Here is a 115343-nt window from a genome sequence, read left to right as displayed (position 1 = left end):
AAATTTCATTGGCAACTTCTTCGATGGTTTCATCGTGAAGGCTCGGAGTTGTGTATACTGCGATTTGGTTACTTGTCTCTGCTTCAAATTGTTTTAAATTTGATTCCAATTGGTCGACAGTGGCTTGTGATAAAATGCCAGCATGGTCCATTACCCTTCTTTCCAGTTTAGGAACTGGGTAACTGAAGATAACCACTGGGAAAGAACACAACAATACAAAACTAAAAATACGAAATCGATTCAACCTTTGGGAATTTGAGTATACATTTTGTGTTTTGGATTCCATCACATCAAATTCCCACCGTCACGAATTTCATTGGAGATTTCGTTTTTATCATCTTTTTCGATTTTGATATTGTATTTTTTAAGTAAATCGCCACAGAAGAGAATGCTAGATACGATTCCTTCTTTCTTTTTTCCCGTTTTCATTCCTTCGATGATGAGCCTAACCGCTTCATTCCATTCCGATTTTGGAACAACTCTTGCGATTTCTTTATCAGGATACACACGTACAAAATGTTCGAAAAGGGAAATATAAATGAGAATTCCAGTGCGATTTTTGGTTCGAAAAACCTCTTCCTCCAAGAATGCTTCCTTAGTCCTTAACTCAACGAAGTATTGTTTCGAATTTTTGGGAACAAGTAGGAATCGAAGTTTTGGGAAAAATGTGAAAACGCCAAGCCCAATGATGGCTCCTACCCAAACGGAAAGAATCGCAAACATGGATTCGTTTTCCCATACCAGGCCATAAACATTTTGAGCAGTATAAAAACTAATTCCTGTTATGCCACCAGTTAAAAAAGCACCAAACCATGACCACTCTTTGTAGTGATGGGAGGATTCAGCAAAAAATGGAACAATTTCGGCAGATGTTTTTGATTCTGCTTCGCCAACAGCAGCTTTGATTTCATCTAAATCTGATTTTGAGAAATAACGCGCAAGTACACTCATGGGCATAAGGAAAACAGAATTCCCTGCCCAAATCAATCAAAAAACCTAAATTTTAGAATCGATTACGATAACAATGCTCACCAGAAATAAGTGTAAAATACTAAAAAAGAAAAAACGTTTGGCAAGGCCTTTGTCCATGGATTGTTTCAATCGGAAAGCAAATGTAAGGATGAGAATTGTAAGTACAATAGCAGACAATAAAAACAAATACCCCATTCGATCATCGACAAAATAAAATCCAATGACGGAAACCGAGTAGGCGATGGCATAGAGAAAAATTTGGTTCACAGTCTTTTGAATCCCAGAAACGACAGGCATCATAGGAATGCCCGCAAATTCATAATCATCTTTGAGAAAAATGGCAAGGGCCCAAAAATGAGCAGGGGTCCAAAGGAAAATCATAAGGAACATGATCCAAGCTTGGATGGGCAGTGCATTCGCCATCGCTGCATATCCGATGAGTGGTCCAATACAACCTGAGATCCCACCAATCACAATATTTTGTTCTGTTCTTGGTTTTAACCAAATTGTATATAAAAACACATACAATAATAATGCTGAAAGTGCACAAACAGCTGTTAGGAGGTTAACGAAATAAGTTAAGATCACAAAGGCGACGATAGCAACAAAAATCCCGAGTAATAATGCATTAGTGGGTGAAATTTCACCAGCTGGGATTGGTCTTTGTTTCGTTCTATACATGATTGCATCTCTTTCTCTCTCAATGTATTGATTGAGAATAAAAGAAGCAGAACTCATCAAGTAGGTCCCAAATAGAGTAATTAGAATGGCACTAAATCTAGGGTATCCCGTTGTTCCGAGATACATTCCTGGTAGTACTGTGGCCAGTACAAGCACCGTTACTCTCGGTTTTGTCAGTTGGTTCCACAAACGGAACATCAAAGGGCCTCTTCTTTATAGGTTCTAAAATGATAAAAAGAGGCGATGAAACAGCATAAAAAGACAAGCACTCCATTGAGAGTATGGAGGCCAGTGATCAATTTTGGCAAATGATACAACACATTCATTGCACCTAAAAAGATTTGGATCGAAACTAAATAAGCCGCTAGTTTTAAGAACTGTTTCACTTTTGGGTTTTCTAACGTGAGGATAACATACGCAGATAAAGAAAGCACAAGTAATGCAGTTAAATAACCAAAAAGACGATGTTCCATATGGAATCTGATCGTTCCTACCATTTGCGGGAACCATTCTCCGTGGCATGTAGGAAAATCTGGACAAGCTAAACCTGCGTAATGAGAACTTACTTTTCCACCTAAAAATAATTGGTACAACACAACAATGAGTACAATCGCAAAATAGTATTTCCCACTTTTGTTTGTATCAAAGGTTGAATTGTTTGCTTCTGGAATCAACAAACGTATCGTTAGACAAGATGATAACAAAAGGACTGCATTGAGTAAGTGCAAGTTAACAGTTGTTGGGTGAAGAAGCTTTGTGACGGTTAATCCACCAAGAATGACTTGTGAAATGAGAAACAGGAGTGAGAGTGCTGCTGGAATTCCCAACGGTTTTCTTGTTTCTGGATTTTTTAGAATCCATACAAACCCAATCCCAACGAGGATTCCTAAGATCCCTGAATAATACCGATGCCCTACTTCCATAAAAATCTGGAATGTAAACTCTGGGACAAATTTCCCATGGCATAAAGGCCAATCAGGGCATGCGAGTCCAGAATCTGTAGCCCGAACAAGGGGGCCATAGAGTAAATTGAGAAGGATCATTGCGGAAAGGATGGTGTAAAAACGTTTGAGTGTCATACGTCTATCTGTTTCCTCCAGGTTTTGTGATTCAAGTTTGGGGAAAATAAAATTAATCTTGCATCTTTTAAAAATTGTTGGATAAAAAGAGCAGTTTTTCGTATAGACTATATCAGGTAAGATTATGCAAAACAAAGACCTTTACAACAAGGGTGGCTATTGGACTTTCCTTGTCACACTCGTACTCAACATTCTATTCTTCGTATACATTTCCTTCATTCATCCGGGAACGCCGGAGAACCCAGGAATGTCGAACCCTAGCTCTCAATCCAAATAGGGTAACAGCCAAATTACGTGAACATCCGTCTTCTCATTTGTATCTGTATTCTCGTTTCCTTTGGGTCTGTGTCTGCCTATGACCCTCACTCAAACTTAACAAGGGAAAACAAACTTCCTAAAGAATTAGAAAACATTGGATTTTCGGATGTTACGGGCAAAACCCTCAAACTAGACATTCCCTTTCGTGATGAACAAGGAAAAGAAGTTCTTTTTTCCGACTTTCTCTCACAAGGGAAACCTGTCCTTCTCTCTCCAGTTTACTTCAAATGCCCCACTTTATGTAACTTCCACCTCAATGGTGTGTTCAAAAGTTTAAAGGACCTCGATTGGACTTTGGGAAAAGAATACCAATACATTGCGGTATCCATTGACCCGAAGGAAAATGAAGCGGTTTCGTTTCCCAAAAAAGGTGCTTATTTGAAGGATTACGACAGAGTAGGAGCAGAAACTGGCCTCCACTTACTCACGGGCACACAGGAATCTATTGATGCACTCACAAAACAATTGGATTTCCGATACGCGTGGGATGCAGAAGCAAAACAATACATCCATGCCAGTGGTGTGTATGTTTTGACTCCTGATGGGAGAGTGTCTCGTATCTTCCAAGGCATCCAACTTGAACCTAGGGATTTAAAATTTGCCTTTGTTGAGGCATCTTCTGGTAAGATTGGGAGTTTTGTAGATAAGTTTGCTTTATTTTGCTTTCAATTTGATCCTAGAAAAAATAAATATACGATATACGCATACAGGATGATGCAATTCGGGGGGGCGGTCACCTTACTCCTTCTCGGTGCGTTTTTATACATAAACTGGCGAAAAATAACAAATAACAACCGTCAAGGAGTCACATAGATGTCTTGGAGCAGTCTCATTCCAGCGACCTCGTTCATGCCTATCCAGGCCACTGAAATCGCAAAAGAAGTCGATCTTCTCTATGCGTTTCTGATCATTGCAAGCCTTGTTTCGTTTGTCATCTTGATTGGTGGAATGACATGGTTCCTCATCAAGTTCAAACGTACAAGCTTAGACCAGAAATCAGCATACATTACTCACAATAATTTTGCAGAGTTTCTTTGGTCTTTTATCCCTCTCGTCATCATGATGGGAATTTTCTACTGGGGGATGGTGATTTTCGAAAAATTGAGAACCCCACCAGAAGACATTGCGGCCGAGATTCATGTGACTGCAGAGCAGTGGGCATGGACTTACCGTTATGCGAATGGAAAAGAGTTCTACAGCTCTGGAAACGATCCAATGATTGTTCCTGCAGGTAAAGCAACGAAACTCATCCTCACGTCAAAAGATGTGATCCATAGTTTTTATGTGCCAGCATTCCGAACCAAACAAGATGCGGTTCCAGGAAAACTCACACAACTTTGGTTTGAACCAAAACAACCAGGGGAATACATCGTTTTCTGTACAGAATACTGTGGAACCAAACACTCCGGTATGATGATCAAAATCAAAGCCATTCCTTCTGAAGAATATGCTGCATGGTACCACGCTGAGAAAAAAGGCGCTGACACTCCTGCAGATCTCGGTAAGGTTTTGTTTGCACAAAAAGCATGTGCTTCTTGCCATTCCCTTGACGGATCTAGAATTGTCGGACCAACGATGAAAGGTCTTTTTGGTTCCAACAGAAAGTTTGCTGATGGAAGCCAAACAAAGGCTGATGAAAATTACCTTCGTGAATCCATCCTGGTATCATCTGCAAAGATCGTAGAAGGGTATCCACCTGCGATGCCGGTATTCCAAGGCCAATTGTCTGATGCAGACGTTGCCAACTTAATTGAATATATCAAATCCATTAAATAAGGAAGAGAGATGAGTTCAGCACATACAAAAACCGAACATGGTCACACTGACCATAATTACCTGAACCACGGATCTGGAATCTGGTCTTGGATGACCACTCTAGACCACAAACGCATTGGACTGATGTACTTTGCAACGGTTGCTACCCTATTCTTAATTGGTGGTTTCTTTGCATTGGGAATTCGTCTGCACTTAGCAAAGTTTGGTGCAGAACCACTTTTGTCTCCAGATACTTATAACAAGTTCATGACCTTCCATGGTGCCATTATGGTATTTATGGTGATCATTCCTGGAATTCCAGCTTTCCTTGGAAACTTTGTCCTCCCGATCCAATTAGGTGCGAAAGACGTTGCTTTCCCTAGGCTCAACCTTGCGTCCTACTACATTTTCATTGCAGGAGCGGCACTAGCAGCTTCTTCCATGATCTTCAACCAAGTGGATACAGGATGGACATTTTACACCCCATACTCGACTGCAAAAACATCCAACGGTGTGATTTTGTTAGTTATGGGAGCGTTTACAATGGGATTTTCTTCCATCTTGACTGGATTAAACTTCATTGTAACCACTCATAAACTCCGAGCACCAGGGATGACCATGGACCGCATCCCACTCATGATTTGGGCTTTGTATTCCACTTCCATCATCCAAATCCTGGCAACACCAATCCTTGCGATCACTCTTCTCCTCATTGGAGCTGAGAAAACTCTTGGAGTGGGAATTTTTGATCCAGATCTTGGTGGAGACCCAGTTCTTTTCCAACACTTCTTCTGGTTTTACTCCCACCCTGCGGTGTACATCATGATCCTACCTGCGATGGGTGTGATTTCTGAACTCATCACTGCGTTCTCCAAAAAAACAATTTTTGGTTACCGAGCGATTGCTTATTCATCAGTAGCCATTGCAGCAGTATCCTTCCTTGTTTGGGGACACCATATGTTTGTGTCTGGTCAGTCAACACTTGCTGGTATCATTTTCTCCATCATCACTATGTTTGTTGGAGTTCCAACTGCCATCAAACTCTTCAACTGGATTTCTACAATGTATCGCGGAACAGTGACTTTCGAAGCGCCAATGCTCTTCGCTCTTGGTTTCATGTTTCTCTTTACGATTGGTGGATTGACAGGAGTCTTCCTTGCTTCCACAGGTATGGACGTTCACTTCCATGACACTTACTTCGTTGTGGCTCACTTCCACTACGTGATGGTAGGGGGAACTCTTATGGCTCTTATGGGTGGTATTTTTTACTGGTTCCCTAAGATGTTTGGAAGGATGACTTCTGACCTTGGTGGACGAATCTCTTGGGTTCTTATCTTCACTGGGTTTAACGTAACTTTTTTCCCACAATTCGTACTAGGGGCTATGGGAATGCCAAGACGTTACTTTGACTACCTTCCAGAATATACAAACCTGAACCAAATCTCTACCGTGGGATCTTGGTTGATAGGTCTTGGATTTTTGGTAGGTCTCATTACCATCATTCATGGAATTTTCAAAGGAGAAAAAGCGTCTGATAACCCTTGGGGTGCAAAAACACTCGAATGGCAAACGTCTTCTCCTCCTCCACACGAAAACTTTACTACAACTCCAACAGTAACTGCAGGGCCATATGACTTCCGTTAGTTCTTCAAGTGAATTTCATCACCAACACCATTTTAAGAGTGCAGACCACCAATATGCCTCTTCCAAACAAGGAATTTGGTTATTCCTTTGCACAGAGATCCTTATGTTTGGTGGCCTATTCGTAGGTTACCTTATCTACCATTCTTTGTATCCTACCGTTTTTAAAAACGGTTCCGAAACACTAGATTGGAAAATGGGTGCCGTTAACACAGTTGTGTTACTTGTGAGTTCGTTCACAATGGCTGCTGCCATTAATTATGTGCAACGTGGTCTTCATAAAATTGCTGCCATCATGCTTGCGTTAACAATCGCATGCGCAGCAGCATTTATGGTCATTAAATACTTCGAATATAGCCATAAGTTCCATGTTGGAACTGTCCCCGGCAAATTTTCGTTAGTTGACCCTTCTTGTGCAGCAGGTGGAAAACGAGCAACTTGTGAATCTAAAATTTCCGCTCTCCTCAAAAACCCGGCTGAACTCGAAAAAAACCATGTAAGTGCGGAAGAAGTCACTCGCTTAAAAGCTGTGATCTCCCAACCAAAATGGGAAATGTTCTACGGTTTTTACTTTGTGATGACTGGTCTTCACGGGATCCACGTAGTAGCGGGAGCTCTTCTGATCTTCTGGATTTTCATCAAAACTCTAAGAAGAAAAGTTGGACCTGAATATTACACTCCTGTTGAAGGTGTAGGTCTATTTTGGCACGTCGTGGACTTGGTATGGATTTACCTCTTCCCACTTCTATACTTGGTAGGATAAAAGGGATTATAAAATGGAATACGTAATCAATTACGGACTATACTTCATTGCACTCGTGGCTGTTTTTACACCTGTTTTAGGGTTTGGAATTTTTGCTCCAGGGATTGCAACCGCTACAATCCTTGGATTTATTGTAAACTGGTTTGGTCAATTTTTCCAAACAGATCGTTTTGCAAAATTCACATCCGAAAACAAAGACAACAAATTGCTGAAATTTGTTATGGGAGATGAAGATCATAAAGAAGATCATGCTTCTGCTTCTATGTGGGTAGAGGATGGTGAAGAGGAAGAAGAACACGACCACCATGTGATTTCCATCAAAACATATGTGTTTGTTCTACTTGCTCTATTCTTTGGAACCTTCGTAACCGTTTGGGTTGCTCAATATGACTTAGGAAAATGGAATATGATTGTGGCAATGGCTGTCGCAACTTGTAAAGCTTTCTTCGTTTTAGCTTACTTCATGCATTTAAAGTATGACAATATGCTAAACCGAGTGATTTTCCTCTCAGCGTTTGCTTTCCTTGCGTTGTTATTCGCTTTCTCTTTTGGCGATATCATCTCGAGAATTGCACCAACAACTGATACCCCAGTAAAAACTTTTTTCTAAAAAATTTAGAAAGTAGGTTTTGGAGAAACCCGCCTTCGTGCGGGTTTTTTCGTCTAATTAGGCATTGTGTATCAGCATTTCCAGACGATCGTTTCTAGATTTTTTGATTTAATCCCTGAAAGGAAAATTTATAATTTAGAATATTGTAAAGAGTTAGATCGCCAAACGAGAATCATCCAATTCCCTGGAAGTTTAATCGGCAGCATCGCTTTGCTTGGCTTTGCCTTTGATACTGATGCAAAACTCCACCCAGAATTTCCGGAGATGTTTTACTTTCGGCTCGGATTTACCATCCTTTGTGTTTTTTATATTTTCCTAAACTTATTCAATCAATCACGGAACATTCAATCTAGATTAGAGGGATTAACTTGGGGTTATGTTGTATATGGTTATGTGCTGTTTACTACATCGTTTTTTACGGGAAGAATTGCCGACGACGCACCTTATGTATCTGGATTACAAATGGTAGTCATCATTCTTTCCTTTTTACCACTTCCCAGAAAAACTCTTTTCATATACTATCCAATTTCGATTTTTTTATTCTTAACAGCTGTTATTATATACAAACCAAGTTTAAATACACCAGCCACAGATTATTCGATGCAAAACTTAATTTTAAGTTATATCTTGGGAGTTTTTAGTGGACTGATCATTGAAAGGTACAGATTCCACTCATTTTTAAACCACCTTCGTATCACAAAAAAAAATGAAGAAGTAACAAAAGCTGCAGAAGCTTTGCAAGCATTAAAGTCACAACAAGATGGGGATTATTTTCTAACCACCTTATTGTTTGATCCTCTTATCGGTAAAGAGTTAGATGGTAATGCAGTAACCATAGATACGGTTTTAAATCAGTATAAAAAATTTCAATTTCGAAGTAAGGAATACCAATTAGGCGGAGATTATCTTTCAGTATATAATCTGATCTTACAAGGCAAACGATACAAAGCATTTGTGAATGGCGACGCAATGGGTAAATCCATACAAGGTGCTGGTGGTGCTATTGTGCTAGGAGCGGTTTACAATTCCATTATCATTCGTTCCAAAATGGATCCAACTTCCTCAAACCGTTCCCCGGAAAGATGGTTACATGATTGTTACTTAGACCTTCAAAAAATATTCGAAACATTTGATGGAGCAATGCTCGTGTCAGCCGTAATCGGATTATTGGAAGAGTCAACGGGTACACTTTATTTCATAAACTTGGAACATCCTTGGGTGATTTTATATCGTGATGCAAAAGCGTCATTCATTGAAGAAGAAATTCATTATTATAAATTAGGTGTAATGGAAGTTCCATCCAATCGTTTTATTTCTGTTTTTCAAATGAAAAAGGGAGATAAAATATTCTGTGGTTCAGATGGGAAAGATGATTTGGTTATCTCTAACTCCGGAAAATACCGAGATATCAATGAAGACCAAAACTTAGTGTTAGATTGTATTGAAAAATCAAATGGTGATTTGCAAAACTTGGTATCCGTTCTCGAAACAAAAGGAAAGTATTCAGACGATTTGAGTTTGATTTCCTTGGAATATAACTTAGAATCAATAAGCAAACCAGGGAAGTTTTGGAAAGAAGCAAAAAAATTAATCAAAGAAAGGCAAAATTCCAAAGCTTTAGAATTACTTTTATCTTACCCTTCTGCTTTGGATACATCCATTTTGGAACTAAAATTCATTACAAAATTGTACGAAAAAGAGGGTGATCTTCTGAAGGCAATGGAGTATGCAAGTTTAGCTTTAGAAAACTTCCCATCAGATACAAGTTGGATGTTTCATACATCTGTATTATACAAAAGACTTTATTCCATTTATAAATCTCAATCATTTTTGTTTGAATCACAAGAGTTAAGTGAAAGAGTGCGTCTTCGCCAACCAAATAACATACGGAACTTAATCCATTTAGCGGATGTATGTAGGTTGTTAGGAGACAAAGATCGGACAAGTTATCTTGTTCAAATTCTAAAGAAAATTTCGCCTGAGAATAAAAAACTCGAAGAATTGATTCGTTTGTTATAATTTAGCTTATAATTGAAATAGGATGATTCTGTTCTCTATTTCCATTCGTTTGAATCCATAAAATTCTTTGATCCATTCAAATGCCTCCTTTGTATAAAAGAAGGTATGTGTTTGGTCATTTTTATAATACCAACGATCAAAGGAAATGGAATCGTCATAAGGGTGTGTTAAGATATATAACATTCCATTTTCTTTTAGAAGGGACTTAAGTTTATGGAATTCTAAATTTGGATGATGAAAATGTTCCACTACTTCTGTTAAAATGATATAATCATATTGTTTTGTTAAATTTTCTGGATACGGGTGAAAAAAAGGATCAAATAAAAGTATCTGATACCCTTTCTCTTTGAGTAAAAATTCTACAACTGGTCCAGGGCCAGCACCATAATCCAAACCAAAATCCCCAGGTTTTTGATGTGTTAGGACTTTTTCGACAATGGGTCTCAAAAAATTTTGGTATTGAACATCATGGATATCATTGTTATGTTCAAGGTATCTTTTTTTCTCGTTATCAACTGAAGGTAAAAAAGTTTTATCCATGAAGATGGACAAACAGTTTGTGCACCGATGGTAAACCCTGAATTTGTTTTGGTAAAAGGGATTGGATGGAGAATGGCAAAGAGGGCAATTCATGAGAAACGAATCCCAGTTTCTTTTGAATCAAGTACCTTTCAATGAATATTCCATTAGCGAATGTTAATGTTGTAACTCGTATTGTATTCAAACTTTTAAAGAAATCCTGAACTTTCCCAGATAGGTAGCTTGGATTTTGGTTCATCGCTAATGAATGGAATCCTAAAAAACCAGTCTATTTTTTGGGTTCTCCTTCCGATAATTGTGGTAATAGAGAAATCGGAACGCCCATGCAAAATATAGATTATTCCAGAAAGCTTCGGTCCGGCCGACCCTACGATGGGGAGAATCCAAACCATTCTCCTTTCCCAGCTCCTTCTTATTCTCAAGTCAGCGCCAAACCAAAATCTGCGTTCATCCTCCTCATTGGTGGCATTTTACTTTTTACCTCAGGAATGGTGGTTGGTATCCAATTGGGTCAAAAAGAAAGTAAATTTAAGGAAAACGCTGAAACTTCATTTTCGAATGTAGGGACAAAATCGCAGTTATCTACCATTCCATCTCCTTCCCAAAGGGAAGTGGATGAAACAAACGAAACAGAAAAACCGTCTTCCGAACAAAATGCTTCCTCTCCATTTCCATCTACGTTAAAATTCCCACCAAAAAATGACCAAATCAATTATATGGTACAAATTGGTGATTTTAGCCCAGAAGAAGCCGTTTCAATCGGCAAACAGCTGATAGAATCCCAGCCAAATTTAAGAGGTAGGATTTTTCGCACTTCAACAGGGAAATTATTTGCTGGTTATTTTTACCGATTGGAAGATGCAAAGGAAACTTTGGACATCGTAAAAGGTAAATTGCCCCAATTGACTGGAGCAGAAGTAAAAACCATTCGATTCTGAACTATTTTTGCCAACTTCCTTGACATTGGCCTTTTTTCAGGTATACTCTAGGTAAGAGTATTTACGGAAGTTATTATACTTACTTGGCTACAAAAAAACTAAACGAAAAAACTAAAGAGCCTAAATTCAAGGTTGGGGATTACGTTGTATACCCGATCCATGGAGTAGGTGAAGTCACAGAAGTTGCTAAAAAGCTGATTCTGGGGAAGAAAAAAGACTGTTACAGTTTGGAAATTCAAGGTTCCAAAATGAAGGTCTCTATCCCTGTGGATCGCGCAATGGATGTGGGTATCCGGTCGATCATTGATAAAAAAGAGATCAAAAAAGTTCTCACTCTCCTAAAAAAGGATGAGGTCGACACGGAAGAGGACTGGAAAGTCCGTTACCAGAACAATATGAACAAGATCAAATCTGGTTCTATTTTCGAAGTGGCTGATGTGTGCCGTAATCTTTACAGACGTGCCTATGGCAAAGAACTCTCCATTATGGAGAGAAAGCTCTATGAGAGCGCCTATAATTTAGTAAAGATGGAAATTGCATTGAGTAAGGGTGTACCCCAAGAAGAAGCAGGAAACATTGTTTCCGATGTGCTGGCAGCTTCAGTGCAAGGTATGGCACCACCACCACCTCCAAAAGAATTGGATGATGATCTAGATTTAGAATAAACTTCCGTTTTTACTCAAACTCTTTTACAAGGATTGAGTTATGAAACATTTACTTTCAGCCATTGGGGCATTTCTTGTCACTTCGGTATCGTTTTTCTTTATACATTCAGAATCGCAAAACATCGTTTTGGCGGGCGTACTAGCTGGCGTTGTTCTGGTTTATTCTTTGGTTCTAATTCTCGGTGAGAGAAAATTATTCCCAGAAATTAAAGCAGATGTTGTTCTTTGTGCAAGTGTTGGTGCACTGCTTGGACTCTCCATAGCTGCATTTCCTGTCAGTTTGCTTAATGATTATGGATACAAATCGGTTTCCATTTTTGTTGCTGTGCTTTTTTTCCTAACTGGAGTAAAAGCAGGGGTTTCGTTTTCTAAAAAACCTGGCCTTTCCATTTTTGGTGGTGGCAGTGGTGCACCTGGTTCTAGTTTTTCCATTCCAGGGCTGGAAGGAACGAATTCACATATTCGAGATAAAATTTTAGACACTTCAGTGGTGATCGACGGAAGGATCTTAGACATTGCAGATACACACTTCTTAGATGGCCCACTCATCCTTCCTAACTTTGTGTTACGTGAAATCCAATTGATTTCCGACTCTTCTGATCCGATCAAACGTGCTCGTGGTCGTCGTGGTCTTGAGATGTTAAACAAACTCCAAAGAAAAGGATCGATTGAAGTCAAAATCACTTATACTGATTATTCTGATACTCGAGAAGTGGATGCAAAACTAGTCAAACTTGCTCGAGATACTGGTGGAGCTGTTGTTACCAATGACTTTAACCTTAACAAAGTAGCAGAGTTACAAGGAGTTCGAGTTCTCAACTTAAACAACCTTGCCAATGCATTAAAACCCGTTGTGTTACCTGGTGAAGAGTTTCAAATTTCCGTCATCAAAGAAGGGAAGGATGAAAACCAAGGAATTGGTTACTTGGAAGATGGAACTATGGTTGTGATCGAAAATGGTGGCCATTTAGTTGGGAAAGATGTTCGTGTAGTTGTTACAAGTATCATCCAAACTGCTGCCGGAAAAATGATATTCACAAAAGTACAAAACGGTAATAATAACTACAACAAATCGTAATCTTTTTTTTGTAGTCTAACGGATATGAAACTGGCTCGTTTTTTAATTTCACGCGAAGGGTTCATATCCGTTCTTTGTTATACGGTAACTGCCGTATTTTCTTTTCTCTCCTTTGCTCCTCTCAATTTGCCTATCTTTGTATGGTTTGCTCCTTTCGGACTCTTTATCATCGAAAAAAGAAACCGAGGTGAATGGAAAAAACTCATCTACCACGGATTTGGTTTTGCCATTTTGTTTTATTTGGTGTCCTTCCATTGGGTCTACCATATGACAACTGTTTTTGGGGGATTCGATTGGTATTTAGCCGTTCCCATTTTTATTGGATCTGCTATTTTATTAAATTTTAAATTTCCTGTTTATTTACTTATTTTCTCTTTTTTGGTAAAAAAAGTTGGAAAATTTTTTCCATTGATTGCATCGTTTTCGATTCTGTTTGCTGAATTTTTTACTCCCCAAGTTTTCCCTTGGTACTTCGGCAACGTAGTGGCAGAAAATCAAATTTTAGCACAAAACGCAGAGTATACAAGTGCTTATGGATTATCTGGTTTTTTATTTTTTGTTTCTTATTATTTGTTTTACCTTAAAAATCCGAAAAAATTCCTCCATTTTTTGTCTTTGATTCAGTCTCTGATCACAAAACACCGAAAACTTGCCAAGCAACTGTTAGTTGGTATAGTTTCTCTTTTGATTGTGTTGGTGTTATTTTTTGGGAATGGTTTTTATTTGTACCATAAATGGGATAATGTCCAACCAATCGCAGAACGAGAGGTTCTCATTGTCCAACCGAATGCTCCATTGGAGTTTCGAGACGGAAGAAACCCCGCTGAAGAAATTCGAAATTTAATGACTCGTATCGACCGTATGGTGGAAACAGAATTAAAACAGAAACCAGTGGATTTGGTGGTTTTACCAGAATCTGGAGTTCCATTTTTTACCACCCATGATTCAGAAGTAACTAGATCCATTCGGATATATTGGCACCAATTTGAATCTCTAATGGCCATCATCAGTTTACGACATGGAACCAATTTATTTTATAATGAATTGGATGCAGACATTCCTGGAGGAAAAGAGTCTGCGCGAATCATCCGCAATGACATTCGTACGTACAATTCGTCCGTACTCATGAATCCAAATGGCGAAAGGAAAAACAGTTACCAAAAAGTATTTTTACTCATTTTTGGTGAATACATGCCATTTGAATGGATGTATGCTTTGTCTGGTCAAACGGGACAATTTGCACCAGGAACAAAAATGGATTTGATTCCTTATTATGAAAGTCGTCAAACTCCTTCAAATGTAACGAAAGATTTACATTGGGAAGATACATTTGGGTTGAGTCCGGATTCGGTAAGAGAACATTACCGTTCTAACCAAATTGAAGAAAAAACAATTGGGTCCTTCTTGCCTTTGATTTGTTATGAAGTGATCATCTCGGAATTTGTGCGTAAATTTGAGGGAGATCCAGATTTTATCGTGAATGTAACAAACGATAAATGGTATGGAAATTCAGTTGAATCCTATCAACACCATACCTTGGGTCGTTTGCGTGCGATTGAATTTCGAAAGTGGATCGTTCGATCTACAAATTCAGGAACGTCCGTTTTTACGGATCATTTAGGACGTAATATAGATAACGAATTCACACCAATTGAAACTACGGCAACCATCCGGAAAAAGGTATCGGTTATCCCAGGTGAAATGACATTTTATCGACTTTATGGAAACTTACTGTCTTATTTGTTTATGGGAATTGTAGGACTTGTGTTTTTTGTTTATGCTAAAAGGAATTCGTAATGTTTTATTTGAGAATCGTTTTTACATAGCATTCTATGTTTCCGTTGTCTCTCACATAACATTTATTATATATTCATTTAATCATTCAGACTCCATTTACCAAAAAACTCTTTGTGGTCCCGCTTGGATTTATGCAACCGAAGATGAGAAAGAACTCTCTTTTGAAATGAGTTTTGGTAAAAATATGGGTGAATCAGGTGATTCTGAATCAAATGAAGATCCTGGTGAGGGCCAAGAGGAAGGGGAGGGTGAAGGCAAAGAAGGTTTTTCTAAAGGAAAATATAAGGGAAGCCAGTGGGAAGATTTGGTTCAAAATTTAGAAGGAACCTCAAACTTAAGAAAACAGTTCCGAAATGATTATGATCAAATCAATGAAAATTCAGGTGTTGCTGATTCTTATATCAAAAGACATCGAGATTTTGAAGACATTATTGTTAAAGATGTTCTTCCCACTTTAAAAAATATCAGAGATCCATTTAAAGTAGATATTGATTCTGCAGAAGACAATTTATATTTACACAAAGAAAGAAACCGTATCATAGAAGAATTCCGTAAAGGTGAGGAATCAACTTCACCAATTACAATGAAATTATCAAAAGAAGGGGAACTTCCACCTAAATCTCCTTTATCGATGCCAAAAGAGGATCGAACCAAATACTTAGATCGGACATTAAAACAAAAAAAAGAAAAGCAGTTAGATGAATTTATTTCAAGGTTTATGGGATATGACCCCAATAAAGGAGATTTGAATTTATTTGTAAGAGATTTGTATTATGAAAACTTACAAAGGTTAGCATACCCTTTTAGTAACGATATGAGTTATTTTGCTATCGATTACTTCCAAGAAAATCTGAATAAAGAAGATTTTTTGAGACAAATGATGGCGGCTTTGTCAGCTCAATTAGGAACCAATACTGGAACTGAAATTTTATTTTCGATTGAAAATATCTATTACATCCAAGGAAAAGCTCTCGAACAATACTTCAGAGTTAAAGATTATTTAAAAAACTCTTCACCCGAACAAAAACAAACTCTTAGGTATGAAACTCTCCGGCAGGTGGAAGCTAAGTATAAAAATCTTTTGAAAGAAAAAAAGATTCTGAATGTGATGGATGCCGAAGAAGCCTATGTGAAAAAAAGAATCGATATTCTCGATACTCTTCTCACTCACACTCCAAATTTTTACCGAACAAAGGATGGAATGTTTGAAAAAGCTAAAGTCCTATGGGAACATGGGCAGTGGAAACAAGATTCCAAACTCCAATCGGATGCTTTGAAACTTTGGTACCAGATTCCAAAAATACCGAAGAATGGAGATTTTTTAAACCAGGAAACTTTTGATACCATTCAACTGTTGTTACGTGACGTTGGTGATCCAGCTGATGCAAATGTATTATCGCAACAAACAAAAAGCCAAATCGAATATGCTTTGAGAACAAGACTTGATGATGTTATGTCGAAGAAGAAATTGAGAGAAGATCGACTTCTTTGGCCAAAAACCAAATAGATCCTTTTGCAATAACTAGTTTTTAAGTTTTAATATTCTCTAATCCATTTTCATGGAATTCGGTTGCCCATTGGTCATGAAAAGGGGTTTCTTTTTCGATTCGTTCTTCAATGGCCATTTGGGAAATCGCAGTTTCTCCATAGTGGCGCAGGAAATCACGGTGGGCCAAACGTTCTATGAGAGCTTGCCAAAATACTTCGTCTTCATAGTCTTCCAGAATATCAACAAGACCACTTTCTTCTTCAAACTCACGAGTCAGGTATGGTTCTCCATTATTTTGGTCAATTTGGACAATATTACCTAAACCCGCATGTTCAGCTTGTGAGAAAACATGGCGAACAACGTCTGCAAATCGAGAATCAGAATCTGGTTCATCCTCCGATCTGTCTTTGGCTTGTAATGTGGAAATGACCCAATCTCCCATATAAACTAATTTGAGCAGGGTTTCGTATTGTTCTAAGGAGAGTTCCATTTCCATTTAGGATCAGGATTGGTTACGAGGTTGGGAAGAAAAGAGTTTTTTTCAGAGACTTCCGAGGAGAAATCCTGGAAAAAGCCATAAAAACTCAATCCTCTAATAAGATTTCTTTGTTTCGGAGAGGTCTATATTTATCTCGCACAATAGCAGTTATATCATCAATCGCGATTAGCACTTCCTGGTTTGGGTCGTTGTTTTCATAAGGTAAATAAAAGAATCCTAAAATACGAATGGAACTTTTTTGTAGAAAAACCCGATCGTTTTGGTCGAAATTTTTTGAAATGGAAACAGTGATGGTTTTCCAACCACGGTAGTTTAGCGAAGTAAGGTTTAATTGTCTAACTTCTGCATCTTGCGTTTCTATGATCAGTGTTAGGTTCCCACTCGATTGAGAAGAGTAAATCGGGATGGAGATCTCTTTAATGAAAGCATTCACTTCAATGGGTTTCGGAAAGTACAATGAAAATGGTAAATTGGCATCTTTGGGAATCCGAAGCACAAGTGCTTGTTTGGAGCCAGGAATGGGTGCTGTGAAATTGTTTGATAGGCTGATTTCGGGAAGTTTTGTTCCTTTTTCCAATTTTGTGCGCAAATGACTCGCATTGAAATTTGAAAGTTCAAAATTTTCGAGAAGGATTTCCCTCCAAATGCCAGTCTCGCCATTGATTTCGGAATGGAATGGAGAAATGAGAAAAAGTGTTAGGATTATGGTGTTTCTTAAAGCAATCATGTTGACAATATTTCCTTACAAAGAGGATATATATGTTTTATCTGTAAAAAGGAGACATATACTAATGCAGGCGCACAAATACCTTTTGGCCATTTTAACAATTTTTTTCGCAGGCCAAATCTCAGCACAGGTTGCTGACCCAAAAGCCACTACTTCCACCAAAGACAAGGCAATTCAAAAAACTGAAACCACGTCTACACAAGCCAAAGATGGTGTGAACAAAGTTGAGACAACTGTAAAAGACATTTTGGGAGACAAAAAAGAAGCTGGAGCTTCTACAAGTGATGCACCCGCTCTTTTTATCACTAGTAAAACATCGTTTTCTTTAGACGCAAAAGATGATTCGTCCATGATCGATTTCATCGAATGGAAACCAAAAAATGGTGAGTATAGAAGATTCACTCAACCAATCCGTATTTCGGAAGAAGGACTTACTGAGATTTACTACCGTTCCGTTGATAAAGTAGGGAACGCAGAAACTCCAAAAATCCTTGTTGTGAATGTAGACAATACTGCTCCACGTGTGAGCCTTGTTCCACAAGAACAACTGTTTGTTTTAGACGGAGTTCCTTTTGCTTCTAAAAACAACACATACACAATTGTTGCGGAAGACCGCCAAACAGGTGTAGAAAAAGTTCAATTCAGTATCAACCAAGAAGCTTCTAAAGTTTACGCTGATCCAATCAAATTGGAAGTTGGTGGTGCAAATACAATTAAGTATTCTGCAACTGATAAGTCTGGAAACTCTTCTCCAGAGTCTTCTATGATCATCACTGTTGACGATGTAAAACCTACAATTGAAATCGTTCCTTCTTTCCCTTTAGTGGACATCAATGGAAAAAATTTCCAAAGAAAAGGAAACGTATTCTATGTAAACGCAACTGACAAAGAATCTGGTGTGAAAAAAATCTTAGTTAAAGTTGACGAAGAAGAATTCAAACCTTATGTAGAAGCAATTGCAATTGAAACACAAGGGGATCACGTGATCAAAGCTATGGCTGTTGACAATGTTGGAAACCAATCGGATGTCATCGAAGTAAAACTTACTGTTGACTTAACTCCTCCAACTTCAACAATCCAAAAAGCAAGTGAAGGGCCAAAAGTAGAAGCGGCACCTGCTCCGCAAACTACAACTCCTGCTAAGTAATTTTTAAAAAAGTAAGACCAAACTCTTACCTAAAAAACCCCTTTCTATATGAGAGGGGTTTTTTTTTCACTACTGTCATTTTTATTTCCAAAGTACTGTATCCGTTGTGGGCAACACGATCGATTCTCAGACATTTTCGGTTTGTGTAAAGTTTGCACCAAAAATTGTGCCAGATCACAAGACAGCTGGAAAACACCTTTTTCCATTCCGAAACCAGTGGATCGTTTTGTATTTTATGAGGAAACTTACTCTTTGCAAAAGAGAGACCTGATCGCCAAAGAACTTTTCCTTTCCTTAAAATTCCAAAACGAAAAACAAATCTCCAACTACTTCTGTTTAGGTTGGAGGCAGTTGGCAAAATTTTGGAAACTCGACCCTCCCGATTGTTTTGTAATGGTTCCTTCCAAACCGAAACCTGGACCAAAACCTTACCATGTCGCCTGGTCGTTACGAAATCGGCTGATACGAGGCCTAAAATTAAGGGAAGATACGAGTCTTCGTAAGGTTTCAAAGGACAAACAGTCGGAGAAACGATTTGAAGAGAGATTTTTTCATGCAAAAAAGGCATTCGAATTCACAAAAAGTGATAGAATCATAGAAGGACTTCATGTTCTACTCGTAGATGATATATTTACGACAGGTGCCTCACTCAATGAAATTGCTCGGTTGTACAAACTGAGAGGGGTAAGGAAGGTAACTTGCGTAGTTTTCTTGTTAAGCGGGGTGATTGAATCGAATGGATGTTCAAGTCAAGGATGACATAAGGATTATCAAATTTTCTGGAGCCATTTTAAAAGTGGATTCCGATGAAATTGAAAAAGAATTGTCAAAACTCACCCAAGGTTCTGTTAAAAAAATCATTTTAGATTTAACTAAAGTTCATCATATATGTTCAACTGCTTTAGGGATTTTTGTCGCCACAAAACGTAAGTTAAAGCCTTTGAACGGTGATATTAAGGTGATTGTGGTTGATGAAGATTTAATCCAATTATTCGAAATCACAATGTTAGATAAAGTTTTTGAAATTTTTCCTGACTTGCCTTCTGCAATGGAAGGTTTCCAGTTAGACGAGGAAGATTCCCACTGACAAAAAAAACGTTAGCATTTGCATCTGGAAGTGATCATAAGCGAAAAGAAATGCAAATGTTACTCTCACCTTTGGGTTATGAGGTAGTCACACCAAAAACTTTAGGCATCAACTTCGAACCAGTAGAATCTGAGTCTACATTTGTTGGTAATTCATTTATCAAATCCAGAGAACTCTTTCGCCTAACAGGCCTTCCGTCTTTTGCTGATGATTCTGGGATTTGTGTGGATGCTCTTTCTGGGGAACCGGGAGTATATTCCGCAAGATTTGGTGGTCTTGGGCTTACCGATAGAGAACGTGCTCTCTATTTACTTGAAAAGTTAGGAGAGAATCCGAATAGAAAGGCATATTATAATTGTGTTGTGAGTTATGTAGATACGATTCACCAAGTTTCCTTTGATGGAAAGGTAGAAGGGTTCATCACCCATGATTATGATGAAATTGGAAAGTATGGATTTGGATATGATCCTATTTTTTATTATCCGAATTTCGGAAAACGGTTTTCAGAAGTCCCAGAAGAAGAAAAAAACAAAGTCTCACACCGAAAAAAAGCGATGGAACTATTTTTGGAATGGTTTCAAAATATTCAGTAACGGAAGTTAGCTTAACTTAACTTTTTGTATCGAACGGATTTTGTGGAATCATCATGAAACCAATTGTCCTTTTTGATTCAAAATGTTGAAGTATGAAACTCTCAATGATTCGCACAACCAACAAATTTTTTGCAATCTTATTCTTCTTTCCAGTTTTATTGGGAAAAAGTTTTCAATTAGAAGCACAAGTCATTTGTGGAGGGGCAGAGTGTGCAAACATTCCTTCCGAATACCAACTCCTCGGAAATTTTGCGGGCCCCGCTTTAGATCGAATTTATACGAATGGCTTTCTTCGGTCCATGGGAGAGAATGCAGTATTACAAAATCTGAATGCAAACCAATCAGGTGCCCAGAATGTTCCCTCCTACCGTTTGGGCTTAGGTTACACGATCGCAAGAGGACAAGCTAAAGCACGTGATTTGTATTATGAAAACTCTGAACTTAGAAATTTGCCAAAAGAAGGTGTCGCTGCGTCTCCTTCCTTCAATTTTACAGCCAATCTGAGTCAATTGTTTCAAACTCCTTATGCCAGTCGTTGGAATGTCACAACACATTTTTTCCCTTATGAATTTACGGAAGCAAATATTCCATTCGTAAAGATTCGTAATACTGAAGTTAGGGGAAAGATCCAAAACTATGGAATTTTGTTTCGTTATTTCCCAGAATCTTCTGGTTTTTCTTTTGGATTTGGATTTTTTCAAACAAACCAAGACTTATACTTAAGTTCGTATGATCGTAGAACCACTCAGTTCCGAATCGACGGAGAAAAACGAAGGTGGTTGGGAATCAATGATTTGTATTACCAATCAAGGATATCTTCTTTTTCTTTCGATGTGAAATACAATTGGACAATTGGAATTTTATCTATTACACCTGGTTTTGGATGTGTATACAATGAAGGATATACTTCAATTCAAGTGAGTCGGTATGCACTGATTTCAACTCGATCTAATCCAGATGATTTTTCGACCTATCCGAGTGTTATTGGAATTCGTCTCGCTACTCGTTATGATCATGTTTCCAGTTTTGGATATGGAAGTTTAGGCTTACGATTTGGACAGGGAAGGTTTAGTGTGACTACGGAAGTGATGGCAGGGAGAGAAATGCAATCAGCAAATCTCTCCTTAAATTACCAATTTTAAGGGGTAAGGATTGCTCCCCCAGTAAGTCGTTTGTAAAAATCGTTTCCTTCTCTTTCCAAAAATTCTTCGTAATTTCCTTTGAAGTCTTTGATTCCTTCTGGAGTTACTTCAATAATTCTAGTACAAAGTGAGGAAATAAACTCCCTATCATGCGAAACCAATATCACTGTTCCATCAAACAAAGATAAGGCGTAGTTTAGTGCTTCGATCGTTTCTAAGTCTAAGTGGTTAGTTGGTTCGTCAAGAGCGATTACGTTGTCACCAGCAAGGATCATTTTTCCAATGATCATACGAGATTTTTCACCACCCGATAACACAGTTGTGGATTTGTTGGCCATATCACCTGAAAAAAGCATCCTACCTAAAATTGCACGAATCTCTTGTACTTCTGTGCCTTGAGGTGAATTGCGAAGTAACCATTCAACCAGAGTATCTGCATCTGGTTCCATTGCTTCTCTATGGTCCTGCGGGAAAAAAGATGTTTCTACCGAATCACCCCATTTTACTTGGCCAGAATCTGGTTCCAATTTTTTTAATAACATTTTAAGAAGTGTGGTTTTACCTACACCGTTTGTTCCAACAATCCCCACCTTCTCACCTTTCGTAATGGAAATGCTAAAGTCTTTGATGACTGGTTTTCCATCATATGACTTTGTAATGTTGATTGCTTCGAAGACATCTTTTCCTAACACACGTTTTGCTTTGAAACGGATGTAAGGAGCTACCCTTGAAGAAGGTTTTACCTCTACCATATCAGATTTGATTTTTTCGATCATCTTTTGACGAGACGTAGCTTGTTTTGATTTACTAGCGTTAGCTGAGAATCTTGAAACAAACTCCTGTAAGTCGGCAATTTTTTCTTTTGCTCTTTTGCTGTCATTCATGAGTTGTTCGCGGGATTGTTCAGCAGCAATCATAAAGTCGTCGTAGTTCCCTGGGAAAACTCGAATGGTATTATAGTCAAGGTCAGCGATATGAGTGGCAACTGAGTTGATAAAGTGACGGTCGTGGGAAATCACGATGACCACACCTTCATAATTGATGAGAAGTTCTTCTAACCAGTGGATGGTTTTGATATCTAAGTGGTTCGTTGGTTCGTCTAGGAGGAGGACATCTGGTTTTAAAAATAACACTTGGGCAAGGAGAACTCGTAATTTGAACCCACCTGTTAAAAAGTTAAGCGGACGGTTGTGAGCAGTGGTAGGAATTCCAAGACCTTCTAAAAGTTCCCCCGCAACCGATTCGGCTTCGTATCCACCCATATCTGCAAATAATTCTTCAATTTCGGAAATCCGGATCCCTTCTTCGTCCGTCATGTCTTCTTTGGCATAAATGGCGTCACGTTCTGCCATTAGGTTCCAAAGTTCAGGATTCCCTCGTAAAACAGTGCCTAGTACGGTCTCATTTTCGTATTCATAGTGGTCCTGCTTCAAATACCCAACTTTTACGTCCTTGTCGAGGACCACAGAGCCTGCAGAGGGCTGTAGAATGCCCGCCAGGACCTTCATGAAGGTCGATTTTCCCGAACCATTGGCTCCAATAAGCCCATAACGGCACTCCGGTTTGAATTTAATGGAAACGTTTTCAAAAAGGGGTTTTTTCCCGAAGGAGACTGTAATGCCGCTAGCTTGGATCATAGGTCAATTTTCTAAGGGAATCAGAGGTTTCAACCGACATTTCGTATGGTATGGCACGGATTCTACTCATCATTCTCTTCCTTTTTGGGAGCGGACTCACCAGTTCGCAAAGTATAAAAAATGGAATCCAGGTTTTGGAGGGAGACCTCATCAATACAGGCCATCTTTTGCGAACAGAAAAACAAGTATTCCGCATCACGAGTACAACCTTACAGGAAGAACTCGCTTATCTAAGTGGGAAAAAAGTACGGATGTTATGCGATGTGCAAGGGGATGGATGTTCACCCATTCGCTATGAAATTGAACCATTTGAAACGGGAAAAACTCCTGATTGGACCTTAAAAAAAATCCCAAGGTATGTAACACAAGGGTTATTCTCCTTTAATCCACAATGTACTCCTGATGGGAAAATACTATTTTGGACTGCCCTTGTGAGAGAAGGGGGCAGGTCCACTCAGAAAATTTGGGCATCAAAACGAGACCAATTTGGGTTTTGGATGGCAGGTGAACAATTGCCATCTCCATTAAACAACCGTTATCCTTCGGCCGTGATTTCTGCTTTGCCAGGTGGGAATGAACTTTTTGTATTTGGAAACTTTGGTGAGGATGAATTACTCGATCAACTCAAACGTGAGATGACACAAAAATCGCAATTGGCAACAAGAGAAGCAGCCAATGCCAAAGAATTTCATATTGTTCTCACTAAATTAGAAAACGAATACAAAGAAAGATCAGAAAAAATCCAAAATAGAGCACCCTTGTATAAAACTCGTAAAACGGAAACTGGTTGGTCGTTACCAAGTCCAATCCATTTCCCAAGTTTTTATAATTGGTACAAAAAAGCAGATAATCCCAACCAACAAGTATTTGGTGGATCAGCATTGTCTTCCAGTGGTAGAACTTTGATTTATTCGGCCCAACAGAAAAAAAATTTTGGAAAACTCGATTTATATGTGAGTTTACAAAACGAAGCAGGAATTTTTGAAGATGGAATTAACCTAGGAAATACCTTAAACACAGGAGAAGAGGAAATGGCTCCTTTTCTTGCACCTGATGATCGTACCTTGTATTTCTCTTCCTCCGGAAGAAAAGAAGGGATTTCTATTTTTATTGCAAGGAGAAATGGTGATTCTTGGACAACATGGTCGGAACCACAGGAATTGTCTCCTAACCTAAGAGGCGTTAACTTTTTTAGTATCCCTGCTGTTGGGAACTGGGCCTATGTATCAAGAGAGGGTGAGTTGTTTATGGCAGCAATCCCACAACATTTTCAACCAGATCCTGTTATGGTGATCAAAGGGAAAGTTGTAGATGAAGAAGGAAAACCGCTATCTGCATTTGTCCAATATGAGTCTCTCTTAAAGAAAAAAACCATTGGGTCCACCATCAGTGATCCAACTACAGGTGAGTTTAGTCTGATTTTACCTTATGATGAAAATTATGGATTTTACGGTGAAAAAGAAGGTTATTTACCTGTCTCACAAAACCTTAATTTGTTGGGAAAAGAAAAGGAAGATAAAGAGAAAACTGTTTTACTCGTTTTACCGAAACTAAGGAGAGGAAATCAAATTGTGATGAACAATTTGTTTTTTGCCTTTCGATCTGCAGACTTTGCCAAAGAGTCTGAACCAGAACTTGACAGATTGGCAGGAATTTTGAAAAAAACCTCCAATTTAAAGGTACTCATCGAAGGCCATACGGATAATGTTGGTACAAAAGTCGCCAACCAAAAGTTGTCCTTGGAACGTGCAAATTCAGTTGCCGTTTATTTAAAGTCTAAACATAAAATAGAAGAGGCGAGGATTTCTGTGATTGGTCTCGGGCCAAGTAATCCCATCGCAGACAATGCGACGGAAGAAGGCCGAGCTGTGAACCGAAGGGTAGTTTTTAAAATTTTGGAAGAGTGAATCTGTGGACATCAAGAATATCAATATACCCAAAGTCAATGTAGACACACAAAAAATGATGGGGGCTGTCGATGGCCTTGTGGATAAAATCCCCCCTCAAGTCCAAGATTTACTCAAAAAAATCGCCATCGCTCTTTTTGTTTTTTTTCTGATTATGGCGATTTACATTGGATGGTCCAATGGATGGGAAAATGCCAAACCACAAGGACAACAGTTAGCACAAGATACACGCAGTTTGTTCATTATGGAAATTGAAAGGGATTACAATCGTAAACGCAAAGATGTTCGAATGTCGGACCCTGAAGATTTAAAATATGAATCCAATCGCCGGATGCAATTTGATTTCCTCAGTGAAAGAGAATCAAATGGATACACACACGATACGATTCCCGAAGAACAAGAGTTTTTGGGAAAAGAATATGATTTTAGAAATCGAAAATCAGAAGATACATCTGTACCTCCCATTTACACTCCGTCAGGTGATGGTTTAATCCCTTCTCCTATTGATGTACAACCTGTATCTCCAAAAGATAGTTTAGAACCATCTCAAGCATCTGATGATGAGGTTAGGATGCAAAAAATGTTAACTCGTGTTTCTGAATTGGAAAAAAAAGTGAAGGAAAAAAACGAAGAGAAAAATTTAGAAACTTTAAAACTGCCTAAACCTCCTGAATCAAAAGAAGGTTTTGGAAAACCAAGAAGTTTAGAACGGATTCCAAAAGACCTCCGATGAATTGTCTAACCAAATGTTTATACTGGTTTGAAAAACAATGGTTAGTTTTAACCATTGCTTTCTTCCTTTTTCCTGTTTGTATTTTTCACCCGATTACAGCTGAACCTCCTGAGATTTTTTTACCTTTTCCTGAAACTTGGAAAGAAACAAATCCGAATGTTGATGAATTCAATACTGCACCTTCTTCTGCAAACATCCAAACAAAACCAAAGGAATCTTCGACTGTTTCCAATCAAAATGGAAACAATATACAAACACCCACAAACTCAGGTGTAGTTCCTTCCAATTCTAAAGACCAAGTTTCCATTAACACTTCTTTACCAACATCAGGACCAATTCAAGAACCAAAGGTTCAAGATAAAAAGAAAAAAAAGAAGGAAGTGATCGATCCTTCCAAAGCTTCGTTTCAAAAAGGTAAGGCATACCTTTCCAGAGACCAGAAAAAATCGGCTGAACAAGAATTTGCCGATTCTTATAATAAAGAAGGTGATTCTGCAAAATACTCTCGCACTGAGAACACCAACTTATTTGGATTAGATGGAAAGGATAAAGAATCCTCAGGTTTAGTCGAAAAACAAGAAGATCCTGATCTAAAAATTAAAACTCAATTTGAGTTAGCAAGATCTTTGGATCGGATTGGGAATCCTGATTCGGAAGAAAAAGCTTACAAAGAATATCTGAAGTTGGTCACTGAATTTCCAAAACACCCAGAACTCACACCTAGGGCACATTATGCGATGGCGATTTTGTTAATTCGTAAAAAAGAATTCCGATCGGCGGCCCACCAATTGGTGAATGTGATCAAAAACTTCAAAGAATCTGAAGAATTTTTGCCAGCACATTATTATTTAGGTAAAATTTACGAGAGCAGTTGGGATGAAAGAGATTTGGAACGTTCCTTAAAATACTACCAATTGTATTTAAACGGAATTGATGGAAAAAATCCAAAACCTGGTTATGACTTTCGAAAGGAAACCCGAGAGAGATTACGGGTCCTTGGTTCTTCTATTTAAGTTAAGTTCTATTTACGAAAAAAGCTTAAAAACAATTTGCCATCATGCGATGGCAACGTTCACTTCGATCCTTCCAAACTTGGAGTATAAGTTGATGGAAAGAGTTGGTTTTTTATTGAATCGGACAGAAGTACTTTGTGATTCTTGGATATTTGGTGTTGTGATTTCCACAGATTGACCAGCTGAAGTAAAGATATTCATAGCATTCCCTGTTGTCATGTTGGCAATCTCACCGAGGATGTCTTTGTATTCATTTTTAACATCTTCGTCCGACAAACCTGGCACAAGTTTGCGAGAAATTTTATAAGCCGCATCATAATTCATACTATAAACGACTTCACCACTGAAGGATCCAACAACTCCAATGACTATGGCTATCTCATGGCTAGGTGCAGGGGAATCTTTGATCCCAATTTTTCCTCGGATTAAGTCCTGTTGTAAAACATCGCGGAATACGATGGTCGCAGCTTCCAGGAATGGGTTGATGAAGTCGGCTTTGATTTGCATTATTCTAAAGAGAGAAGGCCTTTTTTCTCTACGTTGTATTCTGCTGCTAAGGACTGGTTTATTTCAAGAAAAAAGCTTAGAAGTTGTCTTTGTTTCAAAAAATCTGCTGCTTGGTCTTTGGCTGGTGACGCTGTGGGTTGTCCGTAGGTTAAGGCACTAAATTCCACATACACTTGTTTGTCATTGTCTGAAAAAGGTCCAACGACTGTCTTTTTGCTAAATGGGTCGTTTGCTAGAGATTCCCAAAATTTACTTGAGTTTGCCAATCGGTAACTATTCCCACGGTTCGATGTGACTAGTTTTAAATCAGACAAAGAAGCTCCCGATACGATTTCGATTGGCTGTCCTGATTCACTTGCAATCGCATCCAATGCATTTGGTTCAGAAATTTTTTGACTGATACGGGTTTTCCAGACTTCGGCTTCTTTCCGTTTGCGGTCAAATTTGAGTTTGGAAAGGAGGAGGGGTTTTCTCACATCGAAGCTAACAAAATTCCCAGAAGGGTCTTTGGAAAGAGTTCCTTCTTTTTTTTCCTTCTCATATTCTTTTTGTAATTCAGCGTCAGTGATGTTGATTTTGGCCTCAACTGCATTGAGCAAATTGACTTCAGAAATAGCCACCAAACGGAACGAAATTTTGGCACGTTTGGCTTCACTTTCAATCTCGGTTTCGTTTTCAGAAGGTGTGAGAGGTTGGTCTAAGAAGTTAGGAAACAAAGCAAAACCGGTTGCCGAATCAATGCGGTAATTCATGGGTGCGGAGCGGTAAATTTGTTGGTAAATTTCAGTAAGGGAGCGAGAATCCTCTTCCCCGTAACCAGCTTGGCTCACCGATTCCTTATGGATTTCTCGGGCTTGTTTGGACATTTCCCGTTTGATGCTAATTTCTGAAACTTGGAACCCAACAGCAGATGCAATATCATTGGCTATGTAAATTTCACGCACAGTGGAGTAAGCACAGGAATTGAGAAGTTCCGGATTTTGGGCAGTTTCCCTTCCGTATTGTTGGTAACGGTAATAACAATCACGTTTTGCCGCATTGAAGTAATCCACAGGGATACTGCGTCCAGCAATTGAGCCAGCTTTTGTGGAATTTTGACCTGTTATGGCTCCGATGAGGCTTTGTTCTGCATCACCTGGTAAAAAAGTGATGATAAGAGTTCCTACCAATACGAATAAAAAGAGAGCAATGATGGTACGATAAATTTTTTCTTTGAGAGTAGAGGGTTCATCTTCGAACATAAAGGAAAGGTTTCCGTTTCTAAAACCCTTGTAAAGAAAAAATGTAATCAAGGGATTTGTACTTTGGCAAGATAATATAGGTAGTATGTTGTTTGCCGCATTCGCAATGATTCTCGTGGGAGTTCTGTGCTTTATTTACGTAGCCCTGTCTCCTGGGAAACCGAAACAAACAACCTACCAACCTCGAAAACCCCTAAACCAAGGGCAATTTCGGATGCCTGAGAGGCCACAGGTTCCCCCTCAACTTGACGAACGTATCCGAAGAGAACGTACGATTTCGGAAGACAGACATCTTTCTGATTCACAAAAGGAAGAACAAACTCCATCAGTGGTACAAAAATCAGAGGTTCTTCGGCCAAACGATTTAGGAAACTTAGAATCAGAGCCTATTCCACCAAAAGAGAGTCTTTTTGCGATTGAAGGTACATTGTATTTGGATCATTCAGGTAAACTGACGTTTGGTGAGGATTCAATTGATTTGGATGTTATGGAAGATGGACTTCGAAATTTCAAACGAGTGGGAAGTGGGAATTTAAGGGAAGAAAACGGAAAGTTTTTGTTCCACTCAGGCAACGTAACTTATACGTACACACCTGAAGAACTTGACCAAGTGGTCCTACACAACCAAGGGATTGTTTTCATTTTAAAAGAACCAAAAACTCCAAGGCCTGTCTTTTTTACAAAAGAAATTGATACCTTTAAAGAGTTTCTAAAACAAGCTGCTCTCAACTAACGGAATCAGTTCTCGGAACTTCCTCTAACGTTTATTATATTCTAATTTGTTTGCTAGAATCTGTTCCATTGTCTGCATCGATGATTTTTATCATTATTTTGCAAGCCTTGTGATGAGTTCGATTTCTTTTTCCCCACAACGTAATTGGATATAGGCTTTTAGTTTTTCCATTTCTTCTTTTGCAATTTTCTCTGTATTTACATTGCCGATGTCCATTTGGTTTTGGTAAATTTCGGAGAGGATTTCGAATTTTAATTTATCCATTCCTGTTGTAGAAAGATCTTGTAGTAACACAAGTTCTGTGCCTTCCAGCGAATAGTATTTTAACTTGTTTTTGAGTTCTTCTTCTTGAGTTTGATCAATTTTGGAACCAAGTAATGTGATTTCAATTTTTGATTGATTGCCGTATACAATGTTCTTTTCTAAAACCCTTCTTCCGTTTGTGATGATTTCCTTTCGGATGAACTCTTCTGCTTTGCCTTTAAAAAACGAGGAACGAACAATTTGATAGGCAGTGAAGACCGATGGTATGATCACAATAAATGAAAAAATGGCTAAATACAGTTTTATTTTGGTTTCTTTTTCTTTGTACAAACCCCAATCCACTTTTGGGAACTCCATATAACGAACGAATATGAAGGTTGCGATTGTTATGAAGATAGAATTGATGAGAAATAAATAAATAGCTCCAAAAAAATATTGCCAATTACCTTGGGAAAGTCCAAAACCTGCGGTACAAAGTGGAGGCATGAGGGCCGTCGCAATGGCAACTCCTGCAATGGCAGTTCCTTTTTCTTTTCTTGTATTGGCAATGATTCCGGTCGCACCTCCAAAAAGAGCAATCAGGGCATCATAAATGGTAGGAGTTGTGCGTGCTAAGAGTTCCGACTGTGTCTGGTTTGTCTAGGTCATCAAGGAGGTGGAAACGAGGAGTTAACCATTGGAAAAAAGAAATAATTTGGTTTTCTTTGGATGCCATAATCTATTAGACATCCAAAGAATTATCTTTCGTAAATGAGTTTTTAGACTCCTCCTACCATCACATGTTTTGTGATGAGGTAATCACCAACCGATTCAATCGAAAGATCTTTACCAAATCCTGATTGTTTGAAACCACCATGTGGTGTTTCAGATGCAAGAGGTAAGTGGTCATTCACCCATACTGTTCCAAACTCTAATTGTTTTGCAACTCGCATAGCGCGCGCTACATCTTTTGTCCAAATCGAAGAAGCAAGGCCATAATTGACATCATTGGCAAGTTTTACTGCTTCTTCTTCTTTGTCATAGGATTGGATGGTAAGGACTGGTCCAAAAATTTCATTTTGTACGATATCAAAGTTTTGTTTAACATCTGTTATTACCGTTGGCTCAAAAAAGTATCCTTTCTCCAAACCTTTGGGAATCCCACCACCTGTTAGGATTTTCGCACCTTGTTTTTTCGCCCTATCCATAAATCCCATCACACGTTCTCTATGGATAAGAGAGATGAGTGGTCCCATTTCTGTTTTATCGTTGAATGGATCTCCTACTTTCACTGATTTCATTGCATCTACGACTGCATCGGTGATCTTTTTTTGGAGTGTTTTGGGAACGATGATTCTTGTTGCTGCCGTACAGTCTTGGCCAGAATTACATGTGGCACCGAAGGCCGCTTTCTGTGCAAAAAGATTCACATCCACATCATCAAACACAACCAGTGGTGCTTTACCACCAAGTTCTAAATGCACTCGTTTTAAAGAATCTGAAGCCGACTTCATGATATTTTTTCCTGTGCCAGTCGATCCAGTAAGAGATACCATACGAACAAGAGGGTGGTCCACGATGGCTTGGCCAGTGGCATTACCACCAGTGACAACATTAAAGACACCATCAGGAATCCCAGCTTTTTTAGTTAACTCGGCTAACATGAGTGTGGTGATTGGAGTTCCAGGTGCCGGTTTTAAGATAATTGTACAACCTGCAGCAAGAGCTGGTCCAAACTTCCAAACGGCCATAAGAAGTGGGTAATTCCAAGGAGCAATTTGACCGACAACACCTACTGGTTCTCTACGTAAGATGGAAGTGTAACCAGGTTGGTATTCATTCGCACGGCTACCATGAACATCTCGTGCTGCAGTTGCAAAAAAACGAATGTTATCAATGGCAAAAGGAATGTCTCCCGCCAAACTTAAGTTTTTGTATGGTTTTCCTGCATTGAGGGATTCCCATTTTGCAAACTCTTTTGTTTTTTCTTCCAAAAGGTCAGCCAATTTCCAAATGGCTTTGGAACGTTCACTTGGTGTGAGTCCAGACCATCTACCATCATAAAAGGCTTTATGAGCAGCTTTTGCTGCTTTGTCTACATCGGCTGCACTTGCATCTAATACTGTTGCAATTTTTTTTCCAGTGGCTGGGTATTCGATGTCCATCGGTTTTCCACCAGTAGAATTTGCCCATTTCCCATCGATCCAAAGTTTATACTGTTTCATACCTAGGTTAGATTTCCTTTAACGATTTTGCTATGATATTTAGACCTTCTTTCACGACTGATTCTTCCGCTGTGATAGGAACTAAAATTCGGATTACATTTCCATACACACCACAAGAAAGTAAAACAAGACCATGTTCTAAGGCTTTTGTTGTTAATTTTTTTGCCATATCAGCAGAAGGTTTATTGGCATCACCGTTTTCAACGAGTTCAAAGGCAACCATCCCACCAAACCCGCGTATTTCGCCAATGTTTGTGTTGGATTTTTTGATCTCGTTTAGTTCCTTCACTAACATGGTTCCTAATTGTGTTGATTTTTCTAAAATTCCTTCTTCTTCGATGAGATCCATAACGGCAATCCCTGCAGCACAAGCGACTGGGTTTCCCGCATAGGTTCCTCCAAGTCCGCCTGGTTCTACAGAATCCATAATGGATGTTTTTCCGATCACAGCAGAAAGTGGCATTCCCGCAGCAAGGGATTTTGCAGTTGTGATGAGGTCTGGTTTGACACCCGAATGTTCGATGGCAAAAAGTTTTCCTGTTCTTGCAAAACCGGACTGCACTTCATCGGCGATGAGTAAAATTCCATGTTCATCACAAATGGCCCTTAATTTTTTTAAAAAACTAGGAGACGCAATGTAAAATCCACCTTCACCTTGCACCGGTTCGATGGCAATAGCTGCCACACGAGTTGGGTCAATGTCTGCTTTGAATAAATTGTTTAGGGCTTTGATGGAATCGTCTTCTGTGACACCATGGTATTCCATGGGAAATGGAATGTGGTACACATCACTCGAGAAAGGTCCGAATCCTTTTTTGTAAGGTATCACCTTTCCTGTTAAGGCAAGAGCCATCATTGTTCTACCATGAAATCCACCGAGAAAACTAATGATCCCGGGTCTTCCTGTGGCGGCTCTTGCAATTTTCACTGCATTTTCTAATGCCTCAGCACCAGATGAAAACAAAATCGTTTTAGCTTCACCATCAATCGGAGCTTTTGCATTTAGTTTTTCACAAAGATCGATATAGGGTTCGTAGGGCATAATTTGAAATGCAGTGTGGAGCACCTGGTCCACTTGTTTGTGGATGGCAGCCACCACTTTTGGATGGCAATGCCCTGTGTTTTGAACACCAATCCCACCACCAAAATCAATGAAGCGTTTTCCTTCAATATCCCAAATTTCTGCATTTTTTGCTTTTTCAGCAAACACAGGGTAGGCGGTAGTCACTCCACGTGGAACGTTTTTTAATCTTCTTTCCCATAGAGTTTTGTTTGTTTGTTTTTGATTGCCCGTCATTTGATTCCTCCGAGGCAGAGATATTTGGTTACTGTATAATCATCGAGACCGTATTTGGAGCCCTCTCGTCCCATCCCTGAAAATTTGACTCCCCCAAATGGGACTTGTTCTGAAGAAATGATCCCTTCGTTAATGCCTACCATTCCATATTCTAGCTGTTCGGCGACTCTAAAAATACGAGCCATGTCTTTGGTGTAAAAATAGGATGCGAGGCCAAAGTCGGTATCATTTGCGAGTTTAATGGCTTCTTCCTCTGTTTGGAAGGTTTGGATACAAGAAACTGGTCCAAAGGTTTCTTCCTTTGTCACCATCATAGAAGAGTTCACAGGATACAAAACGGTCGGCTCAAAGAAGTTTCCGCCTAATTGGTGTGTGTTCCCTCCAATTAAAACTTTTGCTCCTTTGTTGACTGCGTCTTGGATATGATTTTTTACTTTTTCCACAGCGGCTTCATTGATGAGGGGGCCTTGGCTTGCATTGGGTTCCATTCCGTTGGCTACAACCAACTCTTTTGTTTGTTCAGCAAGTTTTTTGGAAAAGGTTTCTGCAACAGATGAATGTACTAAAAAACGATTCACACAAACACAAGTTTGTCCTGTGTTTCTATATTTGGATAACATAGCACCTTTTACAGCTTCGTCTAAGTCTGCATCTTCAAATACGATGAATGGAGCATTCCCACCTAACTCAAGTGAGAGTTTTTTTAATGTGGCGGCCGATTTTTCCATCAAATAAATCCCTGTTTTTGTGGATCCAGTAAAACTAAGTTTGCGAACCTCTTTACTTTCTAAAATCGTTTTGCCAATGAGGATTGGATCCCCAACTAACACATTCCAAACTCCTTTTGGGAGTCCTGCTCGTTCTGCAAGTACTGCCATTGCAAGAGCTGAATAGGGAGTGAGTTCAGATGGTTTTGAGACAACCGTGCAACCTGCGGCTAGAGCTGGAGCGACTTTCCTTGCAAGCATTGCCGCTGGAAAATTCCAAGGAGTGATGGTTCCCACAACTCCGATGGGTTCTTTGAGTACAAGAATCCTTGTATCTTTTCTATGTGATGGGATCACATCTCCATAAGAACGTTTTGCTTCTTCACCGAACCATTCAATATAGGAAGCCGCATATGCTATTTCTCCCCTAGCTTCCGTTAAAGGTTTTCCTTGTTCTTGTGTCATGATGAGAGCTAAGTCTTCTTGGTGGTCCATCATGAGTTGGAACCATTTGCGGAGGATTCCTGCGCGTTCTTTGGCAGGTCTCGATTTCCAATCTGCAAACGCATCTTTTGCTGAACGGATTGCAAGGAGCGTGTCCTTTTCTGTTGCATGCGGGATATTCCCGATGGTTTCCCCTGTGGCAGGGTTATGTACTAATATTTCTTTTTTATTTTCAGCAGGGCACCACACCCCACCAATGAAATTTTCCTGGCGAAAAAGGTCTTTGTCTTTGATGTATTTCATAGCCAACCTACGCTTTCACAGAAACCGTGCCTCATAAAAATTCCTACCTTTTTTTTGAAAACTTCAGAATTGGTTGCTTAATTTTGAATTTTTGGTATCTAATGCCTGACATAAGTAAAACCAGGAGCACATAGGTTTATGAAATTCGATTCATACAAACGAGTGGTTTTTTTTACAGCAGTTCTTTCGATCGCTTTTGCGGTAACCTGCGGTAAAAAAGAAACAAAGGTTTCAGAAATTGGACAAGGCGAGGGAGAAGTTTCCATCGTTGCTTGGCCAGGTTACATTGAACGTGGTGAAACAGACAAAGGATATGACTGGGTCACTGAATTTGAAAAAAATACAGGCTGTAAAGTAAATGTAAAAACTGCCGCTACATCTGATGAGATGGTAGCACTTATGAATGAGGGAGGATTTGACTTAGTAACTGCTTCAGGTGACGCATCACTTCGATTAGTTGCAGGTGGAAAAGTCCAAGAGATTAACATTGATTTGATCCCAAGTTGGAAAAACGTAGACTCTCGTTTACAAAATGCTCCTTGGCATACTGTTGATGGTAAACATTTTGGAGTTCCTTACCAATGGGGACCAAACGTACTTATGTACAACACAAAAGTTTTTAAAAAAGCTCCAACAAGTTGGAACGTTGTATTTGAAGAACAAGTTTTACCAGACGGAAAATCTAATAAAGGTAGAGTGCAAGCTTTTGATGGTCCAATCTACATCGCTGATGCTGCCCTTTACTTAAAAGTAGCAAAACCAGAACTTGGAATCCAAGACCCTTACGAATTGGATGAAAAACAATATACGGCTGTCATTGAGTTATTAAAAAAACAAAGACAACTCGTTCCAAAATATTGGCATGATGCAATGGTCCAAGTTGACGATTTCAAAAAAGAAGGTTTAGTTGCTTCTTCAACATGGCCATTCCAAGTAAATTTACTAGTGAGTGAAAAACAACCTGTATCATCCATCGTTCCTGTGGAAGGAGCTACTGGTTGGGCAGATAGTACAATGTTACACAAAGATTCTAAACACGTAAACTGTGCTTATAAATGGATGGAACATTCTCTTTCTCCAAAAGTGCAAGGTGATTTAGCATCTTGGTTTGGATCTGTTCCTTCTGTTCCTGCTGCTTGTAAAGGAAATGCTTTACTCGGAGATACAGGTTGTGCAGTGAATGGATTCAACAACTTTGAAAAAATCTCTTTCTGGAGAACTCCAAAAGAAGATTGTTCCGGTGGAAGAAAATGTGTGCCTTATAAAAAATGGGCAGAAGATTATATTTCCATTATTGGAAGTAAATAAAATCCTAACATCATAAGAGTTCTAAAGGAGATAGAATGGACCAAGTTTACGATGTTGAGTTTCAAAATGTAACGAGGAAATTCGACCAATTCATAGCGGTAGATGATGTCTCCTTTGGGATTAAAAAAGGTGAGTTTTTTTCGATGTTAGGCCCTTCTGGGTCTGGTAAAACTACCTGCCTCCGAATGGTGGCGGGTTTTCAAGATACTAGTTCAGGAAGGGTTCTTTTGGAAGGAGTTGATGTCACGGGCATCCCTCCTTACAAAAGAAATGTCAATACTGTCTTCCAAGATTATGCCTTGTTTCCACATATGTCTGTTGCTGAAAATGTGGGGTATGGATTAAAAATTAAAAAACTTCCAAGTGCCGAAATTTCTAAACGAGTTTCTGAAATGCTAGCGATGGTTCGCCTTCCCGATGTGGGAAATCGAAAACCATCAGAATTATCAGGAGGGCAAAGACAACGGATTGCACTCGCAAGGGCACTCATCAATCGTCCAGGTGTACTGTTGTTAGATGAACCATTGGGGGCTCTAGATTTAAAACTGCGAGAAGAAATGCAGTTGGAGCTTAAAGCCATTCAAAAAGAAGTAGGGATCACATTTATTTTTGTGACCCACGACCAAGAAGAAGCACTTTCAATGTCCGATCGAATTGCTGTCTTTAATAAAGGTAAGGTGGAACAAATTGCAACTCCAGAAGAGTTGTACAACCGCCCGAAAACAGAGTTTGTTGCCAACTTTGTTGGAACTTCCAATATTTTATCTGTTGAGGAAACAAAACGACTCACAGGCCATGAAGGTAAGATAATGATTCGCCCGGAACGAGTCCATGTTTTTGCAAATGCAAAAGAGGACAACCATTCGTCTGGATATAGAACATTCAAAGCAATTTTAAAAAGCCAAGTATACTCAGGTGCAACATCCAAAATGCATTTTGAAACTCCTAATGGATCTCGGATCATTGCCTCCACTCAAAACTTAAAAATATCTGCAGACCATATAGCAGTTGGTTCAGAAGTTTTAGTAGGTTGGAAAGATTCCGACATGCATTTGTTATAAGGGAATCATTATGACGAATGTTATGGATAGATTCATCACGTTTTTATTTTACAGAAAAAGTCTGGCACTTTTTTTGTTATTATCACCTCTGCTTGTTTGGCTTGGTGTTGTTTATTTAGGTTCTTTGTTTACTCTTCTCATCCAAAGTTTTTTCTCTGTTGATTCCTTTTCGGGTGTCATCAAACGAGAATTCACATTTGAATCCTATTATGATTTATTCCGTCAGAGTACCAATTGGGATATTATCATCCGTACAACTACAATGGCATTCACTGTCACTGTAGTGAGTGCGATCATTGCGTTCCCAATTGCTTATTATATGGCAATGAATGCTGGACCCAAACTAAAACCAATTTTGTATTTGGGTGTTATGTTGCCTTTATGGTCCAGTTACCTTGTAAAAGTGTATTCATGGAAACTCATCATGGCCAAAGAAGGTATCCTTACCTGGTGTTTGGACCAACTAGGATTACTACACTTATTAGATGTTGTACTGTCCATCCCAGTGATCGGAGGCACTTCCTTATCATTTTCTTATATCGGTATGTTTTTGGTATTCGTATACATCTGGTTGCCGTACATGATTTTACCCATCCAAGCATCTTTAGAAAGAATTCCAAAAACACTTTTAGAAGCTTCCTCTGATTTAGGAGGAGGACCGGCACAAACCTTTCGCAAAGTCATTTTACCTTTGGCCTTCCCTGGTGTCGTAGCTGGTTCTATTTTTACATTTTCATTAACACTCGGTGATTATATCATTCCTACAATTATCGGGAATTCGAGTTATTTTATCGGGATGGCTGTTTACACCCACCAAGGAACTGCTGGGAACATTCCACTTGCTGCTGCATTTTCTGTGGTTCCCATTGTAATTATGATGGTGTATTTAACAATTGCTAAACGATTAGGAGCATTTGATGCGCTCTAAATGGAACTTAGGATCTATTGGATTAAAAACGGCAACACTCTTCGGTTTTTTCTTCATCCATATACCCATACTCATCATCATCATGTATGCATTTTCGACAGATGAAAAAACGTTTCAATTTCCTCTACCAGGATTCACAACGAAGTGGTTTGGTGTAGCATGGGAACGAAATGATATCTGGGAAGCGATAATACTCTCTTCCCAAGTTGCATTCATTTCCACATTCATTGCGATCCTACTAGGAACATTGGCAAGCCTTGCTGTATACCGAAGCCAATTTTTTGGAAAAGAAATCATTTCCTTTCTTGTGATTTTACCCATTGCTCTCCCAGGCATTGTCACAGGAATTTCCCTTCGATCTGCTATGTCTCTATTTGGCATTCCGTTTAGCACTTGGACCATTGTCATTGCACATGCTACCTTTTGTATCGTAACCGTTTACAATAACGTTCTTGCTAGATTACGAAGGAGTTCTCATTCTATGGTGGAAGCATCAATGGATTTAGGTGCAAACCCATGGCAAACATTTCGTTTTGTGATACTACCAAATATTGCAACTGCATTACTTGCAGGAGGAATGTTATCCTTTGCTTTGTCATTTGATGAAGTGATTGTAACAACATTTACAGCTGGTCAACAATCAACCGTACCCATCTGGATGCTAACTGAGTTTATTCGTCCAAGACAAAGGCCAGTGACCAATGTGGTAGCTGTATTTGTGATTTTAGTCACGACTATTCCCATCCTTGTCGCTTATTATCTCACAAAAGAAGATGATGGTCGAAAAAAATAATTTCACACCTTTTTCGGTGGATGGTCTATGCGATATGATTTTCAGGTTCTAAAGGAAACATACATACCAATATGATAATTATCAAAGGAAATTCACTTTCTTATCCTCAAAGATCGTGCTAGGATTATGGTATGGAAAAATTAATACAAAAACTGATCATCCCCATTGATGGTTCACCAAGTTCAGCAAAGGCCTTAGAATTTGGATTGGCATTAGCCAAGGCAAGTAATGCAATTTGTTATGTTGTAGAAGTCATAGAGGATTTTGGACCACTCCCTGGTTATTACGATGCTGCACCTCCTGGAAAGGATCGAGTCAAATGGATCTCGGAACAACGATTTGAAAAAATCCATCCAATCTTAGATGAGACAACTGTGAAATGGAACCGCGTGGTTTTAGAAGGATACCCTGCTGAAGAAATTTGTAAATTAGCGGAAAAAGAAAAAGTAGATTTGATTGTGATTGGAAGCCGTGGCCATGGAATTTTAGGCAGATTCATCATGGGAAGTGTCTCCGATAGAGTTGTACATTATGCACCATGTTCTGTAACTGTCGTTAGGTGAATTTACCATAATTTTGACAAATCAATGTTAAATTACTTGCCTTGAAAGGTATCCCATTGGAATCTACGGACTAATCCTAAAGTAGATTCCTGGTTGATACAAATGAAGGTTTCCGAAAAAGAAGAACTCCCCACTGTTTTACCTCTCGATAAACGTTACACACGCACATATTTCCAAGAAGATAGTTTTGTTTCCAATATAAGAAGAGCTCTGCCTCGGTTGATTTTGGCAGACCTTATGGAAAATGATGTCTTACCAAAACTGAACGAAGAGGAAAAGGAATTTCTTTTATTCTATTACATTAAGAGAACTGATGCATCGGGGAGTTATTATCAATTAAAAACTATTCCTTCTCGGATACGCAAAGAATCAGCAGATCGTATTTTAAATGAAGCGAATATAGATGATTCAGGTAGAGAATTCTTAAGCCAATTTTATCATTTTGATACAGAAATCGAACAATATGTACTAAATGACCAGGTGACAGAAGCTGATGAGATTAAAATTTTACAACTTGTCAAACGCAGAGATTATTATGTAGGCAATGTAGAAAAATCGATGATCTCTGCAATCTTTGAAAGATTCCCTGAGATTCCAAAGAGGGACACTTTTTTTGCAAATTTGTACGTCCCACCAACTCATAAATACTATTCACCTCCCAATCTAAAACACATTTCAGGAATGCAAATTGTAGAAGCGGCGAGGCAATTGGGAATTGCATGTAATCATATGTTTGGGAAAGTCCCTTTTGAAGATGTCACCTTTTTATTGTTATATTTAAATTCTGAGTTTTTGCAATATGCAAAAATGAATATGCCGATTAAACTTAGAGTCAAAGCAAAAGAAGTTAAATACAGTAAATCTGGGTATTGGAACTACTCAAAACTCGCCATTACGGCCTACCAAGAGAACCAAGAAATTACAAAAATTGAAATGGCTGCGAGTATTTTGCCTCTAAAGGTTTACAAACGCTTAAAAAGCACGCAGGAAGAAGTGTATGAAATTGATCCAAGGTTTCGGATTTTGGATCGTTTTAAGAACAACATTTCCATTCGAGAAAATGGAAGGAATATTGTTTCAACAATCGAAAATATATCAAATTCTGGATTTATGGTGCGCTGCTCAGGAATCCATCCGGGAACATTGTCCACCGAGCAACAACTAGAATTTTTTATGCATTTTGATATTGTTGGTTTCGTACACGGAACTTGTATTTTATTATGGGTAAAAGAAGACGATAATAATGAAGATATGTTTTTTGCTGGATTTCGTTTTGAAGAAATATCTGATCTAGACAAGGCAAATGTAAAGGAAGCAATCAATCGGTATGGAAGATTGATAGAAGATAGGGAAATCCAATGAAAAAGAAAAAAGTAGCATTAGTTACTGGTGGAACTTCCGGATTAGGTAGAGCGATTGTTTTAGAATTTGCAAACGCTGGTTATGTGGTTGGTTTTTGTGGACGCAGGAAACAAGAAGGGGAAGATACTCTTGCTTTACTTGAAATACAAGGCGGGGAAGGTATATTTTTCAAATGTGATGTCACACAATCGGAAGCAGTTCGTAATTTTGTAGAAACCATCGTAGAAAAATATAGCCAAATAGATGTAGCAGTCAATAACGCAGGGATTTCCGGAGTCCTTAAAACGACAGCTGATTATCCATTAGATATTTTTGATTCCGTTATGGATGTAAATCTAAAAGGTACGTTTTTATCAATGCAATTTGAATTAAAGCAGTTTATCAAACAAGGAAATGGTGGTGCGATCATCAATGTTTCTTCAGCATTAGGTTTACGTGGAAAAGAAAAAGCCGGCCCTTACTCAATGTCAAAACATGGAATCATAGGACTGACTAAATCTGCAGCTTTAGAATATGGGGCACAAGGGATTCGAGTCATTGCGCTTTGTCCAGGTGGAATTCAAACTGAAATGGACGATGTATTTTATGCAAATGTACCGAATCCAGAAGAAGTTAAAAAAGAAAGAATGAAATCTTATGCCTTAGGTCGGATGGCAACTCCTGAAGAAGTAGCCAAAACTTGTGTATGGTTGTCTGGTGAAGGAGCTGCCTTCATTACTGGTGCTGTTATCCCAGTGGATGGCGGGAAAACTGCTAGATAAGGATTTTATTTGTTTACGATAGGAAAATACAAAGTAACAAAAGAACTCCATTTGGGGAAAAGGAGTTCTGTCTATATTGGAGAAGATGAAAAAAAATCTCCAGTGGTTGTGAAACTATTAAACAGAGACTATCCTGATAATCACGAAATTACAAAGTTTAAAAATGAATTTGAAATTCTTAAATCGATTGATTCAAACTACACATTAAAACCATTAAGTTTTGAATCATACCAAAACACAGTTGCGATTGTTTTTCCTCATATCGAATATACCGATCTCGCTAAACTTCAATTAAGTGGAAAATATAGTAATCTCCAGACTTTTTTAAATATCTCAATTGAGATTTGTAGAGCACTTTCGGACATCCATAAAGCGAAAGTAGTCCATAACGATATCAAAGCACAGAATATCATTTATCATCCTGAAACTGGTGAATTGAAGATAATTGATTTTGGTTCCGCAACTATGTTAACTCATAGAAGTTTTTATCTTCCGATGAACCAAAATTTAACAGGAACACTAGCACATATTTCTCCTGAACAAACTGGGAGAATGAACCGGACTGTTGACTATCGCACTGACTTTTATTCGCTAGGGGTTACCTTATACCAACTCATCACAGGAGAACTACCATTTTTATACACTGATAGTTTGGAGATGGTCCACGCACATTTAGCTAGGATCCCTTTACCTCCCAAGGAAAGGAGTAATGCTCCGAAAATCTTATCAGATTTAATCATGAAACTTTTGGAAAAAAATCCAGAAGATAGATACCAAACTGCAACTGGATTATTATCAGATTTGATCACCATTCAATCTGTCTTATTAGAAAATGGAAAAGAAGATTTAGATTCCTTTCAAATGGAGTTGGCAAAAAATGATAAATCTTCTCGTTTCCAAATTCCAAAAAAGTTATACGGTAGAGAGTCACAACTTAAAACTTTTGAAGAAAAATTTCTAAATGCAACGGAAGGTAAAATAGAAACCTTCTTAATTTCAGGACGTTCTGGTATAGGGAAGTCAGCTTTAATTAATGAAATCCAAAAACCAGTTACAATTGAAAGAGCCTACTTTACAACGGGTAAATTTGATTTATATAAAAAATCGATCCCTTATCGCGCAATCAATCTTGCATTGCAAGGATTAGTAAAGCAGTTGTTATCTGAGAATGAAACTTCTGTCAAAGAATGGAAAAAAATCTTAACCCAAACCTTAGGTGCAAATGCAAAACTGATCATCGATGTAGTGCCTGAACTTGCCCAATTATTGGGAGAAGTAGAAACTCCTCCAGAATTGGATACGGTAGAAACAGAAAATCGATTTCATCTGGTTTTTAGAAAATTTTTGCGAACAGTGTGTACGAAAGAACACCCTGTCGTTATGTTTTTAGATGATTTACAGTGGGCAGATTCTTCAAGTATACTTTTATTAAAAGAAGCAATCACCGATCCTGAAATCTCCTATTTTTTTATCATCTTATCATACCGAGATAATGAAGTAAGTCCTACTGATCCATTTTTTCGGATGTTGGAAGAACTTCGGGAAACTAAAACTTCCATCACTGAAATTCGATTAGAACCACTAACAGAATCTGATATTTCGATTCTTGTATCCGATACATTGTCTTTACCTGAATCAGAAATCAAAGGGATTTCGGAAATCATTTGGAAAAAAACCAAGGGGAATCCTTTTCACGTAAATGAGATGTTTAAGAATCTTTATGAAAGATCTTTTATCCAATTTTCCGAAAATCGATGGGTTTGGGATAAGGAAAAAATCAATACAGTTAATATTTCCGAAAATGTAATTGATTTGATCATCGATAAGATTTACCTACAACCCCCGGAATTAATCGAAGCATTAAAATTAACTGCATGTATAGGAAACTGGTTTCGCCACGATATTTATGCGACGATTGCTGAGAGACCTTTTCACGTGGCATCTATGGATTTGGTTGCGTTGGCAAACGAAGAATTCCTGATTTTAGGATTGGATGATGCTAATTTTACTCATGATAAAATCAGAGAAGCGATCTATAAAATCATTTCTCCTGAAGAAAAATCGAAGTTACATTACAAAATTGGAAAAACGTATTTATCAATTCTTTATAAATACAAATTAGATGATCATTTATTCACGATTGTAAACCAACTCAATTTAGGTGCCTCACAAATTACAAAAGACCAAGAATTGGTTCAATTACGTACCTTAAATGAGAGAGCAGGTTTTAAGGCTCTCAATTCATCTGCATATGATGCAGCATTCAGCTTTTTTGAACGTATGGTTGGATTGATGGTAGAAGAAGAGTGGAATTTTCAATATGAAAGCACACTCAAACTTCATTTAGCTTACGCAAGATCGGCTTACCTGTCTAAAAATTTTGAAAAAGCTGAAAAAAGTTTCAATCATATTCTAAAACATGCAAAAACAGATTTAGATAAAATTTTAGTTTATGAGTTACAGACTTCAATGCTTGTCACTCAAAATAAAATGAAAGAAGTTTTGGTTACCTTAAAGCAAGCGCTTAGGTTACTGGGCGTTAGGTTACCTAAAAACGCATCTGCTCTGTCACCATTAAAAGAAATCGTAAAATTCAAATTTCGATTGGGAAGAAAACCGATTGAAGAATTGGAATTTTTGCCAATTGCAACAGACCCTAAGTATTTGGCTATTATGCGCTTACTCAATGCTTGTATCGCACCATCTTTTTTAGCAGATCCAAACCTATTTCCAGTGATTGTTCTCAAAATGGTCAATTATACTTTGTTATATGGCCTTTGTGAGCTGAGTGCATTTGGTTTTTCTGCAATGGGTATGATCCAAGGATCTGGCCTTGGTGATTATGATTCCGGAGATAAGTTTGGTAAGTTAGGAATCAAATTAATTGATGTACTGGATGCCAAATCATTTAAATGTAGAACTTTATTTATGTATGCTTGTATGATTCTACCTTGGAAAAATCATGCAAAGGAAGGTAAAAATATTTTTTGGGATAGTTTCCTTGCGGGTATGGAAACTGGTGATCTACAGTATGCATCCTATTCTTTAAATAACATCCATTTCCAAGGATTATTATACCGAGAAAACTTGGATGATTTATACAAAAGCCAACTTCGTTATGATGCCTCACTCCTAAGTTTGAGGCAACACCATGCTTACCAAGTTCATCGTTTGAATATGCAAATGGTTGAAAATATGCGAGGTGAAACTTCCGATCCATTGAGTTTGGAAGGTCGCTATTTCTTAGAATCAGAAAATGTCAAAGAATGGGAAACATATGGGAACACAAATGCATTATTTGATTATTATTTATGTAAACTTAGGTTGGAATACTTTCTAGGAGATATAGAAAAGGCTTATCAATTTTCACTCAAATTAGATGGATTAGAGGGTGGAGTGTTCGCTATGATGTTTGTTCCTGAACATGTTTTTTTAGGAGCACTCGTTGTTTACGAAATATTATCAAATCCTAAATACTCGGAATCAAACAATCGAAACATTTTATTGAAACGCTTAAAAACATTTTCAAAACGATTGAAGGTTTGGGCAAAAAATTCTCCGGATAACTTTGGTCATAAATATGAAATTATTTCTGCAATTGAGTTATACTTATCAAACAAAATATCGGAAGCTGTGGTAACTTGTAAAGCAGCAATTACTTCAGCTAGAGAATCTGGATATATCTTAGAAGAAGCAATCGGAAATGAGATATTGGTCAGAATGTGGAGAGAAACTGGTTTTGATCAATATAGTAATCTACACCTTGTGGAAGCGCATTATCGTTATGGCAAATACGGTTTTATTTCCAAGGTCAAACAGTTAGAAGCAGATCATATTTCTTTAAAGAAATACATAGGAAGGAATTTTAGAACAGATTCTACAGATAACGTTTCCTTATTTAGTACAACAAAAGATATTTTTGGAGATGTAGGATCAAGTTTAGATATCAATACTGTCATCAAAGCATCTCAAACGATTTCAGGTGAAATACAACTTAATCGTTTATTAGAAAAGATGATGAAGATTATCCTTGAAAATGCTGGTGCAGAACGTGGCTATTTTATTCTGAATTTTGATACAAAATGGCAAGTGATTGCGGAATCCAACTTAGAAACAGAATCTGTTTCTGTTTATTCGGATTCTCCTTTTGAATTAGATTTTTCTCAAGCGATTACAACAATTCGCCAAAATAAGATTCCATCACAAATTATTGGTTATGTGGCCCGAACGGGAGTTGTTGTCATTTGTGGTGATGCAGCAAGAGAAGGTGAGTTTAAAAACGACCCATATGTGAAATCGTATTTACCAAAATCATTATTATGTTATCCAATTTTGAGCCATGGCATTGTAGTAGGAATTGTATATCTAGAAAATAATTTAACGACAGACGCATTTACACCAGGTAGAGTCGAAATTCTAAAAATTCTTTCATCTCAAATTGCTGTTTCGATAGAGAACTCTTTACTTTACACAAACTTGGAGCAGAAAGTTGATGAAAGGACAAAAGAGTTGAATTCAGCTTTAACGGAAGTTAAAGGACTAAAAGAACAACAGGATGGTGATTATTTTCTCGCTTCCTTGTTGATTGAACCATTAACACAAAATCATGCTGAATCATCAAATATGAATATCCAGTTCTTAACCGAACAAAAGAAAAAGTTTAGTTATAAACAATGGAATTCTGAAATTGGTGGAGATTTATGTGTGTCTTCCTCCATTCAATTGCAAAACAAAAAATACATTGTGGTATTGAACGGAGATGCTATGGGCAAGTCTATGCAAGGAGCAAGTGGGGCCCTTGTCATTGGATCGGTATTTGAAGCAATCATCAAACGAAATGGACAATCTGAAGAATCAAAGGATATGACTCCTGAAAAGTGGGTAAGTAGTGCCTACTTTGAATTACACAACACGTTAGTAACGTTTGATGGTTCCATGTTGATCTCGATGTTTCTTTGTTTGATAGATGATGAAACAGGATTTTTCTATTTTTTGAATGCGGAACATCCTCGACCTGTGATCTATCGAAATCATAAAACATTTTTCCTACCTCATAACTATGTTTGTGCGAAACTTGGTTTACTTGCTTCAAAGAAAAATCTTCAAATTAATACTTTTCAAATGGAAAAGGGAGACATCCTGCTCATTGGCTCAGACGGAAGAGATGATATTCTGGTTGGATCTGAACAAGAAATGGAAGTGAATGAAGATGATGAATTGTTTTTAAAAACTGCCAAAGAAGGGATGGGAGATTTAAATTTAATTCGAGATGCGATTAAAAAACAAGGAGAGTTAATCGACGACCTATCTTTGATACGTGTTGAGTATACTGGCGTCGGTTCAGAAATTAACATACCAAAATCCCATCCAAAACACATTGTTTATTTGCGAGCTCTGACTTTGTACAAACAAAAACTTTGGGTCGACGTTGAAAAAATGATATCATCACATTATCCAAATATCCACGAAGCACCTCTCTCCTTTCAGAAAATTTATCTATACACTGAGCATAGGATGTCTATTTTCCCATTACAGTTTGCAGTTACTTACATACAAAAAAATCCATCTGATAGTTTGACATTGTTTTATATCGCAGAGGCCTTGTTTGCCAATGGAGATTTTGGAGCTGCCTTTGATTATTCGGAGCGTGTGAAGTTGAGACGGCCTTACCACAAGGAAAACAATCGATTATTTGCTCGACTCATGGAACTTCGGCGTAAATAAATCTACTTATGTTATCAGTCGGGAACGACATTGTCGAAAACGAACGAATTCGAGAATTATTACAAAAACATGGGGATCGGTTTTTGAAACGAATATTCACCGATGAAGAGGTCGAATACTGTCACAAACACAAAGACCCCGTGCCTTTTCTTGCTGGAAGGTTTGCTTGTAAAGAAGCGGTCATCAAAGCCTTGAACTTAGAACCAGGTGAGGTTGCCGATATGCGCGAGATTGAGCTGGCGGGAACCAATTTTGGGAAAAAAACGCTAGTCATCCATGGGAAAACTGAGAAGTTTTTCCGTGAGAAAGGATTTACGGGTAGTTCGGTGTCCATTAGCCATGCTGACCACTATTCAACCGCCGTTGTCGTATTCTATAAGGAGCTCAAATGATCGTTAGTGATAAAATGAAGTCAGTGCTTGTGCATTACAACCAAGGACTTACTTTGTACAAATCTCGTAAATTTGCAGAAGCAAAAGAAGAATTCAAAAAAGCATTAGCGATCCATCCTGGAGACGGTCCTTCCAAACTTTATATTGAACGTTGTGATGATTACATCGCAGATCCTCCTCCTGATGATTGGGATGGAGTGTATAACATGAAAACGAAATAGGAACTATGTCAAAAAAAGAAATGCAACCTACCATCACAGAACACGGAGTCATTGCCACCATCTTAGGAAAGGAAACTGCTTTTAGCGGAACCTTAGCTTTCAAAAAACCACTTCAAATCTCTGGTGATTTCACAGGTGAAATCATTTCAGATGGTTACTTGGTGATCAGCGAAGGTGCTCGTGTTAAGGCAAATATCAAAGCGGGAACCGTTGTCGTTGGTGGTACCATCATTGGAAATGTGACTGCAACTCAAAGATTAGAGATGTTATCAACAGGAAAAGTCCAAGGCAACATTCGCACTGCTAAATTACAAATTGCAGATGGAGTTATTTTCGATGGAAACTGCGAAATGTTAAGTAACGACGAGACTTAGTTTGTGGCAATTCCATCCATATAGTGTACTTCTTTTCCTAGCATTTAGCTTCAATCTTGGATTGGGGCTATTTGTTTTAAAATCCTTTCGACTCAATTTAGTAAAATATTTATTAATCTTAGTATTTGGTTCCATGGTTTGGACTGGATTCTATGGACTTGATTTTGTTTACATTAGTACAAACTTACACCGAACCTTCATTAGTATTTTGTATATGGGCGTTGCCATTGCCAATGTTGGTATGGTATTAGTCTCGATTGAGTTTACAAACAATCAACATTTACTGACAAAACGTTTCTGGGTACTCTTATTACTTCAGCCTCTATTTACATTGGCTGTGTGTGTACTTGATCCTATTTTTAAAACATTAACAATCGATACCTATCTCATTAATGTAGATGGGCGTATCCAGTGGATCCAAGAAACAAACTTAGGTGGTTTTATTGCCTCTTATTTACTTTCCTTTTTTTGGTCAGTATTTGTCGCAATTCTCCTTATCAAGGGAATTGTTCAATCAAAATCGACAGAACGTAACCGTTATCTATTAATCCTGATATCCTTTTTGTTTATTTGGGTAACCGCGATTTTACATAAAATGGGAATTCGTCCATTACCTGGAATGAACATAACTGCAGTTATGTGTACAATGCAGGCGATAATGATATTTTTTGCAATTGGATACTATCGAATGTTTGATTTGGTACCACTTGTAAGAAGTGAAATTGTAGATGAACTTGATGAAGCAGTAGTGATTTTAGATTTTAATCATCGAGTCGTAGATTGGAATAGTTCGGCTGAAAACTTATTTTGTGTAAAAGATAAAAATGTAGCCTTACTCCCTCACCAAGCTTTTTTCCAACATACTCCAGAACTCATTACAAAATTGGACAATTTATCCAGTAAAAAGACAATCACCAAGTGGATATGGGAAAAAGATTCAAAGTATTGGGAAGTCACTGCTAAACAGATTCGAGATTCGAATCGGAAAAAAATCGGGATGGTTCTTGTTTTCCGTGATAATACAGAACAAAGAAATTTAGAAAAACAAATGGCAAACGTAAACCGTGAGTTACTAGTTGCCAATGGAACTAAAGATCGTTTTTTATCGATCATCTCACATGATTTACGTGGTCCTTTGGCTGGCATTAAAATGTTACTAAAAGTATTAAACGAAGATATGAAGAAAAAAGAAGATGCGTTGGCAGGTATGACACAATCTTTACTTGATGCAACAGAATCCGTTTTTTCTCTCTTGGAAAATCTTTTGGAATGGTCTAAGTTACAACGAGGCCAAGAGGAATTTCGACCTAATTTTTATCGATTGGATTCTATCGTTTTGGAATGTCTGGATTTATTTGCCTTAAGTGCAAAGAATAAAGAGATTTATTTTGAAATCAAAATTCCAAATCATGCTATGGTGTATTGTGATGATCGAATGATCATTACTGTGATAAGAAATTTAATTTCCAATGCTTTGAAATTTAGTCACCAAAATAGTAAAATTGAAATTTCCGCAATTGATACCGGTTACCATTGGATGGTTTCTGTTAAAGATTTCGGTGTTGGTATGTCTAAAACTACGATCGATAAATTGTTTAAGCCAGGGGAAGTGATAAAATCAGTTGGTACCCAAGGGGAAACTGGGAATGGAATTGGACTTCTCTTGTGTTCGGAATTTGTAACGGTTAATGGCGGAACATTAACAGCTGATAGTGATGGAATGTCAGGGTCTATTTTTCAATTTAGTCTCCCAAAAAAGGAAAACGAGGAAATTCTTATATGAGTCAAATTATCTTAGTAACGGGTGCAACGGATGGAATTGGTAGAGTTTGTTCACATTCATTTGCAAAATCTCATAATGAATTGATACTGGTTGGACGAAATCCAGAAAAGTTATCTGCGCTCGTATATAGTTTACAAGTTCACGGTGTAAAGGCTCACTCCTATGTTTGTGATTTATCCCTTGCAAAAGAAACTTTTGCCCTAACGGAAACGATACGAAACAATCATCCAAAAATAGATGTTTTGCTTAATAATGCAGGAGCCTATTTTGACAAACGAACTCTTACAAATGAAGGCTTAGAATCCACTTTTGCTTTAAACCACTTAAATTATTTTATTATGGCTCTAGGATTATTGCCTTCACTTAAGAATGCAAACCAAGCACGTATTATCAATGTTGCATCTCGTGCTCATGAAGGTGTATCCTTGGATTTTAATGATCTATTTGGCGAATCAAATTATTCTGGTTGGAAACAATACCAAAGATCCAAATTGATGAACATTTATTTCACCTATGAACTTGCCGAAAGACTAAACCAAACAAAAATTACTGTAAACTGTTTGCACCCTGGTTTTGTAAAAACTAAATTTGGACAAAATAATGAAGGGCTTGCGAAAGTACTGATTACCTTTGCACAAAATATTTTTGCCATTTCGGAAGACAAAGGTGCAGAAACTTCTATTTTCCTTGCGACAGAACCAAGTTTAAGTACTGTTTCGGGGAAATACTTTGTAAAAAAGAAAACAAAGAATAGTTCTCCTGTTTCCTATGATAAAACAGTGAGAAGGAATTTATGGACTTATACTGAAGACCTGCTGAAACATAAATATTCGTTCAGGTTTCCTGGAAATTAGTATGGGTTATTTTCATCAAAAAAATCCAACGATCATTCCTGTCCCAGGGAATAAAACAATTGAGGAACATTTTGGAATTCCTTCGACCAATACAAAGGAATTATCAATTGCCCACATGATTGCACCTCCAGGTTGGGGTGAACCTTTTCAGTCACCAAACTTTGATGAGTGGACACTTATGGTAAAAGGCAAAAAACAAATTGAAGTTGATGGCGAAGTTTTAATTTTATCCGCTGGGGAATCAATCTTAATCCAAAAAGGTTCAAGAGTTCGTTATTCAAATCCATTTTCGGAAGATGCAGAATATTGGTCGATTTGTAAACCTGCCTTTACGATAGAAGCAGTCAATCGAGAAGAAGAATAAAACTCTAATTGTATGAGTCCTGAAGAAAAGCCAAACGTCGATTTAAGTTTCCTAAAGAAGGAAATGAAAAAAGTAGAGTTTGGTCCTGATACTTTGGTAATCGAACAATATTCGTTAGGTGATTCCTTTTATTTTATTGAATCTGGTCGCGTTGAGGTATGGAAATACTTAGACGAAACAAAACAAGAAATTTTGGTAATAGGGGATTTGATCGCCGGTGATTATTTTGGAGAGATTTCACTCATCGATTCTGCTCCAAGGACAGTAAACATAACAACAAAAGAAACATCTACTCTATACACATTAACTCGTGTTGATTTTCACAGACTGATCCAAACAAGTCCAGAAATGACTTTAACTCTTTTAAAGTTATTAACGGCAAGAATTCGTAATGCGGAACAAAGGGAAAATCAAGTCCTCATTCAAAAAAATAAAGAGTTACGTTTACAGAATGAAACGTTGGAGATGATGGTTAAGGAAAGAACTGCCAAACTCACCCAATCTTTAAAAATCATCCAAGAAGATTTGGAAACTGCCAAAACCATACAGCGAAATATTTTACCACTTGGATTAAAACACATCGCACATTTAGATTTTGCCTCCAAGTTTGAACCGATGGCTGAGGTAGGTGGTGACATATTTGATGTTATTCGATTGGAAAAATCCAAAATCAGATTGTTTTTGGCTGATGCAATTGGGCATGGGGTGCAGGCAGCACTGATTACGATGGCAATCAAAGCAGAATATGATCATATCAAACACAATGTTTCTAATCCATCGGATGTGTTGTATGCATTGAACCAGATTTTCATCGATCGTTATGGAAAAAAATCGAATCAATTTACTGCTGTCATTGTTGATTTGAATTTGGAAGAAAATATACTCGTTTATTCCTCCGCTGGTCATAATGAACCATATGTTCTCAATCAATCAGAGATATTGGCTTTAAGTGAATCTGGTTTGATGTTAGGTCTCGAAAAGGATGTAGAATATACAGACAATACGGTGCCATTTGGGCTTGGAGATCGATTATTTATGATTTCTGATGGGTATTTGGAACAAGAAAATGAAGGTGGAAATTTTCTAGGAGAATCCAAATTGCTTTCCAGTTTTTTGTCTGCTAGGAGTTTGGGATTAAGTTTAGCTGATACTGTAAATTTGCTAATGGAACATTTTCATAACTTTCGGGGAAAAACCCCTATGATGGATGATGTTACCATTTTAGGAATCGGCACTTCGTTTGATTTAGGAGTTTAAATTGGGATTAATCATTGCATACATTTTGTTTTTATTAAATTTACTATGGATCATTCCTACAATGTATCCACTTTATATTTGGAAATTGTTAACGTCTGGTTCCGTAAGAAGATTGGGAGATCGTCTGCTCGTGAAAGTAGGAGAGGCTTGGATCGAAAATAATTACCGAATCTCTCGTTTTTTATATGGTGTCCAATTCGAAGTAGTTGGTGAAAATTTTCAAAAATTGAAACCAAATGGAAGTTATATGATTATTTGTAACCACCAATCTTGGTCGGATATTTATATCATCCAATCAGTTTTAAACAGAAAAATCCCTCTCATCCGTTTTTTCATCAAAGATTCTTTAAAATATGTTCCTGTGCTCGGACATGCATGGCTCGCATTAGATTTTCCTTTTGTCAAACGAAGTAGCCGTGAACAACTGAAAAAAAATCCAGAACTGGCTACAAAAGATTTGGAGAATGTTAAAAGAGTTTGTGAAAAGTTCAATGGGATGCCTTTTTCGATTTTGAACTTTTTGGAAGGACATAGGCGCACACCTGAGCGTATGGCAAAGTTATTAAAGAAAAATCCTTACAAACATTTACTTCGCCCACATAGTGGTGGGATTTCCGTTGTTTCCACTTCATTGAGAAATTCGCTTGATGCTTTTATTGACTTAACTATTGTTTATCCTACTGAAAACCCAAGTTTTTTGGATTTGATGTCTGGTAAAATTCGAAAGTTAAAAGTTTTTATTGATGTGATTCCAAGAGAACAAGTACCCATCGAGGAAAACGAACAATTTGCTCCAATGTCAAAGAAAATGAAACGTTGGGTGGATGACCGTTGGGCTGTAAAGGATGCTTTGATTGAAAAGGAGATGAGTTCTAAATGAAACTATTACAAATCAAAATTATATTTTTGTTGGGATTTATTTCCTGTCGTACTTTTTCTCCTGTTGCGTATGAACCTCCACTGAAACCAGAACCAGTGGGGATTTATGAGCCAAATACAGAATTACAAAAAGCAATCCTTCTTGCCATTGGTAAAGTAAAAGGTCTTGAGTCACTTGATGTTGACTCTGATGGGAATATTTATGGTGGAGATAAAGATGGTCGCATCATCAGAATTACACTCAAAGGGGAAATCAAAGCAATCGCTAAAACTTCTGGTAGACCACTCGGAGTTCAATTTGATAAGGCAGGTAACTTAATCATAGCTGATGCTTATAAAGGACTATTATCTATGGATAAATCCGGCAAAATTACCACTTTAGTTGCCGAATATAACGGAGTTCCTTTCAAGTTTACAGATGATTTGGATATTGCACAAGACGGAAAAATTTATTTTACAGATGCATCAATTTACGAACAAAAAGAATATCTATATGACTTATTAGAAGCAAGACCTTATGGTCGTGTTTTTGTTTACGATCCAAAAACAAAGGAAACACAGTTATTACTCCAAGATTTGTATTTTGCAAATGGGATCACTTTATCAAAAAATGAAGATTTCCTTTTGGTGAATGAAACATACCGTTATCGGATCACTAAACTTTGGTTAAAGGGTCCCAAAAAAGGAACTTCGGAAGTAATCATTGAAAATTTGCCTGGTTTTCCAGATAACATCACTCGAAATGAAAACGGAGAGTTCTGGGTAGCATTGTTTACAGTAAGGAATGACAGAATGGACAATATGCACCCATCTCCCGTGGTAAAAAAAATGATTTATTTTTTACCGAAGTTTTTATGGCCCAAAGCTCAACCTTATGGATACGCAATGAAGTTAGACGGGAATGGTAAAGTTTTAATGACCGTACAAGATCCGACTGGTGAACATTTAAAGGATGTAACAAGTGTCATTGAAAAGAAACGCCAATTGTACATTGGAAGTTTATACAATGATCGAGTTGGAATTTATGTACTACCTTAGTGAAAACTAAGGTGTACACGCTAGATTGTATTCAATAGCACCTAGGGAGACAAAACCATCTCCACCTGGCCTTGTACCTACTCCATTATAACTATCAGCAATAATGTTGTTCGTAGATTTTGTAATGAGGCAAGACGTGGCAGTTGTTGGAATATAATTCGCAACGACACCAAAATTTAATCCTAAATTTGGGTCCAATGCCAAATTGTCTCCAAAATTAGCACTCAGTCCTAGTGGAGTGATACAACTTAAAGTTCCAGGCACTCCTCCTGCGCACAAATCTGTAAAATACAGCGGAGCTCTGTAAACCAGGTTTGAACAATTATGAAATACATTGAATCGGATAGAAGTTTGTGGGCCAACAAGGTCTACGATGCATGCATTATTTCCCACATTATCATTTAGCAAAAATATATTGTTTTCAACTAACACAGATGAGTTTGAGTTAATTTGTAATACAGCTTCATTCCCGGAAACTGAAGATGTTCCGCTGCTCACTGTGTTATGGTAAATCTTGAGAGGACTAAATACTCCTGAGATATCGATCCCCCTCGCATACACATTGCTCGAACCATTTTGGATCCAATTATTCGCAACTAAAAAGCCATTCGGGGATTGAAGGTAAATTCCAGACACCATCGTTGCACCTGTTCCATTGGCACTTCCCAATCGAATGTAATTTCCAGAAATGGATGAAGTAGCAGTCAATGAAGTTGCATTGATACCAAACACAGTTGCCTTTGCACTGCTAGTTGCATTTCCTCCTATGATTGTATTACGTTCAATGATTGCTGTGGCACCACCTGAAGAAATTTCGATACCATTTGTTGCTGTTGGAAAACTTGCATTCGTTGCGGACCCAAGGTAAATATAGTTGTTGCGAATGGTATGGCCTGAAGTGAGATACATACCATTCGACTTAAACGAAGCTGTAGTACCTGTTGTGATGCTATTCCCTTGAAGAGCAGTGCCAATTTGAATCCCTGTGGGTGATTGGATTCGAATTCCAATGGAAGTATTGGCAGTCCCAGCTACCAATTGATTCCCAGCAAGAACTCCTGTGGACGAATTACTTAACGAGGAAATGTCAAAAGCAATGGATAGAGTTGTAGTTCCTGCTGTGGTATTATCCAATGGTAAAGATGTAATTTGGTTGAGTCGGATATTGGTGACATCTAAACCGACACTTCCATTATAAAAAATCCCACGTGAAGTTACTTGAGTACCTGTACCATTTCCGCTATCAATTGTATTCCCCACGATAAAGGGAGCGATTAAGGCAGCAGATGTCATATAAACACCTGAAGAGTTACAATTATTTGCGGTACAAATCCCACCTTCAATTTGATTGCGAATTAAAATGGGTGTACTATTGATCGCATAGATACCACTGGATACACTCGTGCCTGTACCACCATTAATGGTACTATCGATGATCCGAACACTATTTGTAGAATCCAGGAACACTCCTGTCATGTAGGGAGCATTATCACCCGATAAAATTTTAAAGCCAGAAATGATCGTTGTCGCTGTCACCGAAGAATCGGCAGCAATCGAAGCGCAAGGATTGATGCTATTTGCTGTAGCACAAAAAGCAGGGACCATATCCATGAGGATCGTCGAATCTTTGTCAGTTGGTTTCCATTCTGTAAATCCTGGTTCGTAACTTCCAAAAAGGGAAATTCCAGATACTAGTTGGATTCTTGCGCCGACTGCTGCGGGGTCATAGGATCCTTGTGTGACAAGTACGGCGCAAGCATTTGAAGGGCATCCTACAAAACTATCAATTGCTGGTTGGATATTCCTTTTGGGAGTTGCGGGTGTTAATCCATCGTTTAAATCGTTTCCACTCGCATCAGAAACATAACGTAATGTAGATGGCACTAAATAAGTTAGGGTGACACTTGTTGAAAGTGGATGGGAACCAATATTGGAAAGGCAATTTAGGACTAATGAACGATTGCCTGTCACCCAACTATCTGTTGGTGCTGGAGAGATTACGAGAGTATCGTTTGTAAAATTGGTAGTTGCTAGTGCAAAATTGATGGGAAGTGCCAAATTGGTGTTGAGTGTCCCCGAAGAACCCGCACAACTTCCCGTATTCACCTCAGCAGAAAAAACCAATCGTAAAGATTCAGTTGTCTGCAAGATACCACCATTCCGAGGAGTATAATCTAATACACTAAAACAATTTGCTTGAATGGAAACAGTGCCTGCAACGGTCCCAGATGTTGAAGATAACACACATTGGTGGTTTGTCGGGACTGATACAATTTGTACATTGTATGTACTCGTAGGAGGTAAATTGGTCGCAAATCGATTTAATCCATTTGTTGTAATGGAAATGGTCTCACTACCATTATTACTTAAAATTAACGTACCAGAACCAATACCAAAGGAAGTGATTTCAATTGGGTAAGCTGTTGATGTGCAACTGATAGAAATATTTGTGATATTTGCCGAGGCAATGGTACCGGAAGGATTTGTCACAACACAATTTTGTACTGGATGGTTTGGTTGTGTTGTCACAGAAACACTATAAGTGCTTCCGCTAACATATGTTTGTGTAAAAGCAAATGTTCCAGAAGCAACTGCAACAGACAATGTGGAACCGTCGAAGGCATTTGTGAGAACTAAACCAGTGGCTCCATCAAGACCAGAGATAGTTCCCCCGATACTGTACCGAAGTGGATCACAATTGACAATGATAGAATTGATATTGCCAAATCCGACAACACCCGTTCCACCATTTACCGTACAAGATTGGTTTGGTAAAACTGGTTGGTTTGTGATGGTGACATTAAAATTTTCACCAGTGAGTAATTTAGGTTCAAACTGGTAATCACCATCTGAGTTGACTGTGATGTTTGCTTGTCCCGAATTCAGAGAAAGTGTAAGCCCTGAACCTAGAAGTCCTGATACTTTGACCGAGATGGTGAAGGGTCCAGTATTTAGAATGCTTTTGAGTTGCAAATAGTCAGAAACTGATTGCATGATACTCTTGGAAATTGTGGGGATACAAGCTTGGAAAAGGAAAAAAACAATGAAAACAGATTTCCTCATGAATTTGCTGATCATAAAACGGACACTCTATTAATGATAACAATTGAGAGGGTTACCGATTGTCATTTTATTTCCGTCTAAATTGAGAAAATTAGATTATTTTTATGGATTTTAGCTTTTCTTATTACATTGGGCTTGCAGGGATCATGGTTTTTGCGATTTCCGGAGCGGTTGCCGCCTTGGAACACAAAGAACACCATCATGATGTTTTTAGTGTTTTTTTTACTGGTTTTATTACCGCAATCGGAGGTGGGACATTACGAGATATCACGCTTGGAAACTATCCCGTTTCCTGGGTTAAAGATGAAAACATTTTGTGGGCAATTTTTCTTGGTTTTTTACTCGTCATTTTTTTTCCAAAACGTTTGACCAAACTCCGAAGTGAACTCTTCTTATTTGATACGTTAGGAATAGGAATTTATACTGTGCTTGGAACAAGAATTGCTCTAGACCATGGTGTTAATTTTTTTGCCTCTGCTTTACTAGGAATGATTTCGGCAATCTTTGGTGGAGTGATACGAGACACACTTATGAACGAAGTGCCTTTTATTTTCCGAAAAGAAATATACGCTACTGCTTGTTTGGCGGGAGCCATCTTATATCTTATTTTAAATTCCTTCCAATTTGATGGTAATCTTAATTTAAGTCTTTCTGCAAGTGTTGTGGTGATCATCCGAATCATTGCAGTGAAATATAATTTAGGTCTACCTAAGATTAAAATTTTTTGAAGCCCTGCCTAAAAATGTAGCAATTTTAGTGAAGGAACGAATCTTTTTTTCAGTACTTGTCACAACAATGAAAGCTCCATCTTTTTCCTGTTAAACGCTTGCTTTTCTAAAATCATTGCGTTCGATGGAGAGGGAACGTATACAGTTCAGAGAGGATTAGGGGATTCCCCACATCCTAGTTTCAAGAGGTTTTATGGCTAGTCCAAAAGCTGTTTCGTTAGAGTTTAAACGTGAATTGGGCCTTCATACTAATATTGAAGATATCAATCATCCAATTGTAGAGAACACTCCATTCCATTTTAAGTTTTTTCAAATTACAGACGAAGTAGAAAATACTTTATACCAAACTCTTGACCGATTTTTATTACAATTGGACCTAATTATTGTTAGAGATTCCGTTCTCGCGGCCATGAAAGAAACTGTTACAAATGCAATCAAAGCAAATGCAAAACGTGTATTTTTTAAAAATAATTCAACAGACATTACAGACGAAAAAGAATACGAATCGATTATCAATGAATTCAAATCAACTTATATTGAAAACAGAGATGAAATAGAAGAATCTCTTCAAAAAAATAACTACGGTGTATTCGTATCCTTCATTCACAATAGAAGTTTAATGCGCATTCGAATTATGAATAATGTGCAATTGACTCCTATCGAAGCTGAAAGAATCAAAGAAAGAATATCTAAGGCAAAAACATACAATGATTTAGCAGATGCCTTTATGGATATGTCAAATGATCAGGAAGGTGCAGGCCTTGGTCTTATCATGACTCTTATGATGTTAAAAAATGACGGACTAGGTGAATCAGCTTTTAAGTTTGAATCTGGCGAAAACAAAACAGTCTTTATGATCGATATTCCTGCGAAAGTCTCTAAGGAAAATCAACAGTTAGAAAAAATAGATCATATAGTTTCTCAAATCGACAATCTTCCCACATTCCCAAAATCGATCAAAGATATTCAAGACGCAATTGATAAACCAAATTCTAGTATTGGAACAATTGCTGAAATGATCAAACGTGATATTGCTTTATCAGCAAATATCTTAAAACTCTCCAATTCAGCTGCTTTTAGACGAGGAGGCAGAGTGGAAAGTTTAGATCGTGCTATTCAGTTGATTGGTTTAAAAGAACTACAAACTCTTTTGTATAGTTTGGCAACAAAACAAATGTTAGAAGATAAGTTCCCAGCTTTTACTGCAATTTGGGAAAAATCAAACGAATCAGCATTTTATTGTAAGTCCATTGGCCAAAGGATGGACTTAAACAAGTCGGATCTTAGTAATTTAATTGCTGCATCACTCCTTCATGACATTGGTGAAATATTATTGTTATCATTTGACAAACACCACATGAACAAAATTAAAACGTTTTCAACTACGCGAGAAATTGCCTCTACGATAAGTATGGAAGAGTCTGCCATTGGGATCACTCATTCTAAATTAGGAGCAATGGTTGGTGAAAAATGGGGTTTTCCTATTCTTTATACAAAAGCAATGGAATACCACCACCGACCACTACTAGTAGATGATGTGTATGTTGATATTATTTATCCAATTTATCTAAGTGATATGATGATTGCCATCAATGCAAAAGAAGCTAAGTCCTCCGAAATTCCTGCGGAAATACTTAAGGTTTGTAAGTTTCAATCAAAAGCAGAGTTCGATTCTTTTCGTACGAAAATTAAAGAACAATACTCAGCTGACTAAGTAATATAATTCTATAACTCAAACTACTTTCATTCTAAAAAGAATTGTCCTTAGTGTTTCCTATGGTAATGAATTGACTTTCAATGTTTTTTGATAGGATTGGTATCTTTTTTCAAATTCATTATATCTAGGAATTGATACTCCCAAAACATAAGATTGGTTGGGATTGTTTTGAATAAAATCTTGGTGATAACCTTCGGCTCGATAGAAATGTTTTAACTTTTGAAACTCGGTAACAAAAATTCCTTTCCAAATGTTCTTTGATTGGATTTCTTTTAGGATTTCATTTGCTGTTTTGAATTCTTCATCATTGGAATAAAAGAGTATAGAACGGTATGAGGATCCTATATCGGGACCTTGTCTGTCTTTAGTTGTTGGATCATGTGATAGAAAAAATACCCTACATAATTCCGCATAACTTACTTTAGTGGGATCATATACGACAAGTACCGATTCAGCATGGCCCGTTGTTTCTGTATTCACCGATTCGTACGTTGGGTTATCCGTGTGTCCACCTGCATATCCAGAAGTCACATCGAGTACACCAGGAATAGATTCAAAAATATGTTCTGAACACCAGAAACAACCTTCCGCAAATACGGCAATTTTTTGGCCTGGTTGTGTCACCAGTGGCACTGACTCTACCTTCGAGGTTTCAGTGACTGGACCACAAAACAAATAAGATACAACGATAGCCAACATTGGGAGATAAGTGAAAGGAGATTTGGATCGATTGGGAACTAGGAAGGACATATTCGTTAGATGGTTCCCAACGGAATTTGGTCGGAAAATCTCTTCAAATAGTGATTACTTGAGTCCTAGGGAGGTGTAACATCTTTTTCAGAAGGGAAATTGTCTCTGGTATTCGGATTTTCCATGCCACTGCGGTAAATAAAAATTCGATTGTTCCCTGAAAACTGTGCTAAGGGTTTGTGGAATTTTTGTTTTAGATAATAACCTAAAAGTATAAGGCTTAAACAGAGGAAAAGAATCGTCTGGTCTTTGTCTTTGGAATGGAGAAAATAAAAGGAACCAACTAAAACGAATGTTTGGCTCAGAAGCCAAATGAAGGTTCGGTTTTTTAAAAATGAAATCCAACCAATTTCTGCTACTTGGTTTCGTATACCTTGAACGAGGATTCCCAAAATCGGTATTCGAAGTAAAACTCCCAAAAAGCCTATCACCACAATCAGAATTAGTAAGAGCCAAAGAGAAGTGAAAACCAAATTCCACCAAAAAAGAAACGTGATCGGTGGGAAAAACACTTCTGGAAAACTAATTCCGTAAAAAAGAAATCGAATTAAAAACCAAAAAAGTGCAAAATAAAATCCGAACACCATTGAATGAAAAATAGATTCAGATGTTCCTGCAACGATATTTTTCTCAATTTTATTTCGGAAAAAATACCATTTTAAGCCCAACGATCACAGTGAAGATTCCAAAAAATCGAGAAAGTACACTTGTATCAATTTTTGAAGCCGCTCCTGCACCAAAGACACTACCTAAAATGAATCCAACACTGATGAGAGCTGCTGCAAATAAATTTGTTTCTCCTCTCGTATAATATATGTAAGCTGCAACGATTCCAATTGGAGGTACCATCGCAGCTAATGTTGTACCTTGTGCTAATTTTTGATTGAAGTCAAAAAAGTATACAAGTGCCGGAACTAGTAAAATACCTCCACCAATGCCAACGAGTCCTCCAAGAACTCCAGCTCCAATTCCTAATAGTAAAAATAAGATTCCGATACTCATACTACTTTTCCACAAGCACGATTTGCTGGCACTGCCTCGTGTATCTTTTTTGGTTCTGGCAAATTCAAATTGTTCATAATTGATTTAAATTCCTCTACCGATTTTTTTGCGATTCTCGGATTCCAATTTTTTTCCTCACCAATCGTTGTGGAAACAAAGCCTTTGTAATCATGTCCAGGAAATACAACGGTATCATTTGGTAGTTGGAATAATTTATTGGTAATCGAATTGTATAATTCTTCTGCGCTTCCACCTTGGAAATCTGTTCGGCCACATCCTCTGACAAAGAGAGCATCTCCAGTAAAAACATATTTTCCATTGAGGAGTAAAGAAATCGAACAAGGGGTGTGACCTGGTGTGTGGATTACTTCTAGGTTGAGTTTCCCAATTTGTAACAAATCTTTGTCTTTTAAAAAATGAGTCGCACATTCAGCGCCTGATAAGTGGGGAGCATAGGCTTCACAACCAGTTTTTTCCCGTAATTCACCTGCAGCCGTTATATGGTCTGCATGCATATGTGTCTCGATAGTCGCGACCAATTTGTATCCCATCGAAACTAAATAATCTAAATCCCTATCTAACTTCTCTAATACTGGGTCGATGAGGACCGCTTGTTTCGTTGACTTGTCGAGTAATAAATAAGTCCAAGTCCCTGATTCTATATCATAAAGTGGTTTGATATCGATTTCATTGTTCATGTCAGTAATCATCATGGTTTGATTATCCTCACTCCGATCATTCAATCAACTCCATTTTCCTTTCGGAGATGGGTTTCAGGGATAATACCATACCCCCTATGGTATATACTTTTTCTTGACTCAATCTGTGGCAACTAAAAAATGGAAAAAAGAGGTTATTATGAAAACATTTGTATTAGTGGGAGTGATCATCGGATTCCTCTTCGTTTTTGTAAAAAAAATTCAATCAAAAGGAGATAAACAAATGGTTCAAGAATGGATTCAGGAAGGGGCAGTGGTTGTTGATGTAAGGACTAAGTCTGAATTTGCAGAAGGTCATTTCCCTGGAGCCATCAACATACCCGTTGATGTATTGCCTATGGAATTAGGCACATTCAAAAACAAACAATCTAAAATTGTTGTTTATTGTCGATCTGGTGCAAGAAGTGAAAGGGCAAAACAAATATTATCGGCGAGTGGATTTTCCTCAGTCATCAATGCAGGCGGATTATCGGATATGCCTAACCCACGTTAAATTAAGAACCTACACCAATCGGGCTTTTTGCTTTAAATTGGTGTAGTGAATAAAGATCTGCTAATTTGGTTTGAGATTCGTTGGATAAATCGATAAATTCAGCACCTACACTGTAATTTTTTTCACCAATTTTTTGCTTACGAACTACTTTGATTTTTGCACTGATTTCATGATTGGAATCAGTTTCACGTAATAAAACTTGTATTGGTTCGTTCACCAATAGATCATCTTCTGTTTCAAATGCGATTCCAGTGATTGAAATATTTTTAGAAATAGATCGAATGGTTCTATTTGGTAAAACACAAAATAATTCCAAGTTTGCTTCAAATCGTAAACTACTTCTTTTTTCATTGGAATAAACAACGATTTGATTTTTTCCTGAATCTTTGGCTGTATACAATGCTCTATCCGCAAAATCATACATATCTTCGCATCGTTTCACTTTTTCAGGAAAAGAAACAAGCCCACCACTGATGGTAACAGATTTACCACTGATTTGAATGGTTCGGCATGCTTCTAATAATTTTTCAGAAGCGATCATTGCTTGTGATTCATTTGATTGAGGGAATATGATGGCGAACTCCTCACCACCAATGCGACACGCGGTGTCTTCCATTCTTAAGCTCGTTGCAATTTTATTGGCAACTTGTTTTAGGATCTCATCGCCCATTAAATGACCATATGTATCATTGATTTTTTTAAAATCGTCAATATCAATAACGAGTAAGGAAAGATTCTGATTGTAACGTGTGGATTGTTTGAATTCTCGGACTAACGCTGTCTCAAAATGCCGACGATTGTATAACCTTGTCAGTTCATCCACTAAAATGAGTTTTTCAGTTTCCGCAAATAAACGAAGTTCGATGATTTTTGGATTTTTAATTTTTTTGTTCTGATTGATAAAATAATCAAGTAGTGCAACTCGAAATCCAACAGGACGTTTTAAACAGTTTGCGAGTTTGTTTCGGTTTTCTAAAACTTCTACCCAAATTTCTTTAGAATCCGTTTCTGGAATGTCAAGCGAGGTCAAGACTTTCAAAACAGCAGAATAAATTTGAGAATGGTCTTTATTTTGAAATTGGTTTTTTTGTAATTTTTGAATGAGTAATTCTTCATTGTATGGATCTTCTTCGAGAAGGTCCATTATCGTATCTTCGATACGTTGGCCATTCCGAGGCCTAAGAGTTGTATGGGATTTGATCATTTCCGATTTCACTTCTGCGAGAAATTTATTGCCAATATCCCAAAAATCTAGAAGGATTGGAAGTTGTAAAGACAGGTTTTAGTTACGAACTGAATTCATCTCATCTAAATCCCTAAACCAAATTCAATTGTTTTGCCTGAGTGTGAATTTCATTGATTTCTTCGTAGAGGAGTTCAACCGAATCGGCGAGTTTTTGCGTAGTTTCATCGATGACAGAAATCGCACGATTGATCTCCTTACTACCTGTCATTTGTTCCTGAGCAATGATTCCAATTTGTTCGGATAGAACATGGAGTTCGGAGAAGGTGTTTCTAAGTTTTAGGTTCAGGACTTCTTGTTCTGTCACATGTCCTTCTAGACCTAATATTTCACTTTCAATCCGTAACAACTCGTTATTTTGATTTTCCACTTGTGATTTCACTTCTTTGGAGAATCGAGTGCCTTCGTTAATTTTTAATCCCGCGTCCTTTACGATTTTTGCAATCGTTCCTGCATTGGACTGCGAACGTTCCGCTAATTTTGCCACTTCTTGTGCAACAACTGCGAATCCTCTACCATGTTCACCTGCACGTGCAGCTTCGATTGAAGCGTTTAGCGCTAGTAAGTTGGTTTGATCTGCAATTTCTGACATCATTTGGTTGATTTCTTCCACTTTCGAAAATGCTTGGTTGAGTTCTGAATAGATGCTGTTTAATTCTTCTGAAGAAATTTTTACTTTTTTACTATAATCAGCAGAAATACTGACATCCTTTGCAATTTGCATTGTTTTTGTTTTCACACTCTCACTTATATTTTGGAGTGATAAAAAGTTTTGATCCACAATTTTGACACGTGTGACTTGGTCTTCCACCAAGTTTGCAGAACTGATCGCCGATGAAGAAAGTTCTTCAACGGATGCGGAAATTTCTTCCACTGATGCTGCTTGGTTTTGCGATTGGTTGTGGAGTTCGTCAGACATGGACTGTAATTTTCCAACGGACAAGGCGAGAGTGTTTGCTGATTTTTCTAACTGATGTGATTTGTTTGTGATGATTGATTGTTTGTCTAAACTTTCTTTTAACTTAGATTTTAGATCATTTTGCATTTCTCTCATCAAAGAAACAACAAAACGTAAACTAAAAATAACGCCAAAATAGAAAATAATCTTCTGAACTTCGGTGGTGACAATGATATGATTTGCTCGTAACATTTCAGGGAATGGTTTTGGAATAAAAACAGAACCTAATGAATGGGACAAATAAATCCCACCGATATACAAAAAAGTTGATAGTATACCGATCGTCATCACCAATTTAGTATCAAATAAAAAGCTGGAATAGATAGCGATAAAGATGAAGATAATGTAAAATATTCCCGTACTTAATGTATTACTAGCATCTGCTTTTGTATAATTATTATAAATATCTAAATAGAAAAAACACACGATGATGATCAAATCGATAAATACTACGGATGCCGCCATTCGTTTTGAAATTTCTTTTTCTTTTTTGAGTAAATAACCTGGTATGATGGCATTGACTAAATAAATTAGGGATCCTATCAAATTAGGTAAAAAACTTTTAGTCGCATAATTAGAGGCGACACCTAAAAGGAAAATAATTCCTAACCCATACTTAGTAAAAACGATGAGTGAAACACCTTTTCGGAATAACGTTCTTTCAAATTTCTGAATTTCATCTGTTTCTATAGCCATGTTCCTTCCTCAATGTAAGAGACGAAAATTAACGTAGAATTCTGAGATCCCTTTGTTTGTACAGGTGGAAATGAAATTCTGTCCAGAAAGAAAAGATTACGATGCCTAAAATGCTTCGTAGTACTCCTGAAATTTCGAGTGAAGACTTCCTTTTTTTTGCGGATTCAAAATGAATCCAGGGATTTCCGACATAAATCTCCTGGATCTTGGAAACGAATGTATTAGTAGAATTTTATATTCCTTGTGAAAACAAAGTTTCTAAAACCATTGTTTCTACTACTTGGCCACCACGTTCATTTAAATGGATTGCGTCAGTTAGAAAATAATATCCGTTAGCCTCACCTAAATCATTCCAAGATGATGTAGTGGAATAATACTTTAAAATTGTCCAATACATGTTCCAAGTATTTTTGACATAAGGTGTTTTCTTGAGATCTTGTACCGATAACAATCCTTTTGTTAAGGTTTCATGGAGTGGTTTATACATTACTTTTTGTTTTGTTGCGACATCCTTTGTAAGTTCTGCAAAACGTTTGGATCTTAAAAATGGAATGGAATTTGGATCTTCTCCTAAAATTGGAGGAGAAAAAACAATGATCTTTGCTTTGGTTTCATTTTGTATCCGTCGTACAATGGTAGTAATATTCTGAACAAAACTATCTTCGGTAACTGGTTCTTTTAAATTCCATAAACTTGCATACTGATCATATTCTTCTTTTGATAATGTGGCTTTTAAGTCATTGGTTCCAATCATGATAAAAACATAATCTGGTTGTAGTTTGATTACAGAATTCAATTGCTCTAGAATTTGCACCGTCAATCGACTGTTGATCCCTTCATTTACAACTAATGCATTTGCCAATTTTGGATTTTTTCGGATTGATTCGACATAGTCATAACTCACTCGACCATGAGTAATGCTATCACCTAAAAATACAATTTTGGGAGATTTAGAAACATCTCCCATTAATGTTCCTTTTAAATTATTAGAAGGTACCTTGGTTGCTTGGAAAACAACACATGATTGGAAGACAATTAAAGAGAATATTGAAATAAACCGAAAACGTTTCATGACTACGATCATACCGGAAAGATTCAAAAATAAAAAGAAGAAAATCATTGAATCAATGTTATTTCTTGAGTGTTTCTAAAAATAACTCTAACCATGGTTTTAGATCAGAAAAGATAGGTTTTTTGTGTTTTAGTAAAAGACGGAAGTACAAAGTTCCATAAAGAATGTCCATACAAACTTCTATTTCTTCGTCACTTAATGATTTGATTTGTTTAGTTTTGATTGCATTTTCAAAAAAACCTTTTGCGGCCAATCTTCTTGGCAATAAATATTCTTTTAGGACGGACTCAGAAAGTTCCTGATCTTGTTGTCCTGCACCTATTAAAGTTGCGATCACTTTTCCAAACTTTCCATTAAATAAATTCGATAGGGATTCCATTTGGCTGATGAGGGCTTTGTTAAATGGTTCGTTTGTTGGGAATTCCAAAAAAGGTGAGATTAGATGAGATACGGAACTCATTGCTAATTTTGCCTTATTAGGCCATCTTCTGTATATGGTAGTTTTTGCAATACCAGTAGTAGCGACAATTTCATCCAAAGAAAAACCATAATACCCTTTTTTTGCTAACATTTCATAGGTAACTTTTAAAACGATTGGTTCCAAATCTTCCGATCTGGGTCTTCCTTGGGTTTTGAATGCATTTTTTTTCTGAACCATAGATAAATCTTTATAAAAAATAGTTTGACGTCAATTCTATTTCGATACTATCAGTATTGATATACGATACTAATGGTATCGAAAATAAAGGAGTCAGTATGAAACCTGTATTGTTGTTGGCAACATTGGTGTTGGGTAGTGTAGGGGTATTCGCTAAAACAAGTCGAATTTCCAGTGATAAGGTATTGGAAACTTTTTTTAACGAATTTGGGAAAGGGAATATGACAGGAGTTATCGGTTGTTTTCATGAAAACGCTGTCATCACGGCGGTTCGTAATGAAAGTCGAAACGATGGTCAGTTATATGGATCTTACCGAGGATTAAAAGGTGTGGAAGATTTTCTATCTAATATGGGAAAAGAATTTGATACAAAACAATTCCAAGTAGAACACATCGTTGGGAGAGGGAATGTCGCTTATGCTAGTGGATCTTTCCTTCATATCATTAAAAACACGGGTAAACCATTCCAAAGTGATTGGGCACTAAAGGTTGAATTAAAAGATGGAAAAATTATTTCCTATCACTTTTATGAAGACAGTGCTTCCTATCTTTTGGCTTCTCAAAAATAAGAATCTATGATTGGAAATACCAACTGCAGAAAGTTTAGTTAAGACTTATTTGTAGTTGGTATCCTATTGAAAACAAAGACATCATTTGCCTAGACCTATTAAAATCCATTTGCTTTGTTTGGAAAAATTAAAAAAAAGTTTGACGGGAATTTGAACATAGCCTAAATGTTGACATTGTAAACAATGTTGTCACTGGCAACAAGGGGTGTTGGAATGGAGTTGTTCATCAAAAGATTTGGGATATTTTTCTTTTTCCCTTTTTTTTCATTATTCGCAGCTGATCTGGAAGTGGAGATACTCAATCGTAAATCCAATCAGTCAATCATTCGCTGTGCTGTGTATGAAACAGAAAATGGATTCCTTGCAGATGAAAAACATGCAAGTTTTAAAATAGTTGGAGTGGAAACTAACAATCAGAAAACAATCTGTCATTTTAAAGGGATCCCTGATAAAGAGTATGCAGTTTCTGTCTTAGAAGATTTAAATCGAAATGGAAAAATGGACACAACGTTCATTGGTTTGCCAAGAGAACCTTGGGGAGTTTCAAGGAATCCACCTATGCATCCATTTGGACCACCTACATTCGATGAGGCGGTAGTGAATGTGAAATCAAAACTTTTGATCCAAATCAAAATGAACCATAAGGATTGAAGATGAATACATATCTAAAATACAATCGTTTAGCATTGGTTACAGGAGCAAGCAGCGGAATCGGAAAAGATTTTGCTTATGAATTAGCTAAAAATGGATTTTCTCTCTACTTGGTGGCAAGGGATGTTCAAAAATTAAAATGGATTAAAACGGAATTTGAAACAAACTTCGGAATACAAGTGACTGTTTTTCCAAAGGATTTAACAAAAGAGGAAGATGTTGATGATTTGCTCAAAGTCATTGATTTGAATGATTTTGGATTGATGGTGCTTGCAGCAGGATTTGGATCTGGTGGAAAATTTGATTCATTAGATATTGAAAATGAAGCAAGTATGGTAGATTTGAATTGTAAATCTGTAGTTAAAATATCTCATCACTTTCTAAAAAAGAATATCAAAGGTGAACGGAAAGGTCTTATTCTATTTGGTTCGCTTGTTGGTTTTCAAGGAGTACCCTGGACTGCGACATATGCTGCTACAAAAGCATTTATTCAAAGTTTTGCGGAAGGACTCTATTGGGAATATAAAAAGAGTGGAGTTGATGTGATATCAGTTGCACCAGGACCTGTTCAATCTGGTTTTGGAGACCGAGCTGGTATGTTTATGGGAAATGCACAGTCTCCCGAGGGGATCGCAAAAATTGTTCTAAAAAAATTGGGAAAAACAGTGACTGTTCGACCTGGATTTTTATCAAAATTTTTAGGTTATTCTCTCTTATCTCTGCCAAGGAATCTTAGAACCTTCCTTATGAAACAAATCATGGGAAAAATGGTATTTGGAAATAAATAACATCTGTTAGGATAAAATTAAAACAAAACCGGTGTTATTTGAGAAGCTTCATTTGCTGGTTCGGAATGGCTTTGAACATACGAAAAAAATACATTTCTACAAAGGCTTTGATCACCAGTGTGATAATAGGACCCGATACTGGAAGTTTGATCATTAAAATGAGGGAACCGAAGTAAAAGAATAAAAATCCAAAATAGAACAAAGGTGTATATTCCCAAAGATCGGATGGATTCTTAACTGCACCTAACAGTGATCTCAGTGAATTTAACATTTTTTGGAATTGGTTTTGTTTGGGAATTTTAGGCATACCCATAACAACCCATGCCCAAGATTCATTGTATTTTTTGTAGGCTTTTGTCTCAAAAAAATCGAATAGCTTTGGTAAATATCGATACAATGCAAATAAAAAAATACCCCAAATATAATACTGTTCTTGGGAATTAAGCGACTGATACAGAGTCAAAAAATTAAAATTGGTTTCCAGTGCACCTGTCGTTGCAACACTCAAAAAGAGTTCAATCATCAAATAAAAGAAAAAATTAAAACCAATGAGTAAACTTATAATGCAAACAAGAGCGATAAGTAGAATAGTTCCAAAAAAAGGAACAAAAATGAAATAGAAAATTTTCCCAATGATTGGTTTCGGGATATCCAAATCTTGTAATCCAGCTCCTTTACCCTGTTGAATGGCAGCATAGATAGCACAAGAAATGAGTCTTAACATCCCAAAACCAAATACAAAATATAGTTCGGGATATAATGCGATCATGATATTTCGAGGTTCGGATGCAAAAAGAAACAATCCCAAAAGGGGAGCCAGATCAGCAAAAAAATCAGTCCATTCTTTTTTGGTCCAAGGGAGTAAACTGAGTAAAAAATTATACATTGTCCGAAGGACTTTAAGCAAATTAAAACAATTTCAATCTAATTTTTAATTTAATATAGGAATTTTTAAAGTGGGAGGGAAACTTTAAATGTTGTTTTGCCAGGTATGGAATCGACCGAAACATGACCATTGTGCTTGAAGATCACTCGTCTTACAATGTCTAAGCCCAACCCGCTTCCCTCACCTAACTCTTTTGTGGTGAAGAATGGTTCGAATATCCTACCTATTATCTCGTCTTTGATCCCACAACCTGTATCTTCAATCAGTACACTGATCCATCTGGTTCCATCTTGTTTTTCTGATTCCTTTTTGATTGTAATGGTAAGAGTGCCTTTGTATGACATTGCTTGGATGGCATTGAAGATTAAATTTGTCCAAACTTGGATTAAATCATCGGGAAAACAACGTATCCATAGAGGAGAATCGGGGTAGTTGCGAATCACTTCGATACCCGTTTTAATTTGGCTATTATAAAGGATTAAAACAGTTTCAATGTTTGAAATTAAGTCTGTTTCAATTTTTTCTCCTTGTTTATCAAAATGTGAAAAGTTTTTGAGAGCATAAAGGATTTTTGAAACTCGTTGGATTGATTCAAGAATTGAATTTAGATTTTGTGTTGTATGAATGTAATCCATCCCATAATTAAAAAAATCTAAAAAATCTTCCTCATGGCATAAGTGTTCAATCATGTATAAACAATTTTGAACACCTAAATCGACAATTTCCTCTGCTACAAAATCAGCATCTTTACAACCCAATGATTCCAGTTTTTCTCGGATCAACTTTTTACGTTTTCTTGCTTCTGACCCATGTAAATGGTTTCTTTTTAAAAAAGAATCAACCATCCAAGTAAAATATATTTCTCGTTTTTCTTTTGGTTTGGATGATAACAATTGAATGATTTTTTCTTGGTTGATCATCTGGTTTTTAATGTTTTCTAAAATCAGTTGGCTGGATGCTTGTATGGCGCCCATTGGATTGTTGATTTCGTGTGCGATTCCAGCAATGAGTTGGCCAAGTGATGCCATTTTTTCATTTAAGATCAATTGCGATTGTGTAATTTTTAGCTCTTCTAATGTTTTTTCTAATTCAAGTTTTTGGGTGATAATCAGATTATTTTTTTCTTGGATTTCTCTAAGTGCTTTTTTGATTGATTCTGCTTCATTGATCAATGTTAGGTCGATAAAAGACAAAATACATTTGCTTTCTTCTATTTCTTTTTTATTCACTTGGATTGGGATTAAGGTTCCGTCCTTTTTGATGCCTTCTAATGAAAAACTTTTTTCTTTTTTTTCCAATCCATCCCAAAGAGGATCTGAAATAATATCGCGAATGGAAACTTTTTGAAATGAATCATATCCAAACAATTTTTTAAATGCAAGATTTGCATCTACTATCATATCTCCTTCCGTAATAATAATTGCTTCGCTTGCAAAGTTATAAAAATTGCGGAATCTTTCTTCTTTACTTTCTAATTTTGATTCAAATTCGAATTTTGCAGACACATTTTCCAAAACACCTACCTGTCTTGTTGATTTCGTGAGATCAGTTCCGATGAATGTACCTCTATCCTCTATTGGTATGTAAGTATTATCTTTGCTCCTCAGACGATAGAAAGCATGGTAAGGGCTTTTTGTACCAATTGCATCAGCTAATAATTCTTTGGTGAACATCCTGTCGTCAGGATGGATTAGATTTAGCCATCCATTAAGATCCAAATGATTGAATTCTTCGATTTCGTATCCAAGAACAGATTTGATCGCTCCATCCCAGGTAATTTTATCTTCAGTGATATCATAATCATAAATGATGAGTCCTGTTTGATTGGCAACTTTATGAAACCTTGCTTCATTTTCTAACAGAGCGATTCTTTTTTTTCTAGTTTCGTCAATATTTTCAATACTTCCAATAATGATGGGGCCATTTGTTTCGGATAAAATGAATTTTCCTTGTACTTTGGCCCATATATTGGGATTCCCTTTGATTTCTAATTCTAAATCAAAGGGAGAATGTTCGATCCTTGCTTTCGTTAATGCTTGGTTTAAAGTTTCTTGGCTATCAATTGCAAAAAACTCGATTAATGAATGTATGGTGGGCGAAAAATGATTTGGATTAACGTTTAGTAAGTAATACAAGTCAGGTGTCCAAAACATTTGATTTGACTCAATTGTCCATTCCCAAACACCAGATTTTGAAATCCTTCGAATCTCTTCACCTAATTCGTTTTGTTTTTTTAGTTGTAATTCAATCTTTTTGGTTGAAGTGATGTCCTGGGCAACACCCAATACTTCCGTAGGAATTCCATCTTTATTAAAAGAAAAATTGGTTTCCCAAACTCGAAACCAATGGATGTTCCCATTGTTGTCGAAAACACGGAAGTCTAATACGTAAATGTCAGTGTTTTTCTCTTCTAACATTTTTTTTGAATGCGCTTCTATGAGGTGAAGATCGTCAGGATGTAAAATATTTTGAATTAGGTATTCATAGTTGAGGATAGGCTCAACTTCAAATCCTAAAAAAATTTCTATGCTATTGTTTAAGTATAAAAATTCATCCGTTGTCAGGTTTTGGATGTAAATGATAGCAGGAAGAGTTTTGGTAACTTTGGTGAGTAATTTTTCTTTTTCTCCTAACTTTTTTTGAAGTTCGATGAGTTGGTCCTTTTTTTGGATGACTCCTCGCGCAATCCGTTTCCCATCTTCTGAAATGTAATTGTAGAGTTTGACTTCGCAGTAAACTTCTTCACCATCGCGATTTAAGTGTACCCAATCAAATTTTACATTTCCTTTTTTAAATCCTTCTTCTATATATAATTCTGCTAATATTGGAGAAGGTTGTCCGTTTGGTTGGAACTTGGGGCTAATGTCTATAACAGATAAACTTAATAAATCATTCTTAGTAAAACCCAATATGTCTGTTAACTTAGCATTACAGTCGATGAATAATTGACTCTCCAAATCAAATACAACAACGGCATCTTCATCTTGGTCAAAAAAAGTTTTATAGGTGGTTTGGTCTTTTTCTTTTAGAAGATTTTCTAAGTAGGCAATTTTTTCTTTTGCCTCCTCTAAAGTGATGTCTTCGTTTTCTTTCATTGGGAAGCCAGGAACATTAGTATTCCATAAATAGAGAATCCATCAAGTGAAAATTTGAATGGAATTTTCCTCTTTTTTTGTTTAGTGAATTGTTGCGTAAGTAACTTTGGCAGTTTTATTTTTTTACCAAAATGGTCGTCATCCTTTGGTAGATGTCTTCCCATACAATTTGGAATCCAATGTCTTGTAAGAGAGTAAGACATTCATCTGTTGAGAGTTTTGTTTTGTAGTAAGAGCTGATTTTCATATACCAAGATCCATTTAATTTTTCATACAGTTGGTCGGTGACTCGAAGTTTTTCTCCTTCATCTTCTAAGATACAAGTGAGTATGCGGTTATCATCTGCTTTGACAGGGATAAAACGTGAATCGCCTTGTAAAGGATTGGAATAATCGCGAAAGGAGAGGAGTAAATTTCCATTCGGAGCTAAGGTTTCATAACAGAGTTTTAAAAATTCTTGGATTTGGTTTTTGGAGGAAAGATGTGTTAACGTGTCTCCACAACACAAAAGAAAACTGGGGTTTTGGTTTTTCCATTGAGAAACAGTCAAAATGTCAGCATTGATGGTTTGGATGGGAAGGTTTTCCTTTTTTCTCGTCTCTTCTAATTCTTTTAATAACTGCAAATTAAAATCGATGGCGATGACTTCATATCCTAACCGAGCCAATGCGATCGATTGTAATCCATTCCCTGCACCCAAGTCGATGGAAACTTCCTTGTTCAGCGGTGTTAATTTTTTTTGTATTAAGTATTCTTGGAAAGCTTGGATTTTTGGTTCGAGGTCTCCGAGCATCCATGAATAAAAAATTCCTAAATGATTTTCGTAGTGTTCTTTTGGTTCTTTCATATGGCCTATTTCGATTTTGATAATGATACTAAAATTTGGGAACTCATTTCCTGGGAAATTTGAATCAACAAATTTCTGTTAAGAATTAAAATAGATTTGAATATTCAGTTTTTCCATTTAACTCAAATGTCATTATAAAATTTTTAAGTTAAGAAATGTTAAAACAAATCGGACAACTAGTGTTTTTTTAGTTTTATTGAGTCATTGTGTTGGGGATTTTTACTTTGATACAAAAAATGAACTAGACTCATCAATGGTAACGCGTGACGAAGATTTTAGGAAGTTCAATGCTGCTTTAATTCTTAAAAGGTCAATTTGTCCCGAAGCTTCAGATTTTTCCCATGTGAGCAGTTCGATCGAAACAAACCGACAATTTTCCAATTGAACTTCCCCGTTTGTCGTGGGTTATTTGTACCAGGTGGGTCCTCTGGGAATTCGATTTAGAAGGAAAAAATAATTAATTCTGAAAAATAAAATGAACGAAGAAAACTTCGTATATGTCTTACGTAAGATGTTTGTCATTAGTTTCTGCATCGATCACATTTCCCCATGAATCGATTTTTATTTTCAAATAGTTTTGTTCGAGTTTTTGGCTTAGTACTTTTGATTGTCTACATTTCTACACCGATTGATTCTAAGGAAAAGGGAATGGTTTCTCCAAAAAATAAGGAATCAGTTCAGGGAGAAAAGGAGGATATAGAGAAGGAAGAGGAGACGATTTCTATAGAAGTAACTCATGAGATCACAAATGACTTTGTTTGGAGAGGGCAAAGTTTTTCTGGAGATTATATTTCCAGGCGAGACAATTTACCTTATAAAAGTATTTCAGAAGCGTATACGTATGTTCCAGTTGCTAGAATTACGCATACAAACGGTTTTTTCTTCGAATTAGAAGCAAATATTGCCTTAAAAGGGAGAGGAGATCGCGATTCGGATCAAAGGATACAATCTTATCCTGGTGGAAACGAAATCGATATCAATCGATGGACTGGAAAATTTTTAACTAATCCCAATGACAATATCAATTTTTATGATCCATCTAACGCAGTTTATTCGGAAAATTGTAATCCTTCTTTAGCAAATGATCCTTTTGCAAATCCTTGTGCAATCAATCCAACCCAAATCAAAACATATTCCGAAAGAAATGGACTCGGGAGAACGGATGGGCTTTTCACAACGTTTGCCTACGAAATGGAAACGAGACGATTCGGAACCTTCACTGTTGGGTCTTGGTGGTATTTTAAAAAAAATCGATCTTCGAAAAATACTTGGAATGAATATTTTATTTGGTGGGAGCTGCCTTGGTTCAAACAATCTTTGAATCCTACGATCCAATCATTTAAACAAACTTCTGCGAATACGCAAGCAGGTTATTCAAGCCAATATTCATCGTTTTCAATAGGGCATCATTTTCTGAAAGAAAAGGAAGTTTCCTTTGAATGGACAACTAGTTTCGGTTATGTTTGGGTGAACAATCCTGATTCGCAAAAATCAGGATTAAATGATATAACTTCAACCATTAAGTTTTTATGGAATCAATACTTCTTTTCATTGAATCATGCCCATAGACCTGAGATTGATTTATACGATAATGATAAGATTTATTTTGTGAATTCTGAATCAAATCTTCCACTCACCAATCTTTCAGAACGGGATGGAATGACTTCTGATCCTTCTAAAACTTTCGGGATTCAGAGTGACCTGATAAGCGGTGCAATAAACCAGTTGGATACTTCTGATTTGATTCAAGTGTGGGCAAAAAACAGACTCCAAAGCCAAATGATTCCAAGAAATTTATTTTGGGTTGGAATCGGAATGACTCAAACTTTCTAAAGACTTTGGAATCAAATTTTGTTGGGTTTTTGTAATTAAGGTAAAGATGTGTATTTGGAAGTTTCGTTTTTTCAATCCAATTTATTTATCTACCTATCTTTTCTTAGTTTTTGGATTGTACACTCTTCTATTGATGCCGTCTAAAAAATGAAACTTAAAAAATCCAAAATAATGGAAATCAATTCTCTTTATCATAATTGTTAGGAATGATTTTATGAAACTTTGTATCATTGGAGCCTCTTCAGGAATTGGAAAAGCAATCGCATCTCTTTGTATCAAAGAAGGTCACGAGGTTTATGGTACCTATTTCCAACACTCAGAAACCGACATGAGTTTTGCGGGATATCGAAAGTTAAATGTTTTAGAAGAGAAGTTGGATTTGGATTTTTTACCAGAAACGTTGGATGGACTGGTGTATTGTCCAGGGAGTGTGGTATTAAAACCGTTTGTAAAGGTGAGTGCAGACGAATTTATCTCGGATTATCAATTGCAGGTGATCGGTATGACAAAAGTAATCCAGGCGGTCCTACCTCGACTCAAAACTTCTACGCAAGCATCTATCGTTGTTTTTTCAACAGTTGCTGTTCAGTCTGGATTTCCTTTTCATTCTATCGTTTCTGCTTCCAAAGGTGCAATAGAGGGTTTAACTAAAGCTCTTGCTGCTGAGTTTTCACCAAACATTCGTGTCAATTGTATTGCACCGTCTATCACAGAAACTCCGTTAGTTGGTAATTTGTTGAATACAATCGAAAAAAAGGAAATGAGCGCAAAACGTCATCCCTTGAAAAAAATAGGGAAACCAGAAGACATCGCTAATTTGGTAAAGTTTTTACTGACTGAAGAATCAAGTTGGATGACAGGGCAGGTGCTCCCCCTTGATGGCGGGATTTCAACTCTTAGAGTTTCCAGTTAGTGTTTTTGAACAGAAACGAGGCGCCCCGGATCGACGGAGCGCCCTCGCCGACGGAGAGCCGGAAATGTGCGCCCATGGTTTTCCTTTCCCCTTGACAATCTGCCCAAATGCCAAATTCTGACAGGAAAGCTTAATAAAGGTGCTTTTGGATGAACAAAACCCAGATGGGGAACCTGCTTTTGGTGCTTTTTTTGGGACTGATGGCGGGAGCTGTGGCAGGAGTGGTCTTGGACCGTCTCTTTGGTACAACCTATCTCTCTCGGTTTTTGTTTGAATCACCAGTATCATTAGAGCTTTACATAATTAAAGTCGAGTTCCAGCTAACCCCTGCAAGTATCGTTGGTCTTGTAGCGTCTGGATATCTCGCACTAAAAAAGGGGTAAGTATGTCAGTAATTTCCATGAAAAGTCTGCTAGAAGCAGGCGTACACTTCGGTCACCAAACACGTCGTTGGAACCCAAAAATGAGTCCTTATGTTTATACGGCTCGTAACGGGATCCACATCATCGACCTTCAAAAGACAGTTCAAAAAACAAAAGAAGCTTATGATGCTTTGAAAAAGTTAACTGGCCAAGGTAAAAAAGTTCTCTTTGTAGGAACAAAAAAACAAGCTCGTGGTGCCATCGAAAGAGCAGCACAAGCGTGCAGTATGTACTATGTATCTAATCGTTGGTTAGGTGGACTGCTCACAAACTGGAACACAGTAAAGAAGTCGATTGCTCGTTTGAAACGACTTGAGCAAATGGAAGAGAACAACTCTTTCGAACAAGAAGCTCGGACAAAAAAAGAAGCATTATCCCTCAAACGTGAATTAGAAAAACTCCGCCAAACACTGGGTGGGATTAAGGATATGGCAGTTGTGCCTGAAATCCTTTTTGTAATTGATCCTAAAAAAGAAGAAATCGCTGTGAAAGAAGCAAAAAAACTTGGTTTAAAAGTGTTTGCTGTGATTGATACAAACTGTGATCCAGAGCCAATCGATTACCCAATTCCCGGTAACGATGATGCGATCCGTGCGATTTCCTTATTCCTTGATACAATGGCAAATGCAGTTCTCGAAGGAACAGGTGGAGAAGTCATCCAAACAAATTTTGCTGAAGATATGGACGCAGAACAACTTGCTCTTGAATACCAAGGTGAGTATGATGAGTCTGGAAAATTCATTATGGACGATGAACTTCCTCCAGTAGCAAAAGACATTCCTGTTGATGCAGAAGCAGCAAAAAAAGCAGCAGAAGTAGCTGCAGCAACAACTGAAGCAAAACCAGAAGCAGAAGGAAAAGAGTAATGGCAGTTAGCTCCGAACAAATCAAAGACCTCCGCGAACGTACAGGCGCGGGCATGATGGACTGCAAAAAAGCCCTCGAAGAAAAGGGTGGCGATATTGAAAAAGCAGTCACTTATTTAAGAGAAAAAGGTTTAGCGAAAGCGGCAAAACGTGCTGGTCGCGAAACTGGAGAAGGTAAAATCATCGCTTATGTTCACGGAACAGGTAAAACAGGAGTTCTCGTGGAACTCAACTGTGAAACTGACTTCGTGGCAAACAACGAAGCGTTTGAAGCTCTTGGAAAAGAGATCGCGTTACAAATCACTGCGATGAATCCTTTGTATGTAAACGAAGAATCCATTCCTAAGTCTGAAATTGAGAACGAAATGAACGTACAAAAAGCTCTTCTTGAAAAAGAAGGGAAAAAAGCGGATCAAATCGAAAAAATCCTTCCTGGTAAAATGAAAAAGTTCTACGAAGAGATTTGTCTCATCCACCAAAAATCAATTCGTGACAACTCCAAAACCATCAATGACCTTCTCCAAGAAGCCATTGCAAAATTTGGAGAGAACATTACTGTTGGTAGGTTCTCGAGGTTCCAAGTAGGTGGGAACTAGTCCGCGTTTCAAACGCATCCTTATTAAAATCTCCGGCGAGGCTCTCGCCGGTGAGGGTGAACTTGGTATTGATACCAATAAAACTTTCTCACTTGCCGGACAAATCAAAGAAGTTCATGACTTAGGTCTAGAAGTGGCTGTGGTAGTTGGCGGCGGGAATATGATCCGCGGCGAAACCTTAGCAAAGTCTGGAATGGACCGTGCCACTGCTGATTATATGGGTATGCTTGGTACCATCATGAATGGACTCGCCTTACAAGATGCATGCGAAAAACAAGGGATGTTTACCCGAGTACTTTCCGCCATCGAAATGAAATCCGTTGCAGAACCTTATATTCGTAGACGTGCCGTCCGCCATTTAGAAAAAAATCGTGTGATTATTTTTGCTGGTGGAACAGGGAATCCTTATTTCACGACAGATACAACTGCGTCCTTACGAGCTGTGGAAGTAGGCTGCGAAGTGATTCTTAAAGCAACCAAAGTGGACGGTGTGTACACGGCGGATCCAAAAAAAGATGCAAACGCACAAAGGTATTTACAAGTTTCCTTTATGGAGTCCATCAAGCACCGATTAAAGGTTATGGATTCAACAGCACTTAGTCTATGTATGGATAATAATATGCCAATCATAGTGTTTGATATTTTTAAAGCTGGTAATTTGAGAAAATTAATCGATGGGGAACCAATTGGTACGTTGATTTCCAATTCAGAGGAAGTGATTCTAGATGGTAGATGAAATTATAAAATCCATGCAGTCCAAAATGGACAAAACAGTTGACGCATTAAAAAAAGACTTTGGAACCATTCGTACAGGAAAAGCAAGTCCGATGATGGTGGAAGATGTAAGAGTGGACTACTACGGAACCCTCACTCCGCTCAACCAACTTGGAAAAATTGCCTGCCCTGAGCCACGTGTCATTCTCATCACTCCTTTTGAAAAAGGAATGTTAAAAGACATTGAAAAAGCAATTTTTGCGGCAAGTCTTGGACTCACTCCCAATAACGACGGTTCTAGCATTCGGATCAATATCCCTGAACTCACAGGGGAAAGACGTAAAGAACTTGCGAAAGTGGTGAAACAAAAAGCGGAAGAAAAAAAAGTTGCGATTCGTAACATCCGCCGTGATGCCAATGATGAATTAAAAAAACACCAATCTGAAATGTCCCAAGATGAACTCAAAGGCCACCAAGATAAAATCCAAAAAATTACGGATTCTTATATTGCAAAATTGGGAGATTTAGAAAAGGAAAAAGAAAAAGAGATCACTACTCTTTAATTTCCTATGAAGTTGAACTCAATCCCTTCCCACATTGCTGTCATCATGGACGGAAATGGCAGGTGGGCGGAAAACCAAGGGAAAAAAAGAACCGAAGGCCACAGAGAAGGGGCAAATGCAATTGATCGCCTTTTGGATGTGGCTTTGGAATACAAAATTCCAAACATCTCCCTTTATGCTTTTTCCACAGAAAACTGGAAACGTCCCATCACAGAAATCCAAGCCATCTTTGGGCTGTTAGTCGAGTTTATTGAGACACGTCTCGACACCATTCATGCCAAAGGGATTCGGATCCACCATAGTGGAGCTAGGAACAAACTATCAAAAACGGTTTTATCCAAAATTGACCACGCCATGGCCGTGACCAAAAAGAATAAAAAACTCACAGCTAACTTTTGTTTGAACTATGGCGGTCACGAAGAAATTTTAAGTAATTTTTCCCGGGTGATGTCAGCACGGAAGGCCAAAAAAGAAGCTTTGGACAAACCCATTTCCTCCAAAGAATTTGAAAAATATTTGTATACATCCCCTTTGCCACCCGTAGATTTATTGATCAGAACTGCGGGAGAACAAAGGATTTCTAACTTTCTTTTATGGCAAAGTGCATATGCAGAAATGTATTTTACGAGTACACTTTGGCCGGACTTTGGAAGGACCTCACTTGAGGAAGCTCTTCAGTTTTTTGATTCTCGAAAACGTAAATTTGGTGGTTTGTTATGAGTGAAACGACACTCCGTATTCTGTCTGCGATAGTGCTTACTTTTATCTATGTCTTTATGATCTTCCATAGCTCATGGTACTTCATAGAATTTTACCTCTTCGGAGTTGTATTGATTTACCTTGGACTCAAAGAGTTGTATGCATTTTGCAAAACAGAAGAATCAAAACCATTTTTTGGAACGGGATTACTGTTTTCCCTACTCATTTTTACTGTGTATTACATCCAGTTTTTGGGCCTTCAGTTTGAAGTGACACCTCCTGGATTTGTTTTGGAACTTTCAAAACTCTTCCGAGAAGGATTTCACCCCATTCCTTTTTTACTCGTGGCTCTTTCCATCACGGTTTGGATTTTACAAATTCTAAAACGCCCATTAGATGGAGCATTATTTTCCGTGGGTGGAACTATGCTTGGTCCCATCTACATTGCGATACCAATTGGTCATTTTTTACTCCTCCTTGCCCTTCCGTTTGGAACTTACTATATCTTCCTCGTTTCTGTGATCACGTTTATGAGTGATGCGGGTGCGTATTTTGGTGGTCGTTGGTTTGGAAAACACCCAGCGGGCTTAAAAATCTCTCCGAAAAAAACATGGGAAGGATACGTAACTGGAAACCTAACGGCTGTCATTGGGGCACAAGTTCTCAATGTAACATGGGAGCACTTTAGCGGTGTGAAATTGCCAGTTGGGATTGTGGAGACCATCATTTTATCCTTTGTGATCTCAGTGATTTCTGTGATGGGAGATTTGGCTGAGTCTGCGATGAAACGTGATGCCAAAATCAAAGATTCTGGAAGTCTCATACCGGGCCACGGTGGGGTATTGGATTTAGCAGATGCCCTTCTGTTTACAGTGCCTGCGATCTATTATTATTTTCTCTTCAAAGGTTTCCTCGGATTCTCTGTCTGATCATTCGACTAAGGATCTGTCTAAACAATATATGGTAGGTGTCTCGGTATTAGGAATTTCAGGTTCTGTTGGCTCTTCCACGGTGAAGGTGCTCAGGCAATTCCGAGACCAGTTTTCGTTACGTAGTTTTTCCGTTCACTCCAATTGGGAAGTGGCAAAAATCCTCATTTCAGAATTTTCCCCCGAAGTGGTTTGTGTCACCGATCCCAAGTTAGTGGGGAAGTTTGGGGATAAATTTGGTTCTACAAACATTTTGTATGGAGACCATGCTCTTATTGACTTAGTCAAATTGCCATCAGTGGATGTGGTGGTTACTGCTGTGGTTGGGGCCAGGGGAGTCCTTCCTACCATTGCAGCCATTGAGGCTGGCAAAAAAATTGCCATCGCCAATAAAGAAACGCTTGTTACCTTTGGGCCACTGATTAATCGTTTGGTGGCAAAACACAAAACTCTAATGGTGCCTGTAGATTCCGAACACAATGCACTTTTCCAACTCATTGAAAGGGAAACTCGTTCCAATATTCGTGCGATTACACTCACTGCATCGGGCGGAAGTTTTCGTACGTTACCTATCGAAGAGTTGGAACATGTTTCCGTAAAACAGGCTCTAAACCATCCAACTTGGTCCATGGGTCCGAAAATCACTGTGGACTCGGCAGGTCTGATCAACAAAGGTCTGGAAGTGATTGAAGCACATTTTCTCTTTGGGTTTTCGTATGACGAGATTGAGGTGGTGATCCACCCGCAGTCTCTCACTCACGGCATCATTGAAACGAGAGATGGCGCTTGTCTGCAATACACAAGCCACCCCGATATGGTGTATCCCATCGCACATTCCTTATTTTATCCAAATCCAACACCGCAAATGCTCATAGAACGAAAACCTTCCACTTGGAAAACCTTGGAATTTTTTCCACCAGATACAAATCGTTACCCTGGACTCACACTTGCCTACCAAGCAGGAAAAGCAGGTGGAGTGGCACCTTGTATTTTTAATGCAGCGAATGAAGAAGCTGTGGCGTTATTTTTAGAAGAAAAAATATCTTTTACTACAATTCCAAGACTCATTGAGTCTGCCTTAAACCAAGTCAAAAATGAATTTCCAGAGACCCTTGAAGGTTATTTGGAAAAAGACAAAGAAACACGAAATTTGATCCAATCTGAATTTTTAAAAGGGGGAGTGACTACATGATCGTATTAATACTCGGCGCTGTATTCATGTTAGCTGTATCGATTTTTATCCATGAATTGGGGCACCTCTTATGTGGGAAACTAGTAGGTGTGGAAGCACGTATCTTTTCGTTAGGTTATGGCAAAGGAATTTGGAAAAAACGGATTGGCAAAACCATCTACCAAATCACTGCCATACCCATCGGTGGTTATGTTTTATTTCGTGGTGATGATTATAGCAAAACTAAAAAACCAAAACAAGGGGATTTGCTCGCGACTCCACCTCTTCGTCGTATGGTGCCTGTGCTTGGAGGTCCATTCGCCAATTTAGTGTTAGGCTTTTTGTTGTTATTTATTTTGGAACTTTCAGGAGACAGCCCTTCTTCCAACCGCATTTTCATTGAAGACGCAAACAAAGTATCAAGCCCTGCTTATAACGCTGGTCTTCGCACTGGTGACAAAATTTTATCCATCAATGGAAAACCCACTGAAAGTTTTGAAGATATTTTTACCAATGTGAGTTTAACTTCTGGTGATCCCATCCAAGTCACCTACCAAAGGGAAAACGAAACTAAGACAGTCGAAATTGTTCCCAATTTATATTCTGCCGGTGGACATCCTACGATTGGGGTGATGCCATTTGGAGAAAGAAGAGTAGTAGCAACCTTTACTTATGGGGAACAAATCAGCCACTTTATGGCGAATGTTTTAGATAAAGATGATAAATCTTCTTTATACTTCCAAGAAAAAATTGAAGAACGAAAAGAAGAAATTCCAGAAGAACTTCTGAAACAACATGAAATCGCAGAACGGGAAAAATCCCTCCGACGTCGAGCTCTCTCTTTTTTGAAAGACGGAGATATGATTTTAACCGTTGCGGGAGTGGATGTTCATACCGTTCCTGAATTACAAACAGAACTTGGAAAACACCAAGGAAAAACCATTCCTGTTGAAGTGGAACGTAAAACCTATCCACTTCTTACCCCTTGGGCAACAGAAAAAGTAACTATACAAATCCCTGTGTTAGGTGCCAATGTGTATGAATTTTGGAATATCGAACATCCAAAATTCCCTGAATTAGGAATTCCTTATTTTCGATTGGATAGTTATGATGCTGAAATCGAAAATCGACTTTCGAATTTAAAAATCCAAAACCAATCATTTGAAACGGCAGATGCCTTTACCTCCTATTTGAAATCCAATGCAGGTAAAAAAGAAATTTGGATCGGCAATATGAAATACTTTGCTGATGTCAATTTGAAACCGATAGGCCTTCTTGGCTTTCGTGCTTCTATGAAATTTGAAGCCGAAAAATTACAGAAAGAGTCAACCGTTTATTCATCACTTGTCGGTGCAGGGAACAAAGTATACGAAAACGTTTCCACGACCCTAAAAGGGATCGGTATGTTGTTCTCTGGGTTATTGTCTCCAAAAGAAAATTTGTCGGGTCCGATTGGGATTGTGCAGATTGCTGGGATTAGTTTGGAATATGGTTGGGTCACTTACCTTGACTTTGTTGCTAAAATTTCATTAGCACTGATGGTGATGAACTTGCTTCCTATACCTATGGCTGACGGCGGACACATTGTACTCTATGCATATGAGGCGATTACAGGAAGACCACTTCCAAGAAAGGCAATTGAAGCGATCTTTCGATTGGGATTTTTCTTTCTCATTGGGCTTGGACTTTATGTTTCCTTCAATGATGTGATGCGTATTTTTTAAAACCAAACTTTGTATTGTTAGATTGTTAACCAGAAAGAGAAAAATGAAATGAAAGCTAGTTCCTATTTAATTCCAACTGCGAAAGAAGACCCACAAGATGCAGTGGTAGCCTCTCATAAATTGATGATGCGTGCAGGCCTTATCCGTAAGTCTGCAGCAGGTCTATACTCCTATTTACCACTTGGTTTACGTGTTCTTCGTAAGATTGAAGGCATCGTGAGAAAAGAAATGGATGCGGCAGGTGCTTTGGAATTCCAACTTCCGATTCTAACACCGAGTGAAATTTGGAAAGAATCTGGTCGTTGGGACAAAATGGGTAAAGAGATGTTTCGTCTGAAAGACCGCCATGACAACGAAAGTTGTCTTGGTCCCACACATGAAGAATCATTTTGTGTGCTTGTAAAACCAATGGTTCGCTCCTACAAAGACCTTCCGATCAATGTATACCAAATTCACACAAAGTTCCGGGATGAAATCCGCCCTCGGTTTGGTGTCATCCGCTCTCGTGAATTTACAATGAAAGATGCGTATTCTTTTCATTTAGATGATGAATCCTTGGATAAAACGTATCAAACGATGCGTAAAACCTATCGTAGGATTTTTGCAGGCATGGGACTTTCCACGATTCCTGTGCAAGCGGACTCAGGGAATATGGGTGGTTCTGCCTCGGAAGAATTTATGGTCGTTTCACAAATTGGAGAAGAAACACTCACAATTTGTCCTACTTGCCATTATTCAGGGAACATTGAAAAAACTCCCGTGATACCCAAAAAAAATACAAACAAACAAGTGTTCAATGGCAACGGAAAACTTCATACTCCTGCAAAAAAATCCATCACAGAAGTCGCAGAGTTTTTAAACACAAAAGAAGAGAATCTTTTGAAAGCAGTGGCACTTGTTGCCGATGGGCAATATGTCCTTGTTTTTTTGGAAGGGGATCGCGAACTAAACGAAAACAAATTAAAAAACCATTTGGGTTGCAATGAGCTAAGACCGATGGGCCCAGCGGAAATGGAAAAACTAGGACTTGTTCCTGGATTCATCGGACCAGGTTTTCCAAAATCAGAATCGCTTAAAATTTACATTGATTCCTTACTCGATTGGAATTTTGCCTATATTGCTGGTGCAAATGAAATTGATCACCACATAGCGGGTGTTCAACTCTCTTCTTTTTTCAAAGAAGAGGAAGTGACTAAGATCGATGTTTCCCAAGCAAAAGTAGGTGACCCTTGTCCTTCCTGCGAAACTGGCTTAACGGCCGAGAAGGGGATTGAAGTAGGTCATATTTTTAAACTAGGCCAAAAGTATTCCAAAGCATTTGATATTACAGTTCTGAATGACAAAGGAAAGGCTACTACCACAACCATGGGTTGTTATGGGATTGGTGTGAACCGATGTATGGCAACTGTGATCGAACAATGTAATGATGACAAAGGAATTTTTTGGCCAATCTCCATCGCACCGTTTACGGTTTGTTTGGTGAGTATTGCCAAAAATCCTGATGATATCGCAAAAATTGAATCCATCTACAAGGCACTTGTCGCGGCTGGCATTGAAGTGTTGTGGGATGATCGTGACCTTGGTCCTGGATTTAAATTTAAAGATTCTGAGCTCATCGGATTCCCCATCCGAATCACATTAGGAAAAGGGTTTTTGGAGAAAAATGAGATCACAATTCTTGATCGTAAGTCCATGGTGGAAGAGACCATTTCTTTTACGACAAACGAAGATCTCGTCAAGAACCTACAGGAAAAAATCGCCACCCTCGAAGATTCCATTCAAAAGGATGTAACTCTCGCGGGAACATGAACTTTTCCCAAGAATTTTTTTAGTGAGCAAAGGAACTTGTAGATCAAAATCGGCTTCTGTGATAAACAAAGGTCATTGGGTGGCGGGTGGATAACCCCACCCAGTTCGATTAGGGCGGGGAAATCTTCTTAAAAATCCCCGAACTCCCCACCTCCCCCAAAAGAAGCAGTTTTCATATTCACCTATCCCTCTATCTTAGGATATATGGGCAAAAACCAACCTGGATATTTTGGAGAATTTGGCGGTCGATACGCACCAGAAATTCTAACAGAAGCTCTTGAAGAGCTAGAATCCACCTATCACAAGTTAAAGAAAAGTAAAAAATTCAAAAAAGAATTAGAATTTTACTTAAGCAACTATGTCGGAAGACCGAGTCCTTTAACTTTTGCAGAACGTCTCACCAAACATTGGGGAGGTGCACGTATCTGGTTAAAAAGAGAAGATCTTAATCATACTGGTGCTCATAAAATTAATAATGCCATCGGACAAGCGTTAATTGCAAAATTTATGGGCAAAAAAAGAATTATTGCAGAAACTGGTGCAGGCCAACATGGCCTTGCTACGGCTACAGTCGGTGCTATGTTTGGTATGGAAACTGTTGTTTATATGGGAGCAGTTGATGTCGAAAGACAAAACTTGAATGCCAAAAAAATAGAGATGTTAGGTGCAAAAATATTACCAGTTACTGCTGGGGAAGCCACTCTCAAAGAAGCAACAAGTGAGGCCATGCGTGATTGGGCTCTCAATGTTTCAACAACTCATTATATTGTTGGATCTGCCATCGGACCTCATCCATTCCCTACAATCGTACGTGATTTACAAGCTGTGATTGGAAAAGAAGCGAGGTCACAGTTTAAAAAACAAAACCATAAACTCCCTAATGCCATTGTTGCCTGTGTGGGAGGTGGATCAAATGCGATTGGGATGTTCACTGCATTTTTAAAGGACAAACATGTTGCTATTTATGGTGCAGAAGCTGGTGGACTTGGTCCAAAACCTGGCGAACATTCTGCCACTTTAACCTATGGCAAAACTGGTTTTTTGCATGGAACAAAAACTCTCATCATCCAAGATGAAGCAGGTCAAATTGTACCCGCACATTCTGTTTCCGCTGGTTTAGATTATCCCGGTGTTGGTCCCGAACATGCTTTTCTGTCCCAATCAAAACGCGTGGATTATCGAATGGTTACCGACGAACAAGCGCTAGATTGCTTTTTGGAGGTGACAAGGACTGAAGGAATCATTCCTGCTCTCGAAACAGCTCATGCATTTCATGTAGCAAGAGACGTTGCAAAAGATTTAGGGAAAAAGAAAGATCTTATCATTTGTCTGTCTGGTCGTGGTGATAAGGATGTTACGGAAGTGCTTCGTTTGTTAGGTGAAAAGAGTAAATGAGTAAAATAAAAGATCTTTTTGAAAGTGGAAAAATAAAATCTGCGTTTATTCCGTATTTTACGCTTGGAGACCCAAATTATAATGATTCCATCGAATTTGGAAAAACGATTTTAGACAATGGTGCTGATATTTTAGAATTAGGGATTCCGTTTTCTGATCCAGTTGCAGATGGTCCTGTGATCCAAAGAGCAGTTGCGAGATCTTTGAAAAACAAATTTTCCTTTTCTGAAATCTTTCGAGTGACTAAAGAAATTCACCGACACAAAAAAGACGTACCTCTCGTTTACTTAACTTACTTCAATCCAATCTTTCACTGTGGGATTGAAGATTTTTTGAACCAGGCAAAAGATTCTGGGGTTGTCGGACTTGTGATCCCTGATTTACCTTTTGATACCAAAGAAAGTGAAGTTTTATTCCAAGAACTAAGAAAACGAGATATGGATCTCATCCATTTGGTCACACCAGCTTCGACTAAAAAACGAATTGAAGCATTGAAAAAAACATCTACAGGTTTTATTTACTATGTTACTTCCTTTGGTGTGACTGGCGAACGCCGCGAGTTCTCAGTTGATTTGAAAGAAAGGATTCGGTTTCTAAAAGAAACCATCCAATTGCCAATTTGTGCCGGGTTTGGTATCTCCACACCAGACCAAGCGGGTCAAATTTCTGGCTATGCGGATGGAATCATCATCGGATCTGCCATCCAAAGGATCATTGAAGAAAATGGACATGAATTTCCCAAAGCAAAACAAGCTTTGGCAGAATACATTGCCAAGATTCGGGTTGCCATTCCCTAAATTTTTTTCCCAAATCACTCAAAAACATTTGAGTCTCTTTAAAAAATCCGAGAAAATGGTCGGAAATTCCTAAACGAATAAAGAGGCTCTATGTCCGACAAAGAATCAAAATCGCTTTCGATTTTGGATTACCTCAGCATTGCTGTTGCCACCCTTGGGTCACTCGGTGTGATCGTATCTGTTGTCATGACAGGATGGGTATATGAATATTCCTTCCTGATTGGTGGGATGCTTTTACTCCTCACTTCTTCCTATTTTGTTTACAAAATCATTGAAAAAGTTTCCAAAGACAAACAAAAGTCAGGTGCAATCTGGCTGTCCTATGTAATTGCCATCTTTATGTATACGATGGTCAATACATTCCAACCTCTCAAAGAGTTAGAAGAAAATTCCGTTTCGTTTCGTTTTCAATTTTTGCGGGGATCCAATACAAAAACAGAAAGTGAGGGAGATACAGGTAGAATTGAATACATTCAATACAATCCTCCTGCAAAAGCAAGAAAGGATATCAACATCATTGGTATCACAACTGAGTCACTTGAAAAGTTACAAGGTACTTGGCCACTTCCTTGGAGTTATTATGCAGATATCATCGAAACGTTTAAAGACTCAAACAACATTCTTATGTTCGATATTTTCTTTGTGGATTATAAACCCGGCCAAACAGAAGAGATGGTCACTGCATTGCAAAAAAATCGCAATGTTTTATTTGACTACCCTATGGAAGTCAGCGCAGAATCTAAGGAAGCAGTTCTCAATCTAGAAAAACGGATTGATATCTTACGTAAGTTCCAATTAAAGAATGTCATCGATGAAAATGATGGAGGGATATCCTGGGTAAAATTTCCTCAACCTCCTATCGAACCAATCGGTGAATTATCAGCTGGTCTCGGTTTTGCGAACGTTAAAAAAGATGAATCTGGTTTGAACCGCAAAATGCCTCTTGTGGTGAAAGTTTATAATTCAGGACGGGATAGAGAAACAGAATACTTCCCATCCATTGACTTACTCATTGTTTGCCAATACTATGGTATCAATGTACAAAGTGATGTAGAAGTTAACATGGGACATTATGTAAAACTTAAAAATATCCCAAATAAAATCATCCGCGAATTCAATGTCAAAGCTCGTAAGTTTGAAGAACGTGATGTAATGCACATTCCAAACGAAAAAAGAGAAGTGGTGATTCCCATTGATTGGGAAGGACAAATGGAAATCAATTATGTGGGAGGAAGGTATTCATTCAAACAAAATGAAATTTTCGAAGTCACAAATGATTGGAATCCAGAATTACTCGAAGCAAATCAAATTAACAATAAAATATTCCTAGTTGCGATGTACTATGCAACTGGTCGTGGAGCTTCGAAAGACTCCCACTTATCTCCGTTTGGTGATATGTCCGGAATTGAACACCACGCTCATGCAGTGAACACAATCTTAAACCAAGACTTTTTGTCCACAATGCCAAACTGGGGAATCTTTTTGATTTATGTTGGGCTTGGTGTGATGATTGGATTTTTGCAACCACGTGTTAAAACTCACATTGGTTTTGCTATTATGTTAACGCAGTTATTATTGTATGTAATCGCTGCACTTTATATTTTCCAAACTTTCAATCTCATCACAGTATTACCTTCTGTTACCATAGAACAGATAGTTGTCTTTGTTGCCATCATTGGATTTAGAATTTTAACGGAAGAAGAAAACGTAAAATACATTCGTCAAACCTTCTCCAAATTCGTATCCAAAGACGTTGTGGATGAACTCCTCAAACACCCTGACAATTTAGCTCTCGGTGGATCCAAACGAGAAATCACGATCTTTTTCTCTGACGTTCGAGGGTTCACAACGATCTCTGAACAATTGGGTCCAGAAGATTTGGTGAAATTACTCAATGAGTATCTTTCTGCTATGACAGACCTCATCATTGAATATAAGGGAACCATCGATAAATACATGGGAGATGCGATCATGGCATTCTGGGGTGCTCCAGTGCCATTGGAAGACCATGCTTATTATGCTTGTGTGGCTGCACTTGCACAACTTGACCACTTAAAAGTGCTGCAACAAAAATGGGCAGAACGAAATGTCCCTGTGATCGACATCGGTTGTGGTCTCAATTCAGGCCCTGCTGTTGTGGGAAACATGGGATCATCTCATAGGATGGAATACACTTGTATGGGTGATACAATCAACTTAGGATCCCGTTTGGAAGGTTCCAATAAAATGTACACCACAAATATCATCATCTCGGAATACACCTATGAAAAAGTGAAAGACCGAGTTGTGACAAGAGAACTTGATTTGGTGCGTGTAAAAGGAAAAACCCAACCTGTTCGGATTTACGAATTGCTTGGAATCACAAACCCAGAAGATATGGAGAAAATGAAGCGGCCTCTCCAAAAGGCGGCAACATGAAGTTTCAATGCCATCGTACCCATATCTCGACAAAATCAATTTCCCAGAAGACCTTAGAAACCTAAAGGAAACAGACCTCCCTGCCGTCTGCCAAGACGTCAGGGAATACATCATCGATACCCTCTCTGACGTGGGAGGGCATTTTGCTAGTAACCTAGGAGTAGTGGAACTCACAGTTGCCCTCCACTACGTCTTCCAGACTCCTAAAGACAAAATCATATGGGATGTTGGCCACCAAACCTACCCTCATAAAATCCTCACTGGACGAAAAAAAGAACTGCCCACTGTCCGCAAATGGTTAGGCCTCTCTGGATTTCCTAAACGTGAAGAATCTGAGTACGATTTATACAACACTGGACATGCAGGGACATCCATATCTCAAGCCTTAGGAGAAGCATGTGCACGTGATCTCATGGGTGAGAATTACAAAGTTGCCGCAGTCATTGGTGATGCATCGATTGCAACAGGTATGGCTCTCGAAGCCATGAATCATGGTGGTCATATTAAACCGAATATGCTTGTCATCCTAAATGACAATTATATGTCTATTTCCAAAAATGTTGGTTCTATTTCCAATTATCTCAATCGAATCATCTCGTCTCAGGTTTATAATAAGGGTAAAACTGCATTTTATGGTTTCTTAAAATGGATCCCATTGATTGGTCCAGCCTTACAAGCATTAGCTCATAATATGGAGACTTCGTTTAAACATTTTATGATGCGTCCAGGTGGACTTTTTGAAGACCTTGGGTTTACCTATTTTGGTCCCATCGATGGTCATGATGTGAACCGAGTGGTTCAGATGTTACAAAACCTTTCCAAAATCCAAGGACCAATCCTTCTCCATGTTCTCACACAAAAAGGAAAAGGATACAAACCTGCAGAAGCCGATCCTATCAAATACCATGGTGTGACCCCATTTAACAAAGAGTCAGGTAAAATGGCATCTGCAGATGCCAATAAAATTGGGCTCTCAAAAATCGTAGGAAAAACTCTCATCGATTTAACGAACATGGACAAACGAATTGCAGTGATTACACCTGCAATGATTGAAGGTTCCGGGTTACGTGATTATCAGGAAACTTATCCCAACCATACTTTTGATGTAGGTATCGCCGAACAACACTCAGTCGCATTTGCGGGAGCGATGACAAATGGTGGTGCGATTCCCTTTATGTGTATTTATTCTACGTTTTTAACGAGAGCAATGGACCAATTGGTGGAAGATGTATCTCTCATGAACCTACCCGTGCGATTTGTCATCGATCGTGCTGGTATTGTAGGGCCCGATGGTGAGACCCACCAAGGTTTGTCTGATCTAGGATATTTGGCTGGCCTACCCAATATGGACATTATGGTCCCAAGTTCAGCACAGGATATCATAGATAGCCTTCATTTCATGAAAGACTATACGGAACATCCGATCGCGATTCGTTTTCCAAAAGACAACGGCGACTTACGTGAGTTAAAGTTTGAGTCACCAAACCAAGTCAACAAAGGGAAAGCTAGGCTTGTGTCTGAAGGAAAAGATTTACTCATATTATCACTTGGATTTATGTTACCCATTGCCAAACAAGTTGCAGAGATCCTCAAATCAAAAGGGATTACAACAACAGTAATCGATCTTTTTTGGTTACGTCCTTATGATTCGGACTTGGTCCACAAATGCATCGAATCCACCCAAAAATTTGTGATTTTGGATGAAAGTTACCTCCACGCAGGGGCATCTGGTTATCTTTTGAACGAAATTCCAAATCATCTCATTGGTAAGTTCTTAAAAACATTTGCCCTCCCTTTGGAACCAATCCACCACGGGGAAAGGAACCAAATTTTAGAGCATTACCGATTGACTGCGTCTCAAATTGCTGATGATTTATTGCAAAGTTTGCAAAAATAAAAAATAAGTTTTCAAGGAGATTTTTAAGGTTTCCGAAAATGAAAGAAAACAGGTGAGGATCTCTTTGTCTTCAAGTTCTTTCCAACTTTCTTTAGATTTAGCAAAAGACCATTTTAAAATCGGTGATTTAGACCGTGCCGAATTCCACCTTCGTTCCAGTTTAGAATTGGAAGAATCAGAGGAAGCCTATTTTTATTTGGGACTTGTACAAAACGCTCTTGGATCCTGGAGTGATGCATTGGCTTCTTATTACAAAGCCGTTAGTTTGGACCATGAATACGGGAATCCATGCAATGAAATAGGTGTTTTACTTCTACGTATGGGCAATGACAAGGAAGCAGTGTATTGGTTAAAAAAATCAGTACGATGTGAACGAAATGATGCTCCTCACATCTCCTATTTTAACCTAGCAACTTTGTATAAACTTTGGAACCGTCCTGAAAGATCCTTACAATACTTACACAAAGCACTTTCTTTAAAAAAGGATTTTTTAGAAGCTAATGAACTTTGGCGCGAATTAAAAGCGGACGAAGAAGCTCCTTCCAATTAACTATAGTCAGTGGGGAGGGGAACCATTACCTCTCCCTCATACATTGGAATTTGCATTTTAACCCCTTTCCAATCCAAATAAGTAAATCCACCTTCCTCGATTAACAAATCTGATAGTTCTTTTGCAGCATTCCATGTGAATCGGTATTTGATCTTTTCCTCATTTGACCTGAGTCCCAAGATTCCACCGTCCTTTGTTTCATAAATTTCGAATGTACCAAATGGATAACTCCTCCCATCATCGGTGAGGAATAGAATCTCTTCTTCTAAAACTTCTACGTGTAAGACATGGCAAGGGAAACCATCAATTTTGATATACCCATGTTCCGAAAGTTCACCAAAGGTATTTTCAATGTAGACACCTTTTTCATTTCCATGGAGGTTATTGCGAAAGTAGGTGAGGATTTCTTCTTTATCAATGGGGTTTCCGCGAAAAATCCATTCGTCGGCTGGTGAGATATAGATTTCAGAATCAAATTTTCTTGGCATATGATTATCGATACCGGAAGGCATACCCTTTCCAATAAGGTAAGTTAGATTGTTGGAGGTAGGAGTGTGTCGTCCTTCCTTTTTGGTCCATTGTTTGTACGGAAAGTGTATCAATTGAGGTTTGGTTCTTTTCTGTCATCCACACTCCATCAATTTTTCTTGCATACATATCTTTTTTAAGCCTTGGTTCATACTCTTCCCAAGTTAAGTCTTCTGTATTGCGAATGATCACCTCTCCCACGATTTTAAAGAGTTTTTTGGGCCTTTCTCTTAGGATTTCCACATCTTGCCAGGAAGATACCTTATAACGATGATCATTTGGACGAAAATCAGGTTCTGGGATAAAATCCACGGAAGAACATCCAAAAAACACGACTAGGAATAGGATTGGGTAAAAATTGAACCGCATTTTATACCTTAGACAAAAATATGCTATACATTGGTAGAATTGCCATAGGATAAGCAATACAAAGATTTAGGCACCAAGCTTTCATGGAAGAAACAGACATCGGGAAACGCAAACGGGAAAACGTACTCAAAATTGGTTACTCTACCTTAGATGAAATTGAGGAAAAAGTAAAGGCCTTTCGAGTTATGAACCAAAATGCCGTGAAAAAGCGGTATCTTATCACCCGAGACCCCATTTTAGACCCTCAGGGAAAGGTGTTACTCGCTAAGGCACAGGAAATTGATGTTTCTGCGGCTAAACTGCTCAGAAGGCATTTCAAAGGTGCTGATATGTTCAAAGTGTTCCAACCTGATGAGGGTCTCGTGATCATTTCTGATATGTCTACTATGGAAGGAGTTTCCTTTTCTATGGACATTGTGACCCAAATCATGAACTTGGGTGGCGGTGCTTACGAAGGTTTTATTGACCGAGTGGATAGTTTTGAAGACTTCATTGGCCTTCTCAAAAAAAACCTATTCCCTCGTATGATCATCGTGGGATATTTGCCAAAAGAAAAAATCCAAACCGAAATCATCAATTTCGTGAAAGTAAAACGTTTGGACAATTACCTCCGAACATTGGAACTTACCCATACCGTTTTTAAACCAACCGCTTATTTCCCCAAAATCAAACAAGTGAACATCTCACAAGAAGACCCAAAATCCTGGGGACGATTTGTGGTAGAGATCGTCCGCGAATACACAAGACCTTATTTTGTCGAAGAAGTGTAATTTTAAATTACACTTCGTAGAAAGTTAAATTTTCATACAGTTCTTTTGGTAAGTTACCACTTGCATCCATGTACTTTTTGTACTTGTTTTCAAATTCTTTGTGTTGGCGTGTACGGATATTTTTGAAGCGGTTATGGAGTTCTGCATACGCAGGTTGTGATGATATTTTTTCCCGTATATTTTTATGAAATGGGATATGACGGTAAAAAATAGAACGTACCACACGGTTGACACGTTGTACCCCTTCTGCTTCATACCGGATCCATAAAGAATAATCATAGGCAAATTTATCACGGTCAGTACGGAATCGTTTGAACTCAGATGAAATTTTTTCTTTGAGTTCAGGAGAAAGGTCCTTACTTTTTTTATAAAACTGCACATAATCCGTGTAATCTGCTGTGATCGATGGAATCCCTACGTTATTCCAATCTGGTCCAAGGATATTTTTACAGAGTTCCCAACGGAAAGCAGCGATAGCTTCCAACATAAAGGTTTTGAGGTCACCTGTTACAAAATGTGGGATACAAATCCTACCTCTTGATTCTTTTGATCCTGCTCCACGGAAAATGGAAAGGTCTTGCCACATCATGATTTTTGGACCAATGGAAGGAACGAGGATAAAATCAGGAATGATTGACCTTTGTATAAACTCGTTTTTAATTCCAATGTCTTCGTTTCGGTAAATTACCTCACGATTGAAGGCTGTATAATCAATCCCTAATATGTATTGTAGTGCTTTTTCTACATCATCTTTGGAAACAAAACATTTTTCAAGAGGGATGGTGATGTGGTATTTTGTGAGAATTGGAAAATGGCTGGCAATGTTTCCTGAAGTCAAACGCACGTTAGGTTCATACATAGAAGAAATTTCAGAGCCAAGTCTCGCATCCCCAGTATCATAATCGGGTGGGATGTCTTTTTCGGATTTGATCCCAGAGTCTTTGAGGTCCATTTTTAATTTTTCAAAAAATGTTTGTCCCAGTTCATCAACAGAAGTAGGAACTTCCCGAGAATAAATTTTTTCTAACCAATCGGTACCATGGTGGATCGGAGCACTTGGATTTCCACCCGGTTGGTACAATCTGCCTACAAGTTCTACGATATGACCGTCGTCGAGTAAGGTTTCGTCAAAGTATCCATAACGTAACATAAGTTCAACGGCTTTGGGGGCTTGTTTCCCTGATTGTAACCATTTTGTGAAAGATTTTTTATACACATCCCAATATGTTTTGGCAATTGTCCTTCGGATTTTACGATTGTCTGGTTCTGGATCGAGTGGGTTTTTGAAGGACTTCAGTTTTACCATTAAGGTTGAAAACTCTTTGACTGCTTCTGGGTCTGCTTGTGAATAGTTTAGGATTTGACTTGCAGAATTAAGAAGTTCCACTTTTAGAGCTTTGGTATCAATTCCTGCTCGGATTGGATCTCCACCTTGTGCAATGGCCTCCTCTTTGTTTTTCTGTGCATTCAGTTCATGTCCATACTTATTTGTAAGTTCCGATTGTTTGGATTCGAGTTTGTCTAAACTATTGCCAACACTTGCATAATTAGTTCCAAAAATTTGTTTGTATTCATCAAGAAGGGATTTGGATTTTTTTAATGCCCACTCGGTAATGGGAAGTAACACTGTGGAAGGAATTGTGGAATAACCAGTATTAAACAAATCTAATGTTAGATTAAACTTCTCCAGTAGTGCATTTTCTCCGACAAACATAGAATTCATCATTTCTGATAAATCATAAGTTTCTTTACTAAGGAGTTCGAATAACTCGCGGTATGTTTTTACATAACTTTCAGCAGCACTTTGTAAAAGAGTTGGATCGGCTTCAAACAAGGCTTGTGAAATTTTAGGATTCACAGATAAAATTTTACGAATAAAATGGAATTCTGCATCATTCCATTCGATGGATTCACTATAATCTTTTTCAAAAAATTCGCCGTGGTCTTCTTCTAAAAAGTTGATTGTTGGTTTGTCAGGTAACATCCCACCGTGTTCTTGGAAACCAGCTAAATTGTTTCGGATGAGTTTCATCACAGGATCGATGATGTTTTCATCTCGAGTGATCATCGCTCCCGGTGTAACATCAGAAAAGATAGATGGATTCAAAATATAATAAACGGCACCCAAATTATCCATCGTTTGTTCAAACTTGGAGGAGAGACCTTTGATGGATAATACACGTTTGTAGAGTTCTCCGATTTCTTTGAGAAGGGTTCGAACTGCCATAACGCCAACAGATACTTTCGTAGTGAGAGTTTTTTTTGCATTGGCTTGGTTCATGACATATGTGGATACAACACATGAAGTTTTAGCACGAATGGTATAAGGGTAAGGTGTTCCTTCGAGCAAAGCAAAGATGCCTGGTGTTAAATTGGCTCCTTCCAAACTGTACAAAACAATGCTTGTGTCGCCGAGTGTGGTCTCGACTCGCACCGAACCCTCATGGAGGATGTTCATGGAAGTTGAGGACTTACCTCCGATGAAAAGGACTTCACCTGGATTGACTGGGATCTTTTGGTTATTTTTACTGGTATCTAGAGGCATTTGGTTGTTCGTAAAGGAAACTTAGGTTTCCGACAAACGCTAATAAAGAAGCGCCAAATTGCAAAATACTTTTTAGAAAAATACAACATGTTGCAGCCACAATTCAAATTAAATGCGAAAAAAGAAATTTATGTCCCAGGTGATAAGTCGATCTCTCATCGGTCTGTGCTTTTTTGCGCCCTCTCCCAAGGGAAATCCGAAATCCATGGCTTTTTAGAAGGGGAAGACCCGCTTCATACCTTACATTGTTTTGAATCGATGGGACTTTCAGTCTCTTCCCTAGGAAAAGGAAGTTATACAGTCATAAGCCCAGGCAAAGAGAATCTCAAGTCTCCCCAAGGGGTTTTGGATTTTGGAAATGCGGGGACAGGGATTCGTCTCTCTGCAGGATTACTGGCAGGACTCCCACAAATACAAGCAACACTGACGGGAGATGCTTCCCTTTGCAAACGACCCATGGCTAGGATCATGAACCCATTAAAAGAGATGGGGGCTGACATTGTTTCCGTCGAAGGAAACGACAGAGCACCACTTCGCATCCAGGGAAAACAATTAAAAGATTATTCCTACCATAGTCCCATTGCCTCGGCACAAATTAAAAGTGCACTTGTCCTTGCGGCTTTGTCATCTGGCATCTCAATTGATTACAAAGAATCGGAAGTATCGAGAGACCATACCGAAAATATGATTCGTTTCCTTGGCGGAAACATCATCCACCATTCTCCCATTCACTTTACCGTAAAACCTCCTTACCTTTTTGAAGGGGCAAAGTATGTAATCCCTGGTGATATTTCAAGTGCTGCATTTTTCATTGTGTTTGGTTTATGTGGGGGAGGGAGTGAACCTCTTCTCATCAAAAATATCGGACTCAATCCATCTCGAATTGGAATCATCACAGTTTTACAAAATATGGGTGGCAAAATTGAAATTGTCGCCAAACGAGTGGAATGTGGAGAAGAGATTGGTGACTTACTCATTTTTCCATCAAAACTCAAACGTATAGTGATTACCGAAGATTTGATTCCTTCCATCATTGATGAAATTCCTATTTTAACCGTTGCGGGACTTTTTTCTGAAGGTGGATTTCAAATTTCTCATGCGGAAGAGCTGAGGGCTAAAGAATCAGATCGTATCCATTCTATGGTTTCCAATTTGGAAAAACTAGGGATTCAGGTGAAGGAAGTAAAGGATGGATATGAGTTTGATGAAGTAAGTTCCATTCAAAAAACAAAAATCGAAACCTTTATGGACCACCGTATTGCAATGAGTTTTGCAATCCTTTCCAAACTCTCCGGTGTGGAACTTACTTTTGATGATACAAGTTGGGTCGACACAAGTTTCCCTGGATTTTTTGATATCTTAAAATCCATGTGATATCAGTTACATGTAAGAAACTTGTATCATCTTGTTGTTACCGTAACAAAAAAATATCCTTAGAGAGTTTCAGTTTCAGAAATGAAAAGATGAGCTCTCATTGTGATTTCAAAATCATTTCCTTCTAGTTTTGTAAATTCATAAGCAAGAGGGAGTTGGTAATCTTTAAGCAAACGTAGTAATCCCAAACCAAAAGTAGGAATCCCTTTGTGATGTGCTTCGAGAGCTTCGAAGTATAACTCATTGATATCATGGGATTGGATTGTCTGAATTTTATTTTCAAAAATTGCCTTCATCCATGGAGTGATTATATTTTTCACTTCAATCCTTAATTGGTTTCCTAAGTCCTTAATTTCAATGTGGATTTTACTTTCTTCTTTGTCAGAATATTTTGCAGCATTTTCAACCAGTTCATTGATTACCGTTGAAATCGTATTTTGATCAAGTTGTTTTGATTCGAAAGAGTGAAAGTAAAATTGAGAGATGAAATTGGACAAAACATCACAACGTTTCCAGTAAAATGCCATGTCAGCTACAGAAACTGAAATGGAAAGTTGGCTATGGTAATAAATGTTCCCTTGTAATAATAAATTTTTCTCATCATTTGTCTGATTGGAATTCGTTTGAGATCTCAAATGAATGGGAGAAAAATCGGTAACAACTTTAGTTTGAAACATTGGATTGGGTAAACAAACAAATGACATAGGACACCTCTTTATGCTCTAAGGATATAACAATCCAAACGAACTGTCGTCAAAGTGGATCAATTCATACTTGTATATTCCGCCGTTTCGATCGAATCGGACAAATTGTGTTGGGCCTTTGTCATATCTTTTTTTTGATTTCGAGAGAAATGTTATCTTCCATTTAGAAAAAAGGGTTGGTCATAACAGAACGCTCTCTTGCATCTTGAGTCTAAAGGACACAATTTCAGAAATGGAATGGAATCAGTTGGTAATTGAATGGATTTATTTTTTCAGACACATTTTGAATCATTGAACTTTTTTTTATTATTTTCAACCTTACTTGCCTTTCTTTACGCAGTAGGGGAATTTTTCAGTTATCATAAAAATCGAAAACAAATTTTACTAGGGATTATATTCTTAGGAACCAGTTACCATTTATTCAATTTATACCTAGTTTCCTCCGGGCATATACGTTCATTTTATCCAGTGTATCTAACCAATTTGCCTATGATTGCTTGTTTGGGTGTATTATTAGATGAATATTTTCTCATTGTTTTGGAAGGAAAGTTTCGTTCCTTCAGAAGATTGTCGTATCGTCTTGTTCCCATTTTGTTATCTTTTCTTTTGATCATTGGATGGAATGTTTGGAACCATAACAATGATTTGATAAGGGAAAGTCGCGGAGAAAACCCATTTTTAGAAAGGCCAATTGCATTGGTTCTTGTTACCATTTTGATTTATTTATGGTGTATGATTCGTATCGTCTGGCGTATTTCTAAAAAAATTCGCTGGAGTACGTTTCGCAAAAACTATACGCTTCGTATCGGAACTACAATTGTCAGTTTTTGTTTTGCATTATCATTGTATGGACTCAATACAATTGCTACTGGAGATCACACTTCTTTCCAGATTTCAGGGCTTGCAATCGGTATTTTTCTGTGCATTTTATATGTGATTCGCCAGAGTTATCCAGATTTCTTTTTGGAAGTTCGTAAGATTGTACAGGATGAAAAAAAAGCAAAGATCTCTCAGATCTCAAAATTAGATCATAATCTCATCCGCGATAATTTAAAACAATTATTTGAAATTGAAATGATTTACCGAGATGAAACACTAAACCTCCGAGATTTAGCAGAAAAAATGGACCTAAGTTCCCACCAACTCTCAGAGTTTTTGAATTCAGAGATGAAAAAAAGTTTTTATCAGTTCACTAACTCATACAGAATCAACGAAGCCAAAGACAGGATCCAAAAAGAACCCGAAAGATCACTGCTTGCCATTGCCTATGATGTTGGTTTTGGATCCAAATCTACCTTTAATGAAGCCTTCAAAAAAGAAACTGGAACCACACCAAGAGAATACAGAGAAAAAATTCTAAAAAAACATCTTATTCGATCCAGTCGGACGTAGTTTTTCGCCCAATCCGATCCAGTCAGACGATTTGGAAAACCAAACGCTGTATGATGGAGTCAAGTTTGTGAGAGTGAGTGTGAAACTTCTCTCAAAACAAATTTGTTACAAGGACAAAACCATGAAAAAGAAAATCAGTTTGATGATAGCGATCGTGTTTGCTTCCCAAGCGATGTTTGCAACTGAAGCAAACCAAATGAATGTAAAAGAAGCAGCAAAAACTTTAGTCAGAAATGGTATGACCAACAAAGAAGCTCACGAATACATAAAGGCACATATCACTCCAAGTGAATTTGTAAGAATTAAAAGAGCGATTAAAAATGCAGAATTCGCAGGAACACTTGACCAAGATTTGGACAACATTGTTTCTTCCATTCAATTAAAAGAAGCAACTGGTAACTACTTACACGGAAACAATTTCAAAATTATGGAAAATGTTTTAGCATCTGTTACAGTTGTCGCAATCGTTGGGATCTTAGTACATGCTGGTGGATTTGGTACAGTCGTGACTGGCGGTATGTATGACTCTGTAGGGCTTGGAATCTAATCAATTCTATTTGTCTTTCCCCAACCAGTTAAATCTTGCTTTTCCAAATGAATACAATGGAAAAGCGAGATTCTTTTCGAATCAGTTTTTATCTTACGGAGGAAATCCATGAATTTGTATCAAATGAAGAAACGATTTTTTGGTTTCTCTTCAATCTTCTTATTGTTTTTGACAACAAACATCGTTGGGATTTCCCAAGTGGAAGATCATGTTTTGGATTGGGATCAGCTTCAGAAACAATTTGTACCGAAAAAAATAAAAAGAGAAGAACTAAACCTTAAGTCAACATCACATTATGTTTTAGAAAACTTTTCCATTCATTCCCAGTTTGAAAAAGATCCAATTCTTTTAGATCAAGTATATGGGAATCGTAAACTACTCACATTGGGTTACCAACTCCAAAAAATTGAATCTAGATTTCATCATATTTATAAACAATCCGGATTCAAAAACGGTACAACAACTCCAAAAGAGAAAATCATCATCCGAGTCGATACACCTTTTGTGTATTCCCCATCGTTGTACTATGATCCCAAGGTCAAACTCAAGAACACTGCACTCACAATTCCTCCCTCGGAAAAACAAGGGCAATGGAATAACGAGATGTGGTTTGCTCCCAAATGGGATTTTCCAATTGTAGATCGATTTGTTTTTGATCGGATCATCGATACTGCTGCTTGTCCTGATGTCATATACCATGAATATACACACCTCATCACAGGAAAATATTTAGGAAACAATGCAATTGGACGTTCTCTCGCGGAAGGGATTTCTGATTATTATGCTGCTTCCATGATTGACTATCCAGAGTTATATTCTCATAAAACCTGCGAAGGAGTGAAACGACAATTGCTTGTTAGTTCCTTTCGTTTGGATCGTGAAATCGGATTTTATGATTCCAGTATCGAAAGTGATTTTAAAAAGAATTTTACATTCATCCCTTCCCTTTTGTGGAAGTATCGATCAGTTGTTGGCAAAGAATTGGCAGATCTTACAATTTTCCAAGCGATTACAAAAACAAATGTTGGGGATCGATTTTTCCCTGAATTTACAAACACCTTATCAAACTCATTGTATCAAGAGACAAAAAAACAATTTGGAGAGGAAAGAGCCAAAGAATTGGTCAATCAAGTTGAAACAGAAATTTGGATTCCGAGAGGCCTGTTTACGAATTTTGGATTTGAGAAATCAGTGTTTTCACGTTTACCAAAAAAGAATCTTCGGCTAACCAATGCAGATGCTAAGACATTTGAATTTTGCCAGAATCAAAACGAATTTGAATTTTTTTGGCAAGATGTGAATGTGAATGATCCTACATTGCGTTTTTATTGGAAATGTGACCAGGTAAAACTGCCAATGCTGATCCAATTTGACCAAACAAACACACGTAATTATTTGGTGACAAAGGATTTGCACTCACTGAACGGTAAAATGAAGTTTGCAAGCCCTAATGCCTGTAATCCGGAAGTGAAACGGGCAGGTATGGATGAAAAATTATACTTACAAATTTGTAATTATGCAAAAGATAATTATTTTTATTGGAAAACAATGGAAAAAGAAATGCGATTGTATTGGGGTGATCCATCGGATACTTTTGAGAAAAGGCAGTTTGTATTAGAATTTGCTTATTTAGGGAATGCTAAAAATAAATTTAATTACCAATTCGAATCAAATTGATTTTAACTTTTGGAGTGGAAATTTGAATTTATACTCAGTACGTTTGTCACCATTAAACGAAAGTTCACCGTTGATTTGTTTTGTTAACATGGTGACCAAACTGAGACCAAAACCCTGGTTTTCGGAATTAGCCAATTCAAAATTAAAACCATTGCCATTATCGCCTATGAACAAATAAAAACAATCGCCTTCCTGCCATACTTTGATTTGGATTTCAAGTTTGTTTGCTGTATTCCTAGAATATTTCAAACTGTTGGTTAATAATTCGTTTGTGATGATCCCTATCGCACGGAGTTGGTCTGAAGTTAATTTGAGATTGGCGATATTTAGGTTTAATTGTACTGGATAAGGGAATAAGGAGATGATTTCGTTCGTGAGTGGTTCTAAATAATCTTTCAATTGTAATTCATTGTTATCCTTTTCTGTATAAAGTTTATCATATAAAACAGACATGGTTTTGATTCGGCTTGTCGCTTCTTTCAGGGAAGTTTTGACAGCTTCGTTTTCATTGGAGTTAGCTTGCAAATCCAATAAATTGTTCAAAATAGTCATATTATTTTTGATACGGTGGTGAACTTCACGTAGTATCATTTCTTTTTCCGAAAGCAGTGCATTTACTTTTTCTTCTGCAATTTTGCGTTCTGTTACATCATGAACGATTGAAAACAAAACAGTGCGATTGTCAGATTTGATTGGTGTTGAGAAAATCTCTACTTGTTTGATATTGCCATTTGCTAATTTGTGCGAAAACGAAAAAAAACTTTTGTTTTCGTTAAGTGCCGACATCCTTTCTGTTTTTAAATCATCATGATTGAGCATGTTAATGAATTCAATATTCATTTTTGAAAGTGCTTCATGCGGATAACCGTAAAATAAGACTGCAGATTCATTTGCATCGATGATGTCACCTGTTAGAGGATCAATGATTAGGATCACCGATGAATTTTTTTCAAAGAAGTCGCGAAATCGTTTTTCACTTTCCAAAAGTTTTGTGGATGTGATCGATTTTTCAATGGCGATACTCACTAAATCAGCAGTCTCAGAAATGATAAAAATATCAAACTCAGTGGGGCTAGCAACTTCTCGATGATACATGGCAAATGTTCCCACAACGTCATCTGTGTGTGATCGAATGGGTTCTGACCAACAAGAGTAAAGTCCTACACTCAGTGCAATTTCCTTGTATTTTTTCCACAGTGGACTTTTGCTGATATCTTCTACAATGATTCGTTTTCCCGTATAAGCTGCCGTACCACAAGACCCAACTTCAGGGCCAATCAAAATCCCTTCAATGGCATCATTATAAATTTTGGGAAGAGAAGGGGCAGCACCAATTTTAATTTTTGAATTTTCGATGAGAACAATGGTACAAATGAGAGAAGGGTTCAGTGTCTCGATCCCTGCGACAATTTCATTTAGAATTTTTTTTAAGGGTGAATTTTTGACGATTTTTTCCAGAACGCCACTCCGGAAACTTTCAAAGTCTGCAATTCGCTCTGGATCCAGATTACGATTTCGAACTTTCACGAAAACTCCACCTTTTGCCCATGATCCTTCTGACGAAAAAAAACATGTCAATCTTAATACGTATACTCTTGGTTAGTTTATGTTCTGGCAAAAGAATTCCTATAGACGAAATCAAATCCATTCCTAGAATTTGCCTATCTACTTATGAGTTTACAATCGATTGAAAACGTAATCGCGATTGATGGGCCAGCTGGTTCCGGAAAAAGTACTCTTGCCCGAATGATCGCCACGAAATTGGGATACCATTACTTAGATTCAGGGGCATTTTACCGTGCGCTAACTTTTGCTATTTGGGAAAAATTCCAAACAACTGGTGAGGATGAATCCAAATTTCCGTTTTACACCGAAAAACTTGCCGATGCGTCTCTATTAGAGAAGGATGAGGCAGAATTTGGTTTCTCCGTATCCAAAATCCCCGTACATTGTGAACTCTCTTCCCAAGGCGAAAACATCATGTTCCTCGGAGAAAGGGACATAAGCCATAAAATCCGCGATCCAGAGATCACAAAAAAAATCCGTTACATTGCCCCAAGGCGTGCCTTTCGGGAGATTTTAAACCGCCATATCCGGGAATTTGCCAGAACTCACAAACTCGTGATGGATGGGCGTGACATTGGGACCGAAGTTTTCCCTAAGTCGAAATTTAAATTTTTTCTCACTGCCTCTGTGGAAGTCAGGGCCAAACGCCGATACGATGAATTAGTTGCGAAGGGCTTCAAAGCCGACCTGAACCACATCAAAGAGGAAATTGTGGCGAGGGACGAAAGTGACACTACCCGTACTGTGGCTCCGCTGAAACAAGCTTCCGACGCAATCCTGATTGACACGAGCACCCTCGACACAGAAACTGTCCTAAATACTATCCTGTCCAAGGTTTCACCCTCTGGGCAAATCTAAGTTTTGTATCCCGGTAACCATTGAATTCAACCAACCCATCCTCCCCCAAAAATGAGACCACTTCCTTCGGCGAATTATTAGAGAAGTGGGAATCGCAGTCACAAGCACAAGAACAAGAGAACTCCGCAGGAAAAGGCACCCTAATCGAAGGTACTGTAGTCGATGTCATTGGTGACACTGTTTTCCTTGATATTGGAGAAAAATTAGAAGCTCGTGTTTCTCGTGAAGACTTCTCTGAAACGCCAAAACGTGGTGAGAAAGTCAGTGCGATCATCAAAAAGCGGGTCGACGGTTATTGTGTCCTCTCCAAAAAAGAAGCGGACCAAAGGGTTGGTTGGGAAACCATCAAAGATGCAAGCCAAAACGGATACCCTCTCTCAGGCAAAATTGTCGGTGAAGTGAAAAACAAAGGTTACCTCGTAGAAAGTGAAGGAATCCAATTATTCCTGCCAGCTTCTCATGTAGGGGTTCGTTTTAAAGAATCCACTGAAGGTGGAAAAGAGTTTTCATTCAAAATCATCGAACTCAATGAAAAAACGAGAACTGGTGTGGTGTCTCGTAAAACCCTTCTCGACGAAATCAATGGCGAAAAGTGGGAAGAACTCCTTGGTAAAGTGAAAGTGGGAGACAAGGTAACTGGAAAGGTTGTGAAAATCGCCAACTTTGGTGTTTTCCTTTCTGTTTACGATGTAGTTGGTCTCCTCCGCCAAAACGATATCTCTTATAAAAAATTTGCTCCTTTCAAACAATACTTCAACATCGGTGCAGAAGTCGAAGTGATTGTCCTTGAAATTGATAAGGAAAACAATAAACTTTCCCTTGGCATCAAACAGTTGTATGAAGACCCATGGGCTTGGGCGAAAAAAGAACTCGAAAAAGGGATGGTTGTGCGAGGAATCGTTACTTCTCTTACTAACTTCGGAGCATTCGTAGAACTCAAAGAAGGTTTAGAAGGTCTTATCCATACAACAGAACTTTCTTGGGCTAAAAAACCACCACATCCAAAAGATGTTTTGAAAAAAGGCCAAGAAGTTGACTCTGAAATTTTAGACATTGATTTCGAAGCAAGACGTTTGTCTCTCGGACTCAAACAACTCCTACCTAACCCTTGGGAAGCTCTTTCTGCAAACGTTCGTGCAGGAAATGTTCTCGAAGGTAAAATCACTGGGATCACAAAATACGGTGCTTTCGTAGAGGTAGAAAGTGGAATCGAAGGACTCATTCATATCTCTGATATCACTTGGGATGAAAAAGAAAAGAATCCACTAAACCTCCTTAAAAAAGGCCAATCGGTTCAATACAAAATCCTAGATGTCAACTTAGATGCACAACGCATTAGCTGTGGATTAAAACAACTCTCTGAGCACCCATACGAAGCACTTCGCAAAAAATACCCACCAGGTACTCTTGTAGAAGGTCGTGTGAAATCCATCGTTAGTTTTGGAGTGTTTGTGGAAGTAGAACCTGGTTACGAAGGCCTTGTTCACATTTCTGAAATCCCAGATGGTCGTAACATCAAATTAGAAGACTTATACAAAGTAGGTGATTCTGTTCGCACTGTTGTGGTGAAAATTGAACCTAACAACAAAAAGATCTCCCTCTCTATCAAAGACTTTGATAAAGCTGTAGAAAGAGAAGAGATGGCTAAATACATGAAGGAAGACAACCAACCTTCACGTGAATCCATCGGATCTTTTATGAATTTAAACCAAAACCGATAGGTCCATGGATAAGTTTCATAAGAAGAACATCATCGAACAAAAAAAACAAGCCGAGCTCATCGAAAAGGATGAGTTCGCTGATTTTGAAGGTTCAAAAGCAGAACTTGTTTTTTTAAAGTTCACTCATTTTTTATCTAAAAATCGTAAGTCTGTTTTTATCGGTCTCGCATCCGCTATTATTGTGTTAGCTGGTGTGATTGGCTTTTTTGAATACAGGCAATATCTTTTTGAAAAAGAAACGGTTACTTTAGAAGACCTCAAACTCACACACCAAAAAGCAAATGTTGGTTTGGATGCACAAATCCAAAGTTTAGAAGTATTTTTACAAAACCAAAGTACTGGTAGAATGGAACTTCGAGTTTGGAAAGACCTTTCTAAATTGTATGCTGAGAAAGGTGAGTTTGGGAAAGCAGCTTCTTACTTAGAAGATGCGGCTAAAAAAATTGACACTCCTAAAGAAATCAAAGCACTCTATTTCTATATTGCTGGTAACTACCGGGAACGGGAAAAAAACAACGCAAAGTCTTTAGAAAATTATAAAATCGCTGCAACGGTAGTGGAACCTGCTCGTGAACTCAACGGGTTTAAAGCATGGTCTTATTACCAAGCAGGTAGATTGTCGTATCTAACTGGAGACAAACAAGGAGCAAAACAATTCCTAGAAAAAGCACTCAAACTTGATGGTGCAGAATCTGGCGAAGATGTAAAACTCCTTGCAAGTTATTTACTCCTCAAACTCGGGAAAAACTAACCGATGTTAACTTTGGCTCTCCCGAAAGGTAGGCTTGCCGAAGAAACTGCTCTTCTTTTGAAATCCAAAGGATGGCTAAAAAACCTGCCATCTGAGGGTTCTAAAGAACTCACCTACGTCTCTGAAGACAAAAGAATCCGTCTATTATTTGTTAGATCACAAGATGTCTGCACCTATGTGGAAGAAGCTGCAGCGGATGCGGGGATTGTTGGTTGGGACATACTAAGGGAAGGTGGTTTTGACTTAATTGCACCTGTAGATCTCAAATTAGGCGCCTGTAGGTTATCTCTTGCTTCCTTTCCCGACTTTGATCTTTTTGCCAAACGTTCCAAAGTGCGAGTGGCAACCAAATACCCGAACCTCACTCGCGAATATTTTTTTTCCAAAGGCATTTCCTGCGAAATCATCAAACTTTATGGTTCGATTGAACTTGCTCCCATTGTAGGACTTTCCGATTGTATCGTCGACCTAGTATCCACTGGGGGCACCTTAAAAGCCAACGGACTGAAAGAATTTGAGTCCATTTTGTATAGTACAGCCCGTTTGGTCAGCAATCGTTCCTCTTTTTATCACAAACACGCCGAATTACGGTCTCTTATCGAGAGCCTAGAAAATTAAAATATTGTTTTCACATCGGATTTCCAAAACATAGTAAAAACCAGTTATAATTCCATAGAGGATAGCCATGGCAGTCCCAAAGAGACGTAAATCAAAATCGAAAGTTAGAACAAAAAGAGCCCATCATGCGATTGGCAAACCTAACTTAAACCCGTGTTCCAATTGTGGATCATTTGTTCTTTCCCACCGTGTATGCCCTTATTGCGGTTTTTATAAGGGTAAACTCGTAGTCGCTCAAAAAGTTAAAAAAACGACCGAAGATAACTAACCGTCATGTGGGTCGCCGTGGACGCGATGAGCGGAGATTACGGCCCTGAAGGTATCGTCGAGGGCGCGGTACTGGCAGTACGAGAATTCGGACTGTCTGTTTCGCTCGTTGGCGATGAACAAGAGTTACTTGATATCCTGTTAAAATTCGATTATGACACTGAAAAAATCCGTGTCATACATTCTACTGAGATCATCGGTATGAATGATTCTCCATCCATAGCAGTCCGCGCTATGGAGGATTCTTCCGTAGTAAAAGCAGTTCGCTTAGTAGCAGACAAAGAATGTATCGGAGTGTTTTCACCTGGAAACACTGGAGCTACTATGGCCGCTGCATTATTACACCTAGGTCGCCTACCTGGCGTTTTACGACCTCCCATTGCTGCACCCATTCCTAGGGAAGAAGGACCACCCGTTATTTTGTTAGATGCTGGTGCCAATGTTGACTGCAAACCAGAATACCTTGCTCAATTTGCAATCATGGGTGAAATTTATTCTCGCGAACTATTTGGTGTCAAAAATCCAAAGGTTGGCATCCTCTCCAATGGAGAAGAAGACAAAAAAGGAAATACCGTTTCTGTCAAAACTTTTGATCTCTTAAAAAAAATTCCCTTTAATTTTGTCGGTAATGTGGAAGGCCGTGATTTGTATGGCAGTGGAAGAGAAGTAGATGTTGTCGTATGCGATGGTTTTATTGGAAACATAGTTTTGAAAGCCACGGAAGGACTCGCGAAATCGATTTTTAATGTTTTACGAAATTCTATCAGACAATCAAGTCTTGCCCAAACGGGTGCACTTCTTTTAAAATCTACATTTACTGCTGTGAAAAAACGTTTAGATTATGCTGAATACGGTGGAGCACTTCTGTTAGGTGTGGAAGGGATTTGTATGATTGGGCATGGATCTTCTAATGCACTTGCAGTCAAAAATGCAGTGAGAGTGATATCGGAGTGCGCCAAACACGGTATCAACGAAAGGATCCGAGAACGATTGGGTGAACACAAAAATATTTTAGGAGATTCTCACTAAAGAGATACTAGAGATAGAAGAGAATCTGGAATTTAGATTGACTGCGAAAAATTACCTTTACACGGAAGTTAGGTGATTTGGCGATGCGTCTTTGAAAACGTTTGTTTTCATTTATTTGATTTGTTTAGTAAATTGTTTAGGAATTAGAAAAAAAGAGGAACAAAAAATGATCAGTTTATCAGGGAAAACAGCCATTGTAACAGGTGGTGCAAGAGGAATCGGAAAGGCAACTTGTTTGAAACTTGCATCTCTAGGTGCAAACATCGTTGTCGCAGATATGAACCCAGAAGCAACAAACGCAACTGCGGAAGAACTTAAATCCAAAGGATACAAAGCAATCGCAGTTGTTGCCAATGTATCTGTGGAAGAAGATGCTCAAAAACTAATTGATACTGCAAAAAAAGAATTTGGATCTGTTGATATTCTTGTTAATAACGCAGGGATCACTCGTGATACTCTCCTTATGAGAATGAAAAAAGAGCAGTGGGATGCAGTCATTGCTGTAAACCTTACAGGGACTTATCTCTGTACACAAGCAGCGATCAAAGTGATGATGAAACAAGAAAATGGTGGATCCATCATTAACTTATCTTCTATCTCTGGTGAAAACGGAAACATTGGACAAACAAATTACTCTGCTTCGAAAGCAGGTGTGATTGGTTTTACAAAAGCTGTGGCTCTTGAGATGGCTTCTAGAAAAGTTCGTTGTAACGCAATTGCTCCAGGATTCATTGCAACTGAAATGACAGAAGCAATCCCAGAAAACATCAGACATGGTATGGTTCAAGCGATTCCATTAAAACGTGCTGGTCTTCCTGAAGACATCGCAAACGGAATTGCTTTCCTTGCATCGGATGCTTCTTCCTTTATCACAGGTCACATCCTCGATATCAATGGTGGTGGATTTTTACCAGGTGGCGGTCACTAAAAAGTAGGATTTTTTCCATCCACTTGGGACCAAACATCTCAAGTGGAGTCATTTCTCATCACAGATAGAACCAATTTCAAAATATTTCTCCTCTTTAGATGAGAAATAAATGCGAACAGACCAAAAACTATACCAAGTCCTTGAAAAAGCCCATATTGATACGAAAATCGCGGTTGAAATTTAAGGATTGGATCGTTGATACTATTGAAGAGAAACGCGACCAAGGCATAACCAATATGCAAGAAACAAAGATTCTACCCATGCACCAAGAAGTAAGAACCGGATTTGACACCATGCGTACCGAAATGAACCAACGGTCAGAATCTTTGCGAAATGAAATGAACCTGCGTTTCGAATCCTTTCAATTAAGTATGGACGCTCGATTTGAATCTATGCAATCAACTATGGATGCCCGATTTGAATCGATTGAAAAAAGGTTGGATTCCATCAACTTTACCATTCGAATTTTGGGGATCCCTATCGTAGGGGCAACCATTGGTGGATTAGGTGTGATTTTTTGCAAATTTATGAACGATTGTTCCTTTGATCGATCAGAATGTTATTGGAATTTGATTGCTTGAGTTTTCTACTTTTGATTCGACTTTTTCGATTGGTATGAGAAGGCTCTTGGGATTTCCATTGTATAAGCGATTCCTTCAAATTTTTGATTAAAAAATTCTAATTCATTTAAGACTTCAATTACTTCAGGTAAGTTTTTTTTAGGGATAAGTAAATTCGCAACTTCCCTTGCTGGTGTGAAGACACTATCCGTATTTCCTGTGTGAGAAAGTCGTTTGAGTGAAATTGTAGAACTTGTGACACCCACTTTTCGCAGAGCACTTGTTACAAATTCCATTGATTCTTCTTTACAATTCAAAACGAGGTTTACTCCCTCAAAATAGTTTCTATGTCGAAGGGAGATTCTAAATTGATTCGATTTTTTTCTCCATTCCATATTCCCGTATAACTGATCCAATGCGGAAATAATTTGGTCCATACTCGCAGCTTGTTTTGGACCCTCTAAACTCACCTTCGTATTGAGTAATCCTTGACCAACTGGGAATTCAAAAATAAACCCCCTGCCAGGTAAATCCAATCGACCAACTTCAATCATAAAATCTAAAACATGTTCGATATCGGAAGAGTGTACTATGAGTTTAAGGATCTCCTTTTCTTTTGGGATTGTAACCCGAAGTAAACCCAATCGGTCTCGTAACCCAGTCCCTGTACCATAGCTGATGGTTGGAACAGCAATCCCATTTTGTAAAACCAACCTAGCGATTGGTTCTGCAGATCCTCTAGGTAAAACACAAAAAATTCCAGTAAGTCCAGTAAATCCAATTGGTTTTTTGATTTCTTTCGAAGAATGAACGTAAAAATTTTGATTGGCCGAAATGAGTTCAATTGATTCTGAATATATACTTCCATGTCCAGGTATATTTAATTCAGCAGCATCTCGTATCATAGATATTAAAAAATTTTCTGAACTTTCCTCGCATATGATTTCCAAAATGGAAACTGGCATATCTATAATGGCATGATTTCGGTAAAAATCAAAAAACCATAATCCTCGTTTAGCGAGAACTGGGTATCTACCAGGTTCAATTTGATAGTACAAGTCACCTTGGTTTTTTAGTGTTGTGACAACTGATTCTGTTAGGTCTCTGTGTACAATTGTTGTGATTCGTGAAGTTTTACGTTTCATGATCTTATTTTGTTTTTGATTCTGAATCATTTACGGAAAGTTTGCGAGAATTTTCTACGATGATACCCATAATGAGTACTGACAAAATTGGAAATGCAGAGGCACATGCCAAAATACCAAATCCATCAATTGTTCCCAATTGATTTCCAATTCCTAGACCCATTGCGATGATAAGAGGGACTGTGATGGGGCCTGTTGTAACACCTGCACTATCCCAAGCAATTTCGATAAATTCTGATTTACTTATCGTATTTAATATTAATAAAAAAATATAGATTGGAACTAAAATCCAAATCAGTGGGATTTCCAATACAATTTTTAAAATACCAGTTAATGTTCCAAAACCAACTCCAATAGCCACAGATTGGATGAGTAAAGATTTTCGAAAGGTTCCTACGGTTGTTTCTTCCACAGCATTACCTAAAGCAGATAAAGCAGGTTCGGCCAAGGTTGCACTATATCCCAATACAAAAGCAAATGCTAATACAATGACATAACCAAGAAGGTTGTCTTCTTTCCCAAAAATAGGTCCATGAATAGGGATGTATTCATATACCTTGTTAGTTGGATTCCAATTTTCTTCGTGGTATGGAATTCCAGAATATAATTTTCTCTCTTTTAAGTAAAAGAATTTTTCCTCTTTCCCTTCTTCATTCACTGCTGTATATACAGATTTTGGATTAAAATTTTTGATGAATTTGATGGAGTCAGTGAGTTCAATTGAGCGGAATGTGGAAGGAAGTTTCCCTCCTACTTGGTCTCCCAATTGATTCAGTCCAAACATGATGCCAAAATTAAAAATAGTAAGTCCTAAAATCGAAAACACAATCCCAAGTTGTAATTCTTCTGGGTAAGCAATTTTTTCTCTTAGGATGAAGTATAAAAACAAAATCAAAAAAATGGATAATGGTAAAATGGCTCGTAGCGCTAATTGGAATGCACCCGCCAATTTAGATGGAAATTCTTTGACCGTCGTATTTTGTATGGATTGAGTTTGATTTTCTATTTTTTGTCGCTTATACTGTTTGGCTTTATTTCCCAACAAAAAATTGGATTCTTCTGTATGGACTCCTTGTTTGAAAAATTCCATTTCTGACATCGGTTTTGGTACTTTATTAGAAAAATATATCCCAACCAAAAATACCGCTAAAATTGGGAATAGGGATGCTAAAGTCACAACACCGTAGGCACTACTTTGTTCGTTTTTTTCAGATACCTTGGAGATACCAATGCCCAATGCGACAACAAGAGGTACGGTTACAGGACCTGTTGTTACAGCACCCGAATCCCAAGCAAGACCAGAAATATGTTGTAAGTTTTCATCAAAATAAGCGTAAATACTGACAGCTAACAAAAGTAAAACGGAAGGCACTAAGATTTTCGAAAGTGAAAATCCATATAAAAACCGAAACATTCCAAACACAACAGATATACCAACTCCAATCGCAATCGATAAATAAAGAGTGTCTGATCCTCCATTCAGTAGATAATAGAGTAAAGGTGCATCCCAAGGTGCAACTTTACTACCACATGCTTTTAAGATAGAAATCGCTGGTTCTGCTAAAGTTGCTCCCATACCCAAAAGGACTGAAAAAATCAAAATGCTAAACATACCTAATTTTTGAGGTAATTTTAATCCCAAGGCTTCTCCAAGAGGCATCAGTCCTAAGAATAATCCTTCGAGAAAAAAAGTAAGACCTAATATGACTGCACAAATTCCAATTGTGATGATCCCTGCTTCTTTGATTGGGATTCTTAAGACCAATAATTGGAAAACGGAAAGGTACAAAACAATCCAAATGACAGATTTAAATTGATTCCAAATTTTTTTTTGGAGGTAAGGTAGTATTAAAGCGAGGGCTTCTCGAAATCCTATATGTATTGCTTCTTCTTTTTCATTCCTTGCCATAAAGACAAACTGTCAGACAAAAACATTTTTGAAAAGGGAATTTAAGCGAGAAAAGAATGTCTCTTGGTGTGAACCAAGAGACGAAAGTGTAAACTGGGAAAGATTTTAATACTTGTATGCTTTATCTTCTTGGATGAATTTTTTTGAAGTGGTGGCTTGTAAATTCACTGGAGCAGGTTTTACTCTACTGATCGCACTTCCAACATTTCCAGAATTTGAAATTTGTGGATTATAACCAAAGACACTTACAGAAGCCAAATCTGTCCTCCACTTAAAATCACTCGGAACTTGGTTGGTGTTATTGTCTGGATGAGAAGCGACGAGAGCCGTCCATTCCACAAGAGACCCATCATAATAAGCAGTTGGGTATCCAAGGATATTGAGTGACGCAAATCCATTCACTTGTGCTTCAAAATTGGTTCTACATTGGCTGATCACAGTGGAACCTGCAACATACCCTTTGTTTGCAAAAATGTTAGCCAATGCCGATTTTGACTTATATCGATAACCATTGTTAAATGCTGTAGCAGTTACACCAGATGTATTCCCTGAATCAGGGATTCCTTCAAATAGGGCAAGCCATGGAAAGGTGACTGCTCCTTTGATATTCCCTTCAAATGGCACATAGGTTTTCCCAGCAGTGTTTGCAGAATTTGTATCCC

The 115343-nt window shown here is 38.0% G+C and carries 107 protein-coding genes (2 of these 107 cut by a window edge); 73 read left to right on the top strand and 34 right to left on the bottom strand.

From position 1 onward, the window contains the following. The 4 genes in view from DI076_RS08000 to DI076_RS07985 are tightly spaced (at most 39 nt apart) and all read right to left on the bottom strand, a layout consistent with a single transcriptional unit that may run on beyond the window. Positions 1-286 carry the start of a TPM domain-containing protein gene (locus DI076_RS08000; RefSeq protein WP_108959410.1) on the bottom strand. It extends 635 nt beyond the left edge of the window, so the window shows 286 of its 921 coding nt (coding positions 1-286); its start codon is at positions 284-286; its stop codon lies beyond the left edge, outside the window. Beyond that, on the bottom strand, positions 286-957 hold the full coding sequence (locus DI076_RS07995; protein ID WP_245918334.1) for a TPM domain-containing protein: 672 nt from the start codon (positions 955-957) through the stop codon (positions 286-288). Before DI076_RS07995 ends, DI076_RS08000 begins: the two co-directional genes overlap by 1 nt. A gap of 39 nt (positions 958-996) precedes the next feature. Then, positions 997-1851, bottom strand: a complete 855-nt coding sequence (gene cyoE, locus DI076_RS07990) for a heme o synthase (RefSeq protein ID WP_108959408.1) — start codon at positions 1849-1851, stop codon at positions 997-999. Then, entirely contained in the window at positions 1851-2732 is an 882-nt protein-coding gene (locus DI076_RS07985) for a COX15/CtaA family protein (RefSeq protein ID WP_108959407.1), read from the bottom strand. Before DI076_RS07985 ends, cyoE begins: the two co-directional genes overlap by 1 nt. A gap of 294 nt (positions 2733-3026) precedes the next feature. Between DI076_RS07985 and DI076_RS07980 the strand changes: the two genes are divergently transcribed. The 6 genes from DI076_RS07980 (at position 3027) to DI076_RS07955 (ending at position 9838) form a co-directional block, all read left to right on the top strand. After that, positions 3027-3863, top strand: a complete 837-nt coding sequence (locus tag DI076_RS07980) for an SCO family protein (protein ID WP_108959406.1) — start codon at positions 3027-3029, stop codon at positions 3861-3863. After that, entirely contained in the window at positions 3864-4826 is a 963-nt protein-coding gene (coxB, locus tag DI076_RS07975) for a cytochrome c oxidase subunit II (protein WP_100721111.1), read from the top strand. A gap of 9 nt (positions 4827-4835) precedes the next feature. Further along, on the top strand, positions 4836-6449 hold the full coding sequence (locus tag DI076_RS07970) for a cytochrome c oxidase subunit I (RefSeq protein WP_100721109.1): 1614 nt from the start codon (positions 4836-4838) through the stop codon (positions 6447-6449). Next, positions 6436-7209, top strand: coding sequence for a cytochrome c oxidase subunit 3 family protein (locus DI076_RS07965; protein WP_108959405.1), 774 nt, complete (start codon positions 6436-6438; stop codon positions 7207-7209). The genes DI076_RS07970 and DI076_RS07965 overlap by 14 nt, the downstream gene beginning before the upstream one ends. Positions 7210-7222: 13 nt before the next feature. Further along, positions 7223-7819, top strand: a complete 597-nt coding sequence (locus DI076_RS07960) for a cytochrome C oxidase subunit IV family protein (protein ID WP_108959404.1) — start codon at positions 7223-7225, stop codon at positions 7817-7819. Positions 7820-7885: 66 nt separating this feature from the next. After that, entirely contained in the window at positions 7886-9838 is a 1953-nt protein-coding gene (locus DI076_RS07955; protein WP_108959403.1) for a PP2C family protein-serine/threonine phosphatase, read from the top strand. Positions 9839-9844: 6 nt separating this feature from the next. Here DI076_RS07955 and DI076_RS07950 read toward each other — a convergent pair whose 3' ends face one another. Continuing rightward, positions 9845-10390, bottom strand: a complete 546-nt coding sequence (locus DI076_RS07950; RefSeq protein WP_369689763.1) for a class I SAM-dependent methyltransferase — start codon at positions 10388-10390, stop codon at positions 9845-9847. A gap of 311 nt (positions 10391-10701) precedes the next feature. On the opposite strand from DI076_RS07950, the gene DI076_RS07945 reads away from it, so the two are divergent. From DI076_RS07945 to DI076_RS07925, 5 genes are all read left to right on the top strand, one after another. Next, entirely contained in the window at positions 10702-11316 is a 615-nt protein-coding gene (locus DI076_RS07945; protein WP_108959513.1) for a hypothetical protein, read from the top strand. A gap of 83 nt (positions 11317-11399) precedes the next feature. Next, positions 11400-11981 (top strand): CarD family transcriptional regulator, encoded by a 582-nt coding sequence (locus tag DI076_RS07940; RefSeq protein WP_004785733.1) that lies wholly within the window; start codon positions 11400-11402, stop codon positions 11979-11981. Between the two features lie 40 nt (positions 11982-12021). After that, positions 12022-13059, top strand: a complete 1038-nt coding sequence (locus DI076_RS07935; RefSeq protein WP_108959401.1) for a PIN/TRAM domain-containing protein — start codon at positions 12022-12024, stop codon at positions 13057-13059. A 24-nt stretch (positions 13060-13083) separates the two neighbouring features. Next, complete coding sequence (gene lnt / locus DI076_RS07930) at positions 13084-14856, top strand: apolipoprotein N-acyltransferase (RefSeq protein ID WP_108959400.1); 1773 nt, start codon at positions 13084-13086, stop codon at positions 14854-14856. After that, positions 14837-16363 carry a hypothetical protein gene (locus tag DI076_RS07925; protein WP_108959399.1) on the top strand — a complete coding sequence of 509 codons (1527 nt, stop codon included), beginning with the start codon at positions 14837-14839 and terminating at the stop codon, positions 16361-16363. Before lnt ends, DI076_RS07925 begins: the two co-directional genes overlap by 20 nt. A gap of 22 nt (positions 16364-16385) precedes the next feature. On the opposite strand, the gene DI076_RS07920 is transcribed toward DI076_RS07925, so the two are convergent. After that, positions 16386-16835 (bottom strand): hypothetical protein, encoded by a 450-nt coding sequence (locus DI076_RS07920; protein WP_245918333.1) that lies wholly within the window; start codon positions 16833-16835, stop codon positions 16386-16388. A 94-nt stretch (positions 16836-16929) separates the two neighbouring features. Continuing rightward, complete coding sequence (locus DI076_RS07915) at positions 16930-17571, bottom strand: flagellar filament outer layer protein FlaA (protein ID WP_108959397.1); 642 nt, start codon at positions 17569-17571, stop codon at positions 16930-16932. Positions 17572-17635: 64 nt separating this feature from the next. Between DI076_RS07915 and ompL47 the strand changes: the two genes are divergently transcribed. From ompL47 to DI076_RS07890, 5 genes are all read left to right on the top strand, one after another. Further along, positions 17636-18718: a multi-beta-barrel domain surface protein OmpL47 gene (gene ompL47 / locus DI076_RS07910; RefSeq protein ID WP_108959396.1), complete on the top strand. Its 1083-nt coding sequence runs from the start codon at positions 17636-17638 to the stop codon at positions 18716-18718. 216 nt (positions 18719-18934) lie between these two features. After that, entirely contained in the window at positions 18935-19477 is a 543-nt protein-coding gene (locus DI076_RS07905) for a ComF family protein (RefSeq protein ID WP_245918332.1), read from the top strand. Further along, positions 19455-19805, top strand: a complete 351-nt coding sequence (locus DI076_RS07900; RefSeq protein WP_108959394.1) for an STAS domain-containing protein — start codon at positions 19455-19457, stop codon at positions 19803-19805. The genes DI076_RS07905 and DI076_RS07900 overlap by 23 nt, the downstream gene beginning before the upstream one ends. Then, positions 19802-20398 carry an RdgB/HAM1 family non-canonical purine NTP pyrophosphatase gene (gene rdgB / locus DI076_RS07895; RefSeq protein WP_108959393.1) on the top strand — a complete coding sequence of 199 codons (597 nt, stop codon included), beginning with the start codon at positions 19802-19804 and terminating at the stop codon, positions 20396-20398. Before DI076_RS07900 ends, rdgB begins: the two co-directional genes overlap by 4 nt. Before the next feature lie 104 nt (positions 20399-20502). Further along, on the top strand, positions 20503-21540 hold the full coding sequence (locus DI076_RS07890; protein WP_245918330.1) for an Lsa36 family surface (lipo)protein: 1038 nt from the start codon (positions 20503-20505) through the stop codon (positions 21538-21540). Here DI076_RS07890 and DI076_RS07885 read toward each other — a convergent pair. Next, complete coding sequence (locus DI076_RS07885) at positions 21537-23177, bottom strand: ATP-binding cassette domain-containing protein (RefSeq protein ID WP_108959391.1); 1641 nt, start codon at positions 23175-23177, stop codon at positions 21537-21539. The two genes, DI076_RS07890 and DI076_RS07885, sit on opposite strands and share 4 nt — an antisense overlap. A gap of 50 nt (positions 23178-23227) precedes the next feature. Here DI076_RS07885 and DI076_RS07880 point away from each other — a divergent pair, with 50 nt between their 5' ends. The 3 genes from DI076_RS07880 to DI076_RS07870 are packed head-to-tail and all read left to right on the top strand — an operon-like array spanning position 23228 to position 26830. Next, the gene (locus DI076_RS07880; protein WP_108959390.1) at positions 23228-25084 is read left to right on the top strand and encodes an OmpA family protein; all 1857 of its coding nucleotides are present in this window, start codon (positions 23228-23230) and stop codon (positions 25082-25084) included. Between the two features lie 4 nt (positions 25085-25088). Then, positions 25089-25817 (top strand): LIC_11485 family protein, encoded by a 729-nt coding sequence (locus DI076_RS07875; protein ID WP_108959389.1) that lies wholly within the window; start codon positions 25089-25091, stop codon positions 25815-25817. Continuing rightward, positions 25814-26830, top strand: coding sequence for a tetratricopeptide repeat protein (locus DI076_RS07870; protein WP_245918329.1), 1017 nt, complete (start codon positions 25814-25816; stop codon positions 26828-26830). The genes DI076_RS07875 and DI076_RS07870 overlap by 4 nt, the downstream gene beginning before the upstream one ends. A 42-nt stretch (positions 26831-26872) precedes the next feature. Here DI076_RS07870 and DI076_RS07865 read toward each other — a convergent pair whose 3' ends face one another. Together DI076_RS07865 and DI076_RS07860 are read right to left on the bottom strand one after the other, a co-directional pair. Continuing rightward, on the bottom strand, positions 26873-27337 hold the full coding sequence (locus DI076_RS07865) for a chemotaxis protein CheX (protein WP_108959388.1): 465 nt from the start codon (positions 27335-27337) through the stop codon (positions 26873-26875). Continuing rightward, positions 27337-28578 (bottom strand): hypothetical protein, encoded by a 1242-nt coding sequence (locus DI076_RS07860; protein WP_108959387.1) that lies wholly within the window; start codon positions 28576-28578, stop codon positions 27337-27339. Before DI076_RS07860 ends, DI076_RS07865 begins: the two co-directional genes overlap by 1 nt. Positions 28579-28663: 85 nt before the next feature. On the opposite strand from DI076_RS07860, the gene DI076_RS07855 reads away from it, so the two are divergent. After that, positions 28664-29311 carry an LIC_11490 family protein gene (locus DI076_RS07855; protein WP_108959386.1) on the top strand — a complete coding sequence of 216 codons (648 nt, stop codon included), beginning with the start codon at positions 28664-28666 and terminating at the stop codon, positions 29309-29311. A 93-nt stretch (positions 29312-29404) separates the two neighbouring features. Here the strand turns inward: DI076_RS07855 and DI076_RS07850 are convergent, their stop codons facing one another. The 4 genes from DI076_RS07850 to DI076_RS07835 form a co-directional block, all read right to left on the bottom strand. Then, entirely contained in the window at positions 29405-30154 is a 750-nt protein-coding gene (locus tag DI076_RS07850; protein ID WP_245918347.1) for a DUF389 domain-containing protein, read from the bottom strand. 179 nt (positions 30155-30333) lie between these two features. After that, a complete protein-coding gene (locus DI076_RS07845) occupies positions 30334-31779 on the bottom strand; it encodes a gamma-aminobutyraldehyde dehydrogenase (protein WP_108959385.1) in 1446 nt (481 codons plus the stop codon). 7 nt (positions 31780-31786) lie between these two features. After that, on the bottom strand, positions 31787-33076 hold the full coding sequence (gabT, locus tag DI076_RS07840) for a 4-aminobutyrate--2-oxoglutarate transaminase (protein ID WP_108959384.1): 1290 nt from the start codon (positions 33074-33076) through the stop codon (positions 31787-31789). Continuing rightward, positions 33073-34530 carry an NAD-dependent succinate-semialdehyde dehydrogenase gene (locus DI076_RS07835; protein ID WP_108959383.1) on the bottom strand — a complete coding sequence of 486 codons (1458 nt, stop codon included), beginning with the start codon at positions 34528-34530 and terminating at the stop codon, positions 33073-33075. The genes gabT and DI076_RS07835 overlap by 4 nt, the downstream gene beginning before the upstream one ends. A gap of 138 nt (positions 34531-34668) precedes the next feature. On the opposite strand from DI076_RS07835, the gene DI076_RS07830 reads away from it, so the two are divergent. The 17 genes from DI076_RS07830 (at position 34669) to DI076_RS07750 (ending at position 54192) form a co-directional block, all read left to right on the top strand. Continuing rightward, positions 34669-35838 carry an ABC transporter substrate-binding protein gene (locus tag DI076_RS07830; RefSeq protein WP_108959382.1) on the top strand — a complete coding sequence of 390 codons (1170 nt, stop codon included), beginning with the start codon at positions 34669-34671 and terminating at the stop codon, positions 35836-35838. A gap of 35 nt (positions 35839-35873) precedes the next feature. Further along, on the top strand, positions 35874-36899 hold the full coding sequence (locus DI076_RS07825) for an ABC transporter ATP-binding protein (RefSeq protein WP_108959381.1): 1026 nt from the start codon (positions 35874-35876) through the stop codon (positions 36897-36899). Between the two features lie 10 nt (positions 36900-36909). Then, a complete protein-coding gene (locus DI076_RS07820) occupies positions 36910-37827 on the top strand; it encodes an ABC transporter permease (RefSeq protein ID WP_108959380.1) in 918 nt (305 codons plus the stop codon). Then, a complete protein-coding gene (locus DI076_RS07815) occupies positions 37817-38620 on the top strand; it encodes an ABC transporter permease (RefSeq protein WP_108959379.1) in 804 nt (267 codons plus the stop codon). Before DI076_RS07820 ends, DI076_RS07815 begins: the two co-directional genes overlap by 11 nt. A 131-nt stretch (positions 38621-38751) precedes the next feature. Continuing rightward, positions 38752-39183: a universal stress protein gene (locus DI076_RS07810; protein ID WP_100717656.1), complete on the top strand. Its 432-nt coding sequence runs from the start codon at positions 38752-38754 to the stop codon at positions 39181-39183. A gap of 102 nt (positions 39184-39285) precedes the next feature. Beyond that, on the top strand, positions 39286-40545 hold the full coding sequence (locus DI076_RS07805) for an AfsA-related hotdog domain-containing protein (RefSeq protein WP_108959378.1): 1260 nt from the start codon (positions 39286-39288) through the stop codon (positions 40543-40545). Beyond that, a complete protein-coding gene (locus DI076_RS07800) occupies positions 40542-41306 on the top strand; it encodes an SDR family NAD(P)-dependent oxidoreductase (RefSeq protein WP_108959377.1) in 765 nt (254 codons plus the stop codon). The genes DI076_RS07805 and DI076_RS07800 overlap by 4 nt, the downstream gene beginning before the upstream one ends. A gap of 9 nt (positions 41307-41315) precedes the next feature. Beyond that, entirely contained in the window at positions 41316-47030 is a 5715-nt protein-coding gene (locus DI076_RS07795; protein ID WP_108959376.1) for a protein kinase domain-containing protein, read from the top strand. Between the two features lie 8 nt (positions 47031-47038). Beyond that, entirely contained in the window at positions 47039-47422 is a 384-nt protein-coding gene (gene acpS / locus DI076_RS07790; RefSeq protein WP_108959375.1) for a holo-ACP synthase, read from the top strand. Next, the gene (locus tag DI076_RS07785; RefSeq protein WP_174705039.1) at positions 47422-47643 is read left to right on the top strand and encodes a tetratricopeptide repeat protein; all 222 of its coding nucleotides are present in this window, start codon (positions 47422-47424) and stop codon (positions 47641-47643) included. Before acpS ends, DI076_RS07785 begins: the two co-directional genes overlap by 1 nt. A 5-nt stretch (positions 47644-47648) precedes the next feature. Next, the gene (locus tag DI076_RS07780; protein WP_100717662.1) at positions 47649-48017 is read left to right on the top strand and encodes a bactofilin family protein; all 369 of its coding nucleotides are present in this window, start codon (positions 47649-47651) and stop codon (positions 48015-48017) included. Position 48018: 1 nt separating this feature from the next. Continuing rightward, positions 48019-49800, top strand: a complete 1782-nt coding sequence (locus tag DI076_RS07775; protein WP_108959373.1) for a sensor histidine kinase — start codon at positions 48019-48021, stop codon at positions 49798-49800. After that, positions 49797-50654, top strand: a complete 858-nt coding sequence (locus tag DI076_RS07770) for an SDR family NAD(P)-dependent oxidoreductase (protein WP_108959372.1) — start codon at positions 49797-49799, stop codon at positions 50652-50654. Before DI076_RS07775 ends, DI076_RS07770 begins: the two co-directional genes overlap by 4 nt. Before the next feature lies 1 nt (position 50655). Further along, the gene (locus tag DI076_RS07765; protein ID WP_108959371.1) at positions 50656-51018 is read left to right on the top strand and encodes a cupin domain-containing protein; all 363 of its coding nucleotides are present in this window, start codon (positions 50656-50658) and stop codon (positions 51016-51018) included. A gap of 12 nt (positions 51019-51030) precedes the next feature. Next, the gene (locus DI076_RS07760; RefSeq protein WP_108959370.1) at positions 51031-52275 is read left to right on the top strand and encodes a PP2C family protein-serine/threonine phosphatase; all 1245 of its coding nucleotides are present in this window, start codon (positions 51031-51033) and stop codon (positions 52273-52275) included. Position 52276: 1 nt separating this feature from the next. Next, entirely contained in the window at positions 52277-53155 is an 879-nt protein-coding gene (gene yihG, locus DI076_RS07755; protein WP_108959369.1) for a 1-acylglycerol-3-phosphate O-acyltransferase, YihG family, read from the top strand. Next, the gene (locus tag DI076_RS07750; protein ID WP_108959368.1) at positions 53152-54192 is read left to right on the top strand and encodes an SMP-30/gluconolactonase/LRE family protein; all 1041 of its coding nucleotides are present in this window, start codon (positions 53152-53154) and stop codon (positions 54190-54192) included. Before yihG ends, DI076_RS07750 begins: the two co-directional genes overlap by 4 nt. Before the next feature lie 6 nt (positions 54193-54198). On the opposite strand, the gene DI076_RS07745 is transcribed toward DI076_RS07750, so the two are convergent. Continuing rightward, on the bottom strand, positions 54199-57255 hold the full coding sequence (locus tag DI076_RS07745) for a hypothetical protein (protein WP_245918328.1): 3057 nt from the start codon (positions 57253-57255) through the stop codon (positions 54199-54201). Positions 57256-57359: 104 nt separating this feature from the next. Here DI076_RS07745 and DI076_RS07740 point away from each other — a divergent pair, with 104 nt between their 5' ends. Continuing rightward, positions 57360-57983: a trimeric intracellular cation channel family protein gene (locus tag DI076_RS07740; RefSeq protein ID WP_108959366.1), complete on the top strand. Its 624-nt coding sequence runs from the start codon at positions 57360-57362 to the stop codon at positions 57981-57983. Positions 57984-58176: 193 nt separating this feature from the next. Further along, positions 58177-59697, top strand: a complete 1521-nt coding sequence (locus DI076_RS07735) for an HDOD domain-containing protein (protein WP_108959365.1) — start codon at positions 58177-58179, stop codon at positions 59695-59697. 60 nt (positions 59698-59757) lie between these two features. Here the strand turns inward: DI076_RS07735 and msrA are convergent, their stop codons facing one another. The 4 genes from msrA to DI076_RS07715 all read right to left on the bottom strand — a co-directional run bounded on the left by msrA (position 59758) and on the right by DI076_RS07715 (position 62165). Next, entirely contained in the window at positions 59758-60450 is a 693-nt protein-coding gene (gene msrA, locus DI076_RS07730; protein ID WP_108959364.1) for a peptide-methionine (S)-S-oxide reductase MsrA, read from the bottom strand. A gap of 65 nt (positions 60451-60515) precedes the next feature. Beyond that, on the bottom strand, positions 60516-61118 hold the full coding sequence (locus DI076_RS07725) for a hypothetical protein (RefSeq protein ID WP_369689762.1): 603 nt from the start codon (positions 61116-61118) through the stop codon (positions 60516-60518). After that, complete coding sequence (locus DI076_RS07720) at positions 61087-61452, bottom strand: TSUP family transporter (RefSeq protein ID WP_108959363.1); 366 nt, start codon at positions 61450-61452, stop codon at positions 61087-61089. The genes DI076_RS07725 and DI076_RS07720 overlap by 32 nt, the downstream gene beginning before the upstream one ends. Further along, positions 61449-62165 carry an MBL fold metallo-hydrolase gene (locus DI076_RS07715; RefSeq protein ID WP_245918327.1) on the bottom strand — a complete coding sequence of 239 codons (717 nt, stop codon included), beginning with the start codon at positions 62163-62165 and terminating at the stop codon, positions 61449-61451. The genes DI076_RS07720 and DI076_RS07715 overlap by 4 nt, the downstream gene beginning before the upstream one ends. A gap of 145 nt (positions 62166-62310) precedes the next feature. On the opposite strand from DI076_RS07715, the gene DI076_RS07710 reads away from it, so the two are divergent. Further along, on the top strand, positions 62311-62664 hold the full coding sequence (locus DI076_RS07710) for a rhodanese-like domain-containing protein (RefSeq protein ID WP_108959510.1): 354 nt from the start codon (positions 62311-62313) through the stop codon (positions 62662-62664). 1 nt (position 62665) lies between these two features. Here the strand turns inward: DI076_RS07710 and DI076_RS07705 are convergent, their stop codons facing one another. The 4 genes from DI076_RS07705 to DI076_RS07690 form a co-directional block, all read right to left on the bottom strand. Further along, positions 62666-63868, bottom strand: a complete 1203-nt coding sequence (locus DI076_RS07705) for a diguanylate cyclase (protein ID WP_108959362.1) — start codon at positions 63866-63868, stop codon at positions 62666-62668. 112 nt (positions 63869-63980) lie between these two features. Continuing rightward, positions 63981-65561, bottom strand: coding sequence for a methyl-accepting chemotaxis protein (locus DI076_RS07700; RefSeq protein WP_100726998.1), 1581 nt, complete (start codon positions 65559-65561; stop codon positions 63981-63983). A gap of 232 nt (positions 65562-65793) precedes the next feature. Continuing rightward, the gene (locus tag DI076_RS07695; RefSeq protein WP_245918326.1) at positions 65794-66681 is read right to left on the bottom strand and encodes an SGNH/GDSL hydrolase family protein; all 888 of its coding nucleotides are present in this window, start codon (positions 66679-66681) and stop codon (positions 65794-65796) included. Between the two features lie 10 nt (positions 66682-66691). After that, complete coding sequence (locus DI076_RS07690) at positions 66692-67291, bottom strand: TetR/AcrR family transcriptional regulator (RefSeq protein ID WP_108959361.1); 600 nt, start codon at positions 67289-67291, stop codon at positions 66692-66694. Between the two features lie 98 nt (positions 67292-67389). Between DI076_RS07690 and DI076_RS07685 the strand changes: the two genes are divergently transcribed. From DI076_RS07685 to DI076_RS07675, 3 genes are all read left to right on the top strand, one after another. Further along, positions 67390-67860 (top strand): nuclear transport factor 2 family protein, encoded by a 471-nt coding sequence (locus tag DI076_RS07685; protein WP_108959360.1) that lies wholly within the window; start codon positions 67390-67392, stop codon positions 67858-67860. A gap of 213 nt (positions 67861-68073) precedes the next feature. Next, positions 68074-68511, top strand: a complete 438-nt coding sequence (locus DI076_RS07680) for a DUF2141 domain-containing protein (protein ID WP_217349940.1) — start codon at positions 68074-68076, stop codon at positions 68509-68511. A gap of 2 nt (positions 68512-68513) precedes the next feature. Beyond that, positions 68514-69299 (top strand): SDR family NAD(P)-dependent oxidoreductase, encoded by a 786-nt coding sequence (locus DI076_RS07675; protein WP_108959358.1) that lies wholly within the window; start codon positions 68514-68516, stop codon positions 69297-69299. 34 nt (positions 69300-69333) lie between these two features. On the opposite strand, the gene DI076_RS07670 is transcribed toward DI076_RS07675, so the two are convergent. The 3 genes from DI076_RS07670 to DI076_RS07660 form a co-directional block, all read right to left on the bottom strand. After that, positions 69334-70185, bottom strand: a complete 852-nt coding sequence (locus DI076_RS07670) for a hypothetical protein (protein WP_108959357.1) — start codon at positions 70183-70185, stop codon at positions 69334-69336. A gap of 65 nt (positions 70186-70250) precedes the next feature. Next, positions 70251-73280: a PAS domain S-box protein gene (locus DI076_RS07665; protein ID WP_108959356.1), complete on the bottom strand. Its 3030-nt coding sequence runs from the start codon at positions 73278-73280 to the stop codon at positions 70251-70253. Positions 73281-73395: 115 nt separating this feature from the next. Continuing rightward, entirely contained in the window at positions 73396-74127 is a 732-nt protein-coding gene (locus DI076_RS07660; RefSeq protein WP_108959355.1) for a class I SAM-dependent methyltransferase, read from the bottom strand. A 648-nt stretch (positions 74128-74775) separates the two neighbouring features. Here DI076_RS07660 and DI076_RS07650 point away from each other — a divergent pair. From DI076_RS07650 to DI076_RS07570, 17 genes are all read left to right on the top strand, one after another. After that, positions 74776-75960, top strand: a complete 1185-nt coding sequence (locus DI076_RS07650; protein WP_135358383.1) for a hypothetical protein — start codon at positions 74776-74778, stop codon at positions 75958-75960. Between the two features lie 214 nt (positions 75961-76174). After that, positions 76175-76873 (top strand): SDR family NAD(P)-dependent oxidoreductase, encoded by a 699-nt coding sequence (locus tag DI076_RS07645; RefSeq protein ID WP_108959353.1) that lies wholly within the window; start codon positions 76175-76177, stop codon positions 76871-76873. A 149-nt stretch (positions 76874-77022) separates the two neighbouring features. Further along, positions 77023-77256, top strand: coding sequence for a hypothetical protein (locus tag DI076_RS07640; RefSeq protein WP_108959352.1), 234 nt, complete (start codon positions 77023-77025; stop codon positions 77254-77256). A gap of 2 nt (positions 77257-77258) precedes the next feature. Further along, entirely contained in the window at positions 77259-78161 is a 903-nt protein-coding gene (gene rpsB, locus DI076_RS07635) for a 30S ribosomal protein S2 (protein WP_108959351.1), read from the top strand. After that, positions 78161-78757: a translation elongation factor Ts gene (gene tsf / locus DI076_RS07630; protein WP_100717690.1), complete on the top strand. Its 597-nt coding sequence runs from the start codon at positions 78161-78163 to the stop codon at positions 78755-78757. The genes rpsB and tsf overlap by 1 nt, the downstream gene beginning before the upstream one ends. Further along, the gene (gene pyrH / locus DI076_RS07625; protein WP_108959350.1) at positions 78747-79493 is read left to right on the top strand and encodes a UMP kinase; all 747 of its coding nucleotides are present in this window, start codon (positions 78747-78749) and stop codon (positions 79491-79493) included. The genes tsf and pyrH overlap by 11 nt, the downstream gene beginning before the upstream one ends. Further along, complete coding sequence (gene frr, locus DI076_RS07620; protein WP_108959349.1) at positions 79483-80034, top strand: ribosome recycling factor; 552 nt, start codon at positions 79483-79485, stop codon at positions 80032-80034. Before pyrH ends, frr begins: the two co-directional genes overlap by 11 nt. A gap of 6 nt (positions 80035-80040) precedes the next feature. Next, positions 80041-80754, top strand: coding sequence for an isoprenyl transferase (locus tag DI076_RS07615; protein ID WP_108959348.1), 714 nt, complete (start codon positions 80041-80043; stop codon positions 80752-80754). Next, entirely contained in the window at positions 80751-81662 is a 912-nt protein-coding gene (locus DI076_RS07610; RefSeq protein ID WP_108959347.1) for a phosphatidate cytidylyltransferase, read from the top strand. The genes DI076_RS07615 and DI076_RS07610 overlap by 4 nt, the downstream gene beginning before the upstream one ends. Positions 81663-81693: 31 nt before the next feature. Next, positions 81694-82854: a 1-deoxy-D-xylulose-5-phosphate reductoisomerase gene (gene dxr, locus DI076_RS07605; RefSeq protein WP_108959346.1), complete on the top strand. Its 1161-nt coding sequence runs from the start codon at positions 81694-81696 to the stop codon at positions 82852-82854. Then, entirely contained in the window at positions 82851-84557 is a 1707-nt protein-coding gene (locus tag DI076_RS07600; protein WP_108959345.1) for a site-2 protease family protein, read from the top strand. The genes dxr and DI076_RS07600 overlap by 4 nt, the downstream gene beginning before the upstream one ends. Positions 84558-84605: 48 nt before the next feature. After that, positions 84606-86366, top strand: coding sequence for a proline--tRNA ligase (locus DI076_RS07595; protein ID WP_108959344.1), 1761 nt, complete (start codon positions 84606-84608; stop codon positions 86364-86366). 204 nt (positions 86367-86570) lie between these two features. Beyond that, positions 86571-87761 carry a tryptophan synthase subunit beta gene (gene trpB / locus DI076_RS07590; RefSeq protein WP_108959343.1) on the top strand — a complete coding sequence of 397 codons (1191 nt, stop codon included), beginning with the start codon at positions 86571-86573 and terminating at the stop codon, positions 87759-87761. Continuing rightward, positions 87758-88558: a tryptophan synthase subunit alpha gene (gene trpA, locus DI076_RS07585; RefSeq protein WP_108959342.1), complete on the top strand. Its 801-nt coding sequence runs from the start codon at positions 87758-87760 to the stop codon at positions 88556-88558. Before trpB ends, trpA begins: the two co-directional genes overlap by 4 nt. Before the next feature lie 90 nt (positions 88559-88648). After that, complete coding sequence (locus tag DI076_RS07580; RefSeq protein ID WP_108959341.1) at positions 88649-90976, top strand: adenylate/guanylate cyclase domain-containing protein; 2328 nt, start codon at positions 88649-88651, stop codon at positions 90974-90976. Positions 90977-90983: 7 nt separating this feature from the next. Next, a complete protein-coding gene (gene dxs / locus DI076_RS07575) occupies positions 90984-92873 on the top strand; it encodes a 1-deoxy-D-xylulose-5-phosphate synthase (protein ID WP_108959340.1) in 1890 nt (629 codons plus the stop codon). Positions 92874-92937: 64 nt separating this feature from the next. Beyond that, entirely contained in the window at positions 92938-93423 is a 486-nt protein-coding gene (locus DI076_RS07570; protein ID WP_100717701.1) for a tetratricopeptide repeat protein, read from the top strand. On the opposite strand, the gene DI076_RS07565 is transcribed toward DI076_RS07570, so the two are convergent. Further along, positions 93420-93935, bottom strand: coding sequence for a hypothetical protein (locus DI076_RS07565; RefSeq protein WP_108959339.1), 516 nt, complete (start codon positions 93933-93935; stop codon positions 93420-93422). The genes DI076_RS07570 and DI076_RS07565 overlap by 4 nt on opposite strands. After that, on the bottom strand, positions 93916-94320 hold the full coding sequence (locus DI076_RS07560; protein WP_108959338.1) for a hypothetical protein: 405 nt from the start codon (positions 94318-94320) through the stop codon (positions 93916-93918). The genes DI076_RS07565 and DI076_RS07560 overlap by 20 nt, the downstream gene beginning before the upstream one ends. An 83-nt stretch (positions 94321-94403) precedes the next feature. Here DI076_RS07560 and DI076_RS07555 point away from each other — a divergent pair, with 83 nt between their 5' ends. Next, the gene (locus DI076_RS07555) at positions 94404-95090 is read left to right on the top strand and encodes a hypothetical protein (RefSeq protein ID WP_108959337.1); all 687 of its coding nucleotides are present in this window, start codon (positions 94404-94406) and stop codon (positions 95088-95090) included. A gap of 7 nt (positions 95091-95097) precedes the next feature. On the opposite strand, the gene DI076_RS07550 is transcribed toward DI076_RS07555, so the two are convergent. Further along, positions 95098-97635, bottom strand: coding sequence for a cyclic nucleotide-binding domain-containing protein (locus tag DI076_RS07550; protein ID WP_108959336.1), 2538 nt, complete (start codon positions 97633-97635; stop codon positions 95098-95100). Positions 97636-97722: 87 nt separating this feature from the next. Here DI076_RS07550 and aroA point away from each other — a divergent pair, with 87 nt between their 5' ends. Then, positions 97723-99009 (top strand): 3-phosphoshikimate 1-carboxyvinyltransferase, encoded by a 1287-nt coding sequence (gene aroA, locus DI076_RS07545; protein ID WP_108959508.1) that lies wholly within the window; start codon positions 97723-97725, stop codon positions 99007-99009. Positions 99010-99068: 59 nt separating this feature from the next. Here aroA and DI076_RS07540 read toward each other — a convergent pair whose 3' ends face one another. Continuing rightward, positions 99069-99713, bottom strand: a complete 645-nt coding sequence (locus tag DI076_RS07540) for a DUF6272 family protein (RefSeq protein WP_174705035.1) — start codon at positions 99711-99713, stop codon at positions 99069-99071. A gap of 258 nt (positions 99714-99971) precedes the next feature. On the opposite strand from DI076_RS07540, the gene DI076_RS07535 reads away from it, so the two are divergent. The 3 genes from DI076_RS07535 to DI076_RS07525 all read left to right on the top strand — a co-directional run bounded on the left by DI076_RS07535 (position 99972) and on the right by DI076_RS07525 (position 103329). Beyond that, complete coding sequence (locus DI076_RS07535) at positions 99972-101105, top strand: AraC family transcriptional regulator (RefSeq protein ID WP_108959335.1); 1134 nt, start codon at positions 99972-99974, stop codon at positions 101103-101105. A 121-nt stretch (positions 101106-101226) separates the two neighbouring features. Further along, complete coding sequence (locus tag DI076_RS07530) at positions 101227-101652, top strand: hypothetical protein (protein ID WP_108959507.1); 426 nt, start codon at positions 101227-101229, stop codon at positions 101650-101652. Between the two features lie 108 nt (positions 101653-101760). Next, positions 101761-103329, top strand: a complete 1569-nt coding sequence (locus DI076_RS07525) for a hypothetical protein (RefSeq protein WP_245918325.1) — start codon at positions 101761-101763, stop codon at positions 103327-103329. Here DI076_RS07525 and DI076_RS07520 read toward each other — a convergent pair. After that, positions 103321-104856 (bottom strand): histidine kinase dimerization/phosphoacceptor domain -containing protein, encoded by a 1536-nt coding sequence (locus tag DI076_RS07520; RefSeq protein WP_108959506.1) that lies wholly within the window; start codon positions 104854-104856, stop codon positions 103321-103323. The two genes, DI076_RS07525 and DI076_RS07520, sit on opposite strands and share 9 nt — an antisense overlap. Positions 104857-105000: 144 nt before the next feature. On the opposite strand from DI076_RS07520, the gene cmk reads away from it, so the two are divergent. From cmk to DI076_RS07480, 8 genes are all read left to right on the top strand, one after another. Continuing rightward, positions 105001-105753, top strand: coding sequence for a (d)CMP kinase (gene cmk / locus DI076_RS07515; RefSeq protein WP_108959333.1), 753 nt, complete (start codon positions 105001-105003; stop codon positions 105751-105753). A gap of 20 nt (positions 105754-105773) precedes the next feature. Beyond that, positions 105774-107474, top strand: coding sequence for a 30S ribosomal protein S1 (locus tag DI076_RS07510; protein ID WP_100726978.1), 1701 nt, complete (start codon positions 105774-105776; stop codon positions 107472-107474). Positions 107475-107478: 4 nt separating this feature from the next. Beyond that, entirely contained in the window at positions 107479-108225 is a 747-nt protein-coding gene (locus DI076_RS07505) for a tetratricopeptide repeat protein (RefSeq protein WP_108959332.1), read from the top strand. Positions 108226-108228: 3 nt separating this feature from the next. Continuing rightward, the gene (gene hisG / locus DI076_RS07500) at positions 108229-108843 is read left to right on the top strand and encodes an ATP phosphoribosyltransferase (RefSeq protein WP_100721702.1); all 615 of its coding nucleotides are present in this window, start codon (positions 108229-108231) and stop codon (positions 108841-108843) included. 67 nt (positions 108844-108910) lie between these two features. Next, complete coding sequence (gene rpmF / locus DI076_RS07495; protein WP_015679024.1) at positions 108911-109111, top strand: 50S ribosomal protein L32; 201 nt, start codon at positions 108911-108913, stop codon at positions 109109-109111. Positions 109112-109116: 5 nt separating this feature from the next. After that, entirely contained in the window at positions 109117-110139 is a 1023-nt protein-coding gene (gene plsX, locus DI076_RS07490; RefSeq protein WP_108959331.1) for a phosphate acyltransferase PlsX, read from the top strand. Between the two features lie 166 nt (positions 110140-110305). Beyond that, positions 110306-111067 (top strand): 3-oxoacyl-ACP reductase FabG, encoded by a 762-nt coding sequence (fabG, locus tag DI076_RS07485; protein ID WP_100727124.1) that lies wholly within the window; start codon positions 110306-110308, stop codon positions 111065-111067. Between the two features lie 173 nt (positions 111068-111240). Then, positions 111241-111648: a hypothetical protein gene (locus DI076_RS07480; RefSeq protein ID WP_108959330.1), complete on the top strand. Its 408-nt coding sequence runs from the start codon at positions 111241-111243 to the stop codon at positions 111646-111648. A 5-nt stretch (positions 111649-111653) separates the two neighbouring features. Here DI076_RS07480 and DI076_RS07475 read toward each other — a convergent pair whose 3' ends face one another. The 3 genes from DI076_RS07475 to DI076_RS07465 all read right to left on the bottom strand — a co-directional run. Beyond that, positions 111654-112772: a hypothetical protein gene (locus tag DI076_RS07475; RefSeq protein WP_108959505.1), complete on the bottom strand. Its 1119-nt coding sequence runs from the start codon at positions 112770-112772 to the stop codon at positions 111654-111656. A gap of 4 nt (positions 112773-112776) precedes the next feature. Then, positions 112777-114681, bottom strand: coding sequence for a DUF1538 domain-containing protein (locus tag DI076_RS07470; protein ID WP_108959329.1), 1905 nt, complete (start codon positions 114679-114681; stop codon positions 112777-112779). Between the two features lie 105 nt (positions 114682-114786). Continuing rightward, positions 114787-115343 carry the end of a sulfurtransferase gene (locus DI076_RS07465; protein WP_108959328.1) on the bottom strand. It continues 1027 nt past the right edge of the window, so the window shows 557 of its 1584 coding nt (coding positions 1028-1584); its start codon lies off the right edge, out of view — the gene reads right to left on this strand; its stop codon occupies positions 114787-114789.

The organism is Leptospira ellinghausenii (assembly GCF_003114815.1).
Classification (GTDB): Bacteria; Spirochaetota; Leptospiria; order Leptospirales; family Leptospiraceae; genus Leptospira_A; species Leptospira_A ellinghausenii.
Note: the sequence above shows the minus strand (reverse complement) of the source record. Positions and strands in the feature narration are given on the sequence as shown.

Coding starts and splice junctions, on each gene's coding strand:
- DI076_RS07995 (WP_245918334.1), bottom strand. CDS start 957: ATGCCCATGAGTGTACTTGCGCGTTATTTCTCAAAATCAGATTTAGAT.
- cyoE (WP_108959408.1), bottom strand. CDS start 1,851: ATGTTCCGTTTGTGGAACCAACTGACAAAACCGAGAGTAACGGTGCTT.
- DI076_RS07985 (WP_108959407.1), bottom strand. CDS start 2,732: ATGACACTCAAACGTTTTTACACCATCCTTTCCGCAATGATCCTTCTC.
- coxB (WP_100721111.1), top strand. CDS start 3,864: ATGTCTTGGAGCAGTCTCATTCCAGCGACCTCGTTCATGCCTATCCAG.
- DI076_RS07970 (WP_100721109.1), top strand. CDS start 4,836: ATGAGTTCAGCACATACAAAAACCGAACATGGTCACACTGACCATAAT.
- DI076_RS07965 (WP_108959405.1), top strand. CDS start 6,436: ATGACTTCCGTTAGTTCTTCAAGTGAATTTCATCACCAACACCATTTT.
- DI076_RS07960 (WP_108959404.1), top strand. CDS start 7,223: ATGGAATACGTAATCAATTACGGACTATACTTCATTGCACTCGTGGCT.
- DI076_RS07945 (WP_108959513.1), top strand. CDS start 10,702: ATGCAAAATATAGATTATTCCAGAAAGCTTCGGTCCGGCCGACCCTAC.
- DI076_RS07935 (WP_108959401.1), top strand. CDS start 12,022: ATGAAACATTTACTTTCAGCCATTGGGGCATTTCTTGTCACTTCGGTA.
- lnt (WP_108959400.1), top strand. CDS start 13,084: ATGAAACTGGCTCGTTTTTTAATTTCACGCGAAGGGTTCATATCCGTT.
- DI076_RS07925 (WP_108959399.1), top strand. CDS start 14,837: ATGCTAAAAGGAATTCGTAATGTTTTATTTGAGAATCGTTTTTACATA.
- DI076_RS07920 (WP_245918333.1), bottom strand. CDS start 16,835: ATGGAACTCTCCTTAGAACAATACGAAACCCTGCTCAAATTAGTTTAT.
- DI076_RS07915 (WP_108959397.1), bottom strand. CDS start 17,571: ATGATTGCTTTAAGAAACACCATAATCCTAACACTTTTTCTCATTTCT.
- ompL47 (WP_108959396.1), top strand. CDS start 17,636: ATGCAGGCGCACAAATACCTTTTGGCCATTTTAACAATTTTTTTCGCA.
- DI076_RS07900 (WP_108959394.1), top strand. CDS start 19,455: ATGGATGTTCAAGTCAAGGATGACATAAGGATTATCAAATTTTCTGGA.
- DI076_RS07890 (WP_245918330.1), top strand. CDS start 20,503: ATGATTCGCACAACCAACAAATTTTTTGCAATCTTATTCTTCTTTCCA.
- DI076_RS07885 (WP_108959391.1), bottom strand. CDS start 23,177: ATGATCCAAGCTAGCGGCATTACAGTCTCCTTCGGGAAAAAACCCCTT.
- DI076_RS07880 (WP_108959390.1), top strand. CDS start 23,228: ATGGCACGGATTCTACTCATCATTCTCTTCCTTTTTGGGAGCGGACTC.
- DI076_RS07870 (WP_245918329.1), top strand. CDS start 25,814: ATGAATTGTCTAACCAAATGTTTATACTGGTTTGAAAAACAATGGTTA.
- DI076_RS07865 (WP_108959388.1), bottom strand. CDS start 27,337: ATGCAAATCAAAGCCGACTTCATCAACCCATTCCTGGAAGCTGCGACC.
- DI076_RS07860 (WP_108959387.1), bottom strand. CDS start 28,578: ATGTTCGAAGATGAACCCTCTACTCTCAAAGAAAAAATTTATCGTACC.
- DI076_RS07855 (WP_108959386.1), top strand. CDS start 28,664: ATGTTGTTTGCCGCATTCGCAATGATTCTCGTGGGAGTTCTGTGCTTT.
- DI076_RS07845 (WP_108959385.1), bottom strand. CDS start 31,779: ATGAAACAGTATAAACTTTGGATCGATGGGAAATGGGCAAATTCTACT.
- gabT (WP_108959384.1), bottom strand. CDS start 33,076: ATGACGGGCAATCAAAAACAAACAAACAAAACTCTATGGGAAAGAAGA.
- DI076_RS07835 (WP_108959383.1), bottom strand. CDS start 34,530: ATGAAATACATCAAAGACAAAGACCTTTTTCGCCAGGAAAATTTCATT.
- DI076_RS07830 (WP_108959382.1), top strand. CDS start 34,669: ATGAAATTCGATTCATACAAACGAGTGGTTTTTTTTACAGCAGTTCTT.
- DI076_RS07825 (WP_108959381.1), top strand. CDS start 35,874: ATGGACCAAGTTTACGATGTTGAGTTTCAAAATGTAACGAGGAAATTC.
- DI076_RS07820 (WP_108959380.1), top strand. CDS start 36,910: ATGACGAATGTTATGGATAGATTCATCACGTTTTTATTTTACAGAAAA.
- DI076_RS07815 (WP_108959379.1), top strand. CDS start 37,817: ATGCGCTCTAAATGGAACTTAGGATCTATTGGATTAAAAACGGCAACA.
- DI076_RS07810 (WP_100717656.1), top strand. CDS start 38,752: ATGGAAAAATTAATACAAAAACTGATCATCCCCATTGATGGTTCACCA.
- DI076_RS07805 (WP_108959378.1), top strand. CDS start 39,286: ATGAAGGTTTCCGAAAAAGAAGAACTCCCCACTGTTTTACCTCTCGAT.
- DI076_RS07800 (WP_108959377.1), top strand. CDS start 40,542: ATGAAAAAGAAAAAAGTAGCATTAGTTACTGGTGGAACTTCCGGATTA.
- acpS (WP_108959375.1), top strand. CDS start 47,039: ATGTTATCAGTCGGGAACGACATTGTCGAAAACGAACGAATTCGAGAA.
- DI076_RS07780 (WP_100717662.1), top strand. CDS start 47,649: ATGTCAAAAAAAGAAATGCAACCTACCATCACAGAACACGGAGTCATT.
- DI076_RS07770 (WP_108959372.1), top strand. CDS start 49,797: ATGAGTCAAATTATCTTAGTAACGGGTGCAACGGATGGAATTGGTAGA.
- DI076_RS07765 (WP_108959371.1), top strand. CDS start 50,656: ATGGGTTATTTTCATCAAAAAAATCCAACGATCATTCCTGTCCCAGGG.
- DI076_RS07760 (WP_108959370.1), top strand. CDS start 51,031: ATGAGTCCTGAAGAAAAGCCAAACGTCGATTTAAGTTTCCTAAAGAAG.
- DI076_RS07750 (WP_108959368.1), top strand. CDS start 53,152: ATGAAACTATTACAAATCAAAATTATATTTTTGTTGGGATTTATTTCC.
- DI076_RS07745 (WP_245918328.1), bottom strand. CDS start 57,255: ATGAGGAAATCTGTTTTCATTGTTTTTTTCCTTTTCCAAGCTTGTATC.
- DI076_RS07740 (WP_108959366.1), top strand. CDS start 57,360: ATGGATTTTAGCTTTTCTTATTACATTGGGCTTGCAGGGATCATGGTT.
- DI076_RS07735 (WP_108959365.1), top strand. CDS start 58,177: ATGGCTAGTCCAAAAGCTGTTTCGTTAGAGTTTAAACGTGAATTGGGC.
- msrA (WP_108959364.1), bottom strand. CDS start 60,450: ATGTCCTTCCTAGTTCCCAATCGATCCAAATCTCCTTTCACTTATCTC.
- DI076_RS07720 (WP_108959363.1), bottom strand. CDS start 61,452: ATGAGTATCGGAATCTTATTTTTACTATTAGGAATTGGAGCTGGAGTT.
- DI076_RS07715 (WP_245918327.1), bottom strand. CDS start 62,165: ATGATGATTACTGACATGAACAATGAAATCGATATCAAACCACTTTAT.
- DI076_RS07710 (WP_108959510.1), top strand. CDS start 62,311: ATGAAAACATTTGTATTAGTGGGAGTGATCATCGGATTCCTCTTCGTT.
- DI076_RS07705 (WP_108959362.1), bottom strand. CDS start 63,868: ATGATCAAATCCCATACAACTCTTAGGCCTCGGAATGGCCAACGTATC.
- DI076_RS07700 (WP_100726998.1), bottom strand. CDS start 65,561: ATGGCTATAGAAACAGATGAAATTCAGAAATTTGAAAGAACGTTATTC.
- DI076_RS07695 (WP_245918326.1), bottom strand. CDS start 66,681: ATGATTTTCTTCTTTTTATTTTTGAATCTTTCCGGTATGATCGTAGTC.
- DI076_RS07690 (WP_108959361.1), bottom strand. CDS start 67,291: ATGGTTCAGAAAAAAAATGCATTCAAAACCCAAGGAAGACCCAGATCG.
- DI076_RS07685 (WP_108959360.1), top strand. CDS start 67,390: ATGAAACCTGTATTGTTGTTGGCAACATTGGTGTTGGGTAGTGTAGGG.
- DI076_RS07680 (WP_217349940.1), top strand. CDS start 68,074: ATGGAGTTGTTCATCAAAAGATTTGGGATATTTTTCTTTTTCCCTTTT.
- DI076_RS07675 (WP_108959358.1), top strand. CDS start 68,514: ATGAATACATATCTAAAATACAATCGTTTAGCATTGGTTACAGGAGCA.
- DI076_RS07670 (WP_108959357.1), bottom strand. CDS start 70,185: ATGTATAATTTTTTACTCAGTTTACTCCCTTGGACCAAAAAAGAATGG.
- DI076_RS07665 (WP_108959356.1), bottom strand. CDS start 73,280: ATGAAAGAAAACGAAGACATCACTTTAGAGGAGGCAAAAGAAAAAATT.
- DI076_RS07660 (WP_108959355.1), bottom strand. CDS start 74,127: ATGAAAGAACCAAAAGAACACTACGAAAATCATTTAGGAATTTTTTAT.
- DI076_RS07650 (WP_135358383.1), top strand. CDS start 74,776: ATGGTTTCTCCAAAAAATAAGGAATCAGTTCAGGGAGAAAAGGAGGAT.
- DI076_RS07645 (WP_108959353.1), top strand. CDS start 76,175: ATGAAACTTTGTATCATTGGAGCCTCTTCAGGAATTGGAAAAGCAATC.
- DI076_RS07640 (WP_108959352.1), top strand. CDS start 77,023: ATGAACAAAACCCAGATGGGGAACCTGCTTTTGGTGCTTTTTTTGGGA.
- rpsB (WP_108959351.1), top strand. CDS start 77,259: ATGTCAGTAATTTCCATGAAAAGTCTGCTAGAAGCAGGCGTACACTTC.
- tsf (WP_100717690.1), top strand. CDS start 78,161: ATGGCAGTTAGCTCCGAACAAATCAAAGACCTCCGCGAACGTACAGGC.
- frr (WP_108959349.1), top strand. CDS start 79,483: ATGGTAGATGAAATTATAAAATCCATGCAGTCCAAAATGGACAAAACA.
- DI076_RS07615 (WP_108959348.1), top strand. CDS start 80,041: ATGAAGTTGAACTCAATCCCTTCCCACATTGCTGTCATCATGGACGGA.
- DI076_RS07610 (WP_108959347.1), top strand. CDS start 80,751: ATGAGTGAAACGACACTCCGTATTCTGTCTGCGATAGTGCTTACTTTT.
- dxr (WP_108959346.1), top strand. CDS start 81,694: ATGGTAGGTGTCTCGGTATTAGGAATTTCAGGTTCTGTTGGCTCTTCC.
- DI076_RS07600 (WP_108959345.1), top strand. CDS start 82,851: ATGATCGTATTAATACTCGGCGCTGTATTCATGTTAGCTGTATCGATT.
- DI076_RS07595 (WP_108959344.1), top strand. CDS start 84,606: ATGAAAGCTAGTTCCTATTTAATTCCAACTGCGAAAGAAGACCCACAA.
- trpB (WP_108959343.1), top strand. CDS start 86,571: ATGGGCAAAAACCAACCTGGATATTTTGGAGAATTTGGCGGTCGATAC.
- trpA (WP_108959342.1), top strand. CDS start 87,758: ATGAGTAAAATAAAAGATCTTTTTGAAAGTGGAAAAATAAAATCTGCG.
- DI076_RS07580 (WP_108959341.1), top strand. CDS start 88,649: ATGTCCGACAAAGAATCAAAATCGCTTTCGATTTTGGATTACCTCAGC.
- dxs (WP_108959340.1), top strand. CDS start 90,984: ATGCCATCGTACCCATATCTCGACAAAATCAATTTCCCAGAAGACCTT.
- DI076_RS07565 (WP_108959339.1), bottom strand. CDS start 93,935: ATGCCTTCCGGTATCGATAATCATATGCCAAGAAAATTTGATTCTGAA.
- DI076_RS07560 (WP_108959338.1), bottom strand. CDS start 94,320: ATGCGGTTCAATTTTTACCCAATCCTATTCCTAGTCGTGTTTTTTGGA.
- DI076_RS07555 (WP_108959337.1), top strand. CDS start 94,404: ATGGAAGAAACAGACATCGGGAAACGCAAACGGGAAAACGTACTCAAA.
- DI076_RS07550 (WP_108959336.1), bottom strand. CDS start 97,635: ATGCCTCTAGATACCAGTAAAAATAACCAAAAGATCCCAGTCAATCCA.
- aroA (WP_108959508.1), top strand. CDS start 97,723: ATGTTGCAGCCACAATTCAAATTAAATGCGAAAAAAGAAATTTATGTC.
- DI076_RS07540 (WP_174705035.1), bottom strand. CDS start 99,713: ATGTCATTTGTTTGTTTACCCAATCCAATGTTTCAAACTAAAGTTGTT.
- DI076_RS07535 (WP_108959335.1), top strand. CDS start 99,972: ATGGATTTATTTTTTCAGACACATTTTGAATCATTGAACTTTTTTTTA.
- DI076_RS07530 (WP_108959507.1), top strand. CDS start 101,227: ATGAAAAAGAAAATCAGTTTGATGATAGCGATCGTGTTTGCTTCCCAA.
- DI076_RS07525 (WP_245918325.1), top strand. CDS start 101,761: ATGAATTTGTATCAAATGAAGAAACGATTTTTTGGTTTCTCTTCAATC.
- cmk (WP_108959333.1), top strand. CDS start 105,001: ATGAGTTTACAATCGATTGAAAACGTAATCGCGATTGATGGGCCAGCT.
- DI076_RS07505 (WP_108959332.1), top strand. CDS start 107,479: ATGGATAAGTTTCATAAGAAGAACATCATCGAACAAAAAAAACAAGCC.
- hisG (WP_100721702.1), top strand. CDS start 108,229: ATGTTAACTTTGGCTCTCCCGAAAGGTAGGCTTGCCGAAGAAACTGCT.
- rpmF (WP_015679024.1), top strand. CDS start 108,911: ATGGCAGTCCCAAAGAGACGTAAATCAAAATCGAAAGTTAGAACAAAA.
- plsX (WP_108959331.1), top strand. CDS start 109,117: ATGTGGGTCGCCGTGGACGCGATGAGCGGAGATTACGGCCCTGAAGGT.
- fabG (WP_100727124.1), top strand. CDS start 110,306: ATGATCAGTTTATCAGGGAAAACAGCCATTGTAACAGGTGGTGCAAGA.
- DI076_RS07475 (WP_108959505.1), bottom strand. CDS start 112,772: ATGAAACGTAAAACTTCACGAATCACAACAATTGTACACAGAGACCTA.
- DI076_RS07470 (WP_108959329.1), bottom strand. CDS start 114,681: ATGGCAAGGAATGAAAAAGAAGAAGCAATACATATAGGATTTCGAGAA.